The 115343-nt window shown below is 63.2% G+C and carries 104 protein-coding genes and 1 other RNA gene (2 of these 105 only partly in view); 41 read left to right on the forward strand and 64 right to left on the reverse strand.

Going from position 1 to position 115343, the window contains the following annotated elements:
* A protein-coding gene (locus FJ941_RS17870; protein ID WP_140507587.1) for an acyl-CoA dehydrogenase crosses the window boundary here: on the reverse strand, positions 1-1573 show its 5' portion. The gene continues 239 nt to the left of window position 1, outside the view; 1573 of the gene's 1812 nt are visible here — the first part of the coding sequence; it begins with the start codon at positions 1571-1573; its stop codon lies beyond the left edge, outside the window.
* A 263-nt stretch (positions 1574-1836) separates the two neighbouring features.
* On the reverse strand, positions 1837-2298 hold the full coding sequence (locus tag FJ941_RS17875; RefSeq protein WP_140507737.1) for a MerR family DNA-binding transcriptional regulator: 462 nt from the start codon (positions 2296-2298) through the stop codon (positions 1837-1839).
* Between the two features lie 454 nt (positions 2299-2752).
* On the opposite strand from FJ941_RS17875, the gene FJ941_RS17880 reads away from it, so the two are divergent.
* The 4 genes from FJ941_RS17880 (at position 2753) to FJ941_RS17895 (ending at position 10148) form a co-directional block, all read left to right on the forward strand.
* Positions 2753-6823 carry a peptidoglycan-binding protein gene (locus tag FJ941_RS17880; RefSeq protein ID WP_140507589.1) on the forward strand — a complete coding sequence of 1357 codons (4071 nt, stop codon included), beginning with the start codon at positions 2753-2755 and terminating at the stop codon, positions 6821-6823.
* 193 nt (positions 6824-7016) lie between these two features.
* Positions 7017-7940 (forward strand): sulfite exporter TauE/SafE family protein, encoded by a 924-nt coding sequence (locus FJ941_RS17885; RefSeq protein ID WP_027141986.1) that lies wholly within the window; start codon positions 7017-7019, stop codon positions 7938-7940.
* On the forward strand, positions 7940-8728 hold the full coding sequence (locus tag FJ941_RS17890; protein WP_140507591.1) for a TIGR02186 family protein: 789 nt from the start codon (positions 7940-7942) through the stop codon (positions 8726-8728). The genes FJ941_RS17885 and FJ941_RS17890 overlap by 1 nt, the downstream gene beginning before the upstream one ends.
* Before the next feature lie 163 nt (positions 8729-8891).
* On the forward strand, positions 8892-10148 hold the full coding sequence (locus FJ941_RS17895; RefSeq protein ID WP_140507593.1) for an Hsp70 family protein: 1257 nt from the start codon (positions 8892-8894) through the stop codon (positions 10146-10148).
* A gap of 2 nt (positions 10149-10150) precedes the next feature.
* Here FJ941_RS17895 and FJ941_RS17900 read toward each other — a convergent pair whose 3' ends face one another.
* On the reverse strand, positions 10151-11047 hold the full coding sequence (locus tag FJ941_RS17900; protein WP_140507595.1) for a LysR family transcriptional regulator: 897 nt from the start codon (positions 11045-11047) through the stop codon (positions 10151-10153).
* A gap of 278 nt (positions 11048-11325) precedes the next feature.
* Between FJ941_RS17900 and FJ941_RS17910 the strand changes: the two genes are divergently transcribed.
* Genes FJ941_RS17910 through FJ941_RS17920 form a run of 3 tightly spaced genes read left to right on the forward strand, consistent with a single transcriptional unit; the run spans position 11326 to position 15929 of the window.
* Positions 11326-14256: a molybdopterin oxidoreductase family protein gene (locus FJ941_RS17910; protein WP_181169858.1), complete on the forward strand. Its 2931-nt coding sequence runs from the start codon at positions 11326-11328 to the stop codon at positions 14254-14256.
* Positions 14253-14987 carry a 4Fe-4S dicluster domain-containing protein gene (locus FJ941_RS17915; protein WP_140507599.1) on the forward strand — a complete coding sequence of 245 codons (735 nt, stop codon included), beginning with the start codon at positions 14253-14255 and terminating at the stop codon, positions 14985-14987. Before FJ941_RS17910 ends, FJ941_RS17915 begins: the two co-directional genes overlap by 4 nt.
* 6 nt (positions 14988-14993) lie before the next feature.
* Positions 14994-15929 (forward strand): DmsC/YnfH family molybdoenzyme membrane anchor subunit, encoded by a 936-nt coding sequence (locus FJ941_RS17920; RefSeq protein WP_140507600.1) that lies wholly within the window; start codon positions 14994-14996, stop codon positions 15927-15929.
* Between the two features lie 3 nt (positions 15930-15932).
* Here the strand turns inward: FJ941_RS17920 and pdeM are convergent, their stop codons facing one another.
* From pdeM to FJ941_RS17945, 5 genes are all read right to left on the reverse strand, one after another.
* The gene (gene pdeM / locus FJ941_RS17925) at positions 15933-16649 is read right to left on the reverse strand and encodes a ligase-associated DNA damage response endonuclease PdeM (protein ID WP_140507602.1); all 717 of its coding nucleotides are present in this window, start codon (positions 16647-16649) and stop codon (positions 15933-15935) included.
* Positions 16646-19180, reverse strand: coding sequence for a ligase-associated DNA damage response DEXH box helicase (locus tag FJ941_RS17930; RefSeq protein WP_140507603.1), 2535 nt, complete (start codon positions 19178-19180; stop codon positions 16646-16648). Before FJ941_RS17930 ends, pdeM begins: the two co-directional genes overlap by 4 nt.
* Before the next feature lie 66 nt (positions 19181-19246).
* Positions 19247-20107, reverse strand: a complete 861-nt coding sequence (locus tag FJ941_RS17935; protein WP_140507605.1) for an NlpC/P60 family protein — start codon at positions 20105-20107, stop codon at positions 19247-19249.
* Positions 20108-20137: 30 nt separating this feature from the next.
* A complete protein-coding gene (locus FJ941_RS17940) occupies positions 20138-20488 on the reverse strand; it encodes a MarR family winged helix-turn-helix transcriptional regulator (protein ID WP_140507608.1) in 351 nt (116 codons plus the stop codon).
* A 70-nt stretch (positions 20489-20558) separates the two neighbouring features.
* Positions 20559-21923, reverse strand: a complete 1365-nt coding sequence (locus FJ941_RS17945) for a M17 family metallopeptidase (protein ID WP_140507610.1) — start codon at positions 21921-21923, stop codon at positions 20559-20561.
* Positions 21924-22054: 131 nt separating this feature from the next.
* Here FJ941_RS17945 and FJ941_RS17950 point away from each other — a divergent pair, with 131 nt between their 5' ends.
* Positions 22055-22885 carry a tetratricopeptide repeat protein gene (locus tag FJ941_RS17950; protein ID WP_140507741.1) on the forward strand — a complete coding sequence of 277 codons (831 nt, stop codon included), beginning with the start codon at positions 22055-22057 and terminating at the stop codon, positions 22883-22885.
* A gap of 83 nt (positions 22886-22968) precedes the next feature.
* Here the strand turns inward: FJ941_RS17950 and FJ941_RS17955 are convergent, their stop codons facing one another.
* The 9 genes from FJ941_RS17955 to FJ941_RS17995 all read right to left on the reverse strand — a co-directional run bounded on the left by FJ941_RS17955 (position 22969) and on the right by FJ941_RS17995 (position 32059).
* Positions 22969-23994, reverse strand: coding sequence for a type II secretion system F family protein (locus tag FJ941_RS17955; protein ID WP_140507611.1), 1026 nt, complete (start codon positions 23992-23994; stop codon positions 22969-22971).
* Positions 23995-24003: 9 nt separating this feature from the next.
* On the reverse strand, positions 24004-25017 hold the full coding sequence (locus FJ941_RS17960) for a type II secretion system F family protein (RefSeq protein ID WP_140507613.1): 1014 nt from the start codon (positions 25015-25017) through the stop codon (positions 24004-24006).
* Between the two features lie 29 nt (positions 25018-25046).
* Entirely contained in the window at positions 25047-26546 is a 1500-nt protein-coding gene (locus tag FJ941_RS17965; RefSeq protein WP_140507615.1) for a CpaF family protein, read from the reverse strand.
* Positions 26547-26569: 23 nt separating this feature from the next.
* On the reverse strand, positions 26570-27859 hold the full coding sequence (locus FJ941_RS17970; RefSeq protein WP_140507616.1) for a CpaE family protein: 1290 nt from the start codon (positions 27857-27859) through the stop codon (positions 26570-26572).
* A gap of 47 nt (positions 27860-27906) precedes the next feature.
* Positions 27907-28638 carry a CpaD family pilus assembly protein gene (locus tag FJ941_RS17975; RefSeq protein ID WP_140507618.1) on the reverse strand — a complete coding sequence of 244 codons (732 nt, stop codon included), beginning with the start codon at positions 28636-28638 and terminating at the stop codon, positions 27907-27909.
* Between the two features lie 14 nt (positions 28639-28652).
* Positions 28653-30167, reverse strand: a complete 1515-nt coding sequence (locus FJ941_RS17980; RefSeq protein WP_140507619.1) for a type II and III secretion system protein family protein — start codon at positions 30165-30167, stop codon at positions 28653-28655.
* Positions 30164-30973, reverse strand: coding sequence for a Flp pilus assembly protein CpaB (gene cpaB / locus FJ941_RS17985; RefSeq protein ID WP_140507621.1), 810 nt, complete (start codon positions 30971-30973; stop codon positions 30164-30166). Before cpaB ends, FJ941_RS17980 begins: the two co-directional genes overlap by 4 nt.
* 213 nt (positions 30974-31186) lie before the next feature.
* On the reverse strand, positions 31187-31705 hold the full coding sequence (locus FJ941_RS17990) for a prepilin peptidase (RefSeq protein WP_140507623.1): 519 nt from the start codon (positions 31703-31705) through the stop codon (positions 31187-31189).
* Positions 31706-31876: 171 nt separating this feature from the next.
* The gene (locus FJ941_RS17995; protein WP_140507625.1) at positions 31877-32059 is read right to left on the reverse strand and encodes a Flp family type IVb pilin; all 183 of its coding nucleotides are present in this window, start codon (positions 32057-32059) and stop codon (positions 31877-31879) included.
* A 357-nt stretch (positions 32060-32416) separates the two neighbouring features.
* Here FJ941_RS17995 and FJ941_RS18000 point away from each other — a divergent pair, with 357 nt between their 5' ends.
* The 3 genes from FJ941_RS18000 to FJ941_RS18010 all read left to right on the forward strand — a co-directional run bounded on the left by FJ941_RS18000 (position 32417) and on the right by FJ941_RS18010 (position 34224).
* The gene (locus tag FJ941_RS18000; RefSeq protein WP_027142008.1) at positions 32417-32839 is read left to right on the forward strand and encodes a pilus assembly protein N-terminal domain-containing protein; all 423 of its coding nucleotides are present in this window, start codon (positions 32417-32419) and stop codon (positions 32837-32839) included.
* Between the two features lie 139 nt (positions 32840-32978).
* Complete coding sequence (locus tag FJ941_RS18005) at positions 32979-33560, forward strand: TadE/TadG family type IV pilus assembly protein (protein ID WP_027142009.1); 582 nt, start codon at positions 32979-32981, stop codon at positions 33558-33560.
* 40 nt (positions 33561-33600) lie between these two features.
* Positions 33601-34224, forward strand: a complete 624-nt coding sequence (locus tag FJ941_RS18010) for a TadE/TadG family type IV pilus assembly protein (protein WP_140507743.1) — start codon at positions 33601-33603, stop codon at positions 34222-34224.
* A 5-nt stretch (positions 34225-34229) separates the two neighbouring features.
* Here the strand turns inward: FJ941_RS18010 and FJ941_RS18015 are convergent, their stop codons facing one another.
* Complete coding sequence (locus FJ941_RS18015) at positions 34230-35150, reverse strand: phosphate/phosphite/phosphonate ABC transporter substrate-binding protein (protein WP_181169860.1); 921 nt, start codon at positions 35148-35150, stop codon at positions 34230-34232.
* Between the two features lie 201 nt (positions 35151-35351).
* Here FJ941_RS18015 and FJ941_RS18020 point away from each other — a divergent pair, with 201 nt between their 5' ends.
* The 9 genes from FJ941_RS18020 to FJ941_RS18060 all read left to right on the forward strand — a co-directional run bounded on the left by FJ941_RS18020 (position 35352) and on the right by FJ941_RS18060 (position 44938).
* A complete protein-coding gene (locus FJ941_RS18020) occupies positions 35352-36593 on the forward strand; it encodes a phosphopentomutase (protein WP_140507629.1) in 1242 nt (413 codons plus the stop codon).
* On the forward strand, positions 36586-37476 hold the full coding sequence (mutM, locus tag FJ941_RS18025) for a bifunctional DNA-formamidopyrimidine glycosylase/DNA-(apurinic or apyrimidinic site) lyase (protein ID WP_140507631.1): 891 nt from the start codon (positions 36586-36588) through the stop codon (positions 37474-37476). The genes FJ941_RS18020 and mutM overlap by 8 nt, the downstream gene beginning before the upstream one ends.
* Before the next feature lie 33 nt (positions 37477-37509).
* Positions 37510-38283, forward strand: a complete 774-nt coding sequence (locus FJ941_RS18030; RefSeq protein ID WP_140507633.1) for an enoyl-CoA hydratase — start codon at positions 37510-37512, stop codon at positions 38281-38283.
* A gap of 180 nt (positions 38284-38463) precedes the next feature.
* Positions 38464-38730, forward strand: coding sequence for a 30S ribosomal protein S20 (gene rpsT, locus FJ941_RS18035; RefSeq protein WP_027026587.1), 267 nt, complete (start codon positions 38464-38466; stop codon positions 38728-38730).
* A gap of 856 nt (positions 38731-39586) precedes the next feature.
* On the forward strand, positions 39587-41131 hold the full coding sequence (gene dnaA / locus FJ941_RS18040) for a chromosomal replication initiator protein DnaA (protein WP_140507635.1): 1545 nt from the start codon (positions 39587-39589) through the stop codon (positions 41129-41131).
* A 200-nt stretch (positions 41132-41331) separates the two neighbouring features.
* Positions 41332-42450, forward strand: coding sequence for a DNA polymerase III subunit beta (gene dnaN, locus FJ941_RS18045; RefSeq protein ID WP_027142016.1), 1119 nt, complete (start codon positions 41332-41334; stop codon positions 42448-42450).
* A 73-nt stretch (positions 42451-42523) separates the two neighbouring features.
* Positions 42524-43663: a DNA replication/repair protein RecF gene (gene recF / locus FJ941_RS18050; RefSeq protein WP_140507636.1), complete on the forward strand. Its 1140-nt coding sequence runs from the start codon at positions 42524-42526 to the stop codon at positions 43661-43663.
* 31 nt (positions 43664-43694) lie between these two features.
* Positions 43695-44447, forward strand: coding sequence for a molybdopterin-synthase adenylyltransferase MoeB (locus tag FJ941_RS18055; RefSeq protein ID WP_140507638.1), 753 nt, complete (start codon positions 43695-43697; stop codon positions 44445-44447).
* 2 nt (positions 44448-44449) lie between these two features.
* Complete coding sequence (locus FJ941_RS18060) at positions 44450-44938, forward strand: GNAT family N-acetyltransferase (RefSeq protein ID WP_181169862.1); 489 nt, start codon at positions 44450-44452, stop codon at positions 44936-44938.
* Positions 44939-44964: 26 nt separating this feature from the next.
* On the opposite strand, the gene FJ941_RS18065 is transcribed toward FJ941_RS18060, so the two are convergent.
* On the reverse strand, positions 44965-45966 hold the full coding sequence (locus tag FJ941_RS18065; RefSeq protein WP_140507642.1) for a D-glycerate dehydrogenase: 1002 nt from the start codon (positions 45964-45966) through the stop codon (positions 44965-44967).
* Positions 45967-46114: 148 nt separating this feature from the next.
* On the opposite strand from FJ941_RS18065, the gene FJ941_RS18070 reads away from it, so the two are divergent.
* Positions 46115-46675 carry an SH3 domain-containing protein gene (locus FJ941_RS18070; protein WP_027142021.1) on the forward strand — a complete coding sequence of 187 codons (561 nt, stop codon included), beginning with the start codon at positions 46115-46117 and terminating at the stop codon, positions 46673-46675.
* Here FJ941_RS18070 and FJ941_RS18075 read toward each other — a convergent pair.
* Positions 46665-47045 carry a DUF4260 domain-containing protein gene (locus FJ941_RS18075; RefSeq protein WP_140507643.1) on the reverse strand — a complete coding sequence of 127 codons (381 nt, stop codon included), beginning with the start codon at positions 47043-47045 and terminating at the stop codon, positions 46665-46667. The two genes, FJ941_RS18070 and FJ941_RS18075, sit on opposite strands and share 11 nt — an antisense overlap.
* Before the next feature lie 118 nt (positions 47046-47163).
* Positions 47164-47595: an iron response transcriptional regulator IrrA gene (irrA, locus tag FJ941_RS18080; RefSeq protein ID WP_027142023.1), complete on the reverse strand. Its 432-nt coding sequence runs from the start codon at positions 47593-47595 to the stop codon at positions 47164-47166.
* Positions 47596-47837: 242 nt separating this feature from the next.
* Here irrA and fabA point away from each other — a divergent pair, with 242 nt between their 5' ends.
* The 4 genes from fabA to FJ941_RS18100 all read left to right on the forward strand — a co-directional run bounded on the left by fabA (position 47838) and on the right by FJ941_RS18100 (position 52141).
* Entirely contained in the window at positions 47838-48356 is a 519-nt protein-coding gene (gene fabA, locus FJ941_RS18085; RefSeq protein WP_027142024.1) for a 3-hydroxyacyl-[acyl-carrier-protein] dehydratase FabA, read from the forward strand.
* Positions 48357-48405: 49 nt separating this feature from the next.
* A complete protein-coding gene (gene fabB, locus FJ941_RS18090) occupies positions 48406-49626 on the forward strand; it encodes a beta-ketoacyl-ACP synthase I (RefSeq protein ID WP_027142025.1) in 1221 nt (406 codons plus the stop codon).
* Positions 49627-49658: 32 nt separating this feature from the next.
* Positions 49659-50471: an enoyl-ACP reductase FabI gene (gene fabI / locus FJ941_RS18095; RefSeq protein WP_027142026.1), complete on the forward strand. Its 813-nt coding sequence runs from the start codon at positions 49659-49661 to the stop codon at positions 50469-50471.
* A 125-nt stretch (positions 50472-50596) separates the two neighbouring features.
* On the forward strand, positions 50597-52141 hold the full coding sequence (locus tag FJ941_RS18100; protein WP_140507645.1) for a bifunctional diguanylate cyclase/phosphodiesterase: 1545 nt from the start codon (positions 50597-50599) through the stop codon (positions 52139-52141).
* Positions 52142-52158: 17 nt separating this feature from the next.
* Here the strand turns inward: FJ941_RS18100 and FJ941_RS18105 are convergent, their stop codons facing one another.
* From FJ941_RS18105 to FJ941_RS18240, 28 genes are all read right to left on the reverse strand, one after another.
* On the reverse strand, positions 52159-53169 hold the full coding sequence (locus FJ941_RS18105) for a class I SAM-dependent methyltransferase (RefSeq protein ID WP_140507647.1): 1011 nt from the start codon (positions 53167-53169) through the stop codon (positions 52159-52161).
* 68 nt (positions 53170-53237) lie between these two features.
* Positions 53238-55385, reverse strand: coding sequence for a polyribonucleotide nucleotidyltransferase (gene pnp, locus FJ941_RS18110; RefSeq protein ID WP_027142029.1), 2148 nt, complete (start codon positions 55383-55385; stop codon positions 53238-53240).
* A 279-nt stretch (positions 55386-55664) separates the two neighbouring features.
* On the reverse strand, positions 55665-55934 hold the full coding sequence (gene rpsO / locus FJ941_RS18115; RefSeq protein WP_027142030.1) for a 30S ribosomal protein S15: 270 nt from the start codon (positions 55932-55934) through the stop codon (positions 55665-55667).
* A 181-nt stretch (positions 55935-56115) separates the two neighbouring features.
* Complete coding sequence (gene corA, locus FJ941_RS18120; RefSeq protein ID WP_140507649.1) at positions 56116-57210, reverse strand: magnesium/cobalt transporter CorA; 1095 nt, start codon at positions 57208-57210, stop codon at positions 56116-56118.
* 44 nt (positions 57211-57254) lie between these two features.
* Complete coding sequence (truB, locus tag FJ941_RS18125) at positions 57255-58235, reverse strand: tRNA pseudouridine(55) synthase TruB (RefSeq protein ID WP_140507651.1); 981 nt, start codon at positions 58233-58235, stop codon at positions 57255-57257.
* Entirely contained in the window at positions 58235-58645 is a 411-nt protein-coding gene (rbfA, locus tag FJ941_RS18130) for a 30S ribosome-binding factor RbfA (RefSeq protein WP_027142034.1), read from the reverse strand. Before rbfA ends, truB begins: the two co-directional genes overlap by 1 nt.
* 125 nt (positions 58646-58770) lie before the next feature.
* Positions 58771-61353, reverse strand: a complete 2583-nt coding sequence (gene infB, locus FJ941_RS18135; protein WP_140507653.1) for a translation initiation factor IF-2 — start codon at positions 61351-61353, stop codon at positions 58771-58773.
* Positions 61350-62000, reverse strand: coding sequence for an RNA-binding protein (locus FJ941_RS18140; protein ID WP_013891268.1), 651 nt, complete (start codon positions 61998-62000; stop codon positions 61350-61352). The genes infB and FJ941_RS18140 overlap by 4 nt, the downstream gene beginning before the upstream one ends.
* 38 nt (positions 62001-62038) lie before the next feature.
* Positions 62039-63634, reverse strand: a complete 1596-nt coding sequence (nusA, locus tag FJ941_RS18145) for a transcription termination factor NusA (protein ID WP_027142036.1) — start codon at positions 63632-63634, stop codon at positions 62039-62041.
* 49 nt (positions 63635-63683) lie between these two features.
* The gene (gene rimP / locus FJ941_RS18150; RefSeq protein ID WP_140507655.1) at positions 63684-64331 is read right to left on the reverse strand and encodes a ribosome maturation factor RimP; all 648 of its coding nucleotides are present in this window, start codon (positions 64329-64331) and stop codon (positions 63684-63686) included.
* A gap of 353 nt (positions 64332-64684) precedes the next feature.
* Positions 64685-65386 (reverse strand): tRNA (guanosine(46)-N(7))-methyltransferase TrmB, encoded by a 702-nt coding sequence (locus tag FJ941_RS18155; RefSeq protein ID WP_140507657.1) that lies wholly within the window; start codon positions 65384-65386, stop codon positions 64685-64687.
* 25 nt (positions 65387-65411) lie between these two features.
* Entirely contained in the window at positions 65412-66677 is a 1266-nt protein-coding gene (gene metK / locus FJ941_RS18160; RefSeq protein WP_140507658.1) for a methionine adenosyltransferase, read from the reverse strand.
* A 168-nt stretch (positions 66678-66845) separates the two neighbouring features.
* Positions 66846-67265 (reverse strand): helix-turn-helix transcriptional regulator, encoded by a 420-nt coding sequence (locus FJ941_RS18165; protein WP_027142040.1) that lies wholly within the window; start codon positions 67263-67265, stop codon positions 66846-66848.
* A 136-nt stretch (positions 67266-67401) separates the two neighbouring features.
* Positions 67402-68994 (reverse strand): apolipoprotein N-acyltransferase, encoded by a 1593-nt coding sequence (gene lnt / locus FJ941_RS18170; protein WP_140507660.1) that lies wholly within the window; start codon positions 68992-68994, stop codon positions 67402-67404.
* A gap of 89 nt (positions 68995-69083) precedes the next feature.
* A complete protein-coding gene (locus tag FJ941_RS18175; RefSeq protein WP_140507662.1) occupies positions 69084-69554 on the reverse strand; it encodes a VOC family protein in 471 nt (156 codons plus the stop codon).
* Positions 69555-69567: 13 nt separating this feature from the next.
* Complete coding sequence (locus FJ941_RS18180; protein WP_140507664.1) at positions 69568-70662, reverse strand: hemolysin family protein; 1095 nt, start codon at positions 70660-70662, stop codon at positions 69568-69570.
* A 27-nt stretch (positions 70663-70689) separates the two neighbouring features.
* Complete coding sequence (gene ybeY / locus FJ941_RS18185) at positions 70690-71196, reverse strand: rRNA maturation RNase YbeY (RefSeq protein WP_140507665.1); 507 nt, start codon at positions 71194-71196, stop codon at positions 70690-70692.
* Positions 71197-71213: 17 nt separating this feature from the next.
* Entirely contained in the window at positions 71214-72206 is a 993-nt protein-coding gene (locus FJ941_RS18190) for a PhoH family protein (RefSeq protein WP_027142045.1), read from the reverse strand.
* An 83-nt stretch (positions 72207-72289) separates the two neighbouring features.
* Positions 72290-73699 carry a tRNA (N6-isopentenyl adenosine(37)-C2)-methylthiotransferase MiaB gene (gene miaB, locus FJ941_RS18195; RefSeq protein ID WP_140507669.1) on the reverse strand — a complete coding sequence of 470 codons (1410 nt, stop codon included), beginning with the start codon at positions 73697-73699 and terminating at the stop codon, positions 72290-72292.
* A gap of 74 nt (positions 73700-73773) precedes the next feature.
* Positions 73774-74574 carry a 1-acyl-sn-glycerol-3-phosphate acyltransferase gene (locus FJ941_RS18200; protein WP_140507671.1) on the reverse strand — a complete coding sequence of 267 codons (801 nt, stop codon included), beginning with the start codon at positions 74572-74574 and terminating at the stop codon, positions 73774-73776.
* Positions 74575-74600: 26 nt separating this feature from the next.
* Positions 74601-75095: a ribosomal protein S18-alanine N-acetyltransferase gene (gene rimI / locus FJ941_RS18205; protein ID WP_027142048.1), complete on the reverse strand. Its 495-nt coding sequence runs from the start codon at positions 75093-75095 to the stop codon at positions 74601-74603.
* A gap of 82 nt (positions 75096-75177) precedes the next feature.
* Complete coding sequence (gene tsaB / locus FJ941_RS18210; protein ID WP_140507673.1) at positions 75178-75843, reverse strand: tRNA (adenosine(37)-N6)-threonylcarbamoyltransferase complex dimerization subunit type 1 TsaB; 666 nt, start codon at positions 75841-75843, stop codon at positions 75178-75180.
* 107 nt (positions 75844-75950) lie between these two features.
* Complete coding sequence (locus FJ941_RS18215) at positions 75951-77057, reverse strand: DUF1513 domain-containing protein (RefSeq protein ID WP_140507675.1); 1107 nt, start codon at positions 77055-77057, stop codon at positions 75951-75953.
* A 2-nt stretch (positions 77058-77059) separates the two neighbouring features.
* On the reverse strand, positions 77060-78139 hold the full coding sequence (locus FJ941_RS18220) for an imelysin family protein (protein ID WP_140507677.1): 1080 nt from the start codon (positions 78137-78139) through the stop codon (positions 77060-77062).
* A complete protein-coding gene (locus tag FJ941_RS18225) occupies positions 78139-79740 on the reverse strand; it encodes a di-heme oxidoredictase family protein (protein WP_140507679.1) in 1602 nt (533 codons plus the stop codon). Before FJ941_RS18225 ends, FJ941_RS18220 begins: the two co-directional genes overlap by 1 nt.
* Before the next feature lie 12 nt (positions 79741-79752).
* Positions 79753-80238, reverse strand: a complete 486-nt coding sequence (gene bfr, locus FJ941_RS18230) for a bacterioferritin (RefSeq protein ID WP_027142053.1) — start codon at positions 80236-80238, stop codon at positions 79753-79755.
* Positions 80204-80515 (reverse strand): (2Fe-2S)-binding protein, encoded by a 312-nt coding sequence (locus tag FJ941_RS18235; protein WP_140507681.1) that lies wholly within the window; start codon positions 80513-80515, stop codon positions 80204-80206. Before FJ941_RS18235 ends, bfr begins: the two co-directional genes overlap by 35 nt.
* A 53-nt stretch (positions 80516-80568) precedes the next feature.
* Complete coding sequence (locus FJ941_RS18240) at positions 80569-81858, reverse strand: imelysin family protein (RefSeq protein WP_140507683.1); 1290 nt, start codon at positions 81856-81858, stop codon at positions 80569-80571.
* A 430-nt stretch (positions 81859-82288) separates the two neighbouring features.
* On the opposite strand from FJ941_RS18240, the gene FJ941_RS18245 reads away from it, so the two are divergent.
* The 3 genes from FJ941_RS18245 (at position 82289) to FJ941_RS18255 (ending at position 84193) form a co-directional block, all read left to right on the forward strand.
* Entirely contained in the window at positions 82289-83542 is a 1254-nt protein-coding gene (locus FJ941_RS18245; protein ID WP_140507685.1) for an FAD-dependent oxidoreductase, read from the forward strand.
* Between the two features lie 82 nt (positions 83543-83624).
* Positions 83625-83882, forward strand: a complete 258-nt coding sequence (locus FJ941_RS18250; protein WP_027142056.1) for a type II toxin-antitoxin system ParD family antitoxin — start codon at positions 83625-83627, stop codon at positions 83880-83882.
* Positions 83882-84193: a type II toxin-antitoxin system RelE/ParE family toxin gene (locus tag FJ941_RS18255; protein WP_140507687.1), complete on the forward strand. Its 312-nt coding sequence runs from the start codon at positions 83882-83884 to the stop codon at positions 84191-84193. The genes FJ941_RS18250 and FJ941_RS18255 overlap by 1 nt, the downstream gene beginning before the upstream one ends.
* Before the next feature lie 23 nt (positions 84194-84216).
* Here FJ941_RS18255 and FJ941_RS18260 read toward each other — a convergent pair whose 3' ends face one another.
* Positions 84217-85494 carry a 4-aminobutyrate--2-oxoglutarate transaminase gene (locus FJ941_RS18260; protein ID WP_140507689.1) on the reverse strand — a complete coding sequence of 426 codons (1278 nt, stop codon included), beginning with the start codon at positions 85492-85494 and terminating at the stop codon, positions 84217-84219.
* 219 nt (positions 85495-85713) lie between these two features.
* Here FJ941_RS18260 and FJ941_RS18265 point away from each other — a divergent pair, with 219 nt between their 5' ends.
* Genes FJ941_RS18265 through FJ941_RS18275 form a run of 3 tightly spaced genes read left to right on the forward strand, consistent with a single transcriptional unit; the run spans position 85714 to position 91015 of the window.
* Positions 85714-86850 carry an efflux RND transporter periplasmic adaptor subunit gene (locus FJ941_RS18265; protein ID WP_140507691.1) on the forward strand — a complete coding sequence of 379 codons (1137 nt, stop codon included), beginning with the start codon at positions 85714-85716 and terminating at the stop codon, positions 86848-86850.
* Positions 86847-87917, forward strand: a complete 1071-nt coding sequence (locus tag FJ941_RS18270; RefSeq protein WP_140507693.1) for an efflux RND transporter periplasmic adaptor subunit — start codon at positions 86847-86849, stop codon at positions 87915-87917. The genes FJ941_RS18265 and FJ941_RS18270 overlap by 4 nt, the downstream gene beginning before the upstream one ends.
* Positions 87914-91015, forward strand: a complete 3102-nt coding sequence (locus FJ941_RS18275) for an efflux RND transporter permease subunit (RefSeq protein WP_140507695.1) — start codon at positions 87914-87916, stop codon at positions 91013-91015. Before FJ941_RS18270 ends, FJ941_RS18275 begins: the two co-directional genes overlap by 4 nt.
* A gap of 34 nt (positions 91016-91049) precedes the next feature.
* Here the strand turns inward: FJ941_RS18275 and FJ941_RS18280 are convergent, their stop codons facing one another.
* The 12 genes from FJ941_RS18280 to ffs all read right to left on the reverse strand — a co-directional run bounded on the left by FJ941_RS18280 (position 91050) and on the right by ffs (position 102821).
* A complete protein-coding gene (locus FJ941_RS18280; RefSeq protein WP_140507697.1) occupies positions 91050-91811 on the reverse strand; it encodes an ABC transporter ATP-binding protein in 762 nt (253 codons plus the stop codon).
* A complete protein-coding gene (locus FJ941_RS18285) occupies positions 91808-92653 on the reverse strand; it encodes an ABC transporter ATP-binding protein (protein ID WP_140507699.1) in 846 nt (281 codons plus the stop codon). The genes FJ941_RS18280 and FJ941_RS18285 overlap by 4 nt, the downstream gene beginning before the upstream one ends.
* Positions 92650-93576 carry a nickel transporter permease gene (gene nikC / locus FJ941_RS18290; RefSeq protein ID WP_140507701.1) on the reverse strand — a complete coding sequence of 309 codons (927 nt, stop codon included), beginning with the start codon at positions 93574-93576 and terminating at the stop codon, positions 92650-92652. The genes FJ941_RS18285 and nikC overlap by 4 nt, the downstream gene beginning before the upstream one ends.
* Before the next feature lie 190 nt (positions 93577-93766).
* On the reverse strand, positions 93767-94828 hold the full coding sequence (locus FJ941_RS18295; RefSeq protein ID WP_140507702.1) for an ABC transporter permease: 1062 nt from the start codon (positions 94826-94828) through the stop codon (positions 93767-93769).
* Positions 94829-94846: 18 nt separating this feature from the next.
* Positions 94847-96490: an ABC transporter substrate-binding protein gene (locus tag FJ941_RS18300; RefSeq protein WP_140507704.1), complete on the reverse strand. Its 1644-nt coding sequence runs from the start codon at positions 96488-96490 to the stop codon at positions 94847-94849.
* A 261-nt stretch (positions 96491-96751) separates the two neighbouring features.
* On the reverse strand, positions 96752-98032 hold the full coding sequence (locus FJ941_RS18305) for a lytic murein transglycosylase (protein ID WP_246673869.1): 1281 nt from the start codon (positions 98030-98032) through the stop codon (positions 96752-96754).
* 26 nt (positions 98033-98058) lie between these two features.
* Entirely contained in the window at positions 98059-98664 is a 606-nt protein-coding gene (recR, locus tag FJ941_RS18310; RefSeq protein ID WP_140507706.1) for a recombination mediator RecR, read from the reverse strand.
* A gap of 77 nt (positions 98665-98741) precedes the next feature.
* A complete protein-coding gene (locus tag FJ941_RS18315) occupies positions 98742-99761 on the reverse strand; it encodes a cell wall hydrolase (protein WP_140507707.1) in 1020 nt (339 codons plus the stop codon).
* A gap of 253 nt (positions 99762-100014) precedes the next feature.
* Positions 100015-100422 (reverse strand): hypothetical protein, encoded by a 408-nt coding sequence (locus tag FJ941_RS18320; protein WP_140507708.1) that lies wholly within the window; start codon positions 100420-100422, stop codon positions 100015-100017.
* A gap of 15 nt (positions 100423-100437) precedes the next feature.
* Positions 100438-100761: a YbaB/EbfC family nucleoid-associated protein gene (locus FJ941_RS18325; protein WP_027142071.1), complete on the reverse strand. Its 324-nt coding sequence runs from the start codon at positions 100759-100761 to the stop codon at positions 100438-100440.
* 31 nt (positions 100762-100792) lie between these two features.
* Positions 100793-102622 carry a DNA polymerase III subunit gamma/tau gene (locus FJ941_RS18330; protein ID WP_140507710.1) on the reverse strand — a complete coding sequence of 610 codons (1830 nt, stop codon included), beginning with the start codon at positions 102620-102622 and terminating at the stop codon, positions 100793-100795.
* Positions 102623-102724: 102 nt separating this feature from the next.
* An RNA gene (ffs, locus tag FJ941_RS18335) (signal recognition particle sRNA small type) lies at positions 102725-102821 on the reverse strand.
* A gap of 144 nt (positions 102822-102965) precedes the next feature.
* On the opposite strand from ffs, the gene FJ941_RS18340 reads away from it, so the two are divergent.
* The 3 genes from FJ941_RS18340 to FJ941_RS18350 are packed head-to-tail and all read left to right on the forward strand — an operon-like array spanning position 102966 to position 104708.
* A complete protein-coding gene (locus FJ941_RS18340) occupies positions 102966-103385 on the forward strand; it encodes an HIT family protein (protein WP_140507712.1) in 420 nt (139 codons plus the stop codon).
* A 51-nt stretch (positions 103386-103436) separates the two neighbouring features.
* Entirely contained in the window at positions 103437-104381 is a 945-nt protein-coding gene (gene nudC / locus FJ941_RS18345; RefSeq protein ID WP_140507714.1) for an NAD(+) diphosphatase, read from the forward strand.
* 27 nt (positions 104382-104408) lie between these two features.
* Positions 104409-104708 carry a Dabb family protein gene (locus FJ941_RS18350; protein WP_140507716.1) on the forward strand — a complete coding sequence of 100 codons (300 nt, stop codon included), beginning with the start codon at positions 104409-104411 and terminating at the stop codon, positions 104706-104708.
* A 1-nt stretch (position 104709) separates the two neighbouring features.
* Here the strand turns inward: FJ941_RS18350 and FJ941_RS18355 are convergent, their stop codons facing one another.
* Both FJ941_RS18355 and FJ941_RS18360 read right to left on the reverse strand, forming a co-directional pair.
* A complete protein-coding gene (locus tag FJ941_RS18355) occupies positions 104710-105573 on the reverse strand; it encodes a prephenate dehydratase (protein WP_140507718.1) in 864 nt (287 codons plus the stop codon).
* A 9-nt stretch (positions 105574-105582) separates the two neighbouring features.
* A complete protein-coding gene (locus FJ941_RS18360; protein WP_140507720.1) occupies positions 105583-106311 on the reverse strand; it encodes a 3-deoxy-manno-octulosonate cytidylyltransferase in 729 nt (242 codons plus the stop codon).
* A gap of 193 nt (positions 106312-106504) precedes the next feature.
* On the opposite strand from FJ941_RS18360, the gene FJ941_RS18365 reads away from it, so the two are divergent.
* From FJ941_RS18365 to FJ941_RS18395, 7 genes are all read left to right on the forward strand, one after another.
* On the forward strand, positions 106505-107143 hold the full coding sequence (locus FJ941_RS18365) for a cytochrome c family protein (RefSeq protein ID WP_140507722.1): 639 nt from the start codon (positions 106505-106507) through the stop codon (positions 107141-107143).
* A 165-nt stretch (positions 107144-107308) separates the two neighbouring features.
* Entirely contained in the window at positions 107309-109186 is a 1878-nt protein-coding gene (locus FJ941_RS18370; protein WP_140507724.1) for an extracellular solute-binding protein, read from the forward strand.
* 14 nt (positions 109187-109200) lie between these two features.
* Complete coding sequence (locus FJ941_RS18375) at positions 109201-111069, forward strand: extracellular solute-binding protein (protein ID WP_140507747.1); 1869 nt, start codon at positions 109201-109203, stop codon at positions 111067-111069.
* Between the two features lie 30 nt (positions 111070-111099).
* On the forward strand, positions 111100-112194 hold the full coding sequence (locus FJ941_RS18380) for a microcin C ABC transporter permease YejB (RefSeq protein ID WP_027142081.1): 1095 nt from the start codon (positions 111100-111102) through the stop codon (positions 112192-112194).
* The gene (locus FJ941_RS18385; RefSeq protein WP_140507725.1) at positions 112194-113339 is read left to right on the forward strand and encodes an ABC transporter permease; all 1146 of its coding nucleotides are present in this window, start codon (positions 112194-112196) and stop codon (positions 113337-113339) included. Before FJ941_RS18380 ends, FJ941_RS18385 begins: the two co-directional genes overlap by 1 nt.
* Positions 113336-114967, forward strand: a complete 1632-nt coding sequence (locus FJ941_RS18390) for an ABC transporter ATP-binding protein (protein WP_140507727.1) — start codon at positions 113336-113338, stop codon at positions 114965-114967. The genes FJ941_RS18385 and FJ941_RS18390 overlap by 4 nt, the downstream gene beginning before the upstream one ends.
* A 30-nt stretch (positions 114968-114997) precedes the next feature.
* Positions 114998-115343, forward strand: partial view of a glyoxylate/hydroxypyruvate reductase A gene (locus FJ941_RS18395; protein WP_027142084.1) — the 5' portion only. Its footprint extends 596 nt past the window's final position; only the first 346 of its 942 coding nucleotides appear in the window; its start codon is at positions 114998-115000; its stop codon lies beyond the right edge, outside the window.

Raw genomic sequence — 115343 nt, forward strand, 5'->3', positions numbered from 1 at the left:
GCATGTAGTCGGTCGAGGCCGCACCGGCATTGTCGGGCTTGGCCATGCCGTTCTGCAGCAGCCACATGGTCGCCGCCTGCAAATCGTTGAGGCCCTTCTTCAGACCCTTGGTAAACGGCGCCATCTTCTCGTCCGCGCGGTTTTCCTCGCAGAATTCGCCGACCTCCTTGAAGAAGGCCTGTATGGCGCGGCCGCCGTTCAAGCCGAGCTTGCGGCCGACGAGGTCGAGCGCCTGGATGCCATTGGCGCCTTCATAGATCATGGCAATGCGGGCATCGCGCACGAACTGGCTCATGCCGTGCTCTTCGATGTAGCCGTGGCCGCCGAACACCTGCTGCGCCATCACGGCGTGGTCGAACCCCTTGTCGGTCAGCACGCCCTTGACCACCGGCGTCATCAGGCCGGTGTAGTCGTCGGCCGCCTGGCGGTCCTTGTCGTCGGCGGAGCGGTGCGCGATATCGGACTTGATCGCGGTCCATAGCGCCAGGGCACGGCCGGCCTCGTTGAACGCCTTCATGGTCATCAGCGAGCGGCGGATGTCGGGATGGACGATGATCGGGTCGGCCTTCTTCTCCGGCGACTTAGGGCCCGACAGCGAGCGGCCCTGCAAACGGTCCTTGGCGTAGGCGACGGCGTTCTGGTAGGCGATCTCCGACAGCGACAGCCCCTGCAGGCCGACGCCGAGCCGCGCCTCGTTCATCATCGTGAACATCGCCTTCAGGCCGCCATTGGCCTCGCCCAGCAGCGTGCCTTCAGCCTCGTCATAGTTCATGACGCAGGTCGAATTGCCGTGGATGCCCATCTTCTCCTCGATGGAACCGCAGGAAACGGTGTTCCTTGTCCCCGGATTGCCCGACGCATCGAGCTTGAACTTCGGCACGATGAACAGCGAGATTCCCTTGACGCCTTCGGGGGCGCCTTCGATACGGGCCAGCACCAGATGGACGATGTTGTCCGACATGTCGTGCTCACCGGCCGAGATGAAAATCTTCTGGCCTGAAATCTTGTAGGTGCCATCGCCGTTCGGCACTGCCTTGGTGCGCAGCAAGCCGAGATCGGTGCCGCAATGCGGCTCGGTCAGGTTCATGGTGCCGGTCCAGGTGCCCTCGACCATCCTGGGCAGCCAGGTCGCCTTCTGCTCGTCGGTGCCGTGGGTGATGATGGCCGCGATCGCACCCTGGGTCAGGCCGGGATACATCATCAACGACATGTTGGCCGACACCATGTATTCGGCCACCGCCGTGTGCACGGCATAGGGCAGGCCCTGGCCGCCGAACTCGACCGGAGCCGCCAGGCCCATCCAGCCGCCTTCGCGATACTGGTCGAACGCTTCCTTGAAGCCCCTGGGCGTGGTCACCGAGCCGTCGTCGTGGCGCACGCAGCCTTCCATGTCGCCGACACGGTTGAGCGGATGCATGACGTTCTCGGCGAGCTTGGCCCCTTCGGCGAGAATTGCCTCCAGTATGTCGGGCGTTGCGTCGGCGAATCCGGCAAGGTTCGAATAGCGCTGATAGCCCAGCACCTCGTTGAGCACGAACAGCGTGTCCTGGACCGGGGCCCTGTAAATCGGCATGCTTTCCTCCACCATGCGGATAAAGGCCCCGAAATCAAGCCGTGCGCGGCAAGCGGGCCAATGTCGAAGTGGCAATAGCAAACATTGACGTTTGCGTAAACGTCAATATTTTCGATGCGACAAGATTCCGTCGCCACGCGCGCGGAGCCTGGCGTTGCGGCATTGCGCAAGCCAGCGCGAAACAGCAGGCCATGACAGCGAAAAGCCGCGCAGCATGGCCACGCGGCTTTGATGGTGAAAGTCCGACAGTGTCGGAGAGTGGCTTAGCTCGCGACGCTCGCCTGCGGCGTCGAACGCTCGGCCAACATCTGGCGCACCGCCGACATCGAGCCGCCGAGCTCATTGATGGCGTCGTCGATCAGTGCCCGCTGCTTCTGCAGGCGAGCGAGCTGCTTCTCCGACTTGTCCAGCGCCAACCGCAACTGCTTGGTGTTGGAACCGGTCGGATCGTAGAGGTCCATCATCTGCTTGACGTCGCGCAGCGAGAACCCAACCTTTCGGCCGAGCAGGATCAGCTTCAGCCTGGCCTTGTCGCGGCGCGTATAGAGACGGGTCGAACCGTCGCGCTGCGGGTGGAGCAGGCCTTTGTCTTCATAGAAGCGCAGCGTGCGCAGCGTCACGCCATACTTTTTGGCCATTTCGCCGATGCGGGAGAGATCCTCGCCGACTTCTACGGATGCATTATTGGTATTGGCCGCGGTCTCGCCGGCCGAGATAAGTTTCATGGTCACTGGCTTCCCCGTCTGGTGGCGTCGCGGTCCCGGACCATGCGTCGCCTGACTGGAAGCGGGGGCGTGCTTCCAGCCGTGGTTTCAACAAACAAATCGCAAAACAGCACAGTTGATGCGCCATTTACGTTTACGTCAATTCTATACCGATAGCCGCCTCATGACGCAAGGGCGTTCTGAGAACGGTGCCTTATGCCGCACCGGAAATCGCGACAGCCAACTTCCTTGCAACTTCTTAAGCTTGGTTAACGCGTTGTTTACCACGTTGGGCGAAATGTGCGCGTGTCGGCTATCCGTGGTTATCCTGTATCGAATTTTCACGGTTTTTCGGAGCGCGGGTGAAACCCGGGAAGCTTGTCTTCCACCGTGGCATGGAAGCGCGGTCGCCTCGTTCCGGCAGGGACTTGGGGAGCTGGTCGCAAGCCGGCCAATCTGAAAGACGGACGCACCGATGAACAGCAAGCGGTCCTATCTCGATACACTCAATGCCGGCAGGCAGCGCAAGCCGCAGACAACGCTCGAGCAGCTGAACCGCTCGCTGGAGACCCTGGAACAGCGCCTGGGGCAGACGCGTGAGGACGCGACGGCACGGCCCGTTCCTCGCCAATATGGCGCCGACCCGCGTTACCCCGCCGCGGAACCGCGTTATCCCGCCGCGCAGCCGACGGCCCAGCAGCGCTGGTATGAGGATCCGCAGCCGGCACCGCGTGCGCACAACCCGGCGCCCTCGCCTGCCTTCGACCAGAATTACCAGGCAATCGCGCGCGACATCGACCGCGTGCGCGGCCAGGAAGACAGCGTCGCCATGGTCGGCAAGATCGCGGGCGAGCTGCGCGGCATGCGCGAGGAACTGCGCCACCAGGTGACTTCAGGCCTGCAGCGCGAATTCGACGCGCTGCGCAAGGACATCGACCGCGCCTTCCAGGCGAACGCCAAGCCCGGCGCGACAGGCAAGGGCAGCGCCGAACTCGGCGTGGAATTCGAGCGGCTGTCCGGCGCCATCAAATCGCTGTCGGAGAAGAGTGACGACAGGAGCGTCAACCTGCTGCGACTGGAACTCGAGCAGGTCAAGGCCGCGCTCGACACGCTGGCGCGCGAGGAGAGCGTGCAGAAGGTCGACCGCCGCTGGGACGATTTCGATCGCCGCTGGACTGCCTTCGAGGACCGCGTCGACGCCGATCAGCGCAAGCGCTCCGACGATCCCGCCCTTGCGGCCCTGACCGATCGGCTGGAGCAGATCAGCAACGCCGTCAACAACCTGCCGGAATCGCTGTCGCTGCGTTCGCTGGAGGAAAAGGTCCGCACACTGGCTGGGGCGGTCGACCATTTCGCCAACCAGCAGGACAATCGCGGCGGCGGCACGCTGGCCATGATCGACGAGCGGCTGGACGAGATTTCCCGCGCCATCGTAGCCTCGACAGTCGCCGCACAGGCGAATTCAATCGACCACGAAGCCTTCGAGCGCATCGAGAAGCGGATCGACTCGCTCGCCCAGCAGATCGAGGAAGTGGCGCAGGACCGTCCCGGCAATGTCGTGGTCGACCGGTTGAACACGCTGTCGAGCCGGGTCGATGACCTCGCCGGCCGCGCCAACCTGCCCGAGCAGGCGACGGAACGGCTCGCAAAGCAGATCGCGCTGATCGCCGACAAGATCGATCAGGCGCCGGCCATGCCCGACGCCGACTACATCTTCCAGGGGCTTGAGCAGCGTTTCGACGTGCTGTCCGGCATGATGGAGCGTCGCCAGGGCGACGCCATCGAACAGGGCAACATGCTGTTTCGCGATCTCGAGCGCCGGCTGGACGAGGTTGCCGACCGGCTGGATCAGCGCAGCATGGCGCAGGTCGACAGCGCCGGCATCATGGACGCCATCGACGCCCGCTTCACCGCACTGGCCAAGCGCATGGAAACGCGCGCTCCCGATCCCGCCGGCGAGGCGGCGATCCGCGGGCTGGAAAGCAGGCTCGAGGATATTTCAAGCCGCCTGGACGCTTCGGCGGCCCAAGTCGCCGGCATCGATCCGGCGCTGATCCGCAGCCTGGAGGCGCAGGTCGCCGGCCTGTCTGCGCATCTTTCCAAGCCGAGCACGCCGCTGCCGGATTTCGAGGACATCAGCCCGCGGCTCAACGAAATCGAAAAAGCGCTGGCCGGGACCCGCGATTCCATCCTCGGCGCCGCACGCGAGGCGGCTGAGAACGCGGTGCGCTCGCTGGCCGGAACGAGCACCAATACGGCCGCGGTATCTGGCCTCGCCCAGGACCTGAAGACGCTGGAGACATTGACGCGGCGTTCCGACGAGCGCAATTCGCGCACCTTCGAGGCCATTCACGATACATTGCTCAAGATCGTCGACAGGCTGGGTTCGCTGGAAACCAGCGACCCGTCCGAAGCGGTAAGCGAACTCCTCGACGCGGCTCCGATCGAACCGAGTGGTTGGCGGGGCGCACGGCGGCCCAAGATGGCCGTGAACGCACCGTCGATGACGATGGACGAGCCGCAGCCGCTGACCGGCATGGCCGATCTGGACGCGCGTGCCGCGGCCATATTGCGCGCCGAGCCCGGCGAGCCGGCACCGCACGTTGAAACGGGCTTGTCTGCCCGGCCGGGCGCGCGCTCGCCCGCGGAAGCAGCAGCCGCCGCCGCGATGGCCGCACTCGGTTCCGACGCCACCGCCGGAGAGGGCCAGCCTGCTGGCCGCAAGTCGATGTTCGGCGGCCTGGCGCGCGCCTTCAAGGGCAAGAAGGCGGCGGATGTTCCGCCGCTGGCCGGCTCGGCGCCGAGCGTCGATATCCCGAGTGTCGATCTCGACGAGCCGCTCGACCCGAAAGTCGCCAACCGCCCGCTGGAGCCCGGCTCCGGCGCGCCCGACCTCAATGCCATCATGAAGCGCGTGCGCGACGAGCGCGGACAACCGGCAAAGCCCGGCGACAGCGACGCGGCGAAATCGGATTTCATCGCCGCTGCCCGGCGCGCGGCGCAGGCGGCCGCGGCCGAAGCCGACGCCCTGAAGCGCCAGTCGACGATGAAAGGCCCGGTCAAGGCGCTCAGGATAGGCGACCTGCTCAAGGCGCGGCGCAAGCCGATCCTGATGGCTGCGGCAGCGATCATGCTGGCGCTTGCCGGCCTGCAGCTCGGCAAGGCGTTTCTTTCGGATCCCGCCGCCCAGGTGGCAAATAACGACACGGCCCCGATCGTCGCCTCGCAGCCGGTGAAGACGGCATCTGTCGATACCGCCAGCCAGCCGAAGACCGAAGTCCAGCCGGCGACGACAGACAGCGCGCCGGCCCCTGCCGTCAGGCAGGCGGAACAATCCGCGCCGGCAAGCAAGGACGACATGGCGGCGCAGACCGTCATGGCCACGCCGTCTGATACGGATACCGCACCTGCCGCCGGGGCCGCTCCGGCATCGGTCGCGTCGGCCATGGCTTCCGGCCCGAGCACAACCGCTCCCGACGCGATAGCATCGGCCGCGCAGGCGCCTGTTGCTCCGATGACCGCTGCTCCTACCATGACGGATCCGGCACCGGCCGCCATCGCCGGCGGTACGCAGACGGATGCCGATGCCCAACCGGCCCCTGCTACGCCAGTCGCGACCGAGGCAACGGCCAACGACACGACTGGCGCCGTTGCGCCCATGGACAAGGCGGCAGCGACAGCCACGACCAAGTTCGACATCCCGGCAGATGCCGGCCCGGCCGCCTTGCGTGACGCCGCCGCCGGTGGCGACGCCAAGGCACTGTTCGAGGTCGGCTCGCGCTACGCCGAGTCGCGCGGCGTCAAGGAAGACATGGCTGTGGCCGCCAGATGGTATGAGAAGTCGGCGGAACTCGGCTTCGCGCCGGCCGAATACCGCATCGGCAATTTCTACGAGAAGGGCATCGGCGTCGCGCGCGACATCAAGAAGTCGAAGACCTGGTACCAGCTCGCCGCCGCGCAGGGCAACGCCAGCGCCATGCACAATCTGGCCGTGCTGTTCGCCATGGCCGCCGATGGCGTGACCGACAATCAATCGGCCGCGCACTGGTTCCAGGAGGCCGCCGACCTCGGCATCAAGGACAGCCAGTTCAATCTCGGCATCCTCGCCGCCAAGGGCGTCGGCATGAAGCAGAACCTGGAAGAATCCTACAAATGGTTCGCGCTCGTCGCCAAGACCGGTGACAAGGATGCCGCGGCCAAGCGCGACGAGATCGCCAATGCGCTGCGGCCCGAGCAGCTCGAGCGGGCGCGCGCAGCGACAGAATTGTGGAAGGCCAAGCCGCTCAACGCGACAGCCAATTCGGTGGACATTCCTGAATCCTGGCAGGAAGGCACGCCGCAGACGACCGCCGGCATCGACATGAAGAAGGCGGTCAAGAACATCCAGCTCATCCTCAACAAGAACGGCTATGACGCCGGCGGCGCCGACGGCGTGATGGGCGGGAAGACCAAGAACGCGATCATCGCTTTCCAGACCGCCAATAAGCTGCCGGCGACCGGCGCGGTCGACGAGAAACTGGTCAAGGCATTGCTGGCGCGCAAATAACGGCAGAAGCGTCGTTTCCACGACGCCCTTGCCATATATTTGCCTGTTAACTGATTGAGTTGTCTTTTTGTTTCGGCGCGGTGGCGGGATTTGATCCCGCTGCCGCGTCGTCGCAAGAGAAAATTGGCTTTTCGATGCGAGACTGCCCACAACGGCTTTATTCGCCGACAGGCAAACTGATCGAGACTGACGGGTGGGCATCTATCTCCCGATTGCGGAAATTTCCGTCAATGTCTTCGTGCTGCTGGCCATGGGCGCCGCGGTGGGCTTCCTGTCGGGCATGTTCGGGGTAGGCGGCGGCTTCCTCATCACACCGCTCTTGATCTTCTACAACATTCCCCCGGCGATCGCGGTCGCCACCGGCGCCAACCAGGTCATCGCTTCTTCCGTCTCCGGCGTCCTTTCGCACATGAAGCGAGGCACGCTCGACTTCAAGCTCGGCGGCGTGCTCCTGGCCGGCGGCATCGTCGGGTCCACCGCTGGCATCTACGTGTTCGGCTTCCTGCGCAGGCTCGGCCAGCTCGACCTGTTCATCTCGCTGCTCTACGTCGTGCTGCTCGGCACCGTCGGCGGGCTGATGCTGGTCGAAAGCATCAACGCGCTGCGCGCCACGCGCAGCGGGGCGGCACCGGTGTTGAAGAAATCCGGCCAGCACAACTGGATCCACCGTTTGCCGCTGAAGATGCGCTTCCGCGCGTCGAAACTGTTCGTCAGCGTCATTCCGGTGCTCGGGCTTGGCGCCGGCATCGGCTTCCTGTCGTCGATCATGGGCGTCGGCGGCGGCTTCATCATGGTGCCGGCGCTGATCTATCTCTTGAAAGTGCCGACCAACGTCGTCATCGGCACCTCGCTGTTCCAGATCATCTTCACCTCCGCCTACACGACGCTGGTTCACGCCACCACCAACCAGACCGTCGATGTGATGCTGGCCTTCCTCTTGATGGCCGGCGGCGTGGCCGGGGCACAATATGGCGCCAAGGCCGGCCAGCGGCTGCGTGGCGAGCAATTGAGAGCCCTGCTGGCGCTGCTGGTGCTGGCGGTGGCGATCCGGCTCGCAACCGATCTGTTCGTCACGCCGCCCAACCTTTATTCGCTGTCCGGCGCAGGCCTCAACTGATGAATGGCCCGAAAGCGTTCGCAACCGTCGCTCTCCTGTCCCTGACCGCCGCGGCGCCGGCGAAGGCGCAGACGCCGCTGGCGGAAGGCATCCAGATCGGCCTCTCCACCGACACCGTGTCGATCACCGCCGGTTTTTCCGGCGCCGACCTGACCATTTTCGGTTCGCTGGAAAATCCCGACCCGCTGGTGGCACGCCAGGGCCGTTACGACGTCATCGTCGTGCTCGAAGGGCCACCAAAACCGGTGGTGGTGCGCCGCAAGGACCGGGTACTGGGCGTCTGGGTCAATCTGGATTCCGAGACCTTCGAGAACGTGCCGGTGTCTTATTCGGTGGCGACGACGCGGCCGTTGCAGGACATCACCGAACCCAACAGCTACAAGCAACTGTCGCTCGGCGCCTCCAACCTCTATATGCAGCCCGCCGATGCCGGTGACAGCCCGGCGACGATCGAGGAATTCACGGCGGCACTGCGCGAGCGCAAGGCCGCCGCCGGCCTCTACAGCGAGAATGTCGGCGGCGTGCAATTCCTGTCGCAGAACCTGTTTCGCGCCACCGTCAGGCTGGCGCCTAATGTGTCGGTCGGCACGCACAAGGCGCGCGCGTTCCTATTCAAGAGCGGCCTCTTCGTGAAGGAGAGTTCGGCGCAACTCGAAATCCGCAAATCAGGCTTCGAACAATCGATCTTCCGCGTCGCCCACGACTATTCGTTCCTCTACGGCGTGTTCGCCATATCGCTGGCCATGGTGACGGGCTGGCTCGGTCGGCTGGTGTTCCGCAAAGATTGATGTTGCGGGAAAAGAGGGGTTCCCCTTTTTCCCGCCATGCGATAAACCGCCGCCTCCCAGCCCAGGGGCAAACACGCACATACAATTCGCAAGAGCGGTCCCGGATGACAGCGCGATGCGCCGCCGCTGTTTTGCCGCCGTGAAACAATGACAGGAGGCTGCAATGCATCAGGCATTCGGCGGCATCGACTTCGGCACGTCCAATTCCACGGTGGGCGTGATCCGGAACGGCAAGGCGCGGCTGGTCGCGCTGGAGGGCGAACAACCCACTCTGCCAAGTGCGGTGTTCTTCAATTTCGAGGACGGCCACACCTATTTCGGCCGTCGCGCGATCGGCGACTACACCGACAGCACCGAAGGCCGCCTGATGCGCTCGTTAAAGAGCGTGCTCGGCAGTTCGCTCGCCCACGAGAAGACGCGTATCAAGGCGCGCCAGATCGGCTTCATCGACATTATCGGCCTGTTCATCGGTCATCTGAGGACGCGGCTGGAGGCGGACGCCGGCGGCGTGGTGGAGAGCGTGGTGCTCGGCCGCCCGGTGCAGTTCGTCGATGAGAATGCGCAAGCCGACGCGGAGGCGCAAGGCGAACTCGAGAAGGCTGCCCGTGCCCAGGGCTTCAAGCATATCGCCTTCCAGTTCGAACCGATCGCGGCGGCGCTCGACTACGAGCAGAAGGTGACGCGCGAGGAACTGGCGCTGATCATCGACATGGGCGGCGGCACGTCGGACTTCTCGATCGTGCGGGTCTCGCCGGAGCGCTCGCGATCGATCGACCGCAAGGACGACATCCTGGCCAGCCGCGGCATCCATATCGGCGGCACCGATTTCGACCGGCTGCTGAGCATCGCCCATGTCATGCCGCAGCTCGGCTATCTCTCCGCGACCAAGGACGGCAAACGCAATCTGCCGGCCAGCTACTTCATCGATCTCGCCACATGGCAGCGCATCAACCTGGTCTACACCGCCAAGGCGATGATGCATCTGCGCCAGATCCGCTACGAGGCCGCGCGCGCCGATCTGGTCGACCGCTTCATCCATATCGTCGAGCACCGCTACGGGCACGCGCTGGCGGCGCTGGTCGAGAAAGCCAAGATAGAGCTGACCGACAGGTCATCGGCGGACGTGGCGGTGAAGCTGCCGGACGCGAGTTTCGCCGCGGAAATCACGCGCGACGGACTGGAGGCCACGATCGCCCGGGATATCGAGCGGGTCACCGAAACGGTGGCGCAGACCATCCGCGACGCCGGAGTCAAGCCGTCCGACATCACCGCGGTGTTCCTGACCGGCGGATCGACTGCGATCCCGCTGGCAAGGCGGGAAATCCTGTCGCTGGTGCCGCAGGCTTCCGTCATCGACGGCGACATGTTCGGATCGGTCGGGCTTGGCCTGGCGCTCGACGCGCAGAGGAAGTTCGGCTGACCCTACCCTGACCCGTTCATCTCCGCAGCCAGATGCGCCTTCAGCGCCATCTGGGCCAGGCTTGCCTGACGGTCGCGATGGGTGATCATGGCGAAGTCGCGCTTCGGCAATTCGATCGGCACGGCTCTCAGGCTCCCCTCGGCGACCGCGCGCCCGACGACGAGCTCCGAAATGATGGTCGCGCCGGCGCCGGCCTCGACGGCCTGACGAACCGCCTCGTTGCTGGGCAGCACCAGGAATATCCTGAGGTCGGCAAGCGAAATCCCCTCGCGGCGCGCCAGATCCTCCAGCACCTCGCGCGTGCCGGAGCCGCCCTCGCGGATGATCCAGCGCAGGCCGGTGATGTCGGGGCGGCCCGGCGCGATTTCGACGATCTTGGGATGAGAGCTGGCAACGACCAGCATCAACCGGTCGGTATCGACTTTGGCGCGGCGCAATATATCGGATTCGGTGCGCCCTTCGACCAGGCCGAGATCGGCGGTTCCATCGAGCACGCTGGCCTCGACCTGCCTTGTGTTGCCGATGGTGACGCTAAGCCTGACGGCCGGATGCGCCTCGTGGAAGGAGGCCAGCCGGCGCGGCAGCCAGTAGCTGGCGATGGTCAGGCTGGCGGCGATGGAGAGGCTGCCGGCGACCGTCTGCGAAACATGTTCCAGCACATTGCGGGCGGCAGCGGCCCGCTCCAGCACGGCCTTGGCCTCGGGCAGGAACCGGTGGCCGGTCTGGGCCAGCTCGATGTTGCGGCCGACGCGGTTGAACAGATGGACGCCGTGCTGCTCTTCCAGCGCGCGAATAGCCGCCGACGCGGCCGATTGGGAAATGCCCAGGAGTTCGGCCGCCTTGGTCATGTGGCCGCGCTCGGCGACGGCGACGAAAATGCGCAACTGATCCAGAGTCATGCGCGCATTAAGAACCAATATCGATCGAATTTACAAGAACAACTGATTAGACGGATCGATAGCTTTATTCTACTTTTTCGGAAGAAGTTAGAAAAAATTCGCCAGTGGATCGCGAAGGATAAAATGATCGGGCGGTTCAGATCCCTGCTTGCGCATTGGACCCGCGGCATCCGACGGCGGTTGGCCGGTGATCGATACCACCCGGAAGAGCATTACATGCGCGGCCCCGGGCCGAAGACGCGAGCCAAATCCGCCGGCCGCGCGAGCAGCACGGGATGATGATGCAAGGACCGCCGCGCGGCGCCAATTCAGCCCCCTCGCAACGCCAGCTTGCCGACACGCGCGCGCCCGATGAGGGCGATGGCGTCGACACCTCGCCTGACGTTTCCGACAGCATCGCCAAGACGACCTGCTACATGTGTGCCTGCCGCTGCGGCATCGACGTGCATATCAAGGACGGCAAGGTCCGCTACATCAACGGCAACAAGGATCATCCGGTCAATCGCGGCGTGATCTGCGGCAAGGGCAGCTCCGGCATCATGCAGCACTACAGCCCGGCCAGACTGAAGAAGCCATTGCTGCGCATCGGCCCACGCGGCTCGGGCGAGTTCCGCGAGATCGAATGGGAGGAAGCCTTCTCGATCGTCACCGGGCGGCTGTCGGATATCCGCCGCACCGATCCTAAAAAACTCGCCTTCTTCACCGGGCGTGACCAGTCGCAATCCTTGACAGGCTGGTGGGCGAGCCAGTTCGGCACGCCGAACTTCGCCGCCCATGGCGGCTTTTGTTCTGTGAACATGGCGGCCGGAGGCCTTTACACGATCGGCGGCTCGTTCTGGGAGTTCGGCGAGCCCGATTGGGACAACACGAAATACTTCATGCTGTTCGGCGTCGCCGAGGACCATGATTCCAACCCGATCAAGATCGGGCTGGGCAAGCTCAAGGCGCGCGGCGCCAAGGTGGTCTCGATCAATCCGTGCCGGACCGGCTACAATGCGATCGCCGACGACTGGATCGGCATCCGGCCCGGCACGGACGGCCTGTTCGTGTTCGCGCTGATCCACGAACTCTTGAAAGCCGGCCGCGTCGATCTCGATTATTTGCTGCGCTACACCAACGCGCATGTCCTGGTTATCCAGGAGCCGGGTGCGGCCGATGACGGGCTGTTCGTGCGCGACAGCGACGGCAATCCGCTGGCATGGGACAGAGTGGCGAAGCGTACGGTGAACGCCACCGATGCCGACGCCAAACCGGCACTGACCGGCAGCTGCGATGTCGATGGCCGCCACTGCGTGCCGGTGTTCCAGCTCATTGCAGACCGCTATCTCGACGAGAGCTACGCACCCGATGCGGTCGCGGAGCGTTGCGGCGTCTCCGCCGGAACGATCCGCCGGATCGCGGCCGAACTGGCCCACGTCGCCTTCGAACAGGCAATCGAATTGCCGGTCGCGTGGACCGACTGGGCGGGGCGCCGGCATGAGACGATCAAGGGACGCCCCGTTTCGATGCACGCGATGCGCGGCATCTCGGCCCATTCCAACGGCTTTCATACCTGCCGCGCCATCCACCTGCTGCAGGTTCTGCTGGGTACGGTGGACGTGCCGGGCGGCTTCCGCTTCAAGCCGCCCTACCCCAGATCCGCCCCGCCGGGTCCGAAGCCGTGCGGCAAGGACGTGAGGCCGATGACGCCGCTCGACGGCATGCCGCTCGGTTTCGTTTGCGGGCCCGATGATCTGCTGGTCGACGAAGCGGGCACGCCGCTGCGCATCGACAAAGCCTATTCCTGGGATTCGCCGCTTGCGGCGCATGGCCTGATGCACACCGTCATCCGCAACGCCTGGGCCGGCGATCCTTACCCGATCGACACGCTGATGATGTACATGTCGAACATGGCCTGGAATTCCTCGATGAACACGGTCGAGACCATGGCCATGCTCACCGATCATGATGAAGCGGGCAACTACAGGATCCCCTTCATCATCTATTCCGACGCCTACTACTCCGAGACCGTGCCGTTCGCGGACCTCGTCCTGCCCGACACCACCTATCTCGAGCGTCATGACTGTATCAGCCTGCTCGACCGGCCGATCAGCCATGCCGACGGGCCAGGCGACGCCATCCGCCATCCGGTCCTCGAGCCCGACCGCGACGTCAGGCCGTTCCAGTCGGTGCTGATCGAACTCGGCGCGCGGCTTGGCTTGCCCGGCTTCGTCGAAAACGATGGCTCGGCGAAGTACCGCGACTACGCCGACTACATCGTCAATCATGAACGCACGCCCGGCATCGGCCCGCTCGCCGGCTGGCGCGGCAAGGATGAAACCTCGATCGGCAAGGGCGAAGTCAACCCCAACCAGTTGCAACGTTACATCGACAACGGCGGTTTCTGGCACCACGACTTCACCGACGACCAGCGCTACTACAAGATGGCCAACCGCTCCTATCTCGACTTCGCGGTGCAACTGGGCTTCATCCCGAAGGCCGAGCCGATCGTCTTCCAGCTCTATTCCGAACCGATACAGCGTTTTCGGCTGGCCGCGCGCGGTCATGGCCTGGTGGTGCCGCCCGAGAGCGAACGCGAGCGCGTCGAGACCTACATGGACCCGCTGCCGTTCTGGTACATGCCATTCGAGGAAGCGGCCGTCGACCTTGGAAAATATCCGCTGCACGCGCTGACGCAGCGGCCCATGCACATGTACCATTCCTGGGGTTCGCAAAACGCGTGGTTGCGGCAGATCACCAGCCAGAACCGGCTGTTCGTACATCACCGGACCGCGGCCGGCCTCGGCCTCGCCGACGACGACTGGGTGTGGATCGAGAGCATCAACGGCAAGGTGAAGGGGCAGATCAAGCTGGTCGACGGAGTGAACGAGAGCACGGTCTGGACCTGGAATGCGATCGGCAAAAGGCGCGGCAGCTGGGGGCTGAAGGACGATGCCGCCGAGAGCAATCGCGGCTTCCTGCTCAACCACATTATCGGTGACCAGACTTCTGCTGACGTCAGCGGCAAACGCTATTCGAATTCCGATCCGGTCACGGGACAAGCTGCGTGGTTCGATCTGCGCGTCCGCATCGTGAAATGCACGGCCGAAGAGATCGGCTTCACCGAACCGCAATTCGAGCGTTTTCATCAGCCACCGCATTTCGGATCCTCGCCGGACAAGCTCACTTTCGGCACCGGGTTCCGGCAGGCTAGAGAGGCGGCCGAATGACCTGTCTTCCCCATCCAGGCGGCAAGAAGCTTGGCCTCGTCATCGACCTCGACACCTGTGTCGGTTGCCAGGCCTGCGTCACCGCCTGCAAGGAGTGGAATACCGGCGGCCACATGGCGCCGCTGACCGACATCGACCCCTATGGCGGCCATGTCGACGGGGTCTGGTTCAACCGCGTACACAGTTACGAGCACATCACCGAGATGGGGGGGCGCACTGTGAACTTCCCGCGCTCCTGCCTGCATTGCGAGACGCCGGCCTGCGTCACCGTCTGCCCGACGGGCGCCTCCTACAAGCGGGCCTCCGATGGCATCGTACTGATCGATGAGGACAAGTGCATCGGCTGCAAATTGTGCAGCTGGGCCTGCCCCTATGGCGCGCGCGAATTCGACACGGATGTCGGCGTGATGAAGAAATGCACGCTCTGCGTCGACCGCATCTATAACGACAACCTGGCCGAGGGAGACCGCGTGCCGGCCTGCGTCGCCGCCTGCCCGACCAGCGCGCGGCATTTCGGCGACCTCGGCGATCCCCAATCCCCCGTTTCGCAACTGGTGGCGGAGCGGGGCGGTGTCGACCTGATGCCGGAACTAGGCTATCGCCCGACCAACAAATACCTGCCGCCGCGCGCTCACACACAACGCGCCGCATCGGTGGCCGCTCCCGCGCTGGAGCCGGTACGGGCCGAGGGCGGTTTCCTTGGCTGGGTCGACCGCATGCTTTCAAGCTGACCATCCATGCATCCAGCTTTTTCGGTCGTCTTCTTCACCACCGCCACGGGTGCCGGCTATGGGCTGCTCGCGCTGCTCGGCGTGCTCGGTCCGCTCGGCTTCATCGCACCCGATTTCTGGCCGGGCTTCGTCGGCATGGGACTGGCGCTCGGCCTGATCGCCGCCGGCCTGTTGTCATCGACCGGTCATCTCGGCAGGCCCGAACGTGCCTGGCGGGCGTTCTCGCAATGGCGCAGTTCATGGCTGTCGCGCGAAGGCGTCGCTTCGGTCACCACCTTCATTCCCGCAGGCCTTTTCGGCATGGGCTGGATCTTCCTTGGCCGCCTCGATGGCTGGGTGGCGGCCGCAGGCGCTCTGGCGACCATTGGCGCCATTGTCACGGTCTGCATGACCGGCATGATCTATGCCTCGCTGAAACCCATCGCCCAGTGGCACAGCCCCTACACCTTGCCCGGCTATCTCATCTACTCGGCGATGAGCGGCAGCGTGCTTCTGAACGCTGTGCTGCAAGCATTTTCTCTCGACTCGAAAATGCTTCTGACGGCTTCCGCGCTGCTCACCTTGCTCGGCTGGGGTTGGAAGCTGGCGACCTGGCGCCACAACGACCGGCTTGAAATCCCGACCAATGCCAACACCGCGACGGGGCTGACCGGTGGCACGGTGCAATCCCTGGAATGGCCGCATACGGAAGAAAACTACCTGCTCAAGGAAATGGGCTTTCGCGTCGCGCGCAAGCACAGCGCGAAGCTGCGCCGGATCACGCAAATACTGGCCTTCGCTTTGCCCATCCTGCTGCTGATCGTCACCTTCGCGCTGCCTTGGCCCTTCGCGACGGCGTTCTCGGCGCTGGCCGCGATTGTCCAGTTCGCCGGCATGCTGGTCGAGCGCTGGCTGTTCTTCGCCGAGGCCAAGCACACGGTCATGCTCTACTACGGGCGATAGATCTCAGCCCGGCCTCAGCATCGAGCCTGAAATCGCGAAGATGCGCTCAGTGCCAAGCATATAGGCCATCAGCGTCTCCAGGCGAAACAGGCCGGCATAGGCGCGGTCGAGCACATTGAGCGAACCGGTATAGGCACCGAAGGCAGGCATGATCATGCGGCCGCCATCGCCGGCAAAGCAGCGCCTGCGCACCGAGCGGCCTTGCTGCACAATACGGGCGCAGGGGTGGAGGTGGCCGGATATTTCGCCCTCGACCCGCACCTTCGATGGCTCGTGCCGGAACAGCAGCGAGCCTATGGCCAGTTCCCGCACGGTTTCGCCGGGCAGGTCGGCGGGCGCTTCCGGATCGTGATTGCCGGCGACCCAGAACCAGTCGCGGCCTGCTATCAGCGCTTCCAGCCGTTCGCGAAAACTTTGATGCATGCGTTTGGCGCCGCCGCCGTCGTGAAAGGAGTCACCCAGGCTGATGACGATCGACGGCTGGTAATCCGATATGACGGCCTGCAGCCGCAGCAGGGTCGCGCCGGTATCGTAGGGCGGGATCAGCGTGCCGCGCCTTGCCAGCGACGACCCCTTTTCCAGATGCAGGTCCGATACTGTCAGCAGCCTGAGCTCGGGAAAATAGAGCACGCCGCGCGGATCGCAGACCGCGCGCTCACCCGCGATGCCGACAAGGTCGGCCTCGGCGATCAGCGATGCGCGCGCCAGCGAAAAGTTCATTCGTCAACCATCCCAGGCCCCATGGCCTCTTCGACCAGCGTCGCCGCATCCATCAGCAGCGTTTCATCGGCCTCGCCGTTCACCGGCATCTTGCCGATCTCAAGCATGATCGGCACGGCCAGCGGCGAAATCTGCTCGAGCGCCTTATGCATGATTCTACCCTGGATGCGCGAGAGCATGTCGGCAAGTCTGCTGACATCGAGCAGGCCGGTCGCCGCGTCGGCACGGGTCGCCTGAAGCAGGATGTGGTCCGGCTCATGGCTGCGCAGCACGTCGTAGATCAGGTCGGTCGACACGGTGACCTGCCTGCCGCTTTTCTCCTGGCCCGGGTGGCGTTTTTCGATCAGGCCCGAGATCAGCGCGCAATTGCGGAAAGTGCGCTTGAGAAGCCAGCTGTCGGCCAGCCAGGCTTCCAGGTCGTCGCCCAGCATGTCCTGATCGAAAAGCGCGCTCAGTGAAGGTTTCCTGGCTTTGAACATGGCGCCCATGTCGCCCAGCGACCATATAGCGAGCGCATAGTCGGTGGCGACAAAGCCGAGCGGCCTGGCGCCCGCCCTGTCGAGGCGACGGGTGAGCAGCATGCCAAGCGTCTGGTGCGCCAGCCTGCCCTCGAAGGGATAGGCGACCAGATAGTGGCGGTTGCCGCGCGGAAAGGTCTCGATCAGCAAATCGTCGCGCTTGGGCAGCATCGATTTGTCCGACTGGAACCGCAGCCAGTCGGCCACTTGCTCCGGCAGCTTCTTCCAGCGCTGCGGATCGTCCAGCATGATGCGGACCTGCTCGGCCAGATAGGTCGAGAGCGGGAACTTGCCGCCGCCATAATAGGGTACCTTGGCGTCGCTGCCGGGCGCGTTCGAGACGAAGCATTCATTCTCGCGGATACCTTCGAAGCGCAGTACCTTGCCGGCGAACATGAAGGTATCGCCATGCGTCAAGGTTTCGAGGAACGCCTCCTCGATCTTGCCGAGCACGCGGCCGCCGTGCGACGCCGAGCCTTTGCTGCCGGCCTTGACGTAACGCACGTTGAGCGCGGGCACCTCGATGATGGTGCCGACATTCAGCCTGTATTGCTGGGCAACGCGCGGATTGGATACGCGCCACAGTCCATCCTTGTTCAGGCGGATGCGGGCGTAGCGCTCATAATTCTTCAGCGCATAGCCGCCGGTGGCGACGAAATCGATGACGCGGTCAAATCTCGGACGATCGAGGCCTGAATAGGGTGCCGCCGTTCGCACCTCTTCATACAGGTCATCGGCGCGGAACGGTGCGCCGCAAGCGCAGCCGAGCACATGCTGCGCCAGCACGTCGAGCCCGCCATCGACCAGCGGCGGCGTATCCTGCGCGCCGAGATAATTGGCATCGAGTGCGGCCCGGCACTCCAGCACCTCGAAACGGTTGGCGGGGATCAAAATCGCCTTGGACGGCTCATCCATGCGGTGGTTGGCACGGCCGATGCGCTGTGCCAACCGGCTGGCGCCCTTCGGAGCACCGACATGCACGACCAGATCGACATCGCCCCAGTCGATGCCGAGATCGAGCGTCGATGTGGCGACGATGGCGCGCAGCGCGTTCTCGCCCATCGCCTTCTCGACGCGCCGCCGCTGGGCGACGTCAAGCGATCCGTGATGCAGCGCGATCGGCAACGTGTCCTCGTTGACGCGCCACAACTCCTGGAAAAGCAGCTCCGCCTGGCTGCGTGTGTTGACGAACAGCAGGGTCGTCTTGTGGCGCTTGATCTCGCGGTAGATTTCCGGCGTGGCGTAGCGCGCCGAGTGCCCCGCCCACGGCACGCGCTCCTCGGAATCGAGGATCGAGATTTCGGGCTTCGCACCGCCCGTCACAGTGATCAATTCCGCCATATCACCCCGCGGGTTCTGGCTGACCAGCCAGCGCCGCAATTCGCCCGGCTCGGCCACCGTCGCCGACAGCCCGATCGTCTGCAGGCCAGGGACAAAGCTGCGCAGCCGCGCCAGCCCAAGCGCCAGCAGATGGCCGCGCTTGGACGTCACCAGCGAATGCAATTCGTCGAGCACGACATAGCGCAGATCCTCGAAGAAGCGCCTCGCATCGCCTGCCGCGATCAGCAGCGCCAGTTGCTCCGGCGTGGTGAGCAGGATATCGGGCGGCGCAAGCTTCTGGCGCTGGCGCTTGTGGGCGGGGGTGTCGCCGGTGCGCGTTTCGATGGTGACGGGCAGACCGATCTCCTCGACCGGCTTGCCGAGATTGCGCTCGATGTCGACGGCCAATGCCTTCAGCGGCGAGATATACAGCGTGTGGATACCGCGCCGCGCCTGGCCTGGTTTTCGCCTCGGCCTGACGGCCAGTTCGGTCAGCGACGGCAGGAAGCCGGCCAGCGTCTTGCCGGCGCCGGTCGGCGCGATCAACAGCACAGATTGCCCGGCTTGGGCCTTCGCCAGGAGTTCGATCTGATGCGCGCGCGGCGACCAGCCTTTCTCGCCGAACCATTCTACAAATGGCTCGGGCAAGACGACGGCGGCATTCTGGTCTGCGAGGCGCGGCAGCTCGGTCACCCGCCAGAGGTAGCGCGGCGGCGCGCAATCGCCAAGCAGAATCGGAACAAAAGGGGATCGAAAGCCTTACGGCCGCCGGAACCCTGTCGGCGCGCCATAGAGATAACCGATGCGGGCGATGGCTTCCTTCAGCCCTTCGCGCGACGCCAGCATGGTGTGGCCGTTGGCGTGGATCATGGTCTCGGCGCCGGTCATGATGGCGACATGGCCTTTCCAGAACACAAGGTCACCACGTCGCAGCCCCGTATAATCGGGGCCGGGCTGAAGCGGCTCGCCGACCGAATTGGCCTGCATGTCGGAATCGCGCAGCACCTCCCTGCCGGCCATGCGCATTGCCAGTTGCACCAGGCCGGAGCAATCGATGCCGAAGCCGGAAACACCGCCCCAGAGATAGGGCGTGCCGAGAAACGTCTCGGCCACGGACACATAGTCGCCGGCCACTTCGCCGATCGGCTGCAGATGGCCAGCGATCAAGGCTTCACCGGAGGGCAGCAGTGCATAGTGCGTGCCGCGCGTTTCGGCGGCACCCGTCACGGTTACCGTCGATCCCATCGACAATTGCCCGGCAATCGGAAAGCGCAGATCGGGACCGGGATATAGGAACGTGCGCGGCACCGAGATGATGTGGGTGGGCGCATGGTCCCGCTCGCCCAGCATGGCGTCGGCGACATAGCCGACATAGCCGTCTCGCTCGGCCTGGATCCAGGCCCAGCCCTCTCTATTCTCGAAAACCAGGACATCGTCGCCGAACAGAGCTTGCGTGTTGACGCCCGAATCCAGCGCCGGCGCCTTGCGGATATCGGCCACCGGGACCGAAATCCGCGCCGGCCGGCCCGCTACGAAACGGTCGGCAGCGACCTCTCCTTTCAACCTGGCATCGGCGAGATCGGAGCGGAAGGCGTGCAGGCGGGGGTCGTGGGCGGTCAAATCGGCAATCCAGTTAGATAGGAAAATTGTTCAGATCGGCAGGTCGTGGGCCTTGGCAATGATACCATCGCCGAAGCGCTCGACAAAGAGCGCGCCTTCGACAGTGCGCTTGATCAGGACGTTGCGCTTGTCGAGCTCGTCGCGATGACGCGACACCAGCTTCAGCGCGCCCATCGTGTCGAGGGCGCGCGTGATGACCGGCTTGGTGACGTTGAGGCGGGCGGCAAGACCGCGCACCGTATGCGGCGGCGGATCGAGATAGATGGTGAACAGAATTGCCGTCTGCCGCATGGTGAGATCAGGCGCATCCTCGCGCACCTGCGACAGCATCACTTGCTGCCACAGTCGCAAGGCTTGGCTCGGGCGCATCGCAATCGACATCGCGCCAGCATGACGGCAAATTGTTTCGGTTCCGTTTCAGTTTCTGCAATTTGCCGGCCCTGCTTGCGCATCAGCCATAGCGCGTCGACATGATCCGCTCCAACGCCCGGATGCCTTGCGCCTCGCCACCGGCAGGGCCGTAGGGGCGATCGGCGGGGTTCCAGGCGAAGATGTCGAAGTGGGCCCAGCTTGCCGTCTTCTCGACAAAGCGCTTGAGGAACAGCGCCGCCGTGATCGACCCGGCGAAACCGTCCGTGGTGACGTTGTTGATGTCGGCGATCTTCGACGACAGTTTCGCGTCGTAGGGCCGCCACAGCGGCATGCGCCACAGCGGGTCCTCGACCGCGATGGAGGCGGCCGCCAGCTCCGCGGCAAACGCCCCGTCATCGGTGTAGAAGGGCGGCAGGTCGGGACCCAGCGCAACGCGGGCTGCTCCGGTCAGGGTCGCCATGTCGACCAGGAGCTGCGGCTCCTCTTCGTCGGCAAGCGCCAGCGCATCGCCCAGCACCAGCCTCCCTTCCGCGTCCGTATTTCCGATCTCGACTGATATGCCCTTGCGGCTCGCCAGCACGTCACCGGGGCGGAAGGCATTGCCGGCAATCGAATTCTCGACCGCGGGGATCAGCACCCGCAGCCGTACGTTGAGCCCGGCAGCCATGATCATCGAAGCCAGGCCCAGCACATTGGCCGCGCCGCCCATGTCCTTCTTCATCAGGAGCATGCCCGAAGAAGGCTTGATATCGAGGCCGCCCGTATCGAAGCAGACACCCTTGCCAACCAAAGTCACCTTCGGCGCGCCTTGCTGCCCCCATGTCATGTCGATCAGGCGCGGCGCATCGGACGACGCACGACCGACGGCGTGGATCATAGGGAAATTCTGTGTGAGCAGGTCGTCGCCCTTGATGGCGGAGACTTCGGCCTTGTGGGTCCCAGCCAGGACCCGCACTGCCCTCTCCAGATCGTCCGGCCCCATATCGTTGGTCGGTGTGTTGACGAGGTCACGCGTCAGGAAAACGCCGTCGGCGATGCGGCGAACGCGCTGCGCATTGACGCCGGCCGGCAATTCGAAGCGCAGCGCCTTGCCCGGCTTCTTGCCGTAGCGGGTAAAGACATAGCCGCCGAGCGCCAGCGCGACCGCCGCGAGTTCAGGCTCGGCCGGCACCGAGGCGAAGTGCCAGTCGCCTTCCGGCAGGGTTTTCGACAGCGCGCCCAGACCGAGCGCGCCCTCACCGTCGCCAAGACCGAACACGGCGCCGCCGAGCACTCCGTTCTCGCCCGGCACGACCAGCGTCCTGCCGGCCTCGCCGGAAAAACCGTTTGCCTTGGCCCAAGCGACAATAGATGGCGACAGACCGGCCGCGTCCAGCCCGTCCCTGGCGACCAGATGGATCGGCAGCGGGTTCTTCAGCTTGTTCTCGACCAGTTCCACGGACATCAGACGTTTCTCCTGCCGAACTCGCCCGAGTCGGCGTTTCTTAACCCTCCGTTAGGGTTAACAGAATATTTCTGCTGGAGGGAAGATGGCCACGCAATGGCCACGCGCATGAATGGAGGCCCAGGGTGCCGATGCCGACCAACCGCACGATAAACATCCGGGGAAAGCGGCTCATCACCACGGCATTCATGCTGGCGCTCGCGGCAGGTGTCGCGGGATGCGCAACCGACAAGCTCACCACCGGCTCCATCGGACGCACCAGCGGCAAGCCGCTGGAGACGATGTCGGCGGGAGAATTGCACAACGCCAGTGCCGCTCTTGGCCAGTCCTATGCGAGGAACCCCACCGACAAGCGAATCGCCACCAATTTCGCGGCGGCGCTGCAGATGGATGGGGATGCCGACCAGTCGCTTGCCGTGATGCGCAAGCTGGCGATCGCCTATCCCAAGGACCGCGACGTACTCGCCGCCTATGGCAAGGCGCTGGCCGCCAACGGCCAGTTCGAGGCGGCGCTCGATGCGGTGCGCCGCGCACAGACGCCCGAATATCCCGACTGGAGGCTGGTGTCGGCGGAGGCGGCCATCCTCGATCAGACCGGCCAGAAGGACGAGGCGCGCCAACTCTACCGCAAAGCCCTCGAACTCAAGCCGAACGAGCCCTCGATCCTTTCCAATCTCGGCATGTCCTATGTGCTGGAAGGGGATCTGCGCACCGCCGAGACCTATATGCGGTCGGCCGCCCAGCAGTCGAACGCCGACAGCCGGGTGCGCCAGAACCTGGCGCTCGTCGTCGGCCTGCAGGGCCGTTTCGACGAAGCCGAGAAGATCGCCTCGCAAGAACTTTCCCCCGAACAGGCACAGGCCAACGTCGCCTATCTCAGGCAAATGCTGGCCCAGCAGAACGCCTGGAGCCAGCTCAAGGACCAGGACAAGGCGAAACCGGCGAAAACCGCCACCAACTGATCGCCGCGAGCTTACCGCAAATCGTAAAAGCCGCGCTCGATTACAGCGCGGCTTTTTGTTTTCGCAGGCGGATTCTGCGTTGGCTACTGGCTGGTCGACGCGGCCGCCCCGGGATGATCGCCGAATATACCGCGCTGGCTGACCTGGATGCCCGCCGGCCCCAGGATGATGGCGAACAGCACCGGCAGGAAAAACAAGATCATCGGCACGGTGAGTTTGGGCGGCAGGGCGGCCGCCTTTTTCTCGGCGGCGTTCATGCGCATGTCGCGGCTTTCGGCGGCGAGCACGCGCAGCGCGTGCGCTACCGGCGTACCGTAGCGTTCGGCCTGGACAAGCGCCTGCGACACAGACTTGACCGATTCCAGCCCCGTGCGGCTGGCCAGGTTCTCGTAAGCCTGCTTGCGCTCCTGCAGATAGGAGAGTTCGGCGTTGGTCAGGATGAATTCTTCCGCCAGGGCCACGGACTGCGCGCCGATCTCGTCGGCGACCTTGCGCAGCGCGGCTTCCACCGACATGCCAGACTCCACGCAGATGAGCATCAGGTCGAGCGCATCCGGCCACGCCATCTGGATCGACTGCTTGCGCTTGGTCGCGCGATTGTTGACGTAGAGGACCGGCGCGTAGAAGCCGCCATAGGCAACCAGGACGCAAACGAACAGCCGGACCACCAATGGCTTGTCGGGCAATCCTCCGAGCACGAAAATATAGACCAGACCGAGCGCGAAGCCGACAAAAGGAAGCACCAGGCGGAAGAACAGAAAACGCGTTAGCGGATTCTGCCCGCGAAAGCCGGCAACCTTGAGCTTTTGCAAGGTGGCCTCGTCGGCCAACGCACGCCGCAGATCGAGCCGGTCGACAATGTTGCGCATGCCGACCGACTGTTGCTCGCGCAGACCCTTGCGGCGGCGATCGGCCTCGGTCGCAAGCCGCGCGCGCTGCTTGGCGCGAAGCTCATCACGCTCCAGCGCGACCGATTTCATGCGCGCCTTGAGCTGGTTTCCGCCAAGCGCCGGGAGCAGCGTAAAGACAGTTGCGAACACGGCGATAGCGACCAGCAGCGCAATCAGGAAGCTGGGATCCGTCAGTGATTTGATGGCTTGTTCGGTCATGCCGCGGCCCTAGACTTCAAAGTTCATCATCTTGCGCATCACGAAGATGCCGATCGACATCCAGACGGCGGCGAAACCGAGTATCAAATGGCCGACGCTGGTCGTGAACAGCGGCATCAGATAGTTGGGACTGGAGAGATAGACGAGAAAGGCGACGATGAAAGGCAAGGCACCGATGATGGCGGCGGATGCTTTCGCCTCCATCGACAGTGCCGCGACCTTGGCCTTCATCTTCTTGCGGTCGCGCAACACGCGCGAAAGGTTACCCAGCGCCTCGGAGAGATTGCCACCGGCCTGCGACTGTATCTGGATGACGATGCCGAAGAAACTCGCCTCGGTGCACGGCATGGTTTCGGGCATGCGCAAGGTCGCGTCGGGGATCGACAGGCCCATCTGCTGCGAATCGACTATCCGGCGAAACTCGGCCTTCACGGGTTCAGGCGATTCATTGGCGATCAGGCGTATGGCGTCGTTCAGCGGCAGGCCGGACTTGACCGCCCGCACGATGATGTCGAGCGCGTTTGGAAATTCGTTGAGGAATGCCTTGACGCGGCGGGTACGACGAAAGGAGACGAACCAACGCGGCAGGCCGAGCGCTCCGGCGAGCAGCACACCGGGCAAGACAATCATCGGCGCTCCGGCCATGAACGCGACGATTGTCAGCGCGAGGCCGAATATGGCCGAATAGATATAGAAACGCTCGATCGGCACCTTCATCCCAGCCTGGCGAAGCTGGGCTTTCAGCGGCGGCTTCTTGACGGCGGTGTCCTTGGTCTTCTGCTTCTCGTCGAGTTCCTTCAGTGAATCCTGCACCGATTTGCGGCGCTTGGCGGCGTCCGCCGCGCGGTCACGGGTCGCCTTGACAACAGAACGGTCCGTCTCGGCGGCCTTGATCGTTTCAAGCCGCTTTCCGGCCTGTTTCTCATTGCTAATCTGGGTGAACAGGAATGCATAGGCGACCGCGCCGGCGCTGAAGCCGGCGAGCACGACAAACGCCAATACGGTGCCGTCAATTCCAAACATCGACCAGAACCTTCACGCCCGCGGATGCGTCAGTCAGCACGTTTCTCCATAGCCTCGAGCGCTGTGGCGAGACGCTGCTCCTCGCCATAGTATCGGGCCCGCTCCCAGAAATGGGGGCGGCCGATGCCGGTCGAGACGTGTTCACCCAACAGCCTGCCGTTGGCGTCCTCGCCCTTGATGTTATAGAGGACAATATCCTGCGTGATGATGACGTCGCCCTCCATCCCGATTACTTCGGTGATGTGGGTGATGCGGCGCGATCCATCGCGCAGGCGCGCCGCCTGGATGATCACGTCGATGGAACCGACGACGATTTCGCGCACGGTTTTCTGCGGCAGCGAATAGCCGCCCATGGCGATCATGGACTCGATACGGTTCAGGCATTCGCGCGGGCTGTTGGAGTGGATCGTTCCCATCGAGCCGTCATGGCCGGTATTCATCGCCTGCAGGAGGTCGAAGACCTCGGGTCCGCGCACTTCGCCGACGATGATGCGTTCGGGCCGCATGCGCAGGCAGTTCTTGACCAGGTCGCGCATCGTCACCTCGCCCTCGCCCTCAAGGTTGGGCGGACGCGTTTCCAGGCGCACGACATGCGGCTGCTGCAGTTGCAGTTCGGCCGAGTCCTCGCAGGTGATGACGCGCTCATCACGGTCGATGTAGTTGGTCAGGCAGTTGAGCAATGTCGTCTTGCCGGAGCCGGTGCCGCCCGAGATGACGATGTTGCAACGGACACGACCGATGATCTTGAGAACTTCGGCCCCTTGCGGAGAGATGGCGCCGAACTTGACCAGTTGGTCGAGCGTCAGCTTGTCTTTCTTGAATTTGCGGATGGTGAGCGCGGTGCCGTCGATGGCCAGCGGCGGCGCAATGACGTTGACGCGCGACCCGTCGGGAAGACGGGCGTCGCAGATCGGGCTGGATTCGTCGACGCGGCGGCCGACCTGGCTGACGATTCGCTGGCAGATGTTGAGCAGCTGCTGGTTGTCGCGGAAGCGGATGTTGGTCTGTTCGACCTTGCCGTTGACTTCGATGTAGACGTTCTTGGACCCGTTGACCATGATGTCGGCGATGTCGTCGCGCGCGAGCAACGGCTCGAGCGGCCCATAGCCGAGCACGTCATTGCAGATGTCCTCGAGCAGTTCTTCCTGCTCAGCGATCGACATCGCGAAGTTCTTGATCGCGATGATATCGTTGACGATGTCGCGGATTTCCTCGCGGGCGCTTTCGGGATCGAGCTTGGCGAGTTGCGACAGGTCGATCGTATCGATGAGGGCCGAGAAAACCTGGCTCTTGGTATCGTAGTAGGTTTCGCTCTTTTCGCGGCCTCTCCTCGGTTCCGGCGCCATCGGCGGCGCCTCGACCGCGCGCCTGGCCGGTGGCGCGACAGGCGCGCTCGGCTGAGGCGTGGCCGCGGGCCGGGCAATAACCGCGGTGTCCGCCGAGACCGCGGCGGCCGGCGCGACCGGTGCCGGCTGGCGAAATTCCGGCGTGAACCGATTGCCGTCGTCGTTGCCTCTTTTACCGAACATGACCGACTACCGACCCCATTGCGTCACTTCTTGTTGCGCGAGAGCTTGCCGAGCAGACTGCCCAGGCCAGCCTTCTTTTTCGCTCTGATTTCGCTGCGGCCGGTCAGCACATGAGCAATCTCGTTGATGGTGGCCACAACCGGGTTCTTGGCATCCATCTCGCCCAGCATGCGTCCGTTGTTTGCTGCATTGCCGAACAGCAAGGGATCAAAGCCGATGACCGACATCGGTGTCAGGCCGAGCGGCTCGGCGAAATCGGATGACGATATCTCCGGCCGCTTCGGCACGCCGGCCTGGTTGATGATCAATTTCGGCGGCGGGTCGTTCGGGCGAAGCCGCTTCAACATGTCGACCAGGTTCTTGGTGTTGCGCAGATTGGCCAGTTCCGGCGTTGCGGTGATGACGACCTCGTCGGCCTTGACCAGCGTGTTCTTGGCCCATCCCGTCCAGACATGGGGAACGTCGAGCACAAGGATCGGCACGCTGCGCTGCGCGGTATCGACAAGCTGCGCGAAGGCATCGGGATCGAAGTCGTAGACGCGTTCCAGCGTCGAGGGCGCCGCGAGTAGCGACAGATGCTCGGCGCATTGGGTCAGCAGCCGGTCGAGATAGACTTCGTCGATACGCTCGGGCGAGAACACGGCCTCGGCGATGCCCTGGGCAGGATCCTGATCGAAATTGATGTTGGCGGTGCCGAAGGCGAGATCGAGGTCAGCGACAACGACCTCGGATTTGAACAGGGAGGACATTGCCCAGGCAACATTGTGGGCGATCGTGGAAGAGCCGACGCCGCCCTTGGCGCCGACGAAGGCGACCGAGCGGCCAAGCGGTTCAGCTTCCGGATCGACGAAGATCGACGACACGACGCTGACGACGTCGGCCATCGACACCGGCGCGATGACATATTCGGAGATGCCGGAACGGATGAGTTCGCGATAGAGGCCAACATCATTGTAGTGACCGATCACCACCACTTTCGAGGATGGATCGCAGTATTCCGAGAGCTGGGCGAGTTGCTCCAGCAGTTGCTTGGGTTCGCTGCGCGATTCCAGCAGGATCAGGTTCGGTGTCGGCGCCGACTGGTAGAACTCGATGGCGGTGGGAACGCCGCCCATATGGACCTTGAGGTGCGCCTTGGTCATGCGGCGGTCCTCGCCGGCGCGCTGGACCGGATTGGCAACGCCCTCCGTCTCGCAGAATGCCTGGATCGAAATACGCGGAACCGGCCGCAACGCCTGCATCGCGGCAACGTCCTGCGGCGAGGTGTCACCGCCCTCCACGGTGGCGTCATAGGCAAGGTTGCTCATGGTCATGCTCTTTCCGTTGCCTGGTCGTGGCGTCGCTTCTTTCCGAGGGCGGCTTAGTAAGTCACTTCCGAGTTGCCGAGTAATTCATCCGAAATGCCCCTGTCTTGGTAGACACCGATGGCTTTGCTGCGATTTGCCGCATCAATAGTGGTAGACTTGCGCGGCCCGAGAAGATCGCCTGGATTGGCCATCTGGGCGGCAAGATTGTTCTGATAGGAGCAGCCGAAATCGGCGTAGTGCCTGTTCTCCGACGTTTCCACCAGGTCGGCGGGCCAACGTCCGCATTTGTCAGTCTGTGCCCTCACCGCGATGTAGGAGACGCGAACCGGGGCTGATGCCTCGCTCGATCCAGCCTGATAGGAGACCACGACGACCCGGTCGCGTTTGATGCCGGCGGCGACCGCGAGCCGGGCGAAATCGCGGCCAGCCGCCGTCGCGGCGACTTCGTTGGCCGATCCGCTTGGAATCTGGATCGTCAATGCCGGAGCGGCACTCTTGTCATAGCCGTCGAGGAAACCCAGGAGCGTGTCGCGCTGCGAGCCGGTCATGCCGCGGTCGCCGGCGCCGACAGGAAGATCGATCTTCTGGTTCTTCTCCGCGATGACGATTGGATGATTGGTGCGATAGTCGTCGGGGATGGCGCCGACGGTAATGCTGTCGCGGTGGGCACAACCGGCCAGCAGAGCCGATACCGCCACCGCCATGATCGGAAGGACCCGCAGGCTTATCCGAGAACGGCCGGAGCGCATCGCCATGGTCCTTGCCTTCAATGCTGACTGAGACATGTCTGCTTTCCCGTTCACTTGTAGATGAAGCCGACAACGCCGTGATAGCGGCCATTGGGCCTGTCGGTCTGCATGGTGCCGTAGACGCGATTGACACGCCCAAGGAACATGCCCGCCCCGTCGCTCGGAGGGTTGAAATTGTCGTCCGGCTTGGCGAGATCGTTGCGTGCCACGGGTTTCACCAGATAGGGCGTGATGATGATGACGAGCTCGGTTTCGTTGCGCACGAAATCCCTGCTGCGGAAGAGCGCGCCGAGCACGGGAATCTTTGTCAGTCCAGGCAAGCCGTTGACGGCTTGCCTGACATCGTCGCGAACCAGGCCGGCGATCATCATGGAGCCGCCCGAGGGCAGTTCGACGGTCGTATCGGCAAGGCGCTTGCGCAGTGACAGGGCATTCATGCCGATACTTTGGTTGTCCGTGGATGCCGAGACGGACCCCTCGGTTGTCGGCTCGGAAACCGAGGTCCTGACTTTCAGGCTTATCCGGCCGGGCGATAAAACCACCGGCTGAAATTCCAATCCGATTCCGTACTCGATCTTATCGACGGAATAGGTCTTCAAGCCGGTCTGGTTGTCTTGCGATACATTCGCGGAGACGTTGGTCACCATGTTGTATTCGCCACCCACCTTGAACGTCGCCTTCTCACCAGATACGGCGGTCAGGGTCGGTTCGGCCAACGTCTTCATGACCCCCGACTGCTCCATGGCGTTTATATATGCCTGGAGTGCGGAGGAGCCGATGCTTAGGCCAGCGTTCGACAACGGCTTTCCGAGACCAGTGAAAGGGTCACTGAGCGCGCCATAGCTGATGCCGTTGCTGCCGCCGCTGCCGACCATATTGACACCGAGCTGCTTCATCACGGAGCGGCTGACTTCGGCCACCGTCACCTTCAGCGTGACCTGATCGTCTCCGATGATCTGCAGCAGATTGACGATTTGGCTGACGCGGCGCTCCTGGTCCGGGTTGTTGATGTCGACACCGCTCTGGGCCGAGCCGCCGGCAGCGGTCTGCGAATATTGTCCCGTCGTTGCTTCACCGCCGGATACAAACATATTTGCCAGCTGTTCGGCGCGCTTAGCATCCAAGGGAGTATCCACGGTGCCGGTCAGAACCACGTTGTCGTTGAGCAGTTCCACCTTGACGGCCGAGGTCGGAATGAAGCGCCTGATATAGTCCTCCAGGCCGGCGACGTCGCGCTCGATGGCCAGGTCCAGGCTGGCGATCTGTTCGCCGTTCGGCCCAAAGACGAAGATGTTGGTTTCGCCGACCGCCTTGCCGAAGAGGTAGATACGCCTTGCGGTGCGGGTCACCGCATCGGCAACGGAGGGATTGGCGACAAGAATGTCGTAGGCATCGCTCGGCAGGTCTATAACCACCGATTTGTTGAGGCCAAGCTTGACGCGCTGGGTGGCTGTCGTGGCCGACACCTTAGTGCTCTTCGCCTCGACGCCCTGCACATTCGCTCCGACGAGCAAAAGGCCGAGTGCCATGGCCACGATTGCCGGCAGTTTAGCGCTTAGCCTCATTTCCTTGCCCCTACTTCGGAGACTTCGCCCGACTTGATCAGCCTCACCGTTCCCCGGCGGCCATTGCCGGAAACGAGATAGTCGGCCTCGTCCACATTCTTTTCCTGGGTGTCCGTGATCGCCCGCAGCGCCAGCGTCAGGCGATCCGCCATCTGTTGGGCGACGGTGATGATCTCCGCCTGTTTGGGTGTCAGCTCCAGCGTGGCGGTCTGGCCCACCCTGGTCTTCTTGCCTTCCTCGTCTTCCTGGATGGTCTGGTCGATTGCCAGGACGCGGATATTCTTCAGGATGGTCTCGGTGCTGAATCCGGCCCCGGTGTTGGCATCGGCCCTGCGGGTCATGATGACGTCGACGAAATCGTTGGGAAGGATGAAGCCGCCGGCCGAAGTGTCCGCCGATATTGTCGTTGCGACCGCCCGCATGCCGGACGGCAGGATGGACGACATGAAGCTTTGTCCCTCGCCGATCAGCTTGGAGCGCCGCACGGGCTCGCCGGCATACATCGGCACACGGGCAATCGACCCTTTCAGCTTCTCCAGGGCATCGGGGGCTGTGGCCTTGGTGATGAAATTCGCGTTGATGCCGTCAGCAGGCCAGGATTGCCAGCCTATGTTGTTCTCGAGCGCGTTGCCCATTGCGACATCGCCCGAGAGCACAAGCACGTCCTGCAGGGCCACCGCGGGGGCCTGGGGGCCAGAATCGACGACGACCTGAGGCGGCGGAGCGACCATGTTTTTCGCGACATAGCCAGCACCGCCCGCCGCGGCCACCGCCACGCTCAGAATAATCAATCGGGATGCTGGCATCTGTCCGAACCCTCGCCCTTGGCAAACCAACCTAGCCAAGCCGGACTTTGCAGCGGCAATCGTCAAAACAAGGTTAATGCAATGCTTACGATCGTGATTAATTTAAGGTTTATATAAATTAGAAAAGATTACGCCGTGAGGCGCGGAAATGCTGGGCCGCCGCTCCGCAAAGCCGGCGTGCAAGGCATATCGGCCGACGAAAATTTAATGAATTCAGCTCGCCAGCCTTGCCAGCGCCCACACCATCAAGGGGGAATCGGGATAGGTCAGCAGGCCACCCAGGCCGAGCGCGATCCCGTAGGGAACACCGGCTGATTCTTCCGCAAAATGACGCAGGAATGGATTGCGTCCGGTGAACATCGCCAGAGGCGATTTCCGGTAAAACAGGATCGCGATTGTCAGAAGGCCGCCGATGATTGTCGAAGCGACAAGATATTCGACGAGATGGACGTTGAGCCCCATCCACACGGCCGTGGCGGCCAGCAGCTTGGCGTCGCCACCGCCCATGCCACCCAAGGCGAAAAGACCGAATGTCACGGCCAGGACAATGGCGCCGGCGGCGAAATGCCAGCCGTAAGCCGCCCATTCCATGCCCGTCAGCGGCGCCACCAGCGCGAAGACGGCGACAAGCAGCACCGGCACGCGATTGGCGATCGTCATCGACAGCATGTCGGAGATCGCTGCAAACAGCATGCAGAACGGAAAGACGACGAAGATCAGGGCTTCAAGCATCGGGGCTATGCCTATTGTCGGATTCCACGGGGCTCAATCTAGGCATGTTCGATTAACGATTGATGAGGCCCGAACGAAAAGAAGACTGGTATTGGCAGCGGCATAGAACAAGGGCCGCAACGCGGCGGCCCTTGTTCAGAATGCAGTCCGAGTGTTTAGCAATACGACAGATTAGCTGCCGCTGCCTGCGGTGTTCATCGCGGTACCGATAGTGGTAAACTTAGCATTGATTGCATTGCCGAGTGCGCCGGCGCCGGTGATGATGGCGAGCGCGATGAGAGCGGCGATCAGACCATATTCGATAGCGGTCGCGCCGGATTCGTCCTTCACGAAACGTGCGATGAGATTAGACATTCGAGAGCTCCTACTCCACGTGTTACAGCACTTCCGTCAACTTCTGTGATGGTTGATCGGATGCTGGCAATCTAGGGAGAAGCTCTTTCAATCGGCTTAATAAACAGCCTTACCGATTCCTTTCCCGGCTCGAACCGAGTGCGTGGTTAACTCCACACTAAGCGCTGGCAAATATTCCGTTTCGCGGGTCAACGCCGTAGAAGGCAAGGGCTTGGGGAAGCTTGCGAGCCCTGCGCGCATCGGGCCATGCGGTAGCCATGCCGACCGCTACATCCGGCGGCGGCAAGCCGACTTAACCGTTGGTTCACCAATCTCGTTCATGTTCCGTTGAACAGTCCGCTTGCGTGGAGCGCCTTGATGGCCGTGCCGAAATCCTCAATCCTGATTGCCGCGCTTCTTGTCGCCGCCAGCTTGATTACGCCCGCCAGGGCTGGCGCCGACATCGAGGTCACCATGAATCAGGCCAAGATCGTGAAACTGTCGCGCCCCGCCGATACGATCGTCGTGGGCAACCCGGCAATTGCCGACGCTTCCGTCCAGGATGCCTCGACGATCGTGCTCACCGGCAAGGGTTTCGGTGTCACCAATCTCGTCGTCCTCGACCCGGACGGCAGCCCGATCGTCGACGCACAGGTTACCGTGGTCCGCCAGGCAGCCTCGTCGGTTCGCATTTACCGGCGCGCGGATGTCCAGACCATGTCGTGCACACCCTATTGCGAAAGCTCCTACAAGAGCGAGGCGGAGAAATCGTCCGAAGCCGAGATGAACCTCAGCAAATAGGCTGCACCGAGTGCGCCATGGCCCAGGTTACCGCCTGGTTAAAACGCCCGCGCCGACTTTAACGATCATTCAAACCGGACCTCAATTGGTTTGCGCTAGTGGACCTGTCAGCACCGTCCAGGGATGGCAGGAACATCGCATGAGCATGGAATTCAGCTCGACAGGTCAGCACAAGATGGAGCGCACCAGATCTTTCAGGCGCTTCGTGCGCGACCGGCGCGGCAGCACTGCGCTGGAGTTCGCGCTGCTTGCAATGCCGTTCGCACTCCTGGTGTTCGCCATCCTCGAAAGCTGCATCTCGTTTGCCAGCCAGGAGGTGATGGCCAACATCACGGACGATGTCGCACGCCGGCTGCGCACCGGCCAGTTAAGGGCCGCCGACATCGCCGGAGATAGTTTGAAGAACATGATCTGCGACAAGCTGGAAATCATCGTTTCCCAGGATTGTCCCAATCAGTTGAGCGTCGATCTTCGCCAGTACACGGCGTTCGCCGACGCGGCTTTGGCCGGCTTCAGGATTCAGGGCGGTGACATCAAGCTGACGAACAGCGGCGCCGATGTGCCCTTTACCGTCACGGCGGGTGCGGCGGAATCAAAGAACATGCTGCGGGTCTTTTACAAATGGCCGATCATGACCGACCTAATGGCGCAATCGATGGGGGGTAACAAAACCCTGCATTTCGCTTCAGTGACCTGGCAGAACGAGCCGTTCGACAATTGAGACTATCACGCAAGCACCAACAAGAAAAAAGGCAATGAGTATGATGCGTGCGGGGGCACATCTGGGAATTGCAGGGCTCTGGGCCAAATCGGTCAGGTTCTGGTCCAATCGCCGCGGCGTCGCGGCGGTCGAGTTCGCGCTTATCGCGCCTATCCTGCTGGTCATGTATTTCATGACCTTGGAGGCTTCGCAGGCCATCGAGACAAGCAAGAAGGTCAGCCGTGTCGGCAGCATGGTCGCCGACCTCGTGACGCAACAGCCGAGCATCGTCAAGGCGGACCTCGATGCCATCATGAAGATCGGCAGCGTAACCCTTCAACCCTACAACCGCTCGACGCCGAACATCACCATCACGGCCATACAGATCACCACCGAAGCCACGCCGAGGGTGCTGGTGGTGTGGTCGCGCAAGGTGGTCAACGGTGTGAACGGCGTCGGAGCCACCGCTGGCACCGCGACCACGGTTCCGGCAACGCTCAGGGTCGCCGGCACCTTCCTCATCCGCGTCGAGAGCAATCTCAACTATTTGCCGATCATCGGCTGGACGACGGACAGCCAGCAGAAGCTTGGAATGACCCCATCTCTCACAACGACGATCCCGATGGGCGAAACCTATTTTCTGCGCCCCCGCAGGAGCGTCACGATTCCTTGCGGCGACTGCTGAAGACCTTATCGCCGCCCACCATCGACCGAGACCAGGCGCACGATGGCCTCCGCCGTGGCATAATCTTTTGAAACCACGGGCATAAAGCCGCCGGCATGCTTCGATTCCAGAAGATCGTAGACATCCGGCGTCGTCGATTTGAGGTTGGTGAGGAACACGGTCAGCCGACGCTTGGCTTCCGGATCGAGATCGCTGCGCACCGCATGGGGACCGTATCTCAGCAGACCCGACGTCCACACCACCTGGAGGGCCGACGCCGAAAGGCCTGATGCCTCGAGCCTTGCCTGCGTGCCCCCTGACAGCTGCGGCTGGCCGTCGGCCGCTGCCCTCACCCAGCCGAACATGGCGTCGGTCTCGCCGTCGACGAGCATGGTTTCGGCCGCCGACGCCGAAGGGGCATGGACAAGAAACCGTGCATCTTCGGCGATCTCGACGTGTTCGGCAGCCAACCCCGCCAAGGGCAAAAGAGAACCGCCGACGCTATCCGGCGGCGATATGGCGACCCGGTGGGTCTCCATATCGGCCAAGCCGCGCAGTTTGCCATCCCTGGTCAGCAGTACCGAGCAGATGCCGGCCACACCGTCGGAATCGACCGGAGCCACGAGCGGCTCGATGCATCCGCAGCGTTGCAGCGCCGTGGCGTAGGCGGTCGCCGAATAGATGGCGTATTCGATCCGTGCATTGGCCTGTCCCTCGATCAGTGCCGCATAATCGCGGGCAACGACGAACTCGATCTTCATGCCGAGCGCATTGGTAAAGGCTTGCGTCAACACCGCCAGCCCCGGAACGGTGTTGCCGGCGCCGGGCTCGGCGACGATGCCGATGCGAAATGTGCCTATATCATCGCGCCAGTCTGCCCACGCCGGTCCGCACCAGAACGCGTTCACCGCCATGAAGGCGGTCCATGCCTTGAGCGCAGTCGACAGGACCGTCCCGCCTCTTGTTCCGTCCATGGATCCCTCGTCACAACACCCGATCGTTGTGTGAATCTCGTTGCAAGACCGCCGGGCACATTGGGGCGACATGGAATTGACTATCGCGCCAAGCCGTTGCCGTTTGGTTTCCGAATTGCCAAGGCCGCCGCGGAACCCTATGTCTGGGTGTCCACACTGGCAACAAATAACCCGATGGCGCGTGCTTTCCTCTTCGTCCTGGATTCCTTCGGCATCGGCGGCGCGGCCGACGCTGAAAGCTATGGCGATGCCGGCGCCAACACGCTGGCGCACATCGCCGAAGCCTGCGCCGAAGGGCGCGCGGATCGCGAAGGGCTTCGTCAGGGACCGCTGTTCGTCCCCCATATGGCATCGCTGGGACTTGGCAAGGCGGCCGAGACCGCGACAGGACTGGTGTTTACGCATTTCGGGACGGACCTGCTCGCCAATGCCTTCCACGGCGCGGCGCAAGAGATTTCGCGCGGCAAGGACACGCCTTCCGGCCATTGGGAGATCGCAGGCCTGCCGGTGCGCTTCGACTGGGGTTATTTCCCGGACACGGTTCCCGCCTTCCCGGCCGACCTGACCGAGGCGATCATCCGCGAGGGCAAGGTGCCCGGCATTCTCGGCAATTGCCATGCGCCGGGTACCGAGATCATCGAGCGGCTCGGCGAGGAACATATCCGCACCGGCAAGCCGATTTGCTACACGTCGGTCGATTCGGTCCTGCAGATCGCCGCGCATGAGGTCCATTTCGGCCTGGAGCGGCTCTATGAATTGTGTCAGGTGGTGCGCCGGCTGGTCGACCCGCTGAGGATCGGACGGGTGATCGCGCGCCCCTTCGTCGGCGAGACATCAGCCACGTTCGAGCGAACCTACAATCGCCACGACTACGCCGTGCCGCCGCCCGAGCCGACATTGCTCGACCGGCTGACGGCGCGCGGCAGCCGCGTCGTCGCCGTCGGCAAGATCGGCGACATCTTCGCCCATCGCGGGATCTCGCAAGTCCGCAAGGCCGCGGGCAACATGGCCATGTTCGACCAGGCGCTGGTCGCGATGGACGAGGCCACCGACGGCGACCTCGTCTTCGCCAATTTCGTCGATTTCGATACCGAATTCGGCCATCGCCGCGACGTCGCCGGTTATGCCGCCGCGCTCGAGGCTTTCGACCGGAGACTGCCGGAGGCCTTCGCGAAGCTGAAGCAGGGCGACCTTCTCATCCTGACCGCCGATCACGGCAACGATCCGACCTGGCGCGGCACCGACCATACGCGTGAACGCATTCCGGTCATCGGCACTGGACCCGGCCTCAAAGGCGGCGACATAGGGCTTAGGGCGACATTTGCCGATATCGGCGAGACCGTTGCCGAACATCTCGCGCTGACGCGCGGCCGCAACGGCATATCCTTTTATGCCTCGATTGGCGGCCATGCCTGAATTACCCGAAGTCGAAACGGTCCGGCGCGGTCTGCGGCCGGTCCTGGAAGGTGCCCACCTGGCCGAGGTCGAGATGAGACGGCCCGACCTGCGGTTCCCCTTCCCCGAACGGTTTTCGGAGCGGCTGACCGGCAGGACGATCACGGCGCTTGGACGGCGGGCCAAATATCTGACCATGCATATGCTGGGCGGTCCGGTGCTGATCTGCCATCTCGGCATGTCCGGCTCCTTTCGCATCGAGACCGGCGACGACGACGAGACACCTGGCGTGTTCCACCATGAGCGCTCGAAAAGCGCGGCACACGATCATGTCGTGTTCCATGTCGTTTCCGCGGCCGGCAGGCGGTCACGTGTGATCTTCAACGATCCGCGCCGCTTCGGTTTCATGCTGTTTGCGCAAGAGCCGCCGGAGACGCATCCGATGCTCGCCGGACTGGGCGTCGAACCGACCGGCAATGCACTGGACGGCGTTCTGCTTGCCTCGTTGCTGAAAGGCCGCAGCTCGCCGCTCAAGGCAGCGCTTCTCGACCAGAGGCTGATCGCCGGCTTAGGCAATATATATGTCTCGGAGGCGCTCTGGCGCGCCGGCCTGTCACCGCGACGTGAGGCGGGCACCATCGCCAGGCCAGGCAAGAAGGCCAGGGAACAAAGCGAACGCCTCGCCGAGGCGATCCGCTCGGTCATATCAGATGCCATCGCGGCCGGCGGGTCTTCACTGCGCGACTATATGCACACCGATGGATCGCTGGGTTATTTCCAGCATTCCTTCGCCGTCTACGACCGCGAGGGTGAGCCTTGCCCCAAGCCTGGCTGCGGCGGCCATGTCGAACGTATCGTGCAGAGCGGTCGCTCGACCTTCTATTGCCGGACCTGTCAGACGTGAGCTAGACCGGTGTCGAGCAAAGGAGGAACAGCCATGGCCTATGAGACGATCATCACCGAGAGGCGCGGTAAGGTCGGACTGATCACGCTGAACCGGCCAAAGGCGCTCAACGCATTGAATTCCCAGATCCTCGCCGAACTCGTCGCAGCCGTGAATGCTTTCTGCGCCGATCCTGGCATCGGCGCCATGGTTGTTACCGGCTCCGACAAAGCCTTTGCCGCGGGTGCCGACATCAAGGAGATGCAGGCAATCTCCTATGCGGATGCCTACAGCCAGGACTTCTTCGTCGGCTGGGAAGAGTTCACGCGGGCGCGAAAGCCGATCATAGCGGCGGTGGCCGGCTATGCGCTCGGTGGCGGGTGCGAACTGGCGATGATGTGCGATTTCATCATTGCCGCCGACACGGCCAAATTCGGCCAGCCGGAGATCACGCTCGGTGTCATTCCCGGCATGGGCGGGTCGCAACGCCTGACCCGGTTCGTCGGTAAATCGAAAGCGATGGACATGTGCCTGACCGGACGGATGATGGATGCCGCCGAGGCCGAACGTTCGGGCCTTGTGTCGCGGGTCGTTCCGGCCGGCGAGCTGGTCGAGGAGGCCGTCAAGGCGGCGGCCAAAATCGCCGATTTCTCACTGCCGTCGGTGATGATGGCCAAGGAAGCCGTCAACCGGGCTTATGAGACGACGCTTGCCGAAGGATTGCGCTTCGAACGCCGCCTGTTCCATTCGCTTTTCGCGCTCGAAGACCAGAAGGAAGGCATGGCGGCGTTCGCCGAAAAGCGGAAGCCGAATTTCACCAACCGGTAGGGCGTCGGGGGTCAGCGACCGAAACCCGTGGCATCGGCCAAAAAGAACGCCAGGCGGCGTTGACGCGCCGGAAAAGCTGAACTATAAGCCGCACCAACCGAGGCGGCCCCGTGGCTGCCCGTTTGTTTTTTGCGCCCTGCGGCACGCCGCGTGCGCCGACCAGACCAGAAGAGAGGCATCATGGCCAACACATCCTCGGCCAAAAAGGCAACGCGCAAGATCGCCCGCCGCGCGGCGATCAACAAGAACCGCCGCTCGCGCGTCCGCACCTACGTCCGGCAGGTCGAGGAGGCACTTGCCTCGGGCGACAAGGCCGCAGCACAGGCCGCCTTCAAGGCTGCCGAGCCGGAATTGATGCGCGCCGCGACCAAAGGCGTGATCCACAAGAACACGGCGTCCCGCAAGGTGTCGCGCCTCGCCCAGCGCCTCAAGGTGCTGTCGGCCTGACATCGCCTTCTCAGGACGATCTTCTTCGAACCCGGCCGATCACGCCGGGTTTTTTCGTTTGCCGGCAAGTACTTAAAAAGAATAGCCGGAAACAACTGCAAATGCAGCGTCCACAGTTTGAAATGGTTTGCCGGCACATTCATGCCCGCTGATGATCGGAACGCTTGAAAAGCGTCGACTTTAGAAACCATGCCCATCAGAAATAACCGATACTTTTCAAATATTTAGCGACGGTCATCCACAGCTTGTCCACAACGCGCCGAAGGGACGGGAGGACAACTGGCTGTCAAGTGAATTATTTCAGAAAATTTCGCGCCGGTCCGGCTTTTTCATATTCGTCGGAAAAGGGTTTGAATCACAATGGCTTTGTTAAAATACAGCACTGCGGCATGGCGCTCCAACCCGCCCGAGGTAACCAGATTCCTTAAAAATCCGTTAGACGTGGCCTTGCCCTATCCACAGCGATTTCGGTAATGTCCGATCCATCGAAGGAGACGGGCCTCTGGCCCTTAACCCAGCCTGACGCGGCCAGCTTAAATTGGCGGGATTTGCGACGCGGATCAAGTCCGCGGACGGGTATGGTTTGCTCTTTTTCGATACGGTAGGGGACTGGCGTAACTAGACATGGCAGGTAGGACGGCGCGCCGGCGCTCTTTCGCCGGACGGTGTTGTATTGCCCTGACATACCCAACGCGGGCTGGCTTCCATGAGCCGGCACCGGTTCCCTTGGATGGTGGGCGACGTTCATTGCCGGCGGCGGCAACGGGCATCGTAGCGAAGACACGGTCGCTGGAAAAAGGGTGCAGGAGGCGCATCCCCAGCGAAAAACGGGTACAGAAAGGCAAGGAACTCGATCATGCAGAGCGGCATCGAAAGGGAGCTTACGGGCGACCTCCCATTTCCTGGAACTTTGATCGGAGCAAACGAGATGGCGGTCTCCAGCGACGCGGAACAGAAGTTCGACCGGGTCAAGGCCCAGTTGAAGGCGCGCCTGGGAACCGAAGTCTATTCCAGCTGGTTCGGCCGCATGAAGGTCGCGGAAGCGTCCAAGGGCATTGTCCGCATCTCCGTGCCCACCGCGTTCCTGCGCTCGTGGATCAACGGCCACTATCACGATCTCATTTCCGAGCTGTGGAAGCACGAGGATCCCGAGCTTCTCAAGATCGAGATCATCGTGCGCACCGCGACCCGTCAGGGGCGCAGCCAGCCCGAACCGGAATTGGCGCCGGCGCGCAAGATGACGCGGCAGACGCAGACGGCGCTGGCCGCCGGCACGGTCAGCCCAGGCAGGGTGGAGCGGTCTCCCGTGCCGCGTCCGGGTGTGCCGGTCGAGAGCGAGTTCCGCCACAATGTGCTGGGATCACCGCTTGATCCGCGTTACACGTTCGGCTCCTTCATCGAAGGGCCCTCGAATCGCGTCGCCTTCGCCGCCGCCAAGGCCGTGGCGGAATCTCAGTCGAGCGCGGTGCGCTTCAATCCGCTTTTCCTGCATGCCACCGTCGGGCTCGGCAAGACGCACCTCTTGCAAGCCATCGCCGCGGAATCGCTGAAGCAGAACCCGAAGTCGCGCGTCGTCTATCTCACCGCGGAGTATTTCATGTGGCGCTTCGCCACGGCGATCCGCGACAACAACGCATTGACGCTCAAGGAGCAGCTGCGCGACATCGACCTCCTGATCATCGACGACATGCAGTTCCTGCAGGGCAAGTCGATCCAGCATGAATTCTGCCATCTGATCAACATGCTGCTCGACAGCGCCAAGCAGGTCGTCGTCGCGGCCGACCGGCCACCGTCGGAGCTGGAATCGCTCGAGCCGCGGGTCCGTTCGCGCCTCAATGGCGGCGTCGCGCTCGAAATGTCGGCACCCGATTTCGCCATGCGGCTCGGCATGCTCAAACTGCGCCTGGCCACAGCCAGGATCGACGATGCATCGCTCGACATTTCCGAAGAGATCCTCAACCACGTTGCCCGCACCGTGACCGGTAGCGGACGTGAACTGGAAGGCGCCTTCAACCAGCTCTTGTTTCGCCAGTCGTTCGAGCCGCAGATCACCCTCGACCGCATCGACGAGATCCTCGGCCATATCTATCGCACGGGCGAGCCGAAGCGGGTCCGCATCGAGGACATCCAGCGCATCGTCGCGCGCCACTACAACGTCTCGAAGACGGAATTGCTGTCCAACCGGCGCACGCGCACCATCGTCAAGCCGCGGCAGGTCGCCATGTACCTGTCGAAGGTGATGACGCCGCGCTCGCTGCCGGAGATCGGGCGACGTTTCGGCGGCCGCGACCACACGACGGTGCTGCACGCCGTGCGCAAGATCGAGGACCTGTCCGGCAATGACAACACGCTGGCGCAGGAACTGGAATTGCTGAGAAGGCTCATCAACGACCAGGCCTGACCGGCCCAGAACGGCCGGCTTGCAGGGTTGGCCAGCTTTATCCCCAGAAAGCCCGCGTAACCGGCCCGAACCGGTGGCGCGGGCTTGCGCTCACTGGTTTTTTCCTGTCAGTTTGCGTAGATTCTGAAGCCTGTTCAGACCTTTTGCGGGGCGCCGGTAGCCGGAGACCCGTTCATTCATTCAAGCGAGCCTGTTTCGTCATGCGTGTTATCCTGGAACGGTCAAATCTCCTGAAGTCGCTCAACCACGTCCACCGCGTGGTCGAACGGCGCAACACCATACCGATCCTGTCCAACGTGCTGCTCAGCGCCGAAGGCGCCAGCCTCGAAATGAAGGCCACCGACCTCGACCTGGAGGTGACGGAAGCGACGCCCGCCAAGGTCGAGCGCGGCGGCGCGACGACCGTCCCCGCGCACTTGCTCTATGACATCGTGCGCAAGCTTTCAGACGGCGCCGAGGTGATGCTGAAGACGGATGAGGACGGCAACGCCATGACGGTTACGTCGGGCCGCTCCAGCTTCCGCCTGCAGTGCCTGCCGCAATCCGACTTTCCCGAGCTTTCGGCGGGATCCTTCTCGCATATTTTCCGTCTCGATGCGGTGGCGTTGAAGGGCCTGATCGAGAAGACGCAGTTCGCCATCTCCACCGAGGAGACGCGCTACTATCTCAATGGTATCTACCTGCACACGCATGAAGTCGGTGGCAAGCTGAAGCTGCGCTCGGTGGCAACCGACGGCCATCGCCTGGCGCGCGCCGAGATCGACGCCCCGGCGGGTTCGGAGGGCATGCCGGGCATCATCATTCCGCGCAAGACGGTGAGTGAGTTGCAGAAGCTGGTCGATGATCCGGATGTCGCCGTGACCACCGAACTGTCCGACACCAAGATCCGCTTCACCATCGGCAGCGTCGTCCTGACCTCGAAGCTGATCGACGGCACCTTCCCGGACTATCAGCGCGTCATTCCGACCGGCAACGACAAGAAGCTGATCCTCGACCGCCAGAGCTTCGCTGCCGCGGTCGACCGCGTCTCGACCATCTCTTCCGAACGCGGCCGTGCGGTGAAGCTCTCGATCAGCGAAGGCCAGGTGACGCTTGCCGTCAACAATCCGGATTCAGGCAGCGCCACGGAAGAACTGGCTGCAGACTATTCGTCCGACCCGATCGAGATCGGCTTCAACGCGAAATATCTGCTCGATGTCGCCGCGCAGCTGACCGGCACGGAAGCCAAATTCATGCTGGCCGATGCCGGTTCGCCAACACTGATCCACGACATGGCCGACGAGACCGCGCTTTACGTGCTGATGCCGATGCGAGTATAGCCGGACCGGCGTCGCCTGACGATACGACCGGCGATGGATATTGGTTGCGGTGACTTCCACAGGCGGATAGCGGTTGCCGGTACAAACCCACATAAGTAAGCTTACGCTTACCAATTTTCGCAACTATGCAAGCCTGGCGATAGATGTTGCTCCTGGCGCCGTGATCTTTTCCGGCGACAATGGTGCCGGCAAGACCAATCTCCTCGAAGCGATCTCTTTTTTGACCCCGGGGCGCGGCTTGCGCCGCGCGCCTTACGCGGATGTGGCACGTGAGGGTGGCGATGGCGGCTTTGCCCTGCATGCCCGGCTCCACGGACCTGACGGCGAGGTCGAGATCGGCACCGGCATTTCCGGAGGCGACACGGCGGAGAGCGGCAGGCGGGTGCGCATAAACGGAGCCGCCGCCCGGGCCGAGGACATGCTGGAGTGGCTGCGGGTCGTGTGGCTGACGCCGGCGATGGATTCGTTGTTCACCGGACCGGCCGCGGATCGCCGGCGCTTTCTCGACCGGCTGGTGCTGGCGATCGATCCCGGACACGGCCAGCGTGCGCTCGACTACGAGAAGGCGATGCGGGGCCGTAACCGTTTGCTGACGGAAGGCTCACGCGATGCCGGCTGGTTCGAGGCGATAGAGACGCAGATGGCGGAGACCGGCGTGGCGATCGCCGCGGCGCGCGCCGAAATGGTGCGGCTGCTGGCCGCCATGATCGGCAGGCTGCCCGACACGGGGCCATTTCCGCAGGCCGATATCGGCCTTTCGGGTGACCTGGAGGCCGGGATTGCCAATGCACCAGCGGTCGATGTCGAGGAGCGGTTCCGACGGGCGCTTGCCGATGGCCGTGACCGTGACCGTGCCGCCGGACGCACCCTCGAGGGCCCGCACCGCTCGGACCTCGTGGTCCGGCACCGGCCCAAGGCCATGCCGGCCGAACTTTGCTCGACCGGCGAACAGAAGGCACTGCTGGTCGGTATCGTGCTGTCGCATGCCCGGCTGACCGGCGAAATGTCCGGCCTGACGCCGATCCTTTTGCTCGACGAGATCGCGGCGCACCTCGATGGCGGTCGCCGCGCGGCACTGTTCTCGATCCTGGAGGAACTGAACTGCCAGGCTTTCATGACGGGAACCGATGCGGCGCTGTTTTCCAGCCTGCATGGCCGCGCGCAGTTCCTGACGGTCGACCATGGCACGATTGGGCCAACCGAAGACCCCTGACAAGGTTTTTCGGCCGCTATATGGTCCTGATATGACCACTGCGCTCACCGCCGACGAGATCGAACGTTATGCCCGCCACATCGTGCTGCCGGAGGTCGGCGGCGCGGGCCAGCAGAAGCTCAAGCAGGCGCGGGTCCTGGTGATCGGCGCCGGCGGGCTCGGTGCGCCGGTGCTTGAATATCTCGCCGCGGCCGGCGTCGGCACGCTCGGCGTGATCGACGACGACACAGTTTCGCTCTCCAACCTGCAACGTCAGGTCATCCATGGCACCGATACGATCGGCATGCTGAAAACCCAGAGCGCCGAGGCGGCGATCGGCCGTATCAATCCCAACATATCAGCCGAAACGCACACATTCCGGCTGACCGCGGAGAACGCACCTGCCCTCGTGGCCAAGTACGATATCGTCGTCGATGGGTCCGACAATTTCGAGACGCGTTATGTGGTGGCCGATGCCTGCGCGGCCGAAGGGAAGCCGCTTGTGCATGCGGCCGTCGGACGTTTCGACGGCTCGGTGACCGTGCTGAAGCCTTTCGAAAACGGCAGCGACGGCAAGCCAAACCCGAGCTATCGGGATCTGTTTCCCGAAGCCCCGCCGCCGGGCCTGGTGCCGTCCTGTGCGGAGGCCGGGGTGCTCGGCGCACTGACGGGGGTCATCGGCACGCTGCAGGCGATGGAGGCAATCAAGCTGGTGACCGGCATAGGCGAGCCGCTCATCGGCCGGCTGCTGCTCTATGATGCGCTGGCCGCGCGTTTCGAGACGATCCGCTACAAGAGACGCTGATCCTGGAACAATCCCGTATTTCGATCACGCAGATCCCGGCCGATTTCGGCCGCTGGGATGATGTGCTTGCCCTCATCATGCGTACCTTCGCCTTCATGGACGGCATCATCGACCCGCCGTCGTCGGCTCACCTGCTCACAGTCGATGCGCTACGCGCCAAGGCCCTGCGGGAGACGGGCTTTCTGGCACTCGACGGCGACGATAGAATCGTGGGCTGCGTTTTTGCCCTTGAAAGGGCTGACGGTTTTTATGTCGGCAAGCTCGCCGTCGCCCCGGACCGCCAAGGGCAAGGCATTGGCCGGCGGCTGATGCAAGCGGCCGAGGATCTGGCCCGCAGCCGCGGCAAGTCCGCCATCGATCTCGAGACGAGGATCGAACTCACCGCAAATCATGCCGCCTTTGCCCGGCTCGGCTTTCGCGAGACCGAACGGACGGCGCATGAGGGTTATGACAGGCCGACGTCCATCACCATGCGCAAAACGATCTCATAAACGGCGAGCCTACGCCTGGAGGGTTTTCAGGTTCTGAGCGGCAGCACGCGGTCTGGCGGGCGATGGCCATCGACGAAGGCGCGGATATTGATGATGACCTTCTCGCCCATGTCGATACGGCCCTCGAGCGTGGCCGAGCCCATATGCGGCAGAAGCACGACCTTGTTCCTGGCGGCGAGCTTCAAGAGCTTGCCGTTCAGGGCCGGCTCGTGCTCGTAAACGTCGAGGCCGGCGCCGGCGATCTTGCCGTCCTGGATCAGCTTGACCAGCGCTTCTTCGTCGATGATGTCGCCGCGGGCGGTGTTGACGATGTAGGCGGTGGGCTGCAGCAACGCCAGCCGCCGTGCTGACAGAAGATGGAAGGTCGCCGGCGTCGACGGACAATTGACCGAGATGATGTCCATGCGGGCGAGCATCTGGTCGAGACTCTCCCAATAGGTCGCCTCCAGTCCATCTTCGACCGCCGGCAGCACGCGATGCCGGTTGTGATAGTGGATGGACAAGCCGAAAGCCTTGGCCCGCTTGGCAACGGCGGTGCCGATGCGGCCCATGCCGACAATGCCGAGCCGTTTCCCCCAGATGCGCCGGCCAAGCATCCAGGTCGGCGACCAGCCGGCCCATTTCTTGTCGCCGGTAAGCACGCTGGCGCCTTCCGCCAGCCGGCGCGGTACGGCCAGCATCAGCGCCATCGTCATGTCGGCGGTATCTTCGGTGAGCACATTGGGCGTGTTGGTGACGGTGATGCCTTTCTTGGCCGCCGCCGCCACGTCGATCTTGTCGACGCCATTGCCGAAATTGGCGATCAGCTTGAGGTTGTCGCCGGCCTGGGCGATCAGCGCGGCATCGATCTGGTCGGTCACGGTCGGTACCAGCACGTCGGCTTCCTTGACCGCGGCGACCAGTTCCGGCTGCGTCATCGGCCTGTCCTCGACATTCAGCCTTGCGTCGAACAGTTCGCGCATGCGGGTCTCGACCGGGTCGGGCAGCTTTCGCGTGATGACCACGAGAGGCTTCTTTTTGCCTGGCATTGTTTCCCTCGTTGAGACCTCTTTAACCAAGACCGGCGAAACTGAAAGCTGGTCGCGGTAGCCGATTTACCCATGTAACAAGCGGTGCCGCCGAAGACAAAGAAAAAGGGGTGCCGCAGCCGTCGGGCCGGCGCCGAAAGGAACGAAAGTGTCTGGTTTCGCGTCGCTTCGCCTGGCCCTCAGCGCAGCATTTCTCGGCGCTCTCCTCTATTCTCCGCTTGCCGGCGCGCAGAGCGCGGCCGCCCCAGCCCAGAGCGCCATCACGCTCGGACCGAGCGGGCTGCCGCTGCCGCGATTCGTCAGCCTGAAATCCGGCCGCGTCAACTCGCGCGTCGGCCCCGGCGCCAACTATTCCGTCGACTGGATGTATATGAAGGCTGGCCTGCCGATGGAGATCATCCAGGAGTTCGATACGTGGCGGCGGGTGCGCGACGCCGACGGCTCGGAAGGATGGATCAACCAGTCGCTGCTTTCGGGCCGGCGCACAGCGATCATCGCGCCCTGGCAGCGCGGCAAGGGCGGCCAGATCAATCTTCTGAAAGGTCCCGACAAGGATGCCAGGGTGGTGGCGATTGTCGAACCCGGCGTGATGGGCATGATCAAGTCCTGCGACGGCCAGTGGTGCGAAATGACGCTCGACGGCCACACCGGCTGGCTTGCCCAGTCGGTCGTCTGGGGCGCTTATCCGGGTGAGCGGGTCAAGGACTGAACGTCTCGCGTTTGCGCCCGATGGGGCCAAGATGGGTGTCCTGAAATCCTGTCGACAGCTTCAAGCCGTAACCCAGTGCACGGTCGATCGCGATATGGCCGATCCAGATCAGTGCGATGGCGCTGCCGACCGCACTGCCGGCGAGATGCCCAGCAAGCAGCAGAAGCACCGGTACGATCAGGGTGTGCAAGGCGTTGTAGGCGATGGCGCCGATGCGCAGGCCACCGAGATAACCCAGCATCGAGAGGTCCGGCGCCAGGATGAGCAACGCTAAGCGCCACCAGGAGACGCCTGTCGCGCCATAGAAGACGACCGCAACCGCCGCCACGACAGCCCATTCGAGCCGGACTATCCAATCGAGGGGCTTCATCCCAGACCGATTATTCGGGCCAGACCGATTATTCGGGCCAGACCGATTATTCGGGCCAGACCGATTGTTCCGGCGTGGCTGATTACCCTGGCCTGGCCCATTATTCCGGCCTCGCCGGTCATTCCGGACGCTTGGGACGCAGCCTCACCACGATATCGACATTGGCGATTTCCATGCCTTCGGGAGGGTCCGGCAGATTGGTGACCGTGACCGGGCCGTTGGCGATGTCGAATATCCTGTTTTCGCCTTCGATATAGAAATGGTGGTGGTCGGAGGTATTGGTGTCGAAATAGGTCTTGGAACCCTCGACGGCGAGGATGCGCAGCAGCCCCGCCTGGGTAAACTGGTGAAGCGCGTTGTAGACGGTGGCCAGCGACACCGGCACGCCGGCGGCCTGCGCCTCCTCGTGCAGTTCCTCAGCCGACAGATGGCGGTCGCCCTTGGCGAAAAGCAGGTCGGCCAGCGCAATGCGCTGACGCGTCGGCCTCAGGCCGGCTTCACGTACCCGCTTGTCCACAGCGACATTTTCCTTCCGGCAGCCCCGGTCCATCTGGTCTTCCAAGCTCACAGTCCCGCTTCAAGACACGCCCAGAATGGCAAAAAGATGAATGTTTGCCGAAACCGGACCCCTGTTGACATATATTCTGTCGCCCGAATGCGATCAATAGCGCGCATTGACCCGGGCGGACTGGCGGGTTAAGCGCAAACGCCGGTTTCCGGCCTGAAACAGATTGTGTTAGGACACCAACGACAAGGGCACGCTACCGCCCGGACGATATGGGGACGAAATTGATGGCGGGTTCGAAATCCAGCTACGACTACGAAGAATTGCTGGCCTGCGCCCGCGGCGAGCTGTTCGGAGAGGGCAATGCCCAGCTGCCCTACCCGCCGATGCTGATGTTCGATCGTATCACCGAGGTCAGCGAGACCGGCGGCGCCTTCGATAAGGGTTTCATCCGCGCGGAATTCGATATCAAGCCCGACCTGTGGTTCTTTGCCTGTCATTTCATCGGCAATCCGATCATGCCTGGGTGTCTCGGCCTGGACGCCCTGTGGCAATTGACGGGTTTTTACCTCGGCTGGCTTGGCGAACCCGGCAGGGGAATGGCGCTGTCGACCGGAGAGGTCAAGTTCAAGGGCATGGTCACGCCATCGGTCAAGAAGGTCGAGTATGGCGTGGATTTCAAGCGTGTGATGCGCGGCCGGCTGGTGCTCGGCATCGCTGATGGCTGGATGAAGGCGGATGGCGAGCCCATATATGCGGCGACGGACCTGAAGGTCGGCCTGTCAAAGCAGTCGGCGGTCGCTTGACCGCAGCCCTGGCCCGCCCATTGGCCAGCATCCCTGGAAGGAGTTGCGAATGAGACGTGTCGTAGTCACAGGCCTCGGCATCGTGTCGTCGATAGGCAACAATGCCAACGAGGTGCAGACCTCGCTGCATGATGCCAGATCCGGCATCAGCTTTTCCGATTCCTTTGCCGAGCATGGCTTCCGCTGCCAGGTCTGGGGCGCGCCGACGCTCGACCCTTCCGCCATGATCGACCGCCGCGCGATGCGCTTCCTGAGCCAGGGCGCGGCCTGGAATCACGTCGCCATGGACCAGGCGATCGCGGATGCCGGTCTCGGCGAGAGCGACATCACCAATGAGCGCACCGGCATCGTCATGGGTTCGGGCGGCCCCTCCACCCGCACCATCGTCGAGGCGGCCGAAACCACGCTCAAGAACGGCAGTCCCAAGCGTATCGGTCCCTTCGCGGTGCCGAAGGCGATGTCGTCGACCGCGTCGGCGACGCTGGCCACGTGGTTCAAAATCCATGGCGTCAACTATTCGATCTCCTCGGCCTGCTCGACCTCGGCGCATTGCATCGGCAATGGTTACGAGCTGATCCAGTGGGGCAAGCAGGACATGGTCTTTGCCGGCGGCCACGAGGATCTCGACTGGACGATGTCGGACCTGTTCGACGCCATGGGCGCCATGTCATCGAAGTTCAACGACAGGGCCTCGACCGCATCGCGCGCCTATGACGCCAATCGCGACGGCTTCGTCATTGCCGGCGGCGCCGGCGTGCTGGTGCTGGAAGAGTTGGAACATGCCAAGGCGCGCGGCGCCAAGATCTACGCAGAGATCGTCGGCTATGGCGCGACCTCGGACGGTTTCGACATGGTCGCGCCCTCGGGCGAAGGCGCGGTCCGCTGCATGCGCCAGGCGCTGGCGACGGTTTCCACGCCGGTCGACTACATCAACACCCACGGCACCTCGACGCCGGTCGGGGATTCCAAGGAAATGGGCGCGATCCGTGAAGTGTTCGGCGAGAAGATGCCGTTCATCACGTCGACGAAGTCGCTGACCGGCCATTCGCTGGGCGCGGCAGGCGTGCAGGAATCCATCTATTCGATCCTGATGATGCAAGGCGGCTTCATCGGCGAAAGCGCCCATATCGAGACGCTCGATCCGGAATTCGAGGGCATGCCGATCGTGCGCAAGCGCATCGACAACGCAGGGATCGACACCGTTCTGTCGAATTCCTTCGGTTTCGGCGGCACCAACGCAACGCTCGTTTTCCAGCGCTATTCCGCATAAGGCCAAGTTTTTTATATAAGGATTTGCCGGCCATGGACGGATTGATGAAGGGCAAGCGTGGGCTTGTCATGGGTGTGGCCAACGATCATTCGATTGCTTGGGGCATCGCCCGGAAATTGTCCGAACATGGGGCGGAACTCGCCTTCACCTATCAGGGCGAGGCTTTCGGCCGCCGCGTCAAGCCGCTCGCCGACAAGCTCGGCGCTTCGCTGGTCGTTCCCTGCGACGTCGAGGACAGCGCTTCGGTCGCCGCCACGTTCGAGACGCTCGGCAAGGCGTGGGGCGGACTGGACTTCGTCGTCCATGCCATCGGCTTTTCAGACAAGAACGAATTGAAAGGCCTCTATGCCGACACCAGCCGGGACAATTTCGTCCGCACCATGGTGATCTCCTGCTATTCCTTCACCGAAGTGGCGCGCAACGCCGCGCCGCTGATGACTGCCGGCGGCTCGATGATCACGCTGACTTATGCCGGCTCGGTCCGCGTCATGCCGAACTACAATGTCATGGGGGTCGCCAAGGCTGGGCTCGAGGCCAGCGTGCGCTATCTCGCCAACGACTACGGCCCACGCGGCATCCGGGTCAACGGCATCTCGGCCGGTCCGGTGCGCACACTGGCCGGCGCCGGCATTTCTGACGCGCGCCACATGTTCTCCTACCAGCAGCGCAACTCGCCGTTGCGCCGGACGGTGACGATCGACGAGGTCGGCGGCTCCTCGCTCTATCTCCTGTCCGACCTTGCTTCCGGTGTCACCGGCGAGATCCACTATGTCGATTCCGGCTATCATATCGTCTCGATGCCGACACTCGATGAGTTGAAGCAGACGGATGGCGGGCGTGACTGAAGCGTCCCCAAGCGGCGTCCTTTGCCAGTAAAGAAAATAATCCTCTCCAGTAAAATTGGATTCATTCGCGGAAACTCATTTTAAGAGGATTTCCGCTATAGAGCTCCCCATCTGGGGACCTTCTCATGCCTGGCATCAGCAACCCGAAGCGAACACCCGTGTTCCGACTGCTCACGATAGCAAGTTCGGGCATTGGCAGTTTCGTCCTCGGCATCTGGGGCCTGAAGCACGGCCTCGGCGACGGGTTTGCCGGCATATCGGCTGATATGATGGTCTCGGTGATGGCCGCGCTTTGCGCGCTGGCGGCATCGGTGGCGGCAATGTCCTTCTTCGCCGGCATCGATGAATCGGCCGATTTCGTCTTCAACGAAACCCATTTCGACAAGCTGACCGGACTGCTGGCGCGCTCGGCCATGGTCGGCAAGATCGCCGAGGCGGCATGCGCGACAAGCCGCACCGGGGAACCGGTGTTCCTGATCGACATCGACATTGACCGGTTCAAGCAGATCAACGACGCTATCGGCTACACCCAGGGCGATGAACTGATCCGCGCCTTCACCAGGCGGCTGCACGACTGCGTGCCCGCGCGCGCCCTGATCGGCCGCATCGGGGCCGGCGAGTTCGCAGTGCTGCTCCCGGACCATCTGATCCAGGGAACCCTGGAAAGCATGGTCGAGAGGCTCATCGACGAGATGATGGAGCCGTATGAACTCGGCAGCCACCAGCAATCGGTGAGCCTGTCGGTCGGCATCGTGGCGATGCCCAAGGACGGTATCGATCCGGTCCTTATCCTGCGGCGCTCCAATCTGGCGCTGCAAAATGCGCGTGCCGGCGGCGTTGGCAACTGGTCGGTCTTCGACAGCGAGATGGGACGCGTGGCCGACCATCGCCAATGGGTCGAATCCGAGCTGCATAGCGCCTTTGAACGCGGCGATTTCGACCTGCACTATCAGCCGCAGCTCGACCTCCCGACCGGCCGCATCGTCGGCTACGAGGCATTGATCCGCTGGAAGCATCCCGAACGCGGCATGATCCCGCCGATGGAGTTCATCCAGATCGCCGAGGAGACCGGCATGATCAACCCGATCGGCGAATGGGTTCTGCGCAAGGCCTGCAGCGATGCCCGCCATCTGCCTGACGACTGTTTCGTCGCCGTCAACATCTCGCCGGTCCAGTTCATGACCAAGGACTTCGTCGGCATTGTGCGCGACACGATGCGGGCCACCGGCATCAAGCCGTCACGGCTGGAACTGGAAGTCACCGAGACGGCGATGATGCAGGACCGCGACCGCGCGGCCATCATCTTGAAAGAACTTGCCGAGATGGGAATCTCGGTCGCCGTCGATGATTTCGGCACCGGCTATTCCAATCTCAGCTATCTGATCGACTTCTCGTTCGGCAAGCTGAAGATCGACCGGTCCTTCGTCAGCCGCATCGATACCGATGCCAGCTCCGGCGCGGTCGTGTCGACCATTGTCGGGTTGTCGCGGGCGCTCGGCGTCAGCATCATCGCCGAAGGCGTCGAGACCGAAAGCCAGGCGACGCTGCTGCGGGCCGCCGGCTGCGAGGTGGTGCAGGGCTACCTGTTCGGCCGGCCAGCACCGCTCAAGATCAGCGTTGGCGACGGGCATGTCGCCGACGACATGAGGCGCGTCGCCAACCTGCATTGATAACCCCCCGCTCCGCATTACCTGCGCGCGACAAACACCTTGAACATGCCGTCGCGGGCAAGCTCCGCATGACTGGCAAAGGCGGCCGACAGCACCGGCTCGTAAGGAAGCTGCCGATTGGCCACCATGAACAGGCGTCCACCGGGCTTCAGGGCCTTGGCTGCCGCGCGGATCATGCCGGCACCAATCTCCGGCTCCGCCGCACGGCTGCGATGGAAGGGCGGGTTCATGGCGATGACGTCGTAACGGCGCTCGACAGGCTCGGCGAGCAGATCCATCCAGAAGAAGCCCTGCGCCACGGTGTTGCCGAGATTGCCCCTGGCCGCCTCAAGCGCATCGAAATCGGCCTCGTAAAGATCGAGGGCCGACAAGCCCGGCGAGCGGGCAGCCATCTCCGCCGCCACGTAGCCCCAGCCGGCGCAGAAATCAGCCGCACTGCCACGCAGATCGCCGGGCAAGTTCTCGACCAGCAGTTTCGAACCGGCATCGACGCGATCGAAGGAGAACATGCCGGGTGCGGTGTGGAACCGCTCGCCAACCAGCAAGGCGGGATTGGCAGCGCGTAGCGCGGCGGCGGCTTGCGTGCCGGCCGGGCGGCGCAGCCAGAAGGCAATGCCGTGATATTTCGGCATGTGGCCATCAAGCGGCGCGAGATCGCCGACGCGCTTGCGCAGACTGGCGATGCCATCCTCCTTGCCACCGGCAATGACGATCAATCCACCCTCATCCACGCGTTCGAAAGCCTCGGCGATGCGCAGTTCGTTCTGACCGCGATGGCGGCCGGCGAGCACGAGCGCGGCATCAAAACGGTCGCCGGTCGATTGCGGCGTGACCGTGAAGCCCGCCGCCTGCAACGCACGGAAATACGGCCGGAAGCCCTGTACGAGATGCATCGTAGCCTCGAAAGCCGGCGGCAAGCGCAGGCCAGGTTCGGCGCCAATGAAGAGGATGTGCTCGCCCTTGCGCGGTGGGGAAAGAGCCTCGGCAGCGAACGGATGGAAAAGCGTCTTCAGCGCTTCAGCGGACATAGCCGTGCTCCATAAACAAAAAACGGGCGCGACCTAAGCCGCGCCCGCCTCATTTGCCGTCAGATCGCTCAGGCGGCGTCTTCTTCGCCTTCTGTCTTCTTCTCGCGCGCGATTTCCTTGCCGGTGGCCTGGTCGACGACTTTCATCGACAGGCGGACCTTGCCGCGCTCGTCGAAGCCCATCAGCTTGACCCAGACCTTGTCGCCTTCCTTGACGACGTCCGAGGTCTTGGCGACCCGGTCGTTGGCAAGCTGCGAGATGTGGACGAGGCCATCACGCGGACCGAAGAAGTTGACGAAGGCGCCGAAGTCGGCGGTCTTGACGACGGTGCCTTCGTAGATTTCGCCGACTTCCGGTTCGGCAACGATGGTGTGAATCCACTTCTTCGCCGCCTCGATCTCCTTGGCGTTCGAGGAAGCGATCTTGACCGTGCCGTCGTCCTCGATGTTGATCTTGGCGCCGGTCTTCTCGACGATCTCGCGGATGACCTTGCCGCCCGAACCGATGACGTCGCGGATCTTGTCGGTCGGGATGTGCATGACCTCGATGCGCGGCGCGAACTCGCCGAGTTCGGGGCGGGCGCCGGTCAGAGCATGGGCCATCTCGCCGAGGATATGCAGGCGGCCGTCCTTGGCCTGGCCGAGAGCGATCTTCATGATCTCTTCGGTGATGCCATCGATCTTGATGTCCATCTGCAGCGAGGTGATGCCGCCTTCGGTGCCGGCAACCTTGAAGTCCATGTCGCCGAGATGATCCTCGTCGCCAAGGATGTCGGAGAGCACGGCGAAGCGCTCGCCTTCCTTGATCAGGCCCATGGCGATGCCGGCAACCGGCTTGGCCAGCGGCACGCCGGCATCCATCAGCGCCAGCGAGGTACCGCAGACGGTAGCCATCGACGACGAACCATTAGACTCGGTGATCTCCGAGACGACGCGCAGCGTGTAGGGGAACTGGTCAGCGCTCGGCAGCATCGGACGGATGGCGCGCCAGGCGAGCTTGCCGTGACCGATTTCGCGGCGGCCGGGCGACCCCATGCGGCCGGTCTCACCGACTGAGTAGGGAGGGAAGTTGTAGTGAAGGAGGAACTTCTCCTTGTACATGCCGGTCAAGGAATCGACATACTGTTCGTCCTCGCCGGTGCCGAGCGTGGCAACGACCAGCGCCTGGGTCTCGCCGCGGGTGAACAGCGCCGAGCCGTGGGTGCGCGGCAGGACGCCGACTTCGGAGACGATCTTGCGCACGGTCTTGAGGTCGCGGCCATCGATGCGCGAGCCGGTGTCGAGAATGTTCCAGCGCACGACCTTGGCCTGGAGCTCCTTGAACACCGAGCCGATCTGTTCGGAGGTGTACTTGGCGTCTTCGCCTTCGGCGGGGGCAAACGCTGCCTTGACCTTCGCCTTGACGGCGTCGACGGCGGCATAACGCTTCTGCTTGTCGACGTTCTTGTAGGCATCGCTGAGCTCGTCGCCGACGATCTTCAGCATCGCGGCCTCAAGCGCGGAATAATCCGGCGCGGTGAAGTCGCGCGGCTCCTTGGCGGCAACTTCGGCCAGCTTGATGATGGCGTCGATGACCGGCTGGAAACCCTTGTGGCCGAACATGACGGCGCCGAGCATCAGCTCTTCGCCAAGTTCCCTGGCTTCCGACTCGACCATCAGCACGGCGTCGGCGGTGCCGGCGACAACGAGGTCGAGCTTGGATTCCTGCATCTCGTCGACATGCGGGTTCAGCACATATTCGCCGTTGATGTAACCGACGCGGGCGCCGCCGACCGGGCCCATGAACGGAACGCCGGAGAGCGTCAGAGCGGCCGAGGTGGCAACAATCGACAGGATGTCCGGATCGTTTTCGAGGTCATGCTGGACGACGGTGACGACGATCTGGGTGTCGTTCTTGTAGCCGGCGGCGAAGAGCGGGCGGATCGGGCGGTCGATGAGTCGGGAAACCAGCGTTTCCTTTTCGCTCGGACGGCCTTCGCGCTTGAAATAGCCGCCCGGGATCTTGCCGGCGGCATAGGTCTTTTCCTGGTAGTTGACGGTCAGCGGAAAGAAGTCGAGGCCGGGCTTCGGCTCCTTCATCGAAACGACGGTGGCGAGAACCTTGGTCTCGCCGTAGGTGGCGAGCACCGCGCCGTCAGCCTGGCGCGCGATCTTGCCGGTTTCCAGGATGAGCGGACGGCCGCCCCATTCGATTTCTACTTTGTGGTGATTGAACATGTCTTGTCCTTAATAAGCGGAAAGGGGCGCGCCGTTTCACGGTGCGCGGATGCCCTTTCCCTGGCTTCCTTTCTCGGGCAGCCACGGGCAAGACAACGGGAAGCTCGGATGATTTAAGCGCGACGAGCGCGCACGAGCGTCCTGCAATCCTGCCCCATGACCGTCCATGGGCGGTTTCGAGTGGCCCTCTGCACGCTCGAAACCGGGTCTGGCCAGCCGATACGACTGGCAGAATGCGTGACCGGCGGACTTCCCTGGGAAAGTCCGCCGGTCAATTCGTCAACGGCGCAGACCGAGCTTCTCGATCAGTGTCTGATAGCGCGTGTCGTCCTTACGCTTGAGATAATCAAGCAGGCTGCGGCGCTGGGACACGAGAGCGAGCAGACCACGGCGGGAATGGTTATCCTTCTTGTGGTCCTTGAAATGGTCGGTCAGGTTCTTGATGCGCTCGGAAAGGATGGCTACCTGGACTTCCGGAGAACCGGTATCGCCCTTGGCGGTTGCGAATTCACCCATCAATTCCTGTTTGCGCTCGGCAGTAATCGACATCGTGTTTTTCCTTATCTGTTTGAGGAAACGGGTCGCCCACAGCCGGGATGTCGTCCAGCAGGGGCCGTGCATGCAAGGCGTCAAGGCGCTATGCTGCGGCGCATATAGTGCAATTTCCCGAAAAACACCAGCCCAATTCACAAGCCGGCTTTTGACGCTCAAATGGCAGGTTTAATCCCAGTCAAAGCCGTTTCTTCCATTTGAAGAATGCAATCAGCCCGACAGCGACGGCAGCCATGAACAGCAGCGACAACGGATATCCGTAGTACGCCTTCAGCTCCGGCATGTTCCATGGCGAGCTCGCGGGGTCGAAATTCATGCCCCAGATGCCAACTAGGAAGGTGAGCGGCATGAAGATGACCGAGACGATGGTGAGATAGGAGATGACGTCGTTGGTGCGGGCCTGGCTCAGCGACAAGTGCATTTCGATCAGGCCGGTCAGCATGTCGCGCTGGGTCTCGACCAGTTCAATCAGCCTGAGCGAATGGTCGAGCGTGTCGTTGAGGAAGACCTTGGTCTCGGCTCCGACATAGGCCACGTCGTTACGGATCAGGGTGGCCAGCGCATCGCGCATGGGCCACAGCACGCCTTTCAGGACGTTGGCATCGCGCCGCAATTCGTGCAACTGCCGCATTTGGTGCTTGTGCGTCGAATGCAACATCTGGTCCTCGATGCTGTCGACAAGGTCGCCGGCAGCCTCGATCGGCGGAAAATAGCTGTCGACGATGGCGTCGATCAGCGCGTAGGCGAGATAGTCGGCGCCGCGTGTGCGCAACCGGTTGGGCGCCGAACTCTCGATGCGCTTGCGCACCGGATTAAACGGATCGCCCTCGCGTTCCTGGAAGGTGACGACGAAGTTCTCGCCGAGGAAGAGAGCGATCTGTTCGTAGCGATGCGACGTGACATCGTCGATCATGCGCATGACGACGAAGGCGTGATCCTCGAAGAAGTCGACTTTCGGCCGCTGGCCGGTATTGACGACATCCTCCAGCGCCAGCGGATGCAGGCTGAAGATGCGGCCGATCTCCTCGATCAACTGGATGTTGGCGAGGCCGGTGCAGTCAAGCCAGATGACCGGCCATTTCCGGCAATTGGCCCCGACATCGTCGATGCTGGCATTGTCGATCGTCTTGAACTTCTGCGGCGAGATCAGGGTCAGCCGCAATTCGGAGCGCCGCGCCGCTGGATCGGCGATCAATGTGCCCGGCGAGGCGCCGACAGGCGGCCGCCTCGTCTTCACCGGCGCGCGCTTCTTGACCGTGTCAGCCTTTGCCATGGAGCCCCCTGCCGCGATGTCGCACCGACATTAGATGTGTGGCATCACCCGGCAAAGACCCGCTTGGGCTTGAACATGCCTTGCTCGATGGCGCCGATGGCGACCAGCTTGCCACGTGACGTCGCGCAGGCCTCTTCCGCCTCCACCGGTGCGTCACGGCCACGGATGATGACCGGATTGCCGAGGCGGATCTTTGTCGCCGCGTCATCGCTGATGGCGATCTGCGGCAGACAGTCGAGCGCCGCTGACGTGTCGACGAGAAGCCCGTCAATGGCGCCGAAGTCGATCGGCACTTCCACCGCGCCAGCAGAATCTGCCTCTGGGTCCGATTTGTCCTCGCCTTGCGCGCCGAAGCGGGCGGCCTCGAGTTCGGCGATGGTGACGAAGTCCTCCGGCGTGAACGGCTCAACCTCGACCCGGCGCAGCTCGCTGATATGGCCGAAGCAGCCGAGGTCGCGGCCCATGTCGCGGGCCAGCGAACGCACATACGTGCCCTTGCCGCATTCGACTTCGAAAATCGTCTGGTCCGGCTTATGCTCGACAATATCGAGCCGGCCGATCTCGATCTCGCGCGCGGGTATGTCGACCGTCCCGCCTTCGCGGGCGAGGTCGTAGGCGCGCTCGCCCGCAATCTTGATGGCCGAGAATTGCGGCGGCGTCTGCATGATGACGCCGGTGTATTTCGGCAGCAGCGCCCGCACCTCGGCTTCCGCCGGACGCAGCTCGGAGCTCTTCGTCACCGGCCCTTCAAGATCGTCGGTGGAACGCTCATCGCCCCAGGCAACGGTGAAACGATAGACCTTGGCGCCGTCCTGCACGTAGGGCACGGTCTTGGTGGCTTCGCCTAGCGCGATCGGCAGCATGCCGGAGGCAAGAGGGTCGAGCGTGCCGGCATGGCCGGCCTTTTCGGCCTGGAACAGCCATTTGATCTTGGACACGGCCTCGGTCGAGCCCATGCCGACCGGCTTGTCCAGGACCACCCAGCCGGAGACCGGCCGGCCCTTTTTCTTGCCGCGACGCGCCATTATTCTTCTTCCTTATTGTCGTCGCTATCCAGATCGCGCGCCACTTCGGGCGATTTCAGCAGATCGTTGATCCTGGCGAAATTGTCGAAGGACGTATCCAGCCGGAAGCGGAATTCCGGCATGTACTTCATCTGCCTGAGCGCGCCGGAGACGCGGCCGCGCACGAACTTGGCATGCTTGTTCAGCGCCTCGATCACCGCGTCGGCGTCCTTGGCGCCGAGCGGAGAAACAAAGGCGGTGGCGATCTTGAGATCGGGCGACATGCGCACTTCGGAGACCGAAACAACCGAGTTTTCAATCAACGGGTCGATGATCTCGCCACGCTGCAGAGTTTCGGAGAGCGCATGGCGCACCTGCTCGCCGACGCGCAGCATGCGCTGGGATGGACTTGATGTCGTGGAACGGGGCATTTTTCTCAATCCTGAAAGCGTGAGGCGCGGGATGGGACCGTGCCGCATGTCTCAAACGGTCATTCTCAATAGCACCGAGGCGGCGGTCTTTCGACCACCGCCCGGTATCGACGAGCCACTCGAACTCAGAGTGTGCGGGTCACCATCTCGACGCGGAAGCACTCGATGACGTCGCCGACGCGCATGTCCTCGTAGTTCTGGAAGGCCATACCGCACTCCTGGCCGCCAGGGACTTCCGAAACCTCCTCCTTGAAGCGCTTCAGGGTCTTCAGCGTGCCTTCGTGGATGACGACGTTGTCGCGGATCAGGCGTACGCCCGCGCCACGTTCGACCTTGCCTTCGGTGACACGGCAGCCGGCGATCTTGCCGACCTTGGTGATGTCGAAGATTTCGAGGATCTCGGCATTGCCGATGAAGGTCTCGCGACGCTCCGGCGACAACAGGCCCGACAGAGCCGCTTTCACATCATCCACCAGGTTGTAGATGATCGAGTAGTAGCGGATCTCGATGCCCGCGGCCGCGGCCGCGGCACGCGCCTGCACATTGGCGCGCACGTTGAAGCCGATGATCGCCGCGCCCGATGTTTCCGCCAGCGAGACGTCGCTTTCGGTGATGGCGCCGGCGCCGGAATGAACGATGCGCGCACGCACTTCATCGGTGCCGAGCTTGTCCAGGGCAGCATTGATCGCTTCGATCGAACCCTGCACGTCGCCCTTGATGACCAGCGGGAATTCCTTCAACCCGCTCGTCTGCAGCTGCGACATCATCTGTTCGAGCGAGCCGCGCTGGCCGGCATGCCTGGCCACCGCCTTCTCGCGCGCCAGACGCTGGCGATATTCGGTGATCTCGCGGGCACGGGCTTCGTTGTTGACCACGGCGAAGCGGTCGCCGGCCTGCGGGGTTCCCTGAAGGCCGAGCACCTCGACCGGCATTGCCGGCGGCGCTTCCTTGATCTGATCGCCGCGATCGTTGACCAGCGCGCGCACGCGACCCCATTCGTTGCCGGCGACAAGGATGTCGCCCGGCATCAAGGTGCCGGTCTGCACCAGCACGGTGGCGACGGGACCACGGCCCTTGTCGAGCTGCGCTTCGATGACGACACCCTCGGCGGTGCGGTCGGGGTTGGCCTTGAGGTCGAGGATTTCGGCCTGCAGCAGGATCGCTTCGAGCAACTTGTCGAGATTGGTGCCCTTGGTCGCCGACACCTCGACGTCCAGCACTTCACCGCCCATCGATTCGACGAAGACTTCATGACGCAAGAGTTCCGAGCGCACTTTCTGCGGATCGGCATCATGCTTGTCGATCTTGTTGATCGCCACGATGATCGGAACGCCGGCAGCCTTGGCATGGCTGATCGATTCGATCGTCTGCGGCATGACGCTGTCGTCGGCCGCCACCACCAGGATGGCGATGTCGGTGGCCTGGGCGCCACGGGCGCGCATCGCCGTGAAAGCGGCGTGGCCGGGCGTGTCGATGAAGGTGATCTTCTGACCGTTCTTCTCGACCTGATAGGCGCCGATATGCTGGGTGATGCCGCCGGCCTCCCCGGAAACGACATTGGCGTTGCGGATCGCATCGAGCAGCGACGTCTTGCCGTGGTCGACGTGGCCCATGATGGTGACGACCGGCGGACGCGACACGAGGTCTTCCGGACGATCGGCGATGTTGAACAGGCCTTCCTCGATATCGGACTCGGCGACGCGGCGGACCGTGTGGCCGAATTCGGTAGCCACCAGCTCGGCCGTATCGGCGTCGATGACGTCGCCCGGCTTCAGAATCTGGCCCTGCTTCATGAAGTACTTGACGAGGTCGACAGCACGCTCGGACATGCGCTGCGCCAATTCCTGGATGGTGATGGTTTCGGGCAGGATCACTTCGCGCATGACCTTCTCGCGCGGCTCATTGTGCATCGCGCGCTTGAATTTTTCCTGGCGGCGACGCATCGACGACAGCGAACGGGCCCGCGCATCCTCGTCGGACAACGCGGAATTCAGTGTCAGCTTGCCACGGCGGCGGTCTTCCTCGCTCTTGGTGGGTTTGGCCGGGCGTGCCACTTCGGGCGTGACCAGGCGGCGCACCGGTGCACCGGCGGTCGCCCGCTTCGGCTTGGCCCCTTCCTCCTCGTCGGCGGTCGCCAACTCAGCGGCTTGCGGTGCGCGGCGGCGTGCTTCTTCCTCGGCGCGACGGCGCGATTCGGCCTCGGTCTGCAACCGGGCCTCTTCCTCGGCCTGGCGGCGTGCGGAGTCCTCGCGTTCGCGCTTGCGGCGCTCTTCGTCCTCGGCGCGGCGCTTGGCCTCGTCGGCTGCGCGCTGACGGTCTTCGACCTCGCGGACCTTCGAGCCCTCGAGCGCCTTGCGGCGCGCTTCCATTTCGCTGCGCGACAATTCGTTCAGCACCATGCCGCTGCGCTCGACCGGAGGCCGCGGCGGGGGCGGTGCCTTGGGCGCTTCCTGCACGACAGGTGCCGCCACGACTGCCGGCTTCGGCGTGAAGACGGGCGCGGGCGCAGGCGGAGCCGCAGCCGGCTCCGGCTTGTCGCCGGGCAGCGAGAACTTGCGCTTCTTGGTCTCGACCACGACCGACTTGGTACGGCCGTGCGAGAAGTTCTGGCGCACAGTGCCCTGTTCCATGCCGGGGCGCTTCAGCGTCAAGGTCTTCTTCGGTGTAACACTCAACGTCTTGTCGTCGCCCGATTTCGTATCGCTCATTCCATATCCTCTGCGGCATCATCTTCGTCAGCAACGGCCGCAAGCATTGCAAGATCGTCCGGGGTTCCGCCCCGATATCGGTCGAGCGCAACCATGCGCTTCTGGACCGCCTTACCCGCGTCTCCCGCGAGGACGGCAGCATGTATCACATTTGTACCCCCCAATGCCAAGCTCAACTCGGCCTCGGAGAAAAGTTTGTAGGCAAGGATGGAAGGGCCGCCGATATGGACGGTCGCCCGCCGCGCCTGACTGATCTTGCGTACGCCATCGTCGGACGCTTCGGTGGCGTGGAGCACGAAAAGCGCCAGCCCACCGCGCACCGCGCTCTCGACTTTGGTAGCACCGAGCGAAATCGCGCCTGCCTTGCGGGCAAGGCCCAGCATGCCCAGAGCGGATCTGGAGAGCAACCCGTCGACCATGCCACCGAGATCGGGCGGCACGACCACCTGTGCCTTAAAGGCGCGGGCAAAAAGGTTCTTGGCCGCCGCCTTCTCGATATGTAGGCGGTCGGCACTCACCCAGCAACCACGGCCGGGTAGATTTCTCTTGAGATCGGGAACGACGGCCGAATCCGGGCCGACGACGAACCGGATCAGTTCATCCGGTTCGGCCTGTTTTCGGGTGACGATGCAGGTGCGATCGTTCATCTCGTCCAAGGGCGGGTTGTGTGCGATGCGGTTTCACCTCACGCACCAACGGCTTCGTCAGCCGTTTCTTCTTCGGCCGCAAGCTCGTCTTCGGTGATCCAGCCGGCCTTGAGGCGAGCGGCCAGAACCATCTGCTCGGCATCGGCGCGCGAAACGCCGTGATTGGCCAGCACGCCGGGATAGACCTTGGTCTCGCCGTCCTTGCGTTCCTTCCAGCCGGTGAGGTCGTCGGCGGCATAGCCGGCGAAATCCTCGATCGTCTTCACGCCGTCCTCGCCGAGCGTCACCATCATGGCGGTGGTGACGCCGGGGATTTCGCGCAGATCATCCGAAACGCCCAGCGCCTTGCGCTTCTCGTCGTGCTCGGCCTCAATCTTCTCCAGATACTCGCGGGCGCGGGTCTGGATTTCAGAGGCGGTATCCTCATCGAAACCGTCGATCGAGGCGATCTCGCCGGCATCGACATAGGCGACTTCCTCGACGCTGGTGAAGCCTTCGGAAGCCAGCACCTGGCCGACCATCTCGTCGACATCGAGCGCTTCCATGAACAGCGCCGAGCGCTCGACGAATTCCTTCTGGCGGCGCTCGGATTCCTCGGCCTCGGTCAGGATGTCGATGTCCCAGCCGGTGAGCTGCGAGGCAAGGCGCACGTTCTGGCCGCGGCGGCCGATGGCCAGCGACAGCTGATCGTCGGGAACCACCACTTCGATGCGCTCCGCATCCTCGTCGAGCACGACTTTGGCGACTTCCGCCGGCTGCAATGCGTTGACGATGAAGGAGGCGGCCGAAGGCGACCACGGAATGATGTCGATCTTCTCGCCCTGCAATTCGCCGACGACGGCTTGGACGCGGCTGCCGCGCATACCGACGCAGGCGCCGACCGGGTCGATCGAGCTATCACGCGAGATGACGGCGATCTTGGCGCGCGAGCCCGGGTCGCGGGCGACCGACTTGATCTCGATGATGCCGTCATAGATCTCCGGCACTTCCATGGTGAAGAGCTTGGCCATGAACTGCGGATGGGTGCGCGACAGGAAGATCTGCGGGCCGCGCTGCTCGCGGCGCACGTCGTAGACATAGGCACGGACGCGATCGCCGTATTTGTAGTTTTCGCGTGGGATCAGCTCGTCGCGGCGGATGATCGCCTCGCCACGGCCGAGATCGACGATGACGTTGCCGTACTCGACGCGCTTGACGGTGCCGTTGACGATCTCACCGATACGGTCCTTGTACTCATCATACTGGCGGTCGCGTTCGGCCTCGCGCACCTTCTGCACGATGACCTGCTTGGCCGACTGGGCGGCGATACGGCCGAAATCCATCGGCGGCAGCTGTTCGGCGATGAAATCGCCGAGCTGGGCATCGGGATTACGCTCACGGGCCGAAGAAATGGCGATCTGGGTGGCGTAGTCGTCCACTTTCTCGACCACCTCCATCAGCCGCTGCAGCTTCATCTCGCCGGTGTTCGGGTTGATGTCGGCGCGGATGTTGGTCTCCTGGCCATAACGCGAGCGTGCCGCCTTCTGGATCGCATCGGCCATGGCGGCGATGACGATCGACTTGTCGATCGACTTTTCACGCGCGACCGCATCGGCAATCTGCAGCAGTTCAAGTCTGTTGGCGCTTACAACCATGTTCTTTCTCCCGAGCCTGTTCGCCGGACCTTTGCGCCCGGCAGCTCAATCAAATTTCCTGTTCGTGTTCTTCCGTGGCGTCCGGTTCCGCACCCTCGGACACATCGTCGTCCGGTTCACCGCGGCGTCTCTTGGCTTCCTTGCGCGCCCTGTTGTCCTTCGACAACGCTTCGCGAATGAGGTCGTCGGTCAGGATCAGCCGGACATCGGCAATGGTGTCATAGGGCACGCGCACCGTCGGCTCCTCACCATAGGCCGCCTTGTCGCGCTCGATCAGCACGTCGTTCTCACCGGCCTCGGCGATCTTGCCCTTGAAACGCTTGCGGTCAGCGACGACGACCGATGTCTCCATCTTCACCAGATGACCGGTCCAGGTCACGAAATCCGATTTGCGCACCAAGGGCCGGTCGATGCCGGGCGAGGAAACTTCGAGATGATATCCCTTTTCGATCGGATCATCGACGTCGAGCGCCGGCGACACCGCGCGGCTGACCTCTTCGCAATCCTCGACGGTCATGGTGCCGTCCTCACGCTCGGCCATGATCTGCAGCGTCAGCCCGTTCTGGCCGGACAGATGCACGCGCACGAGGCGAAAACCGATGCCGCGCAGCACCGGCTGGACGATCAGCGCAATGCGCGCATCGATGCCGCTTTCGCGGATGATGCGGTCGTCGCCTTCGCTTGCCGTTGCAGTCATCAATTGCCTGTTGTTCGTTTCGACCTATCGGCAGGTAATAAAAAAGAGCGGGACCGGGTGGACCCACTCTTCGTCATCCCGACCAAGAATTTGAGGTCGATATAAACGATCCGGGCTGGTGTTTCAAGCCCGCAGTGCCGGCCTGTCGTAAGCACATGAGTTGTCCGGATTAGGTAGCACATGAGTTGTCCGGTTTTCATCCCCAGCCAATGGAGCTGGGAATGGCACGGACAGCATGGCTACAGGGCCGGAGAATGCAGAAGTTCGGGATGTATTGAGCCGCTGGGATCGCGGCGATTTATCGATGATCCCGGCTCCCGGCAGTTGCCGCAGCCGTTGCCGGTCGGGCGGGCTTACGTCCTGATGAAGGTAAGATAGGCCGGCCGGCGACCCTCGCGAATGGCCTTGGCCTCGTAGCGCGTGCCGGGCCAGCCCTCATAGGAGCGATGCCAGTCCGCCGCCTCATCCGCCTGCCATGTGAAGGCGCCATGCGCCCGGCAATGCAGCAAGGTCCAGTTCACATAAGTGTCGATATCCGACGCAAAGCGGAATTTCGAGCCCGGCTTCAGGACGCGCGCGAAACGGTCGAGATTGACCGGGCTGACGAAACGCCGCTTCCAGTGCTTCTTCTTCGGCCAGGGATCGGGATAGAGAAGGTCGATGCCGTCGAGCGAGGCCGGCGGCAGCCAGTCAAGCAACTGGGTGGCGTCGTCGTCGTAGACCCTGAGATTGGCCAGCGGCGCTGCCCGCACCGCCATCATCATCTTGGCCATGCCGTTGACGAAGGGTTCTACGCCGATGAAGCCGATCGTCGGCGCCTCGGTCGCGCGATGCAGAAGATGTTCGCCGCCACCAAAGCCGATCTCGAGCCGAACCTCCGAAACCTCGGTTTTGAACAAGGTTCGCAATTCCGACGGCGCTTCAGCCGTCAGATCGAGCCGGTAGGCGCCGAGGCCGCTTTCCAGGGCCGCCGCCTGCTGCGGACGAACGGGCTTGCCGCGCCGACGGCCGAAGAAGGCTTCGGTCGTACGGCTTGGCCTGTCTTGCTGGCTCATCAGGTCGCGTGGTCTGTCGTGGCGATCAGGCCGCGACAGCATCCTTGAGCGCCTTGGCGAGATCGGTCTTTTCCCAGGAGAAAGAACCGTCACGGCCGGCCTTGCGGCCAAAATGGCCGTAAGACGACGTCTTGGCGTAGATCGGCTTGTTGAGATCGAGATGACGGCGAATGCCTGACGGCGACAGGTCCATCACGGTGCGCAGCGCGTCCTCGAGCTTTGCCTCATCGACCTTGCCGGTGCCGTGCAGGTCGACATAGACCGACAGCGGCTGGGCGACGCCGATGGCATAGGAAAGCTGGATGGTGCAGCGGTCGGCGAGCTTCGCCGCCACGACGTTCTTGGCCAGGTAGCGCGCCGCATAGGCGGCCGACCGGTCGACCTTGGTGGTGTCCTTGCCGGAGAAGGCGCCGCCGCCATGAGGAGCCGCGCCGCCATAGGTGTCGACGATGATCTTGCGGCCGGTCAGGCCGGCATCGCCGTCCGGACCGCCAATGACGAACTTGCCGGTCGGGTTGATGTACCACATGCAGTCGTCAGCGATCTTGAGGTCACCCAATGCCTCGCGGATATAGGGTTCCACGACCTTGCGGACCTTCTTGGAATCCCAGCTCGAATCGAGATGCTGGGTCGACAGCACGATCTGCGTCGCCTCCGCGGCCTTGCCGTCGACATAGCGGACTGTGACCTGGCTCTTGGCGTCCGGCCCGAGCTTGCCAGCCTCGCCGTTGTTTTCGTGACGGGCGGCGGCCAGAAGCTCAAGGATCTTGTGGCTGTAGTAGATCGGCGCCGGCATCAGGTCCGGCGTCTCGCGGCAGGCATAGCCGAACATGATGCCCTGGTCGCCGGCACCTTCCTCGCCCTGACGGTCGGCGGCGTTGTCCACGCCCTGGCCGATATCAGGCGACTGGCCATGCAGCAGGACCTCGATCTTGGCCGTCTTCCAGTGGAAGCCGGCCTGCTCGTAGCCGATCTCGCGGATCGCCTTGCGGGCGACGGATTTGAACTTCGCCGGATTGACGACCGGATGGCCCGCGGCGTCCTTGAGGACGTTGCCGGCTTTGTCCTTCTTCAAGAGTGTCTCGGGAACGCGCACCTCGCCGGCGATGACGACACGGTTGGTGGTCGCTAGCGTCTCGCAGGCGACACGGACTTTCCACGGGTCCATGCCGGTCTTCTTGGCTTCACGATAGACCAGATCGACAATTTCGTCGGAGATCCTATCACAGACTTTGTCGGGATGGCCCTCGGCAACGGATTCCGAGGTAAAGAAGTAGTTCTGCCGCGTCACGGGTGTCCCCTCTTGAAAAACGATCGGCAGGCTGCCGATTTTGGCGCGCCACGTGTTAGCGGGGCAAAGCGCTGCTCGTCAAGCGTTGCCGCGGGTCTGGCCTGAATGTCGGAAGCGATATCTTGTGCCACCGGCGGTGCACGCCGCCGGTGCGAAGCGCATCGCCGATCAGTCGAGATCGCCCTCGGCGAGCGATTTCACCAAGTCTATGATCCTGCGGCGCACCTTGACGTCGGCGATCTTGACAAAGGCCCGGTTGAGCTGAAGCCCTTCGGGACTGCCGCAGAATTCGACCGCGAAAGCCATCGAGCTATCCTCGGCGAAGCCGCGATTGGCCGTCAACTCCTGACCCGGCGCATCCTCGAAAAAGAAGGCGACGGGCACGCCGAGTATCGAAGCTATCGCCTGCAGACGGCTGGCACCGACGCGATTGGTGCCCTTTTCATATTTCTGGATTTGCTGAAACGTGATGCCGAGATTCTCGCCCAGCTTTTCCTGGCTCATTCCGAGCATATTGCGGCGAAGCCGAACCCGACTTCCAACGTGAATATCGATGGGATTGGGTTTCTTCTTGTTTTCTTCTGTCATTTTTTCCTCGCCGAATTTTTTCGGCTTTGTGTTTTTCCTGCCCAAACAAAGCCGGAGGCGACTGCCCCAACAGAACGATCCACCGGCTTCGAGAAATTTTCAGGCCGTACAGTATGAGTTTCTAATGTGCCAACTGTCAATTCACCCGTAGCTTTTGCCTTACGTTCAACAGCAGCCCTACCAGCGCAAACAGCAACATGATCAGCATTGCGTTAATGCGCCGCTGGTTGGGCGAAATCACCGTCTGTTCGGAAACAGGCACCTTCACATCGATGACCCCGCGCGCGTCGATCGCCAGCGCATCGACGACGCGGCCATGCGTGTCGACAACGGCCGAGATGCCGTTGTTGGCAGCACGCAACAAGGGCAATCCGTTCTCCACCGCGCGAATCTGGGCCTGCCTGAAATGCTGATACGGTCCCGGCGTGTCGCCGAACCACGCATCATTGGTAACGTTCACAATAAGCTGCGCTGACGTTGCGTCAACTGCCACCAGATCGGGAAAGATCACCTCATAACAGATAAATGGCAGGGCACGAATGCCGCCCGGCAGCGCGATGGGATGGCGCTCGTTGCCGGCCGTGAACGTCAGCGGCCCGGCGACGAGCTGTTCGATGCCGAAACGGCCGAGCAGGTCGGCAAAAGGCAGGTATTCGCCGAACGGCACCAGATGGACCTTGTCCACGGCATCGGCGATTTCGCCCTTGTCGTTGATCGCCACAACGGAGTTGTAGTAGCGGCTCTCGGCGCTGGCGGCCGAGCCGCCCTCTTCACGCACGACGCCGGCGATCAGCATCTGGCCGTCGCCCAGCATGTCGCCCAGCGCCGTCAAGGCATCGGGGCGCTCGGTGAAAAGGAACGGCACCGAGGTTTCCGGCCAGAGAATCAGTTGCGGTTTTTCGTGACCTGGGTCCGGAGCCTTGGCGGACAGGCCCAGCAAGGTGGCGAAGATGCGGTCGCGCACCGAGGCGTCCCACTTTTCCGACAGGTCGACGGCCGGCTGGACGATGCGGACATCGAGACTGCGCGTCGCCGGCTTTTCGGGGGCCGTGAGCCTGACATAGCCAAAGCCGACATGGAGTGCGGCGAGTATGACAAACAGCGTGGCGCCTAGCCGAAGATGCCGGCGCGTCGCCAGCAGCGCCGGCAGTGCGAAAAGGAAGGCCGCGAGCGCGTTCATGCCGGTCATGCCGGTTACCGAGACGCTCTGCATTAAAATAGGTACCGGCATCGCCGCGTAACCGACGGCATTCCAGGGAAAACCGGTGAACAGGAAGCCGCGCAGCCACTCCGCCAGCGCAAAACCGAAGGCAAGGGCGGCGATACGGCCGATATCGCTGCTCCACAGGAGCCGGGCGACCATCGTTGCGAAGCCATAGAAGAATGCGAGCGCGAAAGGAATGCCAACCACAGCGAAGGGAAGCGCCCAGGCAAAGTCGTCGGCCTCGACCAGCAGCGCCGAGCCGATCCACCAGAGGCCGGCGAGGAAATAGCCGAAGCCGAACCACCAGCCGACGGCGAAGGCCGGCCGCAGGCGGCGCAACAGGCTGCCGGAGGCTTCGCCAGTCGCGCCGTCGAGCAGCCAGACCAGCACCGGAAACGAAATGAAACAGGCGGCGAAGAAATCGTAGGGCGCCTGGCCCAGCACCGCCAGCGCTCCGGCGAAAAAGGCCACCAGCGCGCGGCGCCAGCCCCAGAGCAGAATTATCCGACCGGCAAGGCGCACCATGAATACTTCCGAGTCGCGAGAATCAGGACGCAAGATTTATCAGGCCGCGGCCTGCAATCCAAACGCCGGCGTCGCCACCCGGCTGCGCTCTACCGGTGCCAGCCTTCGATGCGCAAGCCACCCAACCGCTCGGCCTCTTCACGGGAAACAGAACGGATTGATTGCGTAAACGTCCAGATATGGCTTTCAGGATCGCGCGCCCGATACTGGCGTTCGCCGTAAAACTGGTCCGCCGGCTCCTGGATTATGGCAGCACCGGCCGCGCGGGCCTGCTCGCAATGTGCATCCAGACCGTCTCTCAGCCTGATATAGACCGACTGCGTGTTCTTGCCGCCGACCGATGCGGGGCTCGCGACGTGATCGGCCCATTCGGAATCGACGATGATGTAGCCATCCCCGAACCGCATCTCGGCATGGACCAGTTTTCCATCGGCATCGCTGACCACCATGCTGCGCTCGAACCCGAAGGCCGCTTCGAGCCAATCCAGCGCCGCACGCGGGTCGCGGTAGAATACGCCAGAACCGAGGACCGGATGTTTGAACGGATCCTCGACCGTCATGGCGCGGAGCTTTTCAGGCCTGTTCGGTGCGCGCCGTGGCGCGCCGGCGGCGCTCGCCCTTCTGGCTCTGCACGATGCGGACACGCTTGACGCGGCGCGGATCGGCGTCAAGCACATGGAACTCGAAGCCGGGAATGGCCTGCACCACCTCGCCGCGCGCCGGTACGCGGCCGAGCGTGTTGAAGATCATGCCGCCAATGGTGTCGACATATTCGCCATGTTCACCCGCGGCGAAATCCTCGCCGATCATCTTGGCGACCTCGTCGATCTCGGCCTTGCCGTCGACGATGAACACGCCGTCACCGGTCTGGGTGATCATCGGCTCGTCATCGTCGTGCTCGTCCTCGATGTCGCCGACCACCATCTCGACGATGTCCTCGAGCGAGACGAGGCCGTCCGTGCCGCCATATTCATCGATGACCAGGGCCATTTGCGTGCGCGTCGTCTGCATGCGGCCCATCAGGTCGGAAGCAAGCATCGACGGCGGCACGAACAGAACCTGGCGGATCAGGTTGAGCTCCCCGATGGTGCGCGCGAGGTCGACCTGGGCAAGATCGAGAACCATGGCGACGGGCGTTTTGCGGGTCGTGCGGCCCTTCCTGACGCGCGCAATCTTGGTGATATGGGCCAGCACGTCGCGGATATGGACCATGCCGCGCGGGTCGTCCAGCGTCTCGGAATAGACCGGCATGCGGGAATGGCCGGATTGCTCGAACATGCCAAGCAAGTCACCAAGCGTCGTGGCGATCTCGACCGCCTCGATATCGGCGCGCGGCACCATGACGTCCTCGACGCGCACTTCGCGCAGGCGCAGGATGTTGTTGAGCATGGCACGTTCGCCAGGCGAGAAGGATTCGACATCGCTTGTCGTTTCGGCGAGCGCGCCGGCGATCTCCTCGCGCAAGCTGGTGCCGTTGCGTTGCCGGAACAGGCCCAGCACGCGGTTGAACAGGGAAGGACCGGCAGGCGACGGGCCGGTGGCGGCGCTGCCGGTGTTGGCAACACCAGCGGTAACGGTACTGGGACTTGATCCCTCTTCCGACGTATCGGAAGCCTTGATCGCACTGCCGGCATCGGGGCGGGCGGCAGTCTCTGGTTTGTCGTTCATCGTCGTCCGGTCAATTGATCTTTTTAGTTACGCGTAGGGATCGCGAATGGCAAGCCTTGCAAGCGCGGCGCGCTCGACGGCTTCCATCTCCTCGGCCTCGGCGTCAGTCTCGTGATCATGACCCATGAGATGCAGCAGGCCATGGATGACGAGATGGCAGATATGGTTCTCCAGCGGCTTGTCTTCCAGTGCCGCCTCGCGCGCCACGGTTTCGGCGGCAAGCACGATGTCGCCGAGCATCGGCGGCAGCGGACCACCTTTCACATGCGGAAAAGCCGGGAAAGACAAGACGTTGGTGGGCTTGTCCTTGCCGCGCCAGTCCGCATTCAAGGTACGGACATGGGCATCGTCGGAAAAAACAATGCTGAGTTCGGAACGACCCGTCACACCGGTCTCGGCGAAGGCGGCGTCAACCGCCCGATCGACCAGCCGCGTCAGGCTTGCTTCATCGGGCCAGTTGCCCGCTTCAACCGATACATCGATCTCGACGGGACCCGGAAAGCTCCCGCCGCCGGATGTGCTGTCCTCAGGCATGAGGCCGCATCGTCACATCAATTCTCGGCGCCAAGGCCACGAGCCAGCTTGGTGTCCCGGTCATAGGCCCTGACGATTTCGGCCACCAGCGGATGGCGAACGACGTCGACGTCGTTGAAGCGCACGGTTACCGCGCCTGCCACACCGTCGAGCACACGCAAGGCTTCGACCAGGCCTGATTTGGTGCTCGGGGGAAGATCGATCTGGGTGGGATCGCCGGTGACGATCATGCGCGAGTTCTCGCCGAGACGGGTGAGAAACATCTTCATCTGCATCGGCGTGGTGTTCTGCGCCTCGTCGAGAATGACGGCGGCGTGCGCCAGCGTACGGCCGCGCATGAAGGCAAGCGGCGCGATTTCGATCACTTCGGCGGCAATCGCACGCTCGACCTTGTCGGCCGGCATCATGTCGTAGAGCGCGTCATAGAGCGGGCGCAGATACGGATCGACCTTCTCCTTCATGTCACCCGGCAGGAAGCCCAGCCGTTCGCCGGCCTCGACGGCCGGTCGCGACAAGATGATGCGTTCAACCATGCCGCGCTCGAGCAGCATCGCCGCATGCGCCACCGCCAGATAGGTCTTGCCGGTGCCGGCCGGACCGATGCCGAACACCAGTTCGGACCGCTCCAGCGCCCGCATATAGGCATCCTGGTTCAGCGAGCGGGCATAGATGGTCTTCTTGCGGGTAGCGATCTGGGCGGCGGAGACCTTGCCCTTGCGCTCCAATGTCGGCAGCGTGAGCTGATCGTCGGCGGCGACAGCCATGCGCACGGCGCCGTCGACATCGGACTGGCCGATATCGACGCCCTTCTGCAGGATGCCGTAGAGATTGTCCAAGGCGCGGCGCGCCTGTTCGGCGGCAGAAGCGGACCCCTTGATGGTCAACTGGTTGCCGCGCGAGCGGATGTCGACGCCGAGCTTCTGCTCCAACCGGGCGAGGTTCTCGTCGAACTGGCCGTAAAGGGCGCTGGCAAGCTTGTTGTTGTCGAAAGTCAGAACGATGTGCGCCATGTCAGAAGCCCCGGATGCCGGTGCCGGGGGCAGATTCTTCAGCTCCGCTGCGCTCAACCGTCTCTCCTCATCTGCCGAGACCCTCAGGCCAATTCGGCGAACAGGCTGTTGTAGCCCGTCTTCGTGATTCGCACCTTGATAATGTCACCGATTTCGCCGGCCATTTCATCAACAATAACCGGCTGCAGCCAAGGCGAGCGACCAACCTTCTGGCCGGCTTGGCGGCCGGGCTTCTCGATCAATGTATCTATGGTGCTGCCGACCAAACTCAAGCCGAAATCCTGCTGTTGTTTCAACAGCAGTGCCTGCAGGCGCTGCAGGCGCTCATCCTTGACCGCTTCCGGCACGTGGTCGGGCATGTCGGCGCCCGGCGTGCCGGGGCGCGGCGAATATTTGAACGAGAAGGCCGAGGCGTAGTTCACCTGGCGCACCAGTTCCATCGTCGCCTCGAAATCGGTTTCCGTTTCGCCGGGGAAACCGACGATGAAGTCGCCCGACAACGCGATATCGGGGCGCGCGGCACGGATGCGGTCGAGTAGCGCCAGATAGTCGTTCGCCGTATGCCTGCGGTTCATCGTCTTCAGAATGCGATCCGAGCCGGATTGCACCGGCAGATGCAGATAGGGCATCAGCGACGGCAGGTCCCGGTGCGCCGCGATCAATTCGTCGTCCATGTCGCGCGGATGGCTGGTAGTATAGCGCAGCCGCGCCAGGCCGGGGATTTCAGACAACCTGAACAGCAGACGGCCGAGACCCCATTCCTGACCGTTCTCGCCCTCGCCATGCCAGGCGTTGACGTTCTGGCCGAGCAGCGTCACCTCGCGCACCCCGGCCTCGGCCAGGCGCTCGGCCTCCGCGACGATCTGCGCCACCGGCCGCGACACTTCCGAGCCTCTCGTATAGGGCACGACGCAGAAGGTGCAGAACTTGTCGCAGCCTTCCTGGACGGTGAGGAAGGCGGTGACGCCGCGCTTGATCACCTCGGCACGCTTGGGCTGCGGCAGATGCTCGAATTTGTCCTCGATGGCGTATTCGGTCTCGACGATCTTCTCGCCGCCGCGCACTCTCGCCAGCACGTCGGGCAGACGGTGATAGGTCTGCGGCCCGATGACCAGGTCGACGGCCGGCGACCGGCGGATGATCTCGGCGCCCTCGGCCTGCGCCACGCAGCCAGCGACGCCGATCAGCATCTCGCGGCCGGCGCTGGCGCGCTCGGCCTTCATGTCACGGATGCGGCCAAGTTCCGAATAGACCTTTTCGGCGGCTTTTTCCCTGATATGGCAGGTGTTGAGCAGCACCAGATCGGCCTCGCCGATGGCATCGGTCGCGGTATAGCCGTCGGCGACCAGCGCATCGGTCATGCGCTGTGAATCATAGACGTTCATCTGGCAGCCATAGGTCTTGATGAAGACCTTCTTCGCTGCCGTGGTGCGCACCGCCGGCTGTCCGGCCACGGTGCCGATGTCGTCGCTTTCAGTCGTGTTCAAGTCCATCCGGCGGCTTCTAACGCCTTTCCGTGACAAAAAACAGACGATTCTGGCATGCGTCAGCTGGCGCATGCCGGCGGCTAACGGCTCGGGAGCGGATCGGCGAGGGCCGCCTGCATCATCTCGCGCACCCGGCCTTCCATCAGCTTGGCCGTTTCCTTGCGGTTGGAACCCTTGGCAAAGGCGATCGGTTCGCCAAAATGCACCTCCACGTCGAGCGCGCCCTCGGCCATCAGCACCTTGAGATGCGGCATCAGGTCTTCGTCGCCGATCCAGGCGGCGATCGGGCGGTGGCGGCGGCCGAGTGGCACGCCGTGCAGCCGCGTGTAGGCGATCGCCACGGGCTGGATGAACACTTCCTGCGCGGCACCTTCCGAGATCGCCATCGAGGCGGCGCCGAACAGCGTGCTCTTGAAGGGCAGGACGACATTGCCGTCACCGGTCGACCCCTCCGCGAACAGCACCATGGCATCGCCCTTGGCCATGCGGTTGGCGATCTCGCTGGCCTGGTCGCCCGAGGAGCGCTTGCGCTCGCGCTCGATGAAGACGGTGCGCTGCAGTTTCGACAGCATGCCGATCAGCGGCCAGCCTTCCATGTCGGCTCGGGCGATGAACTTCACATCGGCAAAGGAGCCCAGCACCATGATGTCGGTCCAGGAAATGTGATTGGAGGCCACCAGCAAGGGCCGCTTGGCCGACAGCGTTCCCCTGACATGAATGCGCATGCCGAGCGCCCGGATGATCAGCCGGTGCCAGATCTTGAGGACGAAGGCTTCCGGCCACCAGCCCGTCTTCATCGACAGTATCTGCAGCGGCACGAGAACCAGCGACCCGGCGACGACAAGGCCCAGCGCCAGGAAAATCCTGATTTTTCCGATCATATGTCCTGGCCCTACCCGATCCCTCGCTAGCGAAGATCGCGGCGCATGACAAGCGCGCCGGTCGGCCCGCGATCAGGCGACTTGTAGTAATCCGGGCGCTTGCCGACTTCCCGAAAACCCAGCCGACGATACAGGGCGATCGCGGCGGCATTGGTCTCATCGACCTCGAGGAACAGGGCTTCGGCACGCTGCGAATGCAGTTCGCGCAGCACCGCGTCCATCAACTGCCAGCCCAGGCCCTGGCGGCGATGCGATCGCGCCACCGCGACGGTCAGGATTTCACCCTCGCCCGCGGCCAGCCGGGCGAGGACGAAGCCAACAGGCGGCTTGTCGCCCTGCCCGGTTTCGCGCGCGGCATAGCCAAAGACGGTGTCCTGTTCGAGCAAGGCAGCGAACTCACCGTCGGTCCATGGGCGGACAAAGTCCTCGCGGTGCAGCACCGAGACAGCGGGGCTGTCGGTGACCCTGAGCGGCTCGAGCGCGTAGTCCCGGCGACGCGATTGGAGAAAGGGTATACGCATCAATTCTCGTTTTCTCGCCTGACCATGATCTCTGGACAAACAGGGCCGTTTGTCCGCGAAAACCGGCTTCCACTTTTCGGGATCATGGTCTTTGCCTCGAAAGTATAAATCCGGCCTGTGGCTTGGCATCGGCACCGCGCAGATAAAGCGGCTTCGGCCTTTCGCCCTGTCCCTTTGCGGCAGCCAGCCGGGCGTAGGTGAGGATGTCGGCGGTTGCTGTCCGAGGCCCGATGTCGAAGGTGCGGCCGATCAGCGTTGCTGCCGTACCGGCGAGCACCGCGGAATGCTCCGACGCCATGGCTACCGCGTTCGCAAGCGTGCTCACCGCCGGACCGTAAGTCAACACTGACGTTTTATCATAGAGAGCGGCATGGATTTCCTCGCGTCCGGCATCGAGCGCCGCCAGCACGGCACGGCCTGGAAATGCGGTGGCCGCCTCGGCGGCCAGCGCCTCGAGGGTCGTCACCCCGATTGCCGGCACCTTGAGCGCCAGCGCCAGGCCGCGCGCGGTCGACACACCGACGCGCAGGCCGGTGAAGGAGCCGGGGCCAACGGAAACGGCAATGGCGCCAAGGCCGGCGTAGTCGGTCGCACCGGCCTTCAACGCTTCGGCGATGACGGCCATCAGGTGCTCGGCATGGCCTTTGCCCAGATCGAGCACCGAACGGCCGAGCTCCCGCCCGACCGCCGCGTCGTAGACGCAGGCGGCGCAGAGGCTGGCGGCACAGTCGATGGCGAGAACTTTCATGAAACGACCGGTTCGAGAAACAATTCCCTGTGCCCGCCATAGCGCGCAACCGCAAGGGTATAGTGCACAATTTGTTAAGCGGCTTCGGTTTGGCCTGGCAGAAGAGCTTATGCCGCCTGCTCTATGCGCAGCACGTGGTTGTCCCAGACATAGGCCGGTTCCGACCGCGTGCCACCATTGCCCTCGATGATCTCGCCGGCGCCCGTGGTGGCCATGAAGCCGGCCCGGTCGGGCGCCACGCCGCAGACCTCGACCAGCGCGCTGGAGGAGACGACACGGCCCCTGCCCGCATCGATCACGACCAGCGAATTACCTTCCGGCGAGGAGACGGCGACGGTACCGGCAACAGGATTGGCGGCGACCGAGCCGATATAGTTGCGGAAACCTGACAGCACGTCCTGCGGCATGTCGAGCAGCCGCAACTCCTTGCCCCGCGCCGCCCGTCCAACCAGAAGCGGACGATCGGTGCCGGGGCCTCGGTACTGGCAACCGAACCAGACGGCGCCGGTCTGGTCGGTATCCATGTGGCGGATCGACAATTGGTGCAATGCAGCCGGCAATTCATGCTTTTCGATCAGGTCGCCGGTGACGCGGTCGACCAGCACATAGGAGGGTTTCATGGTGGCAATGTTAAGCTCGGCGCGGCCATAGTCGGGATGGGTCTCGATGCCGCCATTGGCGACCGCGATCGTCTTGCCGTCGCCCAGCAGCAGAAGTTCGTGCGGCCCCATGCCGTAGGTCGGGAATTCGCCGATGCGACTGAATTTCGCCCGCGCATCGTAGACGCCGACCACGCCGGCCGCGTTGTCGAAATCGTTCTCGGTGGCGTAGAGCAGAGCGCCGTCGGGCGAGAACACGCCGTGACCGAAGAAGTGCCGGCCGGTGATGCTGGCGATGGTTTGCGGAGCGTCGCGCCCCGTGTGATCGAAAACGACGGCGAAGGTGCCGGGCTGGCGGGCGAAGACCACCGAACGCTTCGATATGGGATCGAAGGTGACGTCATGGCCGCGATCGGGCAAGTCGATCGCATGCAGAAGCTTGCCGGCCTCGGACAGGACGGCAGCGCCAAAACTGCCGTCGCGCTTGACGAAGGCGGTGGCGAAGACCGCGTCAGCAGCAAGCGTGTTTGCCCAGACGGAGGGCGTCACGGCGGCGGCGAAGCCGATGCCGGCGGCCCTCAAGAAATCGCGGCGGTCGATGAGCAATCTCTTCATGCTCAGTCCCCATCCAGCGACGAGAAGCCGGCGGTCAGGCCGAATTCGGCGGTCAGCCTGGTGCCGATCAAGGTCGACAGGCTGGAGGTGATCAGGGCGAAATGCTCGAGTTTTTCACGCAGCGCCGGATCGGCGAGCGCCTTGTCGATCGGGCCCTGGACGGCCTTGGCGGTCGCCACGCCGTTGACCAGTTGGATGTGGATCGATTCCGCCATCCAATGCGCATCCGGCGGCAGCGCGTCGCCAAGTTTCGACAGCTGGAACAGCGCATCGACGCCGGCCAGATTTCCAGCCAGCGCATTGGCGGTGTTTTGCGAACGCCAGTAGATCGCCTGTTTTGGCTTGTCGGCATCGGGTCTAGCGCCCAAAAAACCCTTCAGGCGCACATCGCGGACCATTTCCAGCTCGTTGATGAAGACGCCGACCAGTTCGGTGACCGCCTCGTTGCCATCGCGATAGAGCGCATTTTGCGGCCCCGGATTGGCCCAGAGTGCGGCGAAACCGTCCGGTTTGCTCCAGGCCGCGCTGACGTCGGCGGCGATGATTTCGATGTTGCCGGCAACGGCCGCACCATAGGCGCAGCGATAGGGTTCGTCCTTGCCCGTCAAGACATCGGCGCCGTCGCCGTAAAGCACGAATTCCAGCGCGCCGAGCCCCTGCATGGCAACGCTCTTGCCGGCGAGCTGGACAGGGTCGGTGGCGGCTGGATCCTCGTCCGACAACGCCGCCTGAACCTGTTTCAGACCGATGCTCTTGCGGTCCGGCCAGAACAGCATGCGCTCCAGCCTGTTGTTCTCCTTGATCGGCCCAAAACCGATGATCTCGGCCGATGACCAGGCATGGATGGTGGCCGAAAATTCGGCCCGCGCCGCATCAAGCTCCCCTTGCGACGGCGCCTCGCAGAGCTTGTGCATCGCTTTCACGAGGGCTTCCGTATGCTGGTGCAGGTCCTCATAGGCCGGTCGGACAAAGCCGTCGATCGCACGCTGGATGACGTCAGAGGCTTTCACCGCGGCCGATGCGGGCAAGGCCCCCAGCAGGGCCAATGGGAGAACGAGGACCAGCGCGAAACGCTTCGGCATCAAAGTGACTCCAGGAATTTGACCAATGCATCGCGCTCGGTGGCGCCGGTGGCGGCAAAGCGGTCGCGCGCCTTCTGCGCCTCGCCACCATGCCACAGGATAGCCTCGACCAAAGAGCGCGCACGGCCATCGTGCAGATAGAAGGAATTGCCGTTGACCGTTTCGGTGAGGCCGATGCCCCATAGCGGCGGGGTGCGCCACTCATTGCCGGTCGCCTCGCCCACGGCCTGCCCATCGGCAAGATCCGGCCCCATGTCGTGCAGCAGGAAATCGGAATAAGGCCAGATCAACTGGAACGCCTGCGCCTTGTCAGGCGCATCGCGACGGGTGACGAATTTCGGCGTGTGACAGGCGACGCAGCCGATTTCGTAAAAGAGCTTCTTGCCGGCGAGCACATCAGGCGAAGCGAGGCCGCGCCGCGCCGGCACAGCCAGGTTCTGTGAATAGAAGGTGACGAGATCCATTACCGGCGCCGGCGCCTCGGCCGGGCCGAGGCGCGCCTGCACGCCGTTGGGCATTGCGAGGCATTTTTCCTGCGCGGCGGTGCAATCACCCCAGTGTTTCGGCTCTTCCGGCGTCGAGATGCCGATATCGCCGGCAAAGGCATCCGCGGCCTGCTGGCGGATCGACGCCGCCTGCGCCTTCCAGCCGAAACGGCCAAGCATCAGCTCGCCGTTTAGGTCATCACGCACCATGTTCGGCTTGCCGGAGATGCCATCGCCGTCCCTGTCGTCCGGGTCGGCATGGGCCACAATGTCGGCCGGCGCAATCTGTTCGATCAGGCCAAGGCCAATCATCGGCGGCGTCAGGCGCGGCGACAGCGTGGTGCGCGGATCGAGCGGCCCATAGGCAAAATCGTCGACCGCGTAGGTGGGTTTGCGCAGGGAAATGACGGTGCCGTCCGTCAGTTCCACCTTACGTTCCTTATAGTCGACTCGCATCCTGCCTTCACCCTTGAGGCCAGGGACGGCCAGTTCCTGCAACTGCGTGCCATAGACCGGGTCCGGGAGATTGAGCAGCCTGTGGTCGGCGAGCGCCGCCTTCTCTTCCGCGCTGCTTGCGTCACGCGCCAGCCGCAGGAACATCGAGGTGGTGCCGGCATCGCCTTGCGGCGGTCGGCCGCGGCCATCCTTCAGATGGCAGTTCTGGCAGGCGCGTTCGTTGAACAGGGGCCCAAGCCCATCCGAGGCCTGCGTCGAGGATGGCGACGACACCCAGTTCTTGCGGAAAAGCGCGTTGCCGAGCTTGAAGGTGCCTTCTTCCTCGAAGCTGATGTTGGCTGAGGATTGCGAGAAGGAATCACGGCTGACGTCCTTCCGCGAGGTGCCGGCGCCACCTTGCATCAGTTCGAAAGGCTCGGGTTTGGAGAAATCCGTGGTCGGCCTGCTGACGGCGGTGACGCGCGCCTGATCCTTAGCATTGAGATCGGTGCGCGTGGTGGCGAGGCCGGCCGGTTGAAGGTCGCCGGCGATCGCGGAGGGTGTCAGCGCCAGCACCAGAATAAGGCCACGCCGACCAGCCGGTATCGCTGGCGTTTTCCGAAGGCGCAGCGGACCCTTGGCCCGCCGCAAGCGGCGCAGGACGTCTAAGAGGCGCCGCATTCCCGCATATCCTTAGTCCGCCTCGTCCGCCGATGCGGCGTTGAGCTGGCCGTACTTCTCCTCGCCGATCGAGGCAAGGAGGTCGAGCTGCGTCTCGAGGAAGTCGATGTGGCCTTCCTCGTCGGTCAGCAGTTCCTCGAACAGTTTCATCGATACGTAGTCGCCCGCTTCATCGCAGATTTCGCGCGAGCGCTTGTAGGCAGTGCGCGCGTCATATTCACCGGCAAGATCGGATTCGAGCACTTCCTTGACGTTCTGGCCGATGCGCAGCGGCGCCACGGACTGCAGGTTGGGATGGCCTTCAAGGAAGATGATGCGGGCCACGAGCTTGTCGGCGTGGTGCATCTCCTCGATCGATTCCGCACGCTCCTTCTTGGCCAGCTTGGCGTATCCCCAATCCTCGAGCAGACGGAAATGCACCCAATATTGGTTGACGGCGCCGAGTTCCAGAAAAAGAGCCTCGTTAAGCCGCTCGATGACCTGTGGTTCGCCTTTCATGGGTTCTGCTCCCGTATTGAACGCGCAGGCCTCTGACGCGATCCAGATGTGAAACGATGTCTACGCCGCTCGCCTGCGAGCGGGCGTGGTAGTTCTCGGTGACCCGAATGATCGTTTCGACCACATTTGGGAAGCAGCCGCAACACCGACCCCGTTTGTGCATGGCGTGATAGACTTTTGCCGGCACGATGAGTTGCCAGGGATCCTGATCCAGCAGGCCGATGATCGTCTGCTCGATCTCCTTCTCGGTGATGATGTTGCAATGGCAGATCAGCATTTCGTCGCTCTGGCTGACGGCGCCGGTGCGGCGCCGTTTGGCTTGGGGTAGGCCTACTTGAACACCTTGTCGGGTGCGTCGAGGCTGTCGGAACCTTCGAAGGCAATGGCGTTCAACTTCAACGAACCGACCGCGCGCTCGATCGACTTGGTCTGGTCGATCAACGCGTCGATCGCCGCCTGAACGGTGGCATTGCCCGCCGTATTGCCTTCGGCGATCTGCTGGTCATAGGCCTCGCCGGCCTCGGCGCGCGCCTTGATCGCCTCCATCCTGGCGACGGTGACATCGAGTTTATCAGTCAATTCCTTGTCGATCGCCGGATCGGCGACCTTGACCATATCGGACACCGAGGGACCTGAAACGACGGTGCCATCAAGCCTGGTATAGCTGGCATGGTAAGCGGCGCGGATGCCGACTGCATCATAGAGATGTGAGTTGTAGGTGTTGTCGGAGAAGCAATCTTGCTCCTCTTCCGGGTCATGCAGCAGCAGGCCGAGCTTCATGCGTTCACCCGCCAGTTCGCCGTAGGAGAGCGAGCCCATGCCCGTGAAGATGACCGAGATGGCGGTGTTCGGCTCGCCATCGAGCAGGTTCTTGCGCGCGGCGCCGTCTTCCTTCCAGTCGTCGACCATCTTCTGCAGATCGGAGACCAGGAGGCCTGTCGCCGACTTCAGGTACTCTGCGCGGCGGTCGCAATTGCCGCCGGTGCAGTTCTTGAGATCATAGTCGGTGTAGGGACGCTCGCCGGCGCCCGGGCCGGTGGCGTGCAGGTCCTGACCCCAGAGCAGGAATTCGATCGCGTGATAGCCGGTGGCGACATTGGCTTCGACGCCGCCAGCCTGTTGCAGCGTGCCGGACAGGAATTCCGGCGAAAGCTTCGACGCATCGACCTTCTTGCCGTTGATCTCGATCTCCTTGTTGGCGATCACATTGGCGGTATAGAGAGAATTCGCATCGGACTCGGTGCCGTAGCTCTTGGCGACATAGTCGATCAGGCCTTCGTCCAGTGGCCAGGAATTCACCTCACCTTCCCAGTCATCGACAATCTTGTTGCCGAAGCGGTAGACCTCGGTCTGCTGGTAGGGCACGCGCGCCGCCTTCCAGGCGTCGCGGGCAGCATGGAGCGTTTCCGCCGACGGGTTGGCAAGCAGTGCGTCAACCGCCTTGTCGAGCGCCTGCGCCGTAGTCAGCGAGTCCTCATATTTGGCAAGCCCGATATCCGCGTAAGTCTTGATGATCGCCTTCGCGTCGGTTTCCGCCCTGGCAGGCAGCACGAATACCGCTGCCGTCAGCAGCGCCGTGGCGCCGATCGCCGCCAACCTGCCGCCATATCGTGCTGTCATTATCGCTCTCCAGTTCCTCGGAAATTTTCTAAGCGGCGCGCGCGCCAACCCACGCCAGGCCACATTCATGCCATTGGGCGCAAGACATGCCGCGTGATCACGCGGCTCAGGGAAGAAAGACACCAAAATGCCTCCAATCGAACGGGTTCAAGGCCCAGACATCAAAGGGATGCGCCAATGCGCGAGCTTCCTTAAAGCTTCGAGTCCTATGAAAGTCAATGGGAATTGCTGGAAAACCCAATCGAAACAATAGTTTAGAATTATTCTAAACTGCAACAGTCAACTTTATGCGCCCGTTGCGCCGGCATTGCACCGAACTGTACGATTGACAGTCGCCGTCCCGGGTGCGACCCGCAAACCCTCTCTTGCGGCGGCGCCAGACAATTGCCACTTGGCAAGACGCCCTAGGATCGAGCGGGATCGGAATGCGATGAAGAACGGCGTAGTCATTGTCGGTGCGGGTCACGCGGGCGTGCAGGCGGCCGCCAGTCTGCGCGAGGATGGCTATGACGGGCCGGTGATCCTGGTCGGCGACGAGAACGAACTGCCCTACCACAAGCCGCCGCTGTCGAAGACCTTCATCAAGGATGCCGGAGCCAAGCCTCAACCGCTTCGGGGCGAGACGTTCTACACCGGCAGCGCCATTGACTACCGGCCGGGGATGCGGATCGAGCGCATCGATGCCGGCCGCCATAGTCTCGACATTGCCGGCGGCGGCGTACTTGCCTTCGACCATCTGATCCTGGCGACCGGATCGCGCCCGCGCGCCCTGCCGCTGCCCGGCGCGGATCTGTCCGGTGTGGTGTCGCTGCGCTCGCTGGCCGATGCGCGGCTGATCCGGGAGTTGAGCGCGCGGAGCGAAGACGTCCTTATCCTCGGCGGCGGCTTCATCGGGCTGGAGATCGCCGCGACGCTGCGGGCGGCCGGCCGCACCGTGACGGTCGTCGAAGCCGTCGACCGGCTGCTCGGCCGCGCCGTGGCGCCGATGGTGGCGAGCCATGTCCGGCAAAGGCTGGAAGCGACAGGCGTGCGCATCCTCACCGGAACCTCGATTTCAAGGCTCGAAGGCGAAAACGGCCATGTCACGGCCGCGATCACCTCGTCAGGCGAAAGGCTGCCGGCGCGCATGGTCGTGGTCGGCATCGGCGCCGTGCCGAATGTCGAACTGGCACAAGCCGCGGGCCTTGCTGTCGCCAACGGCATCCGCGTCGATCACCAGATGCGCAGCTCGGCGCCGGAGATTCTGGCCATCGGCGATGCCGCCTCCTACCGGCACTGGTTCACCGGCGGTGAGGTGCGGCTGGAATCGGTGCAGAACGCCACCGACCAGGCGCGGCTTGCCGCCCGGACAATTACCGGTCACACCGACGCCTACTCGGCGGTGCCATGGTTCTGGTCCGACATCGGGGACATGAAGCTGCAGATGGTCGGCCTGACCGCCGGCGGCGACAGCCATGTCGTGCTGGGCGACCTGCCCGACAACAAATTCTCGATCTACCACTATGCCGGCGACCGGCTGCTCGGCATCGAATCCGTCAACCGCCCCGGCGACCACATGCTTGGCCGCAAGATGCTCGGCGTCGGTTTTTCGCCGACACCGCAAATGGTGGCCACGGGCCCGGACGGGCTGAAGGTGGCGTTGGCGGCATTCCAGCAGGACGAGCCTGCCCGAGTTGCGGGCTGAAGAGCCCCCGGGACCTTGGCAAAAAGGCTCGATGGACTTATTATATATTGATAATATCGGATAAAATGGGAGGCGTTTTCCAATGCCCGCGAGCTACAGCATCGGACCTCGCTACGAAACATTCGTGCGCGAATTGGTTGAAAGCGGCCGCTATGCCAGCGCCAGCGAAGTGGTGCGTGACAGCCTGCGCCTGTTGGAGGAACGCGAAGAACAGCGACAGGCGAAACTTGCCGCACTGCGTGAGGACATCCGTAAGGGTGTAGAAAGCGGACCAGGCATTCCGGCCGACAGCGTTTTTGACCGGCTGGAGAAAAAATACGGCGGTGGAAGTCGCAAATAATGACCCTCAGTTTTGCGCCTGCAGCAGTGCAGGACATCGAGGAGATCGGCGATTACATCCATGCTGAAAATCCGGCCGCCGCTAACCGTTTTATAACGGCGCTTCGGGGACGATGTGGCCGCATAGCGGATGCGCCACGAGGCGGCGCACCTCGTTCCGAGCTTTGGCCTGGTCTGCGCTCCGTCGCGTTTCAAAAATACGTGATCTTCTACATGGCCCAGGAAAACGACGTGCGCGTCGAGCGTATTTTGCACGGCGCGCGCGACATTGAGGGCATTTTCGACGAAGAGAAGATGCCCAGGGGCATGTGAGTCGGAACGCTCGTCCTTGCCGATCAGGCGGCGCAGACTTCGCGGATCGAGCTTTCCAGAATATCGAGCGCTTCGTTCATGACCTCGTCCTGGATGGTGATCGGCGCCAGGAAGCGGATGACGTTGCCGTAGACGCCGCAGGTCAAGAGGATCAGGCCCTTGTCGAGCGCCTTCAGGCGGATCGCGTTGGCGATCTCGGCCGACGGCAGGCCCTTCTTGGCGTCGTTGAACTCCACCGCGTTCATGAAGCCCAAACCCCTGATGTCGACAATCTCGGGCACGTCGTCACGGATCGACTGCAGACGCTGCTTCAGCCTCGCACCCAGCGTGTTGGCGCGGTCGCAGAGCTTTTCGTCCTCGATGACGTCAAGCACGGCATGTGCCGCGGCGACGCCGATCGGGCTGCCGCCATAGGTGCCGCCGAGGCCGCCGGGGCTGGGCGCATCCATGATCTCGGCGCGGCCGGTTACCGCCGACAGCGGGAAGCCGCCGGCGAGGCTCTTGGCCATGGTGGTGATGTCGGCCGCCACCTCATGGTGGTCCATGGCGAACATCTTGCCGGTGCGGGCAAAGCCGGTCTGCACTTCGTCGGCGATGAGCAGCATGCCGTGCTGGTCGCAGAGCTTGCGCAGCGCCGTCAGGAGTTCACGCGGCGCGTCGTAGAAGCCGCCCTCGCCCTGAACCGGCTCGATGATGATCGCGGCGACGCGGGCCGGATCGACATCCGCCTTGAACAGCTTGTCGAGCGCGGCCAGCGAATCGGCGACCGAGACACCATGCAGTTGCACGGGGAACGGCACGTGGTAGACGTCGCCCGGCATGGCTCCGAAGCCAACCTTGTAGGGCACGACCTTGCCGGTCAGCGCCATGCCCATGAAGGTGCGGCCGTGGAAGCCGCCGCCAAAGGCGATGACGGCCTGACGGCCGGTGGCGTTGCGAGCGATCTTGATGGCATTCTCCACCGCCTCGGCGCCGGTGGTGACGAAGATGGTCTTCTTCTCGAACTTGCCGGGCAGCATGGCGTTCAGCCGTTCGGCCAGCCGCACATAGCTTTCATAAGGCACGACCTGGTGGCAGGTGTGGGTGAAGCGGTCGAGTTGCGCCTTGACTGCCTCGATCACCCTGGGATGGCGGTGGCCGGTATTGACGACGGCGATGCCCGAGGAGAAGTCGATATAGCGGCGGCCCTCGACATCCCAGATTTCCGAATTTTCAGCCCGATCGGCGTAGATCTGCGTGGTCATGCCGACGCCGCGCGAGATCGACTGGTTCTTGCGTTCGGAAATGGCGGAGTTCTTCATGATATCCCCTACCGGGCCGGCGCCCGTTCTGTTTGATGTCGTTGAATTCCCCTTCTGGCCTTATTTCAGATTTTCCTCAAGTCGGCACCGTCACCGGGTCGATTGGGCCTGACTTAACCAGTCCGGCGATACACCGGTTTCCTTTTCTTCGGGATCGATTATCCTCCTGATATCCGGGAAAGGATCGCGATCAGCGACCGGCGCGCGACCGAGGGAACCATGAGCAGGAACGCGACATCGTCCATCTCGCCGCGATCCGCCAAAACTCCCAGCCCTTTGTCTTGTCCAGCCGCTTCGATTCTCGCCTGCACGGCCCTGGTGCTGCTCGCCGGTTGCCAGAAGCAGGAGGCGGCGGAAAAAAAGCTGCCGGTCATGGTGCGCACCGAGACGGTGGCGATGGCCGATTATGCGCCGAGAACTTCGCTGACCGGGGTGATCGCGGCGCGTACGTTGAACAATCTTTCGTTCCGGGTTGGCGGACGCGTCGCGGAGCGGCTTGTCGATGTCGGCCAGCATGTCGATCAGGGGACAGTGCTTGCCCGCATCGATCCGCAGGAGCAGGAATCCGATCTGCGTTCGGCGCAGGCCGATCTCGATGCCGCGCAGGCGCAATTGACACAGGCCGCGGCCACTTTCGAGCGGCAAAAGACGCTGCTTGCCCAGGGCTTCACCACCAGGCGCGACTATGACGTGGCCGACCAGACGCTGAAGGTGGCGCAAGGCAGCGTCGATGCCGCGCGGAGCGCGCTTACCAATGCCCAGCAGAACCTATCCTTCACCGAACTCAAGGCCGGTGCGGCCGGCGTGATCACCGCCCGGCAGGTCGAAACCGGCCAGGTGGTGCAGGCGGCGCAGACCGTCTTCACCGTCGCCGAGGATGGCGACCGCGACGCGGTGTTCAATGTGCAGGAGACGCTGGTCGCCAGGACGCCGGCCTCTCCGGCGGTGACGATCACGCTGTTGTCCGACCCGCAGGTCAGGGCAACAGGCAAGGTGCGCGAAATCTCGCCGGCGGTCGACCCGGCTTCAGGCTCGATAAGGGTCAAGGTCGCCATTCCCGACACGCCCGCCGGCATGCCGCTCGGGGCAGCCGTGATCGGCTCGGTCGGCGCCAAGCCGGCGAAGGCGATCCTGTTGCCTTGGCAGGCCCTGACATCCAGTGCCGGCAAGCCGGCGGTCTGGATCGTCGATCCCGCGTCCAAGGCAGTCGCGACGACGCCGGTGGAGGTGCTGGCGTTCGATTCGGGTACCGTCGTCATCGCCAAGGGACTGAACGAAGGCCAGAGCGTCGTTACGTCAGGCGGGCAATTGCTCAGCCCCGGCCAGACGGTCGAGATATCGGGAGCGGCGCAATGAAGCGGCTGCTACCCGTCCTGCTTGGCCTTGCCGCGCTTGCCGCCTGTTCGAAATCGGACGAGAAGCCGCCGGAGATCGTCCGGCCGGTGCTGTCGGTGGTGGTCGAGCCGCGCACCACGCAAACCTTCGGTTTCGCCGGCTCGGTCGAACCGCAGGTCAGCGCCGATCTTGCCTTCCGCCTGCTCGGTCGCGTCGTCTCGCGCGACGTCAAGGTCGGCGACATCGTCAGCAAGGGCACGACGATTGCGGCACTCGACCCAACCGCGCTGGAGTTGGCCGTCCAGGCGGCCAAGGCCGAACTCTCCAATGCCGAGGCGCAATTCGCCAATGCCGCCGCCAGCGAGGAGCGCCAGCGCCAGTTGCTCACGTCCGCCAATACGTCGCAATCGGTCTTCGATGCCGCGCAGCAGGCACGCAAAGCCGCGGAAGCCAGTGTCGAGCGGGCAAAGGCTTCGCTGGCCAAATCCCAGGAGCAACTCGGCTATGCCAGGCTGTTCTCGGATTTCGATGGCGTCGTCACCGCCGTCGGTGCCGAGGTCGGCCAGACGGTCTCACCCGGGCAGACGGTCGTCACCGTGGCGCGCTCGGACCCGCGCGAGGCAGTCGTCGACATTCCCGACCAGTTGACCGGCGATCTAACGGCCGGCATGCCGTTCCATGTCATCCTGCAGTCGCTGCCGACAATTCAGACCGAGGCCAAGCTGCGCGAGATCGCGCCCCAGGCCGAGGGCTCGACCCGAACGCGCCGGGTCAAGCTGACGCTGACCGATCCGCCGCAGGCCTTCAGGCTCGGCTCGACGGTAACGGCGATCCGCATGACCAAGGTCGTACCAAGGATCGAGCTGCCCATCTCGGCTTTGCTCGACAAGAATGGTTCCGAAAAAGTGTGGATCGTCGACCCGCAGACCTCCAGCGTGAGCATGCGCGATATCAAGGTCGCGTCGAAGGCCGGCGGCACCTTCACGGTGGCCGAAGGGCTCGAGGCCGGGATGCGCGTCGTCACGGCGGGCGTCCACAACCTGAGCGAGGGCCAGAAGGTCAAAGTGCCCGAGGGAGGGGCCTCATGAAAGGCTTCAACCTCTCCGATTGGGCGCTCAACCACCGCTCGCTGGTCTGGTATTTCATGCTGGTCTTCGTGGTGGCTGGCGTGTTTTCCTATCTCAATCTCGGCCGCGAGGAAGATCCGGCCTTCACCATCAAGACCATGATCATCCAGGCCAACTGGCCGGGCGCATCGGTCAATGAAACGGTGCGGCAGGTGACCGACCGCATCGAGAAGAAGCTTGAGGAACTCGACAGCCTCGACTACACCAAATCAGTCACCACAGCCGGCCAGACTGTCATCTTCGTCAACCTGAAGGACACCACCAAGGCGCGCGACGTCGTGCCGAACTGGCTTCAGGTGCGCAACATGGTCAACGACATCAAGGCGCAATTTCCGCAAGGCGTGCAGGGCCCGTTCTTCAACGACCGCTTCGGCGATGTCTACGGCAACATCTATGCCTTCACCGCAGACGGGCTGACACAACGTCAATTGCGCGACTATGTGGAGGATATCAGGACAAAAATCCTGACCGTGCCCAATGCCGGCAAGGTCGATCTGGTCGGCGCGCAGGACGAGGCCATCTATCTCGAATTCTCGACGCGCCAGATAGCGGCGCTTGGCCTCAACCAGCAGCAAATCGTCGCCAGCCTGCAGGCGCAGAATGCGATCACGCCGTCCGGCGTGATCCAGTCCGGGCCGGAGCGCATCAGCGTGCGCGTCGGCGGCCAATTCATTTCCGAGGAGAGCCTGCGCGCCATCAATCTGCGCGTCAACGATCGGTTCTTCCGGCTGAGCGACGTGGCGACGATCACCCGCGGTTACGTCGACCCGCCGACGGCCTTGTTCCGCTTCAACGGCCAAAACGCGATCGGGCTTGCCATCGGCATGAAGCCCAATGCCAATCTGCTCAAATTCGGCGAGGCACTGCACGAGGAGATGAACAAGGTGCTGGCCGACTTGCCGGTCGGCGTCGGCGTGCATCTGGTCGCCGACCAGCCTGTCATCGTCGAGGAGGCGGTCTCGGGTTTCACGCGTGCGCTGTTCGAGGCGGTGGCCATCGTGCTCGCGGTGTCGTTCATCAGCCTCGGCATGCGCGCCGGCTTCGTCGTGGCGCTGTCGATCCCGCTGGTGCTGGCCATCACCTTCACGGTCATGGAGTATCTGGGGATATCGCTGCAGCGCATTTCACTGGGCGCGCTGATCATCGCGCTCGGACTGCTGGTCGACGATGCGATGATCGCGGTCGAAATGATGGTGGCGCGGCTGGAGGTTGGTGACAATCTGCGCAAGGCGGCGACCTATGTCTACACCTCGACCGCCTTCCCGATGCTGACCGGCACGCTGGTGACGGTCGCAGGCTTCATCCCGATCGGGCTCAACTCGAGTGCTGCCGGCGAATACACCTTCACGCTGTTCGTCGTCATCGCCGTATCGCTGCTGGTGTCATGGATCGTGGCGGTGCTGTTCGCGCCGCTGCTCGGCGTCACCATCCTGCCGGCGACAATGAAGACCAAGCATCACGACCGGCCGGGCCGCTTCACGTCGCTGTTCCGGCGCGTGCTTGTCGGCTCGGTGCGCCGGCATTGGCTGACGATCATCGTGACCGTGCTTCTGTTCGCTGCCTCGATCGCCGGCTTCGGCCTGGTGCAACAGCAGTTCTTCCCGCCTTCCGACCGGCCGGAGCTGATCGCCGACTGGAACCTGCCACAGAACTCCTCGATTGCCGAAACACGCGACCAGATGGAGCGCTTCGAACAGCGGGCGCTGGTCGGCAATCCCGACATCGACCATTTTTCCTCCTATATCGGTCAGGGCGCGGTGCGCTTCGTGCTGGCCTATGACGTGCAGCCGGCCAATCCCTATTTCGGCCAGACGGTGATTGTCACCAAGAGCATTGAGGCGCGCAACCGGGTGAAGCCGGCGCTGGAGAAGCTGCTGCGCGCGGAGTTTGTCGGCACCGACGCCTTCGTCAAGCCGCTTGAGCTCGGACCACCGGTTGGACGGCCTGTACAGTACCGCGTCGGCGGCCCTGACATCCAGACGGTTCGAGAACTGGCGCAGCAATTCGCCGGCGTGATCTCAGCCAATCCGAAGCTCGCAGCACCGACCTTCGACTGGAACGAACCGCAGCGTGTGCTGAGGGTCGACGTACTGCAGGACAAGGCGCGCCAGCTCGGCATCACCTCGTCCGACATCGCCAGCACGCTGAACAGCACGGTGGGCGGCGCGACTATCACACAGGTGCGTGACGCGACATACCTCATCAACGTCGTGGCACGTTCGCGCGAAGCCGAGCGCGGCTCGATCGAGACGCTGCAGAACATCCAGCTGCCGACCGGCAATGGCGAGGCGATCCCCCTCGCCGCGGTCGCCAATTTTCGCTACGATCTGGAGCAGCCCACCGTCTGGCGGCGCGACCGCATCCCGACTATCACGGTGCGCGCCGGCTTGGTTGGCGACGTACTGCCGGCGACCGTCGTCAACGAGTTGAAGCCGTCGGTCGACGCCTTCATCGCCAAGCTGCCGCCTGGCTATTCGGTCGAGACCGCCGGCTCGGTCGAGGAAAGCGCCAAGAGCCAGGGACCCATCGCGGCCGTGGTGCCGCTGATGCTGTTCGTCATGGCGACCATCCTGATGGTGCAGTTGCAGAGCTTCCAGCGCCTGTTCCTGGTGGTGGCGGTGGCGCCGCTGGGCCTGATTGGCGTTGTGGCGGCCCTGGTGCCAAGCGGCGCGCCGCTCGGCTTCGTCGCCATCCTCGGCGTGCTGGCGCTGATCGGCATCCTGATCCGCAACTCGGTCATCCTGATCGTCCAGATCGAGGACCTTGTCGCCGGGGGCAGGGATCGCTGGGCCGCGGTCATCGAAGCGACAGAGCACCGCATGCGGCCGATCGCGCTGACCGCCGCCGCGGCCAGCCTGGCCCTGATCCCGATCGCCCGCGAAGTGTTCTGGGGGCCGATGGCCTACGCGATGATGGGCGGCATCATTGCGGGTACCGCAATCACGCTGCTGTTCCTGCCGGCGCTTTATGTGACGTGGTTCAGGATCAAGGAGCCGAAAGACGCGGCGGAAGGCGAAGCGCAGCAGGATGAGGTCCTGCCGGAGAGCGGAGCGGCCTGAGGCGGGAAATACACTTTGCGTCGGACAACTATCGTCAAACTTGATCGGAGGCGGTTCTCACAAACCCGTCGCTCGCCCTGAGCAGGTTGCGCGTATAATCCTTCGTCACGCGGCGCTCGACGAGGTCGTTCGCCACCAGATTCTCCACCGCCTCGCCGCCCTGCATCACCATCAGCCGCTCGCACATGTGGGTGATGATGGCGAGGTCGTGGCTGACCATCAGGAAGGTCAGCTTGCGCCGCCGGCGGACTTCCTCCAGCAGGTTGAGCACTTCGGCCTGCACCGAGGCGTCGAGCGCCGAGGTCGGCTCGTCGAGCAGCAGGATCGAGGGCTCGAGGATGAGCGCGCGCGCGATCGCCACGCGCTGGCGCTGGCCGCCCGACAATTGGTGCGCATAACGGAAGCGAAAACCGTTGCCGAGGCCGACCTCGTCGAGTGCGCGTTCAATCCGCTTTTCGCCATCGGCAAAGCCGTGGATGGCAAGCGGCTCCTGCAGCAGGCGGTCGACGGTCTGGCGCGGATGCAGCGAGCCATACGGATCCTGAAAAACCATCTGCACTTCGCGGTAAAAAGCCTTGTCGCGGCGCGTGCCGAGCGTCTTGCCGTTGACGGTGATGCTGCCCGAGGCGACCGGCGCAAGGCCGGCTATGGCTCGCAGCAGTGTCGATTTGCCTGAGCCGGATTCACCGACCAGGCCGAAGGATTCACCCGGCTGCACATCGAGGCTGACGCCCTTCAACGCGCGGAAGCGGTCGAAGATCACCTCCAGCCTGTCGATGGCAATCGCGGAAGTCATGCCGCCCACTCCGGCTTGCGGTCGAGCACCGGCAGCGGGTGACGGTCGGCGCCGATCTTGGGCATGCAGTTGAGCAGGCCGCGCGTGTAGGGATGCTGCGCCTGGCTGAGTTCCGAAGCCTTGAGCTGCTCGACCACTTTGCCGGCATACATGACGATGACGCGGTCGCAGAAGGACGAGACCAGACGCAGATCGTGCGAGATGAAGATCAGCCCCATGCCGCGCTCTGCGACCAGCCTGTCGAGAATGCCGAGCACGTCGAGCTGCACCGTGACATCAAGCGCCGAGGTCGGCTCGTCGGCGATCATCATTTCCGGCCCGGCGATCAGCATCATGGCGATCATGGCACGCTGGCCCATGCCGCCGGATACTTCGTGCGGATGCAGGTCGAAGACACGTTTGGGATCGCGGATCTGCACCGCCTCCAGCATGGCCAGCGCGCGCTCGCGCGCCTCGGCCTTGCCGACCTTTTCATGGGTGCGCAAAGTCTCGACGATCTGGCGGCCGATGCTCATCACCGGGTCGAGCGAATATTTCGGATCCTGCAGGATCATGGCGATGCGGTTGCCGCGCAGCGCCCGGCGTTGGCGTGGCGAGACGCCGAGCAGGTCGATGCCGTCGAAGGTCAATTTGCTGGCTGATATCCGGGCCTGCGGCGGTGTCAGGCCCATGATGGCGCGGCCCGTCTGCGACTTGCCCGAGCCGGACTCGCCGACAATGCCGAGCCGTTCGCGGCCGAGCGAAAAGGAGACGCCGCGCACCGCCTCGATCATGCCGGTACGGGTCGGAAAGGTGACGCGCAGATCATCTACCTCAAGCAGTGTCCCCGTCTGGCCGCTCATTGGTCACCGCTCCGGGGATCGAGTGCGTCGCGCAGGCCGTCGCCAAGCAGGTTGAAGCCGAGGCTGACGATGAGGATGGCGAAGCCCGGCGCACCGGCCACCCACCATTGGTCGAGCACGAAGCGGCGCCCCGACGCGATCATCGTGCCCCATTCGGGCAGTGGCGGCTGCGCGCCAAGGCCGAGGAAGCCGAGGCCGGCGGCGGTCAGGATAATGCCGGCCATGTCGAGCGTGACGCGGATGATCAGCGAGGAGATGCAGAGCGGCATGATGTGGCGCAGCACGATACGGAAGGGCGAGGCGCCCATCAGTTGCACCGCCTTGATGTAATCCGAATTGCGCACGGTCAGCGTTTCCGCGCGGGCAATTCGGGCATAGGGCGGCCAGGAGGTGATGGCGATGGCGAGCACCGCGTTCTCGATGCCGGGACCGAGGGCGGCGACAAAGGCCAGCGCCAGGATCAGCTTGGGGAAAGCGAGGAAGATGTCGGTGATGCGCATCAGGATGGCATCGGTCCAGCCGCCGGCGTAGCCGGCGACGGTGCCGACCAGAAGACCGATGGGAGCCGCGATGATGGCGACCAGAATGACCACATAGAGGGTCCAACGCGAACCGTAGAGAATGCGCGAAAGGATGTCGCGGCCGAGGTCGTCGGTGCCGAACCAGTGTTGCGCACTCGGCGCCAGCAGCCGCGCGTTCTTCAAGTCACCGAAGGTCGGCGAATACGGCGCCAGCACACCGGCAAGGGCGGCGACGAGCAGCAGGGCGATGATGATCAGCAGACCGACAAAGGCCAGACGATTGGCGGAAAAGCGCCGCCACGCGACATAGGCGCGACCGAGCCTTGCCTGCATGCGCGATGCCGGCCGCTCCGACAGCAACCATGCGCGACGGGAGAAGGGGCGGGCGTCGGAGACGGTCATGACGATGCCCCTTGAAGCTGTCGACCCCCGCTCCGGTCTGCTTCGCAGACCACCTCTCCCCGGTTCGACGGGGGAAAGGAAAGGCGCCAAGCATGCGACCGCCTTTTCCTGTCCCCCTGGCAGGGGGAGAGGTGGCCCGAAGGGCCGGAGTGGGGGTGACTAGCCGCAGCCAAGCCCGAAATACCTCTACTCATCCTGTCTTGGTCCTCGGATCGAGCACACGGTAGAGCAGGTCGGACAGAAGGTTGATGCCGATGAACACCGAGCCGATGACGATGGTACCGCCGAGCACCGCGTTCATGTCGGCGTTCTGCAGCGAGTTGGTGATGTAGAGGCCGATGCCCGGCCAGGAGAAGACGGTCTCGGTGAGTACCGAGCCCTCGAGCAGCCCGGCATAGGACAGCGCGATCACGGTCACCATCGGCACAGCGGCATTGCGCAACGCGTGGCCCCAGATGATGCGCGTTTCCGACAGGCCCTTGGCGCGCGCCGCGACGACATATTCCTGGGCGAGCTCATTGAGCATGAACGAGCGCGTCATGCGGCTGATATAGGCGAGCGAGAAATAGCCGAGCAGCGAGGCCGGCAGGATGATGTGGCGGAAACCATCGTAAAAGACGTCCCACTGTCCCTGCATCGCGGAGTCGAGCAGGTAGAAACCGGTGATCGGCGTGAAAGTGTATTCGTAGACGATGTCGAGCCGTGCAGGGAAGGCCACCCACTGCAGCTTGGCGTAGAACAGCACCAAACCCAGCAGACCCAGCCAGAAGATGGGTACGGAATAGCCGATCAGGCCGATGATGCGCACGATCTGATCGATGAGACTGCCGCGTTTGACCGCGGCCAGCACCCCGAGCGGCACACCGAACAGCGCGCCGATCAGTGTCCCCAATGTCGCAAGTTCCGTCGTTGCGGGAAGAGCGCGGCGGATGTCGGTCATGACGGGGTTTGTGGTCAGCACCGAGATACCGAAATCGCCGCTCAGCGCGTGTTTCACATAGATATAGAACTGCTCGATCAACGGCAGGTCGAGGCCCATCTCGCGGCGCGTGCGCTCCACGACATTGGCGGGTGCCCGGTCGCCCAGAACGGCGAGCACCGGGTCGATCGGGATGACGCGGCCAATGAAGAAGGTGACCGCGAGAAGACCAAGATAGGTGGTCACCGCAATGACCAGGAAACGGCCGAGCGATGATGCAAGGGCGACGGCGCGGGCGCTGCCGCGCCCGCCCTCGTTTTCGATCGCGCTCATGCGGCGTGTCCGCGAACACTATTCCTTGGAAACCGGCCCGACGAAGTTGGTGTCGAAGCTCGGACCGAGCGCGAAGCCCTTGAGGTTCTTGCGCAGACCCGCGACTTCCAGCTGCTGGTGGATGATGACGAAGGGGCTGGTGTCGAGAATCTTTTTCTCAAGATCCTTGTACATATCGGCGCGCTTGCCCGAATCCTTCTCCAGGAGTGCCGCTTCCGTTTCCTTGGTCAGATCCGGAATGTCCCAGCTATTGCGCCAGGCGAGCGTGTGGGACTTGCCTGCATCCGAATTGTCCGGGTTCGAGGCAAAGGTCTGCGCGTTGGAGTTCGGATCGAAATAGTCCTGGCCCCAATTGCCGATATAAATGTCGTGGTTGCGGGCGCGGTATTTGGTCAGCGTCTGCTTGCCGTCACCCGGAATGATCTCCAGCTTGATGCCAGCCTGGCCGAGCGTCTGCTGGATCGATTCCGCCATGCCGGTGGTCGGCTGGCCGGTGCGTACATCCATCGTGACGCTGAAGCCGTCGGGCAGGCCTGCCTTGGCCAGCAGTTCCTTGGCCTTGGCGACGTCGAGCTTGAACGGGTTTTCGTCCAGTTCGCCGAGCACGCCCTTGGGCAGGAAGGTCTGGTGGATTTCGCCAATGCCCTTGAGGATGGTCGAGCTCAAGGCATCATAGTCGACAAGGTATTTGAAGGCCTGACGGACCTCGGGTTTGGCGAGGTTCGGGTTCTTCTGGTTGAGGCTGATGTAGTAGACGGTGCCTTTCGGCGCGCTGGTGGTGGTGAGGTCGGCGTTCTTGGCGATGGCGTCGAGGTCATTCGGCTCGAGATTGCGGGCAACGTCGATATCGCCGGCTTCAAGCGCCAGGCGCTGGGCCGAGCTTTCCTTCATGTTGCGGTAGATGACGCGGGCGAGCTTGGCCTTTTCGCCGTAATAATTGTCGTTGCGCTCCATGACGACCGCCTCGTTGGCACGCCATTCACGCAGCTTGTAGGCGCCCGAGCCGGCATAGCCTGTCTTCAGCCAGGCATTGCCGAAGTCATTATCCCATTTGTAGTCGGCGCTCGGCGTCACCGCCGCGACATGTTCCTTGACCAGCTTGGCGTCGACAACGGAGGCGACGGTGGCCGACAGGCAGTTCAGGACGAAACTTGGCGCGTAAGCCTTGTCGACGGTGAACTGGAAGGTGGTGTCGTCGACCGCCTTGGCCTTTTCGGTGACGTTGTCGCCGCTGATGCCGAACTGATCGATGATGAAGGCCGGGCTCTTGTCCAGCTTGACGGCACGCTCGAACGACCAGGCGACGTCGGCGGCGGTGATCGGGTTGCCGGAAGCGAATTTCAGGCCCGGCTTGAGCTTGAACGTATAGGTCAGGCCATCGTCGGAGACGGTCCAGCTTGCGGCGAGGTCGGGCTTGACCTTGGAGGTGTCGCTGAGGTCGAGGCGCACAAGAAGGTCATAGGTGTTGCCGGTGACTTCGGCGGTCGACAGCTCGAACGCCTCGCCCGGATCCATCGAGATGATGTCGTCGATGGCAAAACCTTCGACAAGCGTGTCGGCGGGCGTGACCGCGCCAGCCGGCGCGCCGGCCAGAAGCAGCGCCGACACTGCGGCGCCCGCAAGCAAGGTGCGGGATCGTAGAGCAAGCTTTTCCATCATCATGATGATTGTTCCCTGTTTTGTTGTTTGTTGACCTGAGTTCCCGGCTCAGGGTTGCGGTGTTCTTTCAAGGCTCGACGAGAGCCTCTGAGCCACCAACGTCGTGGTTTTTGTCCAGTTGGTCAATACCTTATCCGGCGGCACCCGGCCCGGCAACGAGGATTTGCGAGACAGCCCCAGTGGAGCAGAATGCACGGCGGCGTGTCGACGCATGCGCGGCCAAATGACGCCGCGGATCGTGAAAAATCTGCTAAAATTTCGAAGCTATTTCAGCGCGGCGACCAGACCGGCATCAGGAAAACAGGTGGCCGCCTGACCATTCTTTTCCTGCCATCTGCCGATCGAGCGGCGGGTCTTGAAGCCCGGCAGGCCGTCGGCGCTGCCAACATCATAGCCCTTGGCTTCAAGGGTCCGCTGCAAGGCGGCGATATCGGAGCGGTGGAGATCGCCGACCGGACCCCAGTTACCGGAAAAATTCTGATCGCCATGGGCAATGCGGTCGGCGCCGTGGCCGATGAACAGCGCATAGAGGTCGCTGGTGTTGTATTCCTTCAGCACGTAGAAATTGGGGGTGGCGATGAAGGCCGGGCCGCTGCGGCCGGCCGGCATCAGCAGGAAGCCTTCCGTCTTCAGCTCGCTCGCCGGGAACGCTTTGCCGCCCACGCGCTTGATGCCCATGGCGGCCCATTGCGAAATCTTTTTGCCCTGGTCCGGGCCTTCCAGCGAACAGGAGACGCTCTCGGGAACGGTCACCTCGAAACCCCAACCGCGTCCCCTCACCCAGCCATAATGGACAAGGTAATTTGCGATCGAGGCCAGCACGTCAGGCGTCGAATTCCAGATGTCGACGCGGCCGTCGCCGTCGAAATCCACAGCATGTTTCAGGAAAGAGGTCGGCATGAATTGCGGCTGGCCGAGCGCGCCGGCCCAGGACGATTTCATCGCGCCGACCGGGGCCAGCCCGCGTTCGACGATTTCCAGCGCCGCCAGCAGCTCGGTGCGGAAGAAATCCTTTTTCGTCGACATGAACGCCTTGGTGCCCAGCACCTCGAAGGCGTCGTAGGGCATCTTCGCCGCGCCGAATCCGGTCTCGCGGCCCCAGATCGCCAGAAGGATTTCACCCGGCACGCCGTAACGCTTTTCGATCGCGGCAAGCGTGCGGGCATTGGCGGCTTCGCGGGTGCGTCCACCCGATGTCACCGCACGAACCGTCTTCTCGGCAAAATAGGCGCCGGGCGAACCGAACTCGGCCTGGTGCTGCTTTTGCGGCGTCTTCGGCTTCTCGCCTGGCAAGACAAGATCGGGGAGATCGAGATTGGGCTCGATGCCGGTGAACGCGGCGTCGAACGTGCTTTTGGAAATGCCTTTCGCCTTGGCGTCGGGCCAGAGGTCGGATTGGAGCCATGCGCGGAACTGGTCGTCGATGGCGGCGGATGCGGGGATGGTGAGGAGGACGGCGAGGAGTGCGGCCAGAAAGGAAAGCAAAGCCAACCTGAGAGGTTGGGGGGCGTGCACCACCTGCCTCAAAAGATGCGTGACGGTCATCGTGCGCATCCTCTCCGCCGATCTGGTCAAAACGCCGTGCGCGAGCGCAGCGCGGCGGCCAGAGTACCTTCGTCGAGATAGTCGAGTTCACCGCCGACCGGCACGCCGTGCGCCAGACGCGTTATCTTGACCTCGAAGCCGGAGAGCTGATCGGTGAGATAGTGCGCGGTGGTCTGGCCCTCGACCGTCGCGTTGACGGCGAGGATGACCTCCTTGACCTCGCCGCCGGCTATGCGGTCGACCAGCGAACGGATGTTGAGCCGATCGGGGCCGATGCCGTCGAGCGGCGAAAGCGTGCCGCCGAGCACATGGTAGCGCACATTCATCGCCGCCGCCCGCTCCAGCGCCCAGAGATCCGAGACGTCCTCGACGACGATCAGGGTGGCGGCATCGCGGCGTGGGTCCGTGCAGATCATGCAGGGGTCCGAGGTGTCGACATTGCCGCAGGTCGAGCAGATGCGCACCTTGTCGGCGGCCTCGCCCATGGCGGCGGCGAGCGGCGACAGCAATTGTTCCTTCTTCTTGATCAGGTGCAGCGCCGCGCGCCTAGCTGAACGGGGGCCAAGCCCCGGCACCTTGGCCAGAAGCTGGATCAGGCGTTCAATCTCGGGACCGGCGATTCGCTTGGACATCGCACTGATCTAGGATTTTTCAGAGCGGTTTGAAACATCCCTGTCGACGCACGGTCCGCCATGCTGCCATGCGAGAATCAGTTGGTTTCGAGCGGGCGACCCTGGCTGACGATCATCGCGCCTATGGCGTCGGTGTTCTCAGGCGTCGACTGGAATCCCATCGATGCTTCCTGCGGAGCGTCCTGGACCGAGGAGATGACCCTTTTGTTCGAGGTTCCGCTGTTCAAGGTTCCGCTGTTCAAGGTTCCGCCAAAACGGGCGGCGTCCGGCTCTTCCATCGGCTCCTGCATCGCAATTTCGATTGGCTTCGCCTGGACTCGCGCGGACTTTGCCGACGGCGCCGCGGATGCGGTCAGATAGGTCTGCTGCGCGGGAGCAGTGCGAGCGGGCGCCGGCTTGGCCGGTTCCGCCGCTGCGGTCATGTAGACCTGTTCTGCCGGGGCATTGCGGGCGGTCGCCTTGGCCGGGCGCACCATCTCGACGGACGCGACACGCGTCGCGGGTACTCCCGGCAACGCGGCTGGCGACTCGGCCGACGCGACCATCGGCTCATCCGGCAGCGGCTGCCAGTTGCGGCCGCGCTTTTCGTAGAAGGCATTGCCGCCGGCAACCATGGTGTAGTGCATGTTCTTGTAGGGGAAGCGCAGGCCGGCGGTGTGGAAATACATCGTGTTCTTGAGCTTGGCCTTGCGCTCGCCCTTGAGCACGGCGTCGGCGGCCTCCTCGACATCGGGCATTGCACGTGAATTCATCGCCCTGGTCATGACGCCCGGCGCGAACTGCCCGGGCTCGCCCACCACCTGGCAGATGGTGCTGCCATGATTGCCCGAGCGCAGCCGGTTCATCACCACCGTGCCGACGGCGATCATGCCATCGCGGCTCGACCGGTTGGATTCGAAGAACATCGCCCGTTCCAGGCATTCCCTGTCCTTCGGCGTATGGCTGTAGGCGCGCGAACTCAGGAAGCTCGGCGTGATGGCGTCGGTCAGGCTGGCGACCGACATGCCGTGCGAGGTGGTCTGGCTGCAAGCGGCCAAGAAAAGGGGAGACGTGACGACGCCGAGCAATAGCGGCGTCTTCCATCGCGTGGCTATCAACAGGTAACCCTCTCACTTCAATGCCCGCCCCCAGGCTGCGGCAAGAATGAGACACTTTCGGGCAAAATGATGGCCAAAACGTTATTAACGGCGGACTGTTGCCTAATTGACACAAATCGAGGCTTTCCAGATGGATCGGGCCGTCGTTTCACACGGACAATAACCGCCTTTTCTTCGTTTTGCCGCAATTCCGCTGGGGTAAACGCCATACGCTTTTTGCCGGGAAGAGCGCGCCACGGCTTCCCAGAACAGTCTATCGCCCGGCGGCGATTGCTGCCGGCCAACCGGGTTCGATCTCTTCGATCGTGTCTGAAAACAGGCCCCGCCTGAGAAACAGCGCCCGCGCCTCCCTGGCCGTCGGCGCGATCTTGCCCGGCCAGTCGCTATCGATGAACTCGGCCTTGGTGAAATCAGGATTTGTTTCGGAGGCCGCCTCCAGGAACTCGGCGATTTCCAGCACGATGGCGCGTTCATCCTTCGAAAGCGCCGACGTGCCGGCCTCGATCGACGGGCGGTGCACGAAATCCTCGAAGAGATTGAAGTAGCCCTTGATGCCGACGAGATCGACACCTGCATCGCAGTCGGCGAGGATCTCCAGAATCTCGTAGATCCTGTTGCGGATACGCTGCTCGATCAGTCTTTCTGACGGCTCGCCGATCATGGGCGCACCGAACGCCTAAAAAGGCAGTTTCATTCCCGGCGGGATGGGCAGGCCGGCGGTCAACGCCTTGGTTTTTTCCTGCATGATCTGCTCGACCTTGGCCTTGGCGTCATTGTGCGCGGCAAGAATCAAATCCTCGAGGATTTCGACCTCGTCTTCCCTAAACAAAGAGGGGTCGATCTTCAGCGACTTGATGTCGAACTTTCCGCTCAACGTGATGCTGACCAGACCGCCGCCGGCCTGGCCGACGGCTTCGACCGTGGCGATCTCATCCTGCATGGCCTGGAACTTGGCCTGCATTTCCTTCGCCTTGCCCATCAGGCCGAGAAGATCTTTCATGGTCCGATCCTTTGCGGATTAGTGCTGGATATCAGGGTTCGTCGTCATCGGCCGGCGGCTCGACCGGGATTTCGGCGTCGGTCGCGTCGGCGTCCGGCGTATCTGGAATTCGCACATCGATGATCTTGGCGCCGGGAAAGCGGGCCAGGATGGCGGCCACGGTCGGGTCGTTCCTGGCGTCGAGGAAGGCGTTTTCACGCTTCGTCGATTCCATTTCGGCCAACGTCTGGCCGCCGTCTTCCTTCGACAGCGACACCAGCCAGCTGCGGCCGGTCCAGGCGCGCAGTTTCGTCGTCAGCTCGTTGAGTAGCATCTTGGGCGCGTCATCGGTCAGGCTGACGTCGATGCGGCCGGGTTCGATGTGCACCAGCCGGATGCAGCGCTTGACCAGCACCTTGAAGGCGATGTCGCGCTGCGCGTCGGCGAGGGCAACGATGTCGGCCAGCGATTTCAGCGGTACGGCTTGCGTCTCCGGCGCAGGTTGCGGGGGCGCTACGAAGGCGGCCGGAGCGGGCGTGGCCTCGACCAGCCGCATGGTCTGCGCGCCGCCCGACCCGCCAGGAATGCGCGCCTGCGCCACGGCGCTGGCGCCTTTGCCGCCTGCACCGCCATTGCCGGGGTTCACGGGCGCGCCGTTCGGGCGCGGCGCGGCGCCAGTCGTCGAAGCACCGCTCTCCAGCGATCTCAGCGCCTCGTCCAATGTCGGCAGGTCGGCGGCGTGCGCCAGCCGGATCAACACCATTTCGGCGGCACTGACCGGCCGGTTGGAGGACTGCACTTCGGGAATGCCCTTGAGCAGCATCTGCCAGGTCCGTGACAGCACGCGGACCGACAGCGCCCTGGCGAAATCGGCGCCGCGCTGGCGCTCGTCCTGCGACAGCGAGGCATCGTCCATGGCGGTCGGCACGAAGCGCAAACGGGTGACGAGGTGGTTGAACTCGGCCAGATCGGTGAGCACGGCGGCCGGATCGGCACCGGTGTCGTATTGCGCGCGGAATTCGCCGAGTGCTGCCGCCACATCGCCCTTCATCACATATTCGAACAGATCGACGATGCGGGCGCGGTCGGCCAGGCCAAGCATGGCGCGAACGGCCTCGGCGCTGACGGAGCCGGCGCCATGGGCGATCGCCTGGTCGAGAATGGAGAGCGAATCGCGGGCGGAACCTTCCGCAGCGCGCGCGATCATGGCCAGCGCGTCGTCGTCGACTGAAATGCCTTCCTTGCCGGCGATCGAGGAGAGATGCGCGACCAGCGCGCCGGCGTCGATGCGCCGCAGGTCGAAGCGCTGGCAGCGCGACAGGACGGTGATCGGAACCTTGCGGATCTCGGTGGTGGCGAAGATGAACTTGACGTGCGGCGGCGGTTCTTCCAGCGTCTTCAGCAGGCCGTTGAAGGCCTGCGTGGACAGCATGTGCACTTCATCGATGATGTAGACCTTGTAGCGAGCCGAGACGGGCGCATAGCGCACGCGCTCGATGATGTCCCTAATGTCGTCGATACCGGTGTGCGAGGCGGCGTCCATCTCGATGACGTCGACATGGCGGCCTTCCATGATCGCCTGGCAATGCTCGCCAAGCACGGCGAGGTCGACCGAGGGCTGGTCAACGATGGCGGTTTTATAATTCAGGGCACGCGCCAGTATGCGCGCCGTCGTGGTCTTGCCGACGCCACGCACGCCGGTCAGCATCCAGGCCTGGGCAATGCGGCCAGTGGCAAAGGCGTTGGTGAGGGTGCGCACCATCGGCTCCTGGCCGACGAGCTCGGAGAAATTCGACGGACGGTATTTGCGCGCCAGCACGCGATAGGCAGCGGCCTTGCCCGTCGCCAGACTATCGGGCCCCGAATTTCCGGCTTCGCTCATTCGCCCGTTAAGCTCCAAAAGGCCGCCCAAAGGCGCCGATTCCTGCGCATAGTCTCGCCCGCGCTGCAATGCGTCGTCAATGTCGCGAGGAGGGCCGATGAGGTGGGAGGCTGGAACAATGACCCGTTCCGGGCTCGTTAGGGCTGCTTCCTTCCGGACCTGACCCGGTTGGCGAGTGGATCGTCCACCACCAACCTCCCGCTGTCCATATCGGCAATTGCGCGACGAAATGCAAGTGCGCAGGCAAATCGGCACCGCGAACCACGAGATTCGCTTGCAGCCCCGGTGCAGCCGCTTTAGCGTTCAGGGTTTGAGGAAGCCAAGAAAAGCAAGGGAAACGCCGATGCTGCCGGGCCTGAAGGCCGGATTCACGCTGGATGCCCGGCTGGAGGCTGACAGCGAGCAGTTGATGTGGCTTGGGCTGTGCGAATTGCGGGTGATGAACGACCGCCGCTGGCCATGGCTGCTCCTCGTGCCGCAGCGGCCGGGCGCGGAGGAGATCCACGACATGACGCCGCTCGACCAGGCGATGCTGACCTTCGAGACCAACATGGTGGCGCAGGCGCTGAAGAAGGTGAGCGGCTGCACCAAGATCAACACCGGCGCGCTCGGCAACATCGTGCGCCAACTGCATGTCCACATCATCGCACGGTCCGAGGGCGACCCCGGCTGGCCCGGCCCGGTGTGGGGACATGGCCTGCGAGAGCCGTATGAGCGTTCCGACCTGCGCCGGTTTGCCGAAACGATAAGGGCAGCGCTATAAGCCTTCCCCGTGTCCATCCAAGCATGTCCATCCCAAAGCAGCAGAGTCCCTATGAGCTTCCGCCTGTTTGACGCGCCCCTGCGTGAGCCGAGCCAGTTCGTCGGCTTTGCCGGCAACACGATCGACCGGCAATCCGAGAACCGCGCAGACGATTCGGTCGACAAGGCGCTGGCCGATCCGACGACACGGCTGCTTTTGATGAATGGCGGCCGGCTCCACCTGAAACTGGCGGATGGCGGTTTCGACCCTTGGTACCGCGTCGCCGAGAGCGAGCCCTTCCGCCCTTCCTTCGACCAAAGTGTCCTGCTCGGGTTTTCCGAACAGGGGCCGGTACTGGCGGTCTTGGCCGGCATCGATGCCGAACAGTTGCCTGAAACCGTCAAGGCGATCGATTACCGCTCGGTCTATATGCAAGGGCTGATCGACGAGGCCGCCGCCGGCGCGATGGCGCAAGGGGCGGCCCTGCTGGCTTGGCACGCCAGCCACCGCTTCTGCAGCAAATGCGGCACCGAATCGCAGATGCGGGCGGGTGGCTACAAACGCCATTGCCCCAATTGCGGCACCGAGCATTTTCCGCGCACCGACCCGGTGGCGATCATGCTGACGGCGACGCGGGAGAAATGCCTGCTCGGGCGCGGCCGGCATTTCGGGCCGGGGATGTATTCGGCGCTTGCCGGCTTCATCGAGCCGGGCGAGACGATCGAGGCGGCGGTGCGCCGCGAAACGCTGGAGGAAGCCGGAATACGGCTCGGCCGCGTCGTCTACCACGCCAGCCAACCCTGGCCGTTTCCCTATTCGCTGATGATCGGCTGCTTCGGCGAGCCGCTCAACGACGATATCCAGGCCGATCTCGACGAGTTGGAGGACTGCCGCTGGTTTTTGCGCGACGAGGTGCGCCTGATGCTGGACCGTGCGCACCCCCACGCCCTGGTCACGCCGCCGAAAGGCGCCATCGCGCATCACCTCATCCGTGCCTGGGTCGACAGCGAATTGTGAATATCGAAGTCATTACAGGAGAGACAAATGATCCGTCACACCGTCGTCTTCACGCTGAAGCACCCGCCGCATTCGCTGGAGGAAAAGCGATTTCTCGTCGACGCCAGGAAAATCCTCTCGGCGATCCGGGGCGTCACGCATTTCGAGCAATTGCGGCAGATCAGCCCCAAGAACGATTATCGGTTCGGCTTCTCGATGGAGTTCGCCGACCAGGCCGCCTACACCAGGTACAACGACCATCCCGATCATGTCGCCTTCGTGCGCGACCGCTGGGTACCGGAGGTCGAGACCTTCATGGAAATCGACTACGTGCCGCTGGGCTGGTAGCTCAATCCGCCACCTTCCACTGCTCGCGTGACTCGCTGGCCGGATAGACGCCGAGGATCCGCACTTCCCGCGAGAAGAAGCGAAGCTCGTCCAGCGCCAGCTTGACCAGCGGATCGTCTGGGTGGCCCTCGATGTCGGCGTAGAACAGCGTCGCAGTGAAGGCGCCGAGCTGATAGCTCTCCAGCTTGGTCATGTTGATGCCGTTAGTGGCGAAGCCGCCCATGGCCTTGTAGAGCGCGGCCGGCACGTTGCGGACGCGAAAGATGAAGGTCGTCATCATCTTGACGTCGGGTGCCGGGCGCTCGGCCCATTGCTTGCTCTTGGTCAGGACCACGAAGCGGGTGACGTTGCTGTCGGTGTCCTCGACATTCTCCTCGATGACGTCGAGCCCGTAGAGCGTCGCGGCCAGCGCCGGGGCCAGCGCGGCCATGGTGCGGTCCTTGACCTCGGAGACCATCTTGGCGGCGCCCGCCGTGTCCCCCGCGACTACTCCCTTCCAGCCGTTCTTGCGAATGTATTTGCGGCACTGGCCGAGGGCGTGGATGTGGGTGTGCACGGTCTTGATCTCGTCGCGCCTGACGCCGGGCAGCACCATCAGCTGGAAATGGATCGGCAGGAAATATTCGCCGACAATGTGCATCCTCGATTCCGGCAGAAGATGGTGGATGTCGGCGACGCGTCCGGCGATGGTGTTTTCGATCGGGATCATGGCGAGATCGGCCTTGCCGGTCTCGACGGCATTGAACGCGTCCTCGAAGGTCGGGCAAGGCAACGGCTCCATCGAGGGATAGACGTTGCGGCAGGCGGTGTCGGAATTGGCGCCCGGCTCGCCCTGGAAGGATATTCTGTTGGTCTTTTCAGGCATGCGGATATCTCAGTTTGAAAGAATTTCCCTGGCGCGTTCCAGGTCATGCGGCGTGTCGACGCCAAGCGGCAGCGACTGCACGATCTCGGCGTCGATGCGCATGCCGGCCTCCAGTGCCCGGAGCTGCTCCAGCCGCTCGCGGCGCTCCAGCGGCGACGGCTTCAGCGCGACGAAACGCTCGAGCGCGGCGCGGCGATAGGCGTAGAGACCGATATGGTGATAGAGCGGCCCCTCGCCCCACGGTGCCGTGGCCCGGGTGAAATAGAGCGCCCGCAACCGCGTGCCGGAGAGCGGCGAGCCGACGATCTTGACGACGTTGGAATTGGTCTTTTCCTCCTCGCGGACGATCTCGACGCCGAGCGTGGCGATATCCACCGTGGCGTGCTCGAACGGCCTGAGCGAGGCGGCGATGATGGCAGGATCGATGGTCGGCAGGTCGCCCTGCACATTGACGATCGTTTCGACCTTGCCCAGGGGATCAAGAGCAACCAACGCCTCGTGGATGCGATCCGAGCCGGACTCATGATCCATGCGCGTCATCACCGCCTCGAAGCCATGCGCGCGCACCGCCTCGGCCACGCTCTGCGTGTCGGTCGCCACCACCACCCGGCCAAGGCCGGCTTCGGCCGCGCGGCGGGCGACATGCACGATCATCGGCGCGCCTGATATATCGGCCAGCGGCTTGCCCGGCAGGCGGGTCGAGGCCATGCGGGCCGGTATCAGGATCAAGGTGGACATCGGTCTGGCAAGGCGTCCGAAACGAGGAGGGGAAAAGTGGCAAAAGGTCTCACTGGCAGCGCCCTTATAGGTGTTGCAACGCCCGAGCAAAAGACCTAGTTTCCGCCCGATTTGACCGGCTCTGGAGGGCAGGTCTCGATACCGACGGACGGAGTGGACGGATCAGTCCGCCGGAAAAGGGAGCAAGGGGCGAATGGATTCCAACGAAGTCAACAAACTGCTCGCCGGATTGCTTGGAACTGTCTTCGTCGTTTTCTCGGTCGGCCTGGTGTCGGACGCGCTGTTTGCCTCGCCCGCGCCGGAAAAGCCCGGCTTCGCCATCGAGGCGACCGAACCTGCCGAAGGCGGCGCGGCTGCGCCGGCAGCAGCCGAAAAGCCGATCGCCGACCTCCTGGCCAGTGCCAGCGTCGACCAGGGCGCTGCCATCTTCAAGAAGTGCCAGGCCTGCCATTCCGGCGAAAAGGGCGGCCCAAACAAGGTCGGCCCCGATCTTTGGGATCTCGTCGACCGCCCGGTCGCCGAGCATGAAGGCTTCGCGTATTCGGCCGGCATGAAGGAATTCTCCAAGGGCGGCTCCGAGAAGTGGACCTACGACAACATCAACCACTTCATCACTTCGCCGAAGAAATTCGTGAAGGGCACGGCGATGGGCTTTGCTGGCCTGCCGAAGGAGGAAGACCGCGCCAACGTCATCGCCTATCTGCGCACGCTGTCGGACAACCCCAAGCCGCTGCCGGCGCCGGGCGCCGCCGCGGACGCCTCCGCGCCCGCCAAGCCAGCTGATGGAGCCGCCCCGGCAAAGCCTGCGGCGCCGGCCGCACCGGCAAAATAACCGGAAATACCGTGGTCATCTTGAAAAAGCCGGGTTCTGCCCGGCTTTTTCGCTAGGGAAAAAACGCATGGTGCGGCGACAAAGCCGCGCATGGCGGTTTTCACGAGCGCCAAATCATCTAGATTGCGTCTGGATGATCCGCAGGCATGGCGAAGAGGATAGTGCATGACGGTTGGCCGAACGCTTCTAAGGTCGTTGCTGGCGGCGGCCCTGCTGGCGGCGGGGTTGCAGGCAACCCGGGCCGACGAGTGGCGGACCACCTCATCGCTGATCGGCGAATCCAAATACGGCGACAATTTCCAGCACTATGACTACGTCAATCCGAACGCGCCGAAGGGCGGCACGCTGAATTCGGTGCTGCTTGGCACCTATGACAGCTTCAATCCCTATATCGTCCAGGGATCGCCGGCGGCGGGTCTCGTCGGATACGGCGGCGGCCTGCTCTACGACACGCTGATGGAGCAGGCGACCGATGAGGGCAGCGTCAGCCATCCCCTGATCGCCGACGCCTACAAATACCCGGCTGACTATTCCTCGGCGACGTACCGGCTCGATCGGCGCGCCAAATGGCATGACGGCCAGCCGATCACCGTCGACGACGTGATCTGGTCGTTCAAGGTGCTGAAGGCGAACAGCCCGCAATACAGCCGCTATTTCGAGAACGTCACCGATGCGGTGGCAATCTCCGACCGCGAGGTCGAATTCCATTTCAACCAGAAGGGCAACCGCGAACTGCCCAAGATCATGGGCGACCTTGCCGTGCTGCCGAAACACTGGTGGGAAGGCAGGGACGCCAGCGGCAAGAAGCGCGACGTCACCAGGCCGACGTTGGAAATCCCGCTCGGCTCGGCCGCCTACAAGATCGCCAGCTTCAAGCCGGGTTCGGAGATCGTCTGGCAACGCGTACCGGACTACTGGGCGGCCAAGCTGCCGGTGAAGGTAGGCCGCGAGAATTTCGACACGCGCCGATACACCTACATCCTCGACGACAATGCCGCCTGGCTTGCCTTCACCAAGGGCGGGCTGGAAGACATCAACCGTGAATACAGTTCCCGCAAATGGGCGACGGCCTATAATTTCCCGGCCATCAAGGCCGGCGACGTCATCAAGAAGGATTTCCAGACCCACTCGCCACAGCCGATGCAGGGCTTTGCTCTCAACCAGAGGCGGCCGCTGTTCCAAGACCGGCTGGTCCGCGAAGCACTGACCATACCGTTCGATTTCGAAAGCATGAATCGTACACTGTTCTTCGGTTTCAATACCCGAACATCAAGCTATTTCCAGGGTACCGAACTAGCATCCAGCGGATTGCCGCAGGGCAAGGAACTGGAAATCCTGGAAAAATACCGCGACAAGCTGCCGCCGGAACTCTTCACCCAGGAATTCAAGCTGCCTGTCTACGACTCTCCGCAAGCGGAGCGAAAGTACCTGAAGCAGGCCGTCGATCTCTTCGCCAAGGCCGGATGGGTCATCAAGGGCGGCAAGATGGTCAACGCCAAGACAGGCGCACCGTTCAAGTTCGAGATCCTCGGCTGGAATGACACAGACCAGGTGATCGCCAGCCCCTATATAGCCAATCTGCGCAAGATCGGCGTCGACGCTACTCTGCGCATCATCGACCAGACGCAGTACATCAACCGCGTCAACAACTTTGATTTCGATGTCGTGACGGGTCTGTTCGGCCAGTCGGATTCGCCCGGCAACGAGCAGCGCGATTTCTGGAGTTCCAAGGCGGCCGATGCGCCTGGTTCGCGCAACCTGATGGGCATCAAGGATCCAATCGTCGACGCGCTGGTCGATCGCATCATCTTCGCCACCGATCGCGATGATCTCGTCGCCGCCACACACGCACTCGACCGCGTCCTGCTGTGGAACTTCTATGTGGTGCCGCAATATTACCGTTCCGCGGTCTGGCTGGCCTATTGGAACAAGTTCAAGTTCCCCGACAAGCAGCCTGCCTATGTAGGCGCCGATATCGATTCCTGGTGGGTCGATCTCGACAAGGAAAAAGCGCTGGCGGCCAAATACAAGGGCGGCAATTGATGGGTAGAAGATCAATGGCGGTGTTGCCCCGCCGCGATTTTCTCGCCCTTGGCGCGGCTGCCACTGCCGCCGCCTTGCTGCCGCGCAAGGCTTTCGCCGATATTGCGACCGGCACCAAGCTGCACGGTCTGTCCGCCTTCGGCGATCTCAAATACAAGCCTAATTTCCCGCATTTCGACTATGTCAATCTCGACGCGCCTGTTGGCGGCATCTTCAATTTCTCGCCGCCGAATTGGGGCTACAATCAGGATACCCAGACCTTCAACACGCTGAACTCCTTCGCCAACAAGGGCGACGCGCCGCCGCGCATGGAGATGTGTTTCGACGCGCTGATGGTGCGGGCGCTCGACGAACCCGACGCGGTCTATGGCCAGATCGCGGATGGCGTGACGCTCTCCGACGACCGCAATGGCTTCACCTTCTCGCTTCGGCCCGAGGTGCGTTTCCATGACGGCACGCCGCTGACGGCGCAGGACGCAGCTTTCACCTTCAAGCTCTACAAGGAGAAGGGCCATCCCGACCTATCGCTGTCGCTGACGCATATGGTCGATGCCGTTGCCGTCGATGACCGCACGCTGCGGCTTACTTTTTCCGGCAAGCAATCCGCCCGCACCGTGCTCAACGTGGTGGAATTCCCGATCCTGTCCAAAGCCTTCTACACGGCAAATCCATTCGATTCCTCGCAATTGAACGCGCCGCTCGGCTCAGGTGCCTATAAGGTGGGGCGCCTTTCGGCCGGGGCGTGGATCGAATACGACCGGGTGGCGGACTATTGGGGCCGCGACCTTGCGGTCAATCGCGGCCAGAACAATTTCGACCGTATCCGCATCGAGTTCTACCAGAACCGCAACGCCGGATTCGAAGCCTTCAAGAAGGGTGAGATCACGTATCGCGAGGAATTCGTGTCACGCGTTTGGGCCACCGGCTATGACTTTCCGGCCTTGGCCGCCGGCAAGGTGATCAAGCACGAATTCCCGGCCGAGAAGCGGCCGTCCATGCAGGCCACGGCCGTCAACCAGCGGCGCGAGCAATTTCACGATCCCAGGGTGAGGCAGGCGATTGCGCTGTGCTTCGACTTCGAATGGACTCGCCGCAACTTCTTCTACGGCTCCTACGAGCGCTCGCAATCGTGCTTCGAGAAATCGGATTTTCGCGCCGAAGGGCTGCCCTCGCCGCAGGAACTCGCTTTGTTGGAGCCGCTGCGAAGCCATCTCCCGGCAGAGGTCTTCGGCAAGGCAGTGACCCAGCCCGCATCCGACGGCTCCGGCCGTGACCGCAAGCTGCTTGGCCAGGCGGCAAAGCTTCTGTCCGCGGCCGGCTGGAAACGGTCGGGTGACTTCGTTGTCAATGCCAAGGGTGGCAGGCTTTCGGCCGAGTTTATGGTTGACGACGATACCTTCGTTCAGGTCTATTCGCCCTGGGTCGCCAATATGAAGGCGATCGGCATCGACGCCACGATCCGGCTGGTCGATTCGGCGCAATACCAGGCGAGACAGGCGAGTTTCGACTTCGACCTCTTGTCTGCTGCTTTTTCGTTCAGCGCGACGCCAACTCGCGACGATCTCGAAGTCTTCTTCCATTCGAGCACCGCCGGCGTCTCCGGTTCCCGTAACTTGCCGGGTATCTCCGATCCCGCGGTCGACGCGCTGATCAACGCAGTGGGCGCGGCAAAGGACCGTGAAAACCTGACCGTGGCCATGCGTGCGCTCGACCGGGTCTTGCGCGCGCGATGCGATTGGATTCCTAGTTGGTTCCTGGCGAATCACCGCGTCGCCTATTGGGATATGTTCGGCTTTGTCGAGCAAAAGCCCGATTTCGGCTTTCCGGTCGAGACGCTGTGGTGGTTCGATAAGGGCAAGGCGGCAAAAATTGGCAAAGGCTGATATGTTCGCACGAGCAGGACGCATGGCCTGATGGGCGCCTATATACTGCGCCGTATCCTTTTGATGATCCCGACCCTGTTCGGCATCATGGCGATATCCTTCGCCGTCATCCAGTTCGCCCCAGGCGGCCCGGTCGAGCAGGTCATCGCCAAGCTGACCAACCAGGGCGGCAGCGACCGCCTCGGCGGTGGTGGCGGCGACGCGGGCGGCTCCAATTTCGATGCCGCCGGCGATGTCGGTTCGAAATATCGCGGCGCCCAGGGTCTCGACCCCGAATTCATCAAGAAGCTGGAAAAGCAGTTCGGCTTCGACAAGCCGCCGCTCGAACGCTTCGGCATGATGCTGTGGAATTACGCCAGGTTCGATTTCGGCAACAGCTATTTCCGCGATATTTCCGTGCTCGACCTGATCCTTGAGAAGATGCCTGTGTCGATTTCGATCGGACTCTGGATCACGTTGTTGTCCTATCTGATCTCGATCCCGCTCGGCATTCGCAAGGCTGTGAAGGACGGCAGCCCCTTCGACGTCTGGACCAGCGGCGTCGTCATTGTCGGCTATGCCATTCCGGGCTTCCTGTTCGGCATCCTTTTGATGGTGCTGTTTGCCGGCGGCTCGTTCTGGGACTGGTTCCCGTTGCGCGGCATCGTCTCCGACAATTGGGACCAGTTGTCCTGGCCGGCCAGGATTGCCGATTATTTCTGGCACATGACCTTGCCGCTGACGGCGCTGGTGCTGTCGGCCTTCGCCACGACGACGCTTTTGACCAAGAACTCGTTCCTGGAGGAAATCCGCAAGCAGTATGTGGTGACGGCGCGCGCCAAGGGCCTGTCGGAACGGCAGGTGCTTTACGGGCACGTCTTCCGCAACGCCATGCTGATCGTCATCGCCGGCTTCCCGGGCGCCTTCATCTCGGCCTTCTTCACCGGCTCGCTGCTGATCGAGAACATCTTTTCCCTCGACGGGCTCGGCCTGCTCGGCTTCCGGTCGGTGGTCGAGCGCGACTATCCCGTGGTGTTCGCCAATCTCTATATCTTCTCGCTGCTTGGCCTGTTCGTCGGGCTCCTATCCGACCTGATGTACACCTGGGTCGATCCGCGCATCGATTTCGAGCGGAGAGACGTCTGATGTCGGAGGCAAGCGTTACCGCCGGTGTCTTGCCGGAGCGGCTCCCACGCCCGTTCCTGTCGCCGCTCAACAAGCGTCGCCTGCAGAATTTCAAGGCCAACCGGCGCGGCTACTGGTCGCTGTGGATTTTCCTCGTTCTGTTCGTCCTGTCGCTGTTTGCCGAATTCATCGCCAACGACAAGCCGATCATCGCTTCCTACAAGGGCGAAATCCTTTTCCCGGTGATGGTCGCTTACCCCGAGGAAAAATTCGGCGGCTTCTATGCCGTCACTGACTATCGCGACCCGGTAATCCAGGACGAGATCAATGCCCATGGCTGGATGATCTGGCCGCCGATCCGCTATTCCTACCAGACCGTCAACAACGCCATTCCCGAAGCGGCACCCGCCAAGCCGTCGTGGGAATATGACGCCAAGACGCGCTGCAACCAATATCCACAAGGAGCCGATGACCCGGCCTGCAATGTCGGTAACTGGAACTGGCTCGGCACCGACGACCAGGCGCGCGACGTGCTGGCGCGCGTCATCTACGGTTTCCGCATTTCGGTGCTGTTCGGCCTGATCCTGACCGCGGGCTCGGCGCTGATCGGTGTCGGCGCCGGTGCGTTGCAGGGCTATTTCGGCGGCTGGACCGATCTGCTGTTCCAACGCTTCATCGAGATCTGGTCGGCGATTCCCGTGCTTTATCTGCTGCTCATCGTCGCCGCCATCCTGCCGCCGGGCTTCTTCATCCTGCTTGGCCTGATGCTGCTGTTCTCCTGGGTGGCGCTGGTAGGCGTGGTGCGAGCCGAGTTCCTGCGCGCCCGCAACTTCGAATATGTCAACGCGGCGCGCGCGCTCGGCGTGCGCAACCGCACCATCATGTTCCGGCACCTGCTGCCCAACGCGATGGTGGCGACATTGACCTTCCTGCCCTTTTTGCTGAGCGGATCGATCTCGACGCTGACCTCGCTCGACTATCTCGGCTTCGGCCTGCCGCCCGGCTCCGCCTCGCTCGGCGAACTGCTCAAGCAGGCGCAGCGCAACCTCAACGCGCCTTGGCTCGGCATATCCGGCTTCGTCGTCATCTCGCTGATGCTGTCGCTGCTGGTCTTTGTCGGCGAGGCGACGCGCGACGCCTTCGATCCGCGCAAGACGTTCAAATGAGCGAAGCCCCCTTGCTCAGCGTCCAGGACCTCAGCGTCGCCTTCAGCCAGGACGGCGGCCAGTCTGTCGCCGTCGACCATATCTCGTTCGACATCGCCAGGGGCGAGACGGTGGCGCTTGTCGGCGAATCCGGCTCCGGCAAATCGGTCTCGGCGCTATCGGTGCTGAAGCTGCTGCCCTATCCCAGCGCCAGCCACCCATCGGGCAAGATCCTGTTCCAGGGCGCCGACCTGCTGGCCATGAGCGAGAAGCAATTGCGGCAGGTGCGCGGCAACAAGATCACCATGATCTTCCAGGAGCCGATGACCTCGCTCAATCCGTTGCACACGATCGAGCACCAAATCGTCGAGATCCTGAAGCTGCATCAAGGCATGAGCGACCGTCCGGCCAAGGCGCGCACGCTGGCCCTGCTGAAAGAGGTCGGCATCCGCGATCCGGAAAAACGGCTCGATGCCTATCCGCACCAGCTTTCGGGCGGCCAGCGCCAACGCGTCATGATCGCCATGGCGCTCGCCAACGAGCCGGAACTGTTGATCGCCGACGAGCCGACGACGGCGCTCGACGTCACTGTGCAGGCACAGATCCTCGAACTGCTCGCGGGCCTCAAAAGCCGCAAGGGCATGTCGATGCTGTTCATCACTCATGATCTCGGCATCGTGCGCAAGATCGCCGATCGGCTCTGCGTGATGACCAAGGGCAAGATCGTCGAGACCGGACCGACCAAGGACATCTTCGCCAGCCCGCAGCATCCCTATACGCGTCATCTTCTGGCCGCCGAGCCGAAAGGCAAGCCACCAGCCGCCAATGCCGAAGCCAAGCCTGTCATGACCGGCAAGGACATCAAGGTCTGGTTTCCGATCAAGCAGGGCTTCTTCCGGCGCACTGTCGATCATGTGAAGGCGGTCGACGGCATCGACGTCACGGTGCGCGCCGGCCAGACGCTGGGCGTGGTCGGAGAATCCGGCTCCGGCAAGACCACGCTCGGCCTGGCGCTGGCGCGCATGATCTCGTCGACCGGAACCATCAAGTTCAACGGCCGCGACATCAACCAGCTCACCTTCAACGCCATGCGGCCGCTCAGGCGCGAACTGCAGATCGTCTTCCAGGACCCGTTCGGTTCGCTCAGCCCGCGCATGTCGATCGCCGAGATCATCGAGGAAGGCCTGAAGATCCACGAGCCGAAGCTGTCGCCCGACGAGCGCGATGACAAGGTGGCCGCCGTGCTGATGGAAGTCGGCCTCGACCCGGCGACCCGAAACCGCTATCCGCACGAATTTTCCGGTGGCCAGCGCCAGCGTGTCGCCATCGCGCGCGCCATGGTGCTCAACCCGCGCTTCGTCATGCTGGACGAGCCGACATCGGCGCTCGACATGAGCGTGCAGGCGCAGGTCGTCGATCTCCTGCGCAATTTGCAGGCCAAGCACGACCTCGCCTATCTCTTCATCAGCCATGACCTCAAGGTCATCCGGGCGCTGGCCAATGACGTCATCGTCATGCGCAACGGCCAGATCGTCGAAGCCGGCCCTTCCGAACAGATTTTTGGAAATCCGCAAACCGACTATACTCGGGCGCTGATCTCGGCCGCCTTCAAGATCGAGACGGCGCCGACAGGCGTGGTCAGCGAGTGATCCCTATAAGGAAGGACTGAACGAACCGCGATGGAAAAAGGCCGTATCCTGCTTGCCGTCACCGGCTTTCATCCGCAGCGCTGGCGCGACCTGTTGTCGGCCGAGCGCGAGGTGGTGCTGGAGCCGGACGGCGCCAAGGATCCCTCGATCACCTATGCGGTGGTCTGGAAGCACAAGCCCAACCTGATGTCGTCGCTGCCCAATCTGCGCGCCATCTTCTCCATCGGCGCCGGCGTCGATCATATCTTCGCCGATCCCGGCCTGCCCGACGTGCCGATCGTCAAGGTCGTCGCCGACAACCTCACGCAGTACATGACCGAGTACGTCGTCTGGCGGGTGCTCGACCATCATCGGCAGGGCCTGCTCTACAGGTCGC

Source organism: Mesorhizobium sp. B2-3-13, from assembly GCF_006442195.1.
GTDB lineage: Bacteria > Pseudomonadota > Alphaproteobacteria > Rhizobiales > Rhizobiaceae > Mesorhizobium > Mesorhizobium salmacidum.

Bases quoted from the DNA above. Each gene is read 5' to 3' on its own strand.
- FJ941_RS17875 (WP_140507737.1), bottom strand. From the start codon at position 2,298: ATGAAACTTATCTCGGCCGGCGAGACCGCGGCCAATACCAATAATGCA.
- FJ941_RS17880 (WP_140507589.1), top strand. From the start codon at position 2,753: ATGAACAGCAAGCGGTCCTATCTCGATACACTCAATGCCGGCAGGCAG.
- FJ941_RS17890 (WP_140507591.1), top strand. From the start codon at position 7,940: ATGAATGGCCCGAAAGCGTTCGCAACCGTCGCTCTCCTGTCCCTGACC.
- FJ941_RS17895 (WP_140507593.1), top strand. From the start codon at position 8,892: ATGCATCAGGCATTCGGCGGCATCGACTTCGGCACGTCCAATTCCACG.
- FJ941_RS17900 (WP_140507595.1), bottom strand. From the start codon at position 11,047: ATGACTCTGGATCAGTTGCGCATTTTCGTCGCCGTCGCCGAGCGCGGC.
- FJ941_RS17910 (WP_181169858.1), top strand. From the start codon at position 11,326: ATGATGCAAGGACCGCCGCGCGGCGCCAATTCAGCCCCCTCGCAACGC.
- FJ941_RS17915 (WP_140507599.1), top strand. From the start codon at position 14,253: ATGACCTGTCTTCCCCATCCAGGCGGCAAGAAGCTTGGCCTCGTCATC.
- FJ941_RS17920 (WP_140507600.1), top strand. From the start codon at position 14,994: ATGCATCCAGCTTTTTCGGTCGTCTTCTTCACCACCGCCACGGGTGCC.
- pdeM (WP_140507602.1), bottom strand. From the start codon at position 16,649: ATGAACTTTTCGCTGGCGCGCGCATCGCTGATCGCCGAGGCCGACCTT.
- FJ941_RS17940 (WP_140507608.1), bottom strand. From the start codon at position 20,488: ATGTCGATTGCGATGCGCCCGAGCCAAGCCTTGCGACTGTGGCAGCAA.
- FJ941_RS17945 (WP_140507610.1), bottom strand. From the start codon at position 21,923: ATGTCCGTGGAACTGGTCGAGAACAAGCTGAAGAACCCGCTGCCGATC.
- FJ941_RS17950 (WP_140507741.1), top strand. From the start codon at position 22,055: ATGCCGACCAACCGCACGATAAACATCCGGGGAAAGCGGCTCATCACC.
- FJ941_RS17955 (WP_140507611.1), bottom strand. From the start codon at position 23,994: ATGACCGAACAAGCCATCAAATCACTGACGGATCCCAGCTTCCTGATT.
- FJ941_RS17960 (WP_140507613.1), bottom strand. From the start codon at position 25,017: ATGTTTGGAATTGACGGCACCGTATTGGCGTTTGTCGTGCTCGCCGGC.
- FJ941_RS17965 (WP_140507615.1), bottom strand. From the start codon at position 26,546: ATGTTCGGTAAAAGAGGCAACGACGACGGCAATCGGTTCACGCCGGAA.
- FJ941_RS17970 (WP_140507616.1), bottom strand. From the start codon at position 27,859: ATGACCATGAGCAACCTTGCCTATGACGCCACCGTGGAGGGCGGTGAC.
- FJ941_RS17975 (WP_140507618.1), bottom strand. From the start codon at position 28,638: ATGTCTCAGTCAGCATTGAAGGCAAGGACCATGGCGATGCGCTCCGGC.
- FJ941_RS17980 (WP_140507619.1), bottom strand. From the start codon at position 30,167: ATGAGGCTAAGCGCTAAACTGCCGGCAATCGTGGCCATGGCACTCGGC.
- cpaB (WP_140507621.1), bottom strand. From the start codon at position 30,973: ATGCCAGCATCCCGATTGATTATTCTGAGCGTGGCGGTGGCCGCGGCG.
- FJ941_RS17990 (WP_140507623.1), bottom strand. From the start codon at position 31,705: ATGCTTGAAGCCCTGATCTTCGTCGTCTTTCCGTTCTGCATGCTGTTT.
- FJ941_RS17995 (WP_140507625.1), bottom strand. From the start codon at position 32,059: ATGTCTAATCTCATCGCACGTTTCGTGAAGGACGAATCCGGCGCGACC.
- FJ941_RS18000 (WP_027142008.1), top strand. From the start codon at position 32,417: ATGGCCGTGCCGAAATCCTCAATCCTGATTGCCGCGCTTCTTGTCGCC.
- FJ941_RS18005 (WP_027142009.1), top strand. From the start codon at position 32,979: ATGAGCATGGAATTCAGCTCGACAGGTCAGCACAAGATGGAGCGCACC.
- FJ941_RS18010 (WP_140507743.1), top strand. From the start codon at position 33,601: ATGATGCGTGCGGGGGCACATCTGGGAATTGCAGGGCTCTGGGCCAAA.
- FJ941_RS18020 (WP_140507629.1), top strand. From the start codon at position 35,352: ATGGCGCGTGCTTTCCTCTTCGTCCTGGATTCCTTCGGCATCGGCGGC.
- mutM (WP_140507631.1), top strand. From the start codon at position 36,586: ATGCCTGAATTACCCGAAGTCGAAACGGTCCGGCGCGGTCTGCGGCCG.
- FJ941_RS18030 (WP_140507633.1), top strand. From the start codon at position 37,510: ATGGCCTATGAGACGATCATCACCGAGAGGCGCGGTAAGGTCGGACTG.
- rpsT (WP_027026587.1), top strand. From the start codon at position 38,464: ATGGCCAACACATCCTCGGCCAAAAAGGCAACGCGCAAGATCGCCCGC.
- dnaA (WP_140507635.1), top strand. From the start codon at position 39,587: ATGCAGAGCGGCATCGAAAGGGAGCTTACGGGCGACCTCCCATTTCCT.
- dnaN (WP_027142016.1), top strand. From the start codon at position 41,332: ATGCGTGTTATCCTGGAACGGTCAAATCTCCTGAAGTCGCTCAACCAC.
- FJ941_RS18055 (WP_140507638.1), top strand. From the start codon at position 43,695: ATGACCACTGCGCTCACCGCCGACGAGATCGAACGTTATGCCCGCCAC.
- FJ941_RS18065 (WP_140507642.1), bottom strand. From the start codon at position 45,966: ATGCCAGGCAAAAAGAAGCCTCTCGTGGTCATCACGCGAAAGCTGCCC.
- FJ941_RS18075 (WP_140507643.1), bottom strand. From the start codon at position 47,045: ATGAAGCCCCTCGATTGGATAGTCCGGCTCGAATGGGCTGTCGTGGCG.
- irrA (WP_027142023.1), bottom strand. From the start codon at position 47,595: ATGGACCGGGGCTGCCGGAAGGAAAATGTCGCTGTGGACAAGCGGGTA.
- fabA (WP_027142024.1), top strand. From the start codon at position 47,838: ATGGCGGGTTCGAAATCCAGCTACGACTACGAAGAATTGCTGGCCTGC.
- fabB (WP_027142025.1), top strand. From the start codon at position 48,406: ATGAGACGTGTCGTAGTCACAGGCCTCGGCATCGTGTCGTCGATAGGC.
- fabI (WP_027142026.1), top strand. From the start codon at position 49,659: ATGGACGGATTGATGAAGGGCAAGCGTGGGCTTGTCATGGGTGTGGCC.
- FJ941_RS18100 (WP_140507645.1), top strand. From the start codon at position 50,597: ATGCCTGGCATCAGCAACCCGAAGCGAACACCCGTGTTCCGACTGCTC.
- FJ941_RS18105 (WP_140507647.1), bottom strand. From the start codon at position 53,169: ATGTCCGCTGAAGCGCTGAAGACGCTTTTCCATCCGTTCGCTGCCGAG.
- pnp (WP_027142029.1), bottom strand. From the start codon at position 55,385: ATGTTCAATCACCACAAAGTAGAAATCGAATGGGGCGGCCGTCCGCTC.
- rpsO (WP_027142030.1), bottom strand. From the start codon at position 55,934: ATGTCGATTACTGCCGAGCGCAAACAGGAATTGATGGGTGAATTCGCA.
- corA (WP_140507649.1), bottom strand. From the start codon at position 57,210: ATGGCAAAGGCTGACACGGTCAAGAAGCGCGCGCCGGTGAAGACGAGG.
- truB (WP_140507651.1), bottom strand. From the start codon at position 58,235: ATGGCGCGTCGCGGCAAGAAAAAGGGCCGGCCGGTCTCCGGCTGGGTG.
- rbfA (WP_027142034.1), bottom strand. From the start codon at position 58,645: ATGCCCCGTTCCACGACATCAAGTCCATCCCAGCGCATGCTGCGCGTC.
- infB (WP_140507653.1), bottom strand. From the start codon at position 61,353: ATGAGCGATACGAAATCGGGCGACGACAAGACGTTGAGTGTTACACCG.
- FJ941_RS18140 (WP_013891268.1), bottom strand. From the start codon at position 62,000: ATGAACGATCGCACCTGCATCGTCACCCGAAAACAGGCCGAACCGGAT.
- nusA (WP_027142036.1), bottom strand. From the start codon at position 63,634: ATGGTTGTAAGCGCCAACAGACTTGAACTGCTGCAGATTGCCGATGCG.
- rimP (WP_140507655.1), bottom strand. From the start codon at position 64,331: ATGACTGCAACGGCAAGCGAAGGCGACGACCGCATCATCCGCGAAAGC.
- FJ941_RS18155 (WP_140507657.1), bottom strand. From the start codon at position 65,386: ATGAGCCAGCAAGACAGGCCAAGCCGTACGACCGAAGCCTTCTTCGGC.
- FJ941_RS18165 (WP_027142040.1), bottom strand. From the start codon at position 67,265: ATGACAGAAGAAAACAAGAAGAAACCCAATCCCATCGATATTCACGTT.
- lnt (WP_140507660.1), bottom strand. From the start codon at position 68,994: ATGGTGCGCCTTGCCGGTCGGATAATTCTGCTCTGGGGCTGGCGCCGC.
- FJ941_RS18175 (WP_140507662.1), bottom strand. From the start codon at position 69,554: ATGACGGTCGAGGATCCGTTCAAACATCCGGTCCTCGGTTCTGGCGTA.
- FJ941_RS18180 (WP_140507664.1), bottom strand. From the start codon at position 70,662: ATGAACGACAAACCAGAGACTGCCGCCCGCCCCGATGCCGGCAGTGCG.
- ybeY (WP_140507665.1), bottom strand. From the start codon at position 71,196: ATGCCTGAGGACAGCACATCCGGCGGCGGGAGCTTTCCGGGTCCCGTC.
- FJ941_RS18190 (WP_027142045.1), bottom strand. From the start codon at position 72,206: ATGGCGCACATCGTTCTGACTTTCGACAACAACAAGCTTGCCAGCGCC.
- miaB (WP_140507669.1), bottom strand. From the start codon at position 73,699: ATGGACTTGAACACGACTGAAAGCGACGACATCGGCACCGTGGCCGGA.
- FJ941_RS18200 (WP_140507671.1), bottom strand. From the start codon at position 74,574: ATGATCGGAAAAATCAGGATTTTCCTGGCGCTGGGCCTTGTCGTCGCC.
- rimI (WP_027142048.1), bottom strand. From the start codon at position 75,095: ATGCGTATACCCTTTCTCCAATCGCGTCGCCGGGACTACGCGCTCGAG.
- tsaB (WP_140507673.1), bottom strand. From the start codon at position 75,843: ATGAAAGTTCTCGCCATCGACTGTGCCGCCAGCCTCTGCGCCGCCTGC.
- FJ941_RS18215 (WP_140507675.1), bottom strand. From the start codon at position 77,057: ATGAAGAGATTGCTCATCGACCGCCGCGATTTCTTGAGGGCCGCCGGC.
- FJ941_RS18220 (WP_140507677.1), bottom strand. From the start codon at position 78,139: ATGCCGAAGCGTTTCGCGCTGGTCCTCGTTCTCCCATTGGCCCTGCTG.
- FJ941_RS18225 (WP_140507679.1), bottom strand. From the start codon at position 79,740: ATGCGGCGCCTCTTAGACGTCCTGCGCCGCTTGCGGCGGGCCAAGGGT.
- bfr (WP_027142053.1), bottom strand. From the start codon at position 80,238: ATGAAAGGCGAACCACAGGTCATCGAGCGGCTTAACGAGGCTCTTTTT.
- FJ941_RS18235 (WP_140507681.1), bottom strand. From the start codon at position 80,515: ATGCTGATCTGCCATTGCAACATCATCACCGAGAAGGAGATCGAGCAG.
- FJ941_RS18240 (WP_140507683.1), bottom strand. From the start codon at position 81,858: ATGACAGCACGATATGGCGGCAGGTTGGCGGCGATCGGCGCCACGGCG.
- FJ941_RS18245 (WP_140507685.1), top strand. From the start codon at position 82,289: ATGAAGAACGGCGTAGTCATTGTCGGTGCGGGTCACGCGGGCGTGCAG.
- FJ941_RS18250 (WP_027142056.1), top strand. From the start codon at position 83,625: ATGCCCGCGAGCTACAGCATCGGACCTCGCTACGAAACATTCGTGCGC.
- FJ941_RS18255 (WP_140507687.1), top strand. From the start codon at position 83,882: ATGACCCTCAGTTTTGCGCCTGCAGCAGTGCAGGACATCGAGGAGATC.
- FJ941_RS18260 (WP_140507689.1), bottom strand. From the start codon at position 85,494: ATGAAGAACTCCGCCATTTCCGAACGCAAGAACCAGTCGATCTCGCGC.
- FJ941_RS18265 (WP_140507691.1), top strand. From the start codon at position 85,714: ATGAGCAGGAACGCGACATCGTCCATCTCGCCGCGATCCGCCAAAACT.
- FJ941_RS18270 (WP_140507693.1), top strand. From the start codon at position 86,847: ATGAAGCGGCTGCTACCCGTCCTGCTTGGCCTTGCCGCGCTTGCCGCC.
- FJ941_RS18275 (WP_140507695.1), top strand. From the start codon at position 87,914: ATGAAAGGCTTCAACCTCTCCGATTGGGCGCTCAACCACCGCTCGCTG.
- FJ941_RS18280 (WP_140507697.1), bottom strand. From the start codon at position 91,811: ATGACTTCCGCGATTGCCATCGACAGGCTGGAGGTGATCTTCGACCGC.
- FJ941_RS18285 (WP_140507699.1), bottom strand. From the start codon at position 92,653: ATGAGCGGCCAGACGGGGACACTGCTTGAGGTAGATGATCTGCGCGTC.
- nikC (WP_140507701.1), bottom strand. From the start codon at position 93,576: ATGACCGTCTCCGACGCCCGCCCCTTCTCCCGTCGCGCATGGTTGCTG.
- FJ941_RS18295 (WP_140507702.1), bottom strand. From the start codon at position 94,828: ATGAGCGCGATCGAAAACGAGGGCGGGCGCGGCAGCGCCCGCGCCGTC.
- FJ941_RS18300 (WP_140507704.1), bottom strand. From the start codon at position 96,490: ATGATGATGGAAAAGCTTGCTCTACGATCCCGCACCTTGCTTGCGGGC.
- FJ941_RS18305 (WP_246673869.1), bottom strand. From the start codon at position 98,032: ATGACCGTCACGCATCTTTTGAGGCAGGTGGTGCACGCCCCCCAACCT.
- recR (WP_140507706.1), bottom strand. From the start codon at position 98,664: ATGTCCAAGCGAATCGCCGGTCCCGAGATTGAACGCCTGATCCAGCTT.
- FJ941_RS18320 (WP_140507708.1), bottom strand. From the start codon at position 100,422: ATGATCGGCGAGCCGTCAGAAAGACTGATCGAGCAGCGTATCCGCAAC.
- FJ941_RS18325 (WP_027142071.1), bottom strand. From the start codon at position 100,761: ATGAAAGATCTTCTCGGCCTGATGGGCAAGGCGAAGGAAATGCAGGCC.
- FJ941_RS18330 (WP_140507710.1), bottom strand. From the start codon at position 102,622: ATGAGCGAAGCCGGAAATTCGGGGCCCGATAGTCTGGCGACGGGCAAG.
- FJ941_RS18340 (WP_140507712.1), top strand. From the start codon at position 102,966: ATGCTGCCGGGCCTGAAGGCCGGATTCACGCTGGATGCCCGGCTGGAG.
- nudC (WP_140507714.1), top strand. From the start codon at position 103,437: ATGAGCTTCCGCCTGTTTGACGCGCCCCTGCGTGAGCCGAGCCAGTTC.
- FJ941_RS18350 (WP_140507716.1), top strand. From the start codon at position 104,409: ATGATCCGTCACACCGTCGTCTTCACGCTGAAGCACCCGCCGCATTCG.
- FJ941_RS18355 (WP_140507718.1), bottom strand. From the start codon at position 105,573: ATGCCTGAAAAGACCAACAGAATATCCTTCCAGGGCGAGCCGGGCGCC.
- FJ941_RS18360 (WP_140507720.1), bottom strand. From the start codon at position 106,311: ATGTCCACCTTGATCCTGATACCGGCCCGCATGGCCTCGACCCGCCTG.
- FJ941_RS18365 (WP_140507722.1), top strand. From the start codon at position 106,505: ATGGATTCCAACGAAGTCAACAAACTGCTCGCCGGATTGCTTGGAACT.
- FJ941_RS18370 (WP_140507724.1), top strand. From the start codon at position 107,309: ATGACGGTTGGCCGAACGCTTCTAAGGTCGTTGCTGGCGGCGGCCCTG.
- FJ941_RS18375 (WP_140507747.1), top strand. From the start codon at position 109,201: ATGGCGGTGTTGCCCCGCCGCGATTTTCTCGCCCTTGGCGCGGCTGCC.
- FJ941_RS18380 (WP_027142081.1), top strand. From the start codon at position 111,100: ATGGGCGCCTATATACTGCGCCGTATCCTTTTGATGATCCCGACCCTG.
- FJ941_RS18385 (WP_140507725.1), top strand. From the start codon at position 112,194: ATGTCGGAGGCAAGCGTTACCGCCGGTGTCTTGCCGGAGCGGCTCCCA.
- FJ941_RS18390 (WP_140507727.1), top strand. From the start codon at position 113,336: ATGAGCGAAGCCCCCTTGCTCAGCGTCCAGGACCTCAGCGTCGCCTTC.